Origin of the sequence: Synechococcus sp. CCY 0621 (genome assembly GCF_019038465.1) — a bacterium.
Classification (GTDB): Bacteria; Cyanobacteriota; Cyanobacteriia; order PCC-6307; family Cyanobiaceae; genus Cyanobium.
Map to the genome: position 1 here is coordinate 1 of NZ_JAFKRH010000035.1, position 80,981 is coordinate 80,981.

An 80,981-nucleotide genomic window follows, 5' to 3' on the forward strand; every position below is an offset into this window, starting at 1 on the left:
CGACATACAGACGGTTGTTGGTGGAGGTGACCCACTCACAGAACTGGTTCCACACCGAAGCGCCGGAGCGCTGCTGGAGAGTGGCGGTCATGAGTGCAGAGAAGAGTGCCGGCAGGCGAATGCGCTGGCGCGCAGGCCTTGGGCGTAAGGAAGGACGACGGATCGCCTGGGGTGACTGTAACAGACTGTTGCGGCTTGTGAGCGGCGTCTTCATGAAGAAATGCTGTGCCTCTTGCCTGGCCTGTCCCCCCTGCCGCTGCTAGGAGAAGCGTTACCCCGGTCATCTCGCCTCCCCGCCGATGGTCTCGCGTTCGTCGCTCTCTCCCCAGCCACCGCGCACCGCCGGCTTTCGCCTGTGCCGGCTGTCCCCCGCCCTGCTGGTCCTGCCGTTGCTGGTGGCAGGTTGCCAGGGCTCGCCCAATGCCGAGAGCCGCCGCATCGACCAGCTCGAGCTGAAGATCCAGCAGCTGGAGCAACGGCTGAACAAGACCGACGCCCGCCCTGATACCGCCGACCCGGCCGGCAAGCCCCCGGCCGGGGTGGTCAAATCGCTGACCCTGCGCACCGACACCGAGGACGACCGGCTGCGCATCTACTGGGCCGACGGCAGCAAGACTGACCTCCCCTGCACCAAGGAACAGACCACCCTCGTCTGCGGATGACCATGCCTTCCCCCCGTCTCCGGCCCCTGCTGGCCGCCCTGGCCCTGCTGCTGGCCGGCCCCGGGCCCGCCCTGGCCCAGATGAGCCAGGAACAGGCCTTCCAGCGCGGCCGCGGCGTCAACCTGGCCCGCATGCGGGGCGAGGTGATCAACGGCGGCCTGGGCGTCTATCGGCCCGCCATCTGCATGTACGAGCGCAGCGGTGGCAACTGCCTGGTGCGCTCCGACGCCGAGGGCCTGCTGTTCCGCTTCTACGGCGGCGTCCCCGGCTGGGCCCAGCTCGGCCTGCCGCCAACGGTGGAAACCGAGATCCTCATCTCTCCCGACGGTCGCAACGTCGTGAGCGTCCTCTACAACGGCCCGCCCCGATCGCAGCAGGCCCCCGCCGGGCAGCCCCAGGCGCCTCAGCCCGGAGTCTGAAGATTCCTGGCCAGGCCCTGGAGCGCCTGGCCCCAGGCGGGCTCCACGGGCCAGGCTTCCCGGCGGGTAAGGCTGAGGGCGATGCCCTTCTCGCCGTAGGCCGCCTCGTTGATGAACACGGCCCAGACGGGACCGGCCTCCATCTCCTCCCGGGGGTGGAAGGCAATCGTGGCGCCCTCGGCCGTCAGGAACAGGGGATCGCCGGCGGCGATCTGCTGCCAGTCGCGGTTCTGGCGCTGGGGATGCACCACTGCCGCCGGGGAGCCGTCGCCATGGCGCGGCAGATCGAGGCTGCCCAGGTGCCGATGCACCACCAGCCGTGCCGGCTGGCGCAGGGTTCCGGAGCGGGCCGCCGCCAGCACCTCCAGAGCCGCCTCCAGGGCCAGCTGGCTCTGTCGGCAGATCGGCGCCTGGATCACGCCCTGGGGCACCGGACCCACCTCCACCACCAGCCCGCAGGGCCAGCGCTCCACCAGATAGCCGGTCTGGGCTCGGTCCTGCTCGTGCAGGTAGATCGGCAGTCCCAGCCGCTGCTGCAGGCCCGCCGCCAGGGCCAGATCGGCCGGCCTGCGGCCGTAGACCACCAGGCTGTTGCCCATGGCGGCGGTGGTGCTGTGCAGGTCGAGGGCCACCAGGCAGGGGGCGCTGCCTTCGGGCCCGTGGAGAGCCAGCAGCTCCCGGGCCCGCTGCCGTTCCCGGCCCCCGGGATCGGGGGCGTCCAGCAGGGCCGGCACGAAACTGCGGTTGAGGTCCTGGTCCAGGTAGCGGGCGCCGGCGGCATGGGCGGCGGGGTTGCCCAGCACCAGCTCCAGGGCGAGGCCGCTGCTGCGCAGCAGCGCCGGGTGCCGCCGCCAGGTTTCCAGCAGCCAGGGCGCGTTGCGCTCGTTGCCGTGGGTGCCGCCCACCACCATCACCCGGCCCGCCACCATCAACGTCTCGCCCACAGGGCCCCAGCCTGGCGCAGAGTCAGGGCTGCACACCGCTGATGTCCATGGCCCCGCCCGCCACCCTGGTGCGCACCGCCCGGCAGCTCTGGCAGTGCCAGTGGCGCCTGTTGATGGGTGGGCTCGGCCCCGCCGATGGCCAGGGCCGCTACCGCCGGCCAGGCGGGGCCTTCACCGCCCTGCCGCCCCTGCCGGAGGACGCGGCCGAGCCGGGCGGCCACGTGCTGATCGTGGGCCGCAGCTGCCCCTGGGCCCACCGGGCCTGGCTCACCTGGACCCTGCGGGGTCTGGCGCCCTCGATCGAGACGGTGGTGGTGGTGCCCGATCCGGCCGCCGGCCGCTGGCGGTTCGAGACGCCCTTCGAGGGCTGCCAGACCCTGCTCGACCTCTACCGCCGCTGCGGCGCCGATCCCCGGGCCCGGGCCACCGTGCCGGCGCTCTACTCCCGGAGCCGGGGGCAGATCCTGGTGAGCGAGAGCGCCCGCCTGATCGAACTGCTCAATGCCTGGCCGGCGGCGGCCGGAGCACCGGACCTGGAACCCCCGGACGACCGGGCGGCCATCGCCACCTGGCGGGAGCGGCTGCAGGGCGATGTCAACGACGGCGTCTACCGCTGCGGCTTCGCCCGCAACCAGGCGGCCTACGACGAAGCCGAAGCGGCCCTGTTCGCTGCCCTGGAGGCCATCGAGGCCAGCCTCACCACCCAGGCAGAAAGCGGCGGCGGCTGGCTCTGCGGCGGGGCCCGTCCCAGCCTGGCGGACGTGGTGCTGTTCCCCACCCTGATCCGGATGGAACTGGTCTACGCCCCCCTGTTCGGCTGCAGCCGCCGGCCCCTGTGGCAACTGCCCCGGCTGTGGGACTGGCGCCGCCGCTTCCACGCCCTTGAGGGAGTGGCCGCCACCTGCTTCCCGGACGCCTGGCGCCGCGACTATTTCGGAGCCCTGTTCCCCCTGCATCCCTCCGGCATCGTCCCGGCGGGACCGGACCTGGCCACACTGGTGGGCAGCCCGCCCCCTGCCGCCCCCGGCGCCCCCACCCGATGAGCAGCACCCTGGCCAGCCCGGATGGCACCGACCCCGTCTTCGAGGGGGTGTACGGCCGCTTCACCATCACCGCCACCGACCGCCGCGAGGTGCTCGGCTACCGCCTGGCCCTCACGGCCGTGGCCCTGGGCCAGCTGGCCCTGCTGGCCCAGTGGCGCCAGCTCGGCCCCGACCTGCTCTGGCCCTGGTTGCTGGTGATGGCGGCCGGCCTGGGCCTGGCCCTGCGCTGGATCCACATCTACCTGCGCCCCCTGCACCGGGCCCTGCAGCTGTTCTGGCTGGCCGGTTGCCTGGGCGGACTGCTGCTGGCCCTGCGGGCCGGACCGGGCCAGATGCTCCCCGCCCTGGCGCAGCAACCCCTGTGGATCCTGGCGGTGGGGCCCTTCTTCGCCGCCCTGGCCGGCATCGGCTTCAAGGAGTTCTTCTGCTTTCAGCGGCCGGAGGCGATCGGCGTCACCCTGCTGCTGCCCCTGGCCCTGCTTGGGCGCCTGGCCGGTCTGCTGAGTCCCGCCACGACCGCCAGCCTGCTGGCCGCCGAAGCGCTGCTGCTGCTGGTGCTCTGTCTGCGCAAGTTCCCCATGCCGGCGGCGGCGGATGTGGGCGACAAGAGCGTCTTCGCCCATCTGGAGCAGCAGCGCCTGGGCCTGGGCCAGAGCGGCGACACCCCATGAGCGCGATCAGCCTGGTGGGGGCCGCCAAGGACTTCGGCCTGCGCAGCCTGTTCTCCGATCTCGACCTGCACGTGGGTGAGCGGGACCGGCTGGGGCTGATCGGCCCCAACGGCGCCGGCAAGAGCACCCTGCTGCGGGTGCTGGCGGGCCTCGAACCGCTCGATCGCGGTGAGCGCCGCTGCCATGCCCGTACCCGGGTGGTGCTGCTCGACCAGGAGCCCCGGCTGGATCCCTCCCTGACGGTGCTGGAGCAGGTGTTCGCCGGGGACGGGGAAGCCATGGGCCTGCTGCGGGAGTACGCCGGCGTGAGCCACCAGCTGGCCCTCCATCCAGAGGACGGCCAGCTCCTGGCCCGCCTCAGCGCCCTGCAGCACCGCATGGACGGCTGCCAGGCCTGGGACCTGGAGCGCCGCTGCCGGGAGGTGCTGGAGCGCCTGGGCATCGACGCGGCCCACCAGGAGCGGACGATCGGGGAGCTCTCCGGCGGCAATCGGCGCCGCGTCGCCCTGGCGGCGGCCCTGGTGGCCGAACCGGAGGTGCTGCTGCTGGATGAACCCACCAACCACCTCGACGCCGAGGGGGTGGAGTGGCTGCAGAGCTACCTGGATCGCTTCTCCGGCGCCCTGGTGCTCGTCACCCATGACCGCTACCTGCTGGATCGGGTCACCCGCCGGATCGTGGCGGTGGAGCGGGGCGAGGCCCGGCCCTATGAGGGCAACTACGGCACCTACCTGGGCCTGAAGGCGGCCGAGGAGGAGGCCGAAGCCTCCACCGCCGCCAAGCTCAAGGGGACCCTGCGGCGGGAACTGGCCTGGTTGCGCCAGGGCCCCAAGGCCCGCAGCACCAAGCAGAAGGCCCGGCTGCAACGCATCGATGCCCTGCTGGAGGCCCCCGCCCGCCAGGGGCGCACCAGCCTGGCGATGGCCGCCACCGCCCGGCGCATCGGCAAGCGGGCAATCACCGCCGAGGGGCTGGCGGTCGCGGTGGGTGAGCGCACCTTGCTGCGCGACTTCAGCTACGACTTCAGCCCCGAGGATCGGGTGGGGATCATCGGGCCCAACGGGGCCGGCAAATCCAGCCTGCTGGAGGTGATCGCCGGGCGGCGCCCCCCCAGCGAGGGCCTGCTGGAGCTGGGGGGCACGGTGAAGCTGGCCTACTTCGACCAGCACAGCGACGTGCTGCTGGCCAAGGACGGCAAGCGCAAGGTGATCGAGGTGGTGCAGGAGGCCGCCAGCCGGGTCCAGGTGGACGGGGTGGAGCTGACGGCCTCCCAGCTGCTGGAGCGGTTTCTGTTCCCTCCGGCCCAGCAGCACCAACCCGTGGCGAAGCTCTCCGGTGGCGAACGACGGCGGCTGCACCTCTGCCGGCTGCTGATCGAGGCCCCCAATGTGCTGCTGCTGGACGAGCCCACCAACGACCTCGATGTCCACACCCTGAGCGTGCTGGAGGAGTTCCTCGACGATTTCCGCGGCTGTGTGGTGGTGGTTTCCCACGACCGCTGGTTCCTGGATCGCACCGTCGACCGCCTGTTCCACTTCGAGGACGGCCGGCTGGAGCGCTTCGAGGGCAACTACAGCAGCTGGCTGGAGCGACGGTCAGAGTCGCCGACCACCGCCCCTGGGCCTGCCGCCGTCGCCGCCGCAGCCGTGGCCCAGGTGGCCGCCAAGCGTTCGGCCCCACCCGCCAAGGTCCCGGCGGACGGCCCCCGGCGGCGCAGCTTCAAGGAGACCCGGGAGCTGGAGCGTCTCGAAACCGAGCTGCCCCAGCTCGAACAGCAACGCCGCGAGCTGGAGCAGCACCTGGCGGCTCCCAGTGGCCCGGATTACGCCCGCCTGGAGGAGCTGACCCATGAGCTGGCGGCCCTGGTGGAGCGGATCCACGCGGCGGAGGAGCGCTGGCTGGTGCTGAGCGAACTGGCCGCCTGAGCGCCGCTGCCGGGGCGATGGGTGTGCGGGACCCCACAGGAAACGGCGGCGCCCCTGCCCCGCCCGTATGGTGTCTGCGGTGAGTTCCGGCTCGTGAAGGCCGGTTTTTGCATGAAGACGATCGACGATCACATCGAGAAGGACAAGGTCGAGATCGAATCGGCCAAGGCCGACGGCAATCTCGGCAAGGTGCGCCATCTCGAGGAGGAGCTCAAGGCCCTCAACGAATACAAGGAGCACCACCCCGAGGACAGCCACGACCCCAGCCCCCTCGAGGTGTACTGCGACCTCAACCCCGAAGCGCCCGAGTGCCGCGTCTACGACGACTGATCCCCGGGGCGGTTCAGGTGATGCCCAGCTGCTGCCAGACGGCGGCCAGCAGGGCATCGAGCCCCTGGGAGGCGGCAGCGGAGATGACCAGCGGGGGCTGGCCGGTATGGGCGCCGATGGCCGCCACCCGTTCCTCCAGTCCCTCGGCATCACACAGTTCCATCTTGTTCAGCACCACCAGGCGGGGGCGCTCGCTGAGCCCGTTGCCGTAGGCGGCCAGCTCCTCCTCCACCACCAGCAGATCCCTGAGCACGTCCTCGCCGCCGGCATCCACCAGATGCAGCAGCAGGCGCGTGCGCTCGATGTGGCGCAGGAATTCGTGGCCCAGGCCGGCGCCACGCGCTGCCCCAGCGATCAGGCCGGGAATGTCGGCGAAGACGGTGCCGTCACCGCTCGGCCGCCGCACCACCCCCAGGTTGGGCACCAGAGTGGTGAAGGGGTAATCGGCGATCTTGGGCCGAGCGGCCGAGAGCACGGCGATCAAGGTGCTCTTGCCGGCATTGGGCAGACCGATGATCCCCACCTCAGCCAGAAGCTTGAGCTCCAGCTGCAGCTTCCATTCCTCTCCTTCCTTGCCCTCGGTGAACTTTTCCGGGGCCCGGTTGCGGTTGCTGAGGTAGTGGGCGTTGCCCAGCCCACCCCGGCCGCCAGCCGCCACCAGCAACTCCTCGCCGTCGTCAGTTAGATCCCCCAGCAGGATGCCGGTGCGGCAGTCGCGCACCTCCGTGCCGCACGGCACCCGGATCGTCAGGGTGGAGGCGCTGGCTCCAGAGGAGCGGTTCGGGCCGCCGCGGCGGCCGTCATCGGCGGCGAACAGGCGTCGGTACTTGAAATCCAGCAGGGTCTGGAGATTGGAATCGGCCACGAGCAGCACGTCACCGCCGCGGCCCCCGTCACCACCGGAGGGGCCCCCGGCGGGCACGTATTTCTCACGACGGAAGGCCACGATGCCGTCGCCGCCGCGGCCGGCGCGCACAGCAATGCGGGCCTGATCGATGAACTGCAAGGAAGGTTTTCGGCCGGGGCTCGGATGAGGAACAACCCTAGGATCCCCCGGTTGCAGCGCTTGTTTGGCCGAGGTCCGCTTCCAGAAGGTCGGCAAGACCTACCCGCCCCGTCGCGGCGGCAGTCCGGTGGAGGTGCTGCGCGAGCTCGACCTGCGGATCGAGGACGGTGAATTCCTGGTGCTGGTGGGCCCCTCGGGCTGTGGCAAGAGCACCCTGCTGCGGCTGCTGGCGGGCCTGGAGGCCACCACCTCGGGCGAGATCTACGTCGGCGAGCGGCCCGTGAGCCGGCTGCGGCCCGCCCAGCGGGATGTGGCGATGGTGTTCCAGAGCTACGCGCTCTATCCCCACCTGAGCGTGGCCGACAACATCGGCTTCGGCCTGCGGCGCAGCCGCCACCGCAGCCTGCCCCAGCAACTGCAGGACAGCCTGCACCGGGCCAGCCGTGGATGGCCGGCGGCCCTGCGGATCGCTTCCGAGCGGGAGCGCCGCATCACGGCGCGCATTGACGAGGTGGCCGCCACCCTGGAGCTGGAGCCGCTGCTGGGACGCCGGCCCAAGGAGCTCTCCGGCGGCCAGAAGCAGCGGGTGGCCCTGGGCCGGGCCATCGCCCGCCAGCCGGCGGTGTTCCTGATGGATGAACCGCTCAGCAACCTCGACGCCAAGCTGCGCACCGGCACCCGCACCCAGATCGTGGAGCTGCAGCGGCGCCTGGGCACCACCACCCTCTACGTCACCCACGACCAGGTGGAGGCCATGACCATGGGCCACCGCATCGCCGTGCTCAACGAGGGCCGGCTGCAGCAGCTGGGCACGCCGATGCAGCTCTACCAGTGGCCGTCCAACCTGTTCGTGGCCCAGTTCATCGGCAGCCCGGCGATGAACCTGCTGCCGGTGGAGGTGGCCGGCTCCGCCCAGCTGCTGCTGGGGGGGCGCCGCTTTCCCGTGGAGGGTCCGATGGCGGACCTGCTGGGCGACTGGATCGGCCACCGGATCACCGGCGGCCTGCGGCCGGAGCACCTGCGGCTGGCCCCCGCCACCAACCGCAACCTGGCGGCGGAGGTGAGCCACTGCGAGGCCCTGGGCAACGAACAGCTGGTCACCTGCCGGCTGCTGGAGGGCAGCCACCTGGTGCTGGTGCGGGCCACCCCGGACCAGAGCGTGACCGTGGGCCAGACCGTCCATCTCGATGTCGACCCCACCGGCTGGCGCCTGTTCGACGGGCTCGGGGCCGCCCTGCTGCCGGCCGAGGCCACCCCTCCGCCCCGGCAGGAACCCCAGCTGCCCGCCATCAATCACTGAGCCCTACTTCACCCAGATGACGCTGCAGCCGGGGCCCCCATCCCCCTGCTCGGCATCGCTGACCCGCTCCACCCAGGCCAGGCCGGAGAGCCACTCGCGCAGGCCTCGCTTGAGCTTGCCGGTGCCGATGCCGTGGATCACCCACACCGGCCCGTTGGCCCCCCGCAAGCGCTCCTCCACCGCCGCCTCGGCCTCATGCACCCGCAGACCGCGCACGTCCACCGTGTTGCCCTCGGTGCGCACCTCGGGCCCGCGGCTGCCCGGGGAGCGGCGGCTGCGGATGCGCACCTGGGGCGGCGGTTCGGGGGGTGCGGGTTTCTCACCGTGCAGTCCCTCGATGCCCGCCAGTTCCACCGTGAGCCGCAGCACGCCGCAGCGCACCGTGAGCTCGCTGCCCTCCTCCGAAATCGCCAGCACCTCGGCCGCCTTGCCGAGGGCCAGCAGCCGGATGCGATCACCCACCTTGGGCCGCCAGCCGCCGTGGTCACGCCGCTCCGGCAGGGGCCGGTGCTGCTGCTCCAGCCGGCGCAGGCGCTGGCCGGCCTGGCGGGCCGTTTCCCCCGCCGTCCGCCCGCCGACGCGCACCTCCTGACCCACCGCGCGAAGGCGCCGGATCAGGCGCCGCACCTCCCCCTGCCCCTCCCGGATCGACAGCTCCAGCCGCTGGCGGCGCTGCTCCTGCAGTTCCGCCGACTGCTCCTTCTGCTGCGACCAGCGCTGCAGCAGTTCCTCGTGCAGCAGCTCGGTGCGGGCGAGCAGCACCGCCGCCGCTTCGGCCGCCTCCTGCTGGCGCTTGCGCTCCTGTTCCAGTCCCTCGATCACCCGGTTCACATCACCCTCGCCGCCGGGCTCCAGCTGGGCGGCCGCCGCCGCCAGCACCTCGGGGTCGAGCCCCAGGCGGGAGGCGATCGCCAGGGCATTGCTGCGGCCGGGGATGCCCCACTGCAGCCGGTAGGTGGGCGAAAGCGTTTCCACATCGAAGGCCACCGAGGCGTTCTCGAAGCGGGAATCGACGTACTTGAGCGCTTTGAGCTCGCCGAAGTGGGTAGTGGCGACGGTGAGGCGGGCGCGATCGGCGAGGTGGCGCAGCAGGGCCGCAGCCAGGGCACTGCCTTCGGTGGGATCGGTGCCGGCCCCCACCTCGTCGAGCAGCACCAGGGCCGCCGGCCCCTCCCCCAGGGCCCCTCCAGGCGGCAAGGCCCCCAGGATGCGGGCGATGCGGCGGATGTGGCCGCTGAAGGTGGAGAGGTTCTGCTGCAGCGACTGCTCGTCGCCGATGTCGGCCAGTACATGGCCGCACCAGGGCAGCCGGGGGCTGCCGGCGCAGGGCAGGAACAGGCCGGCGCGGGCCATCAGGGCCGCCAGGCCGAGGCTCTTGAGGGTCACCGTCTTGCCGCCGGTGTTGGGGCCGGTGATCGCCACCACCCGCAGCTCCCGGCCCACGCTGATGCTCACCGGCACCACGGGCTGGCCGCCCTCCCGCCGTTCCTGCCAGAGCAGCAGCGGATGGCGCAGGTCCCGCAACTCGAACGGGGCGTCGGCCGTCTCGGCCAGCTCGGGCCGCACCGCCCCCAGCCACTGGCCGTAGCGGGCCCGGGCCAGGCCGGCATCAATCCGCACCAGCACCTGCTGCAGATGGCCGAGGACGTCGGCCTGTTCGCCCACCAGGGCGCTGAGTTCGCTGCGCACCTGGCGCTCCAGCTCCCGCTCCTGGGCCTCGGCGTCACGGATGCGGTTGCCCAGGGGAATCACCGCCTGGGGCTCCACGTAGACCGTGCTGCCGGAGGCGGAGCTGTCGTGCACCAGGCCGCTCACCTGGGCGGCGGCGCCGGCCTTGACCGCCAGCACCGGCCGGCCGCTGCGTTCGCTCACCACCGTGTCCTGGAGCAGGGAGGCGTAGCGACGCACCAGCTCCTGCAGCCGCTCCCGCCGCTCGCTGCGCAACCCCAGCAGCTGGCGCCGAACCGCCTCCAGCGGCCCACTGGCCCGATCCGCCACCCGGCCGCCCTCCTCCAGGCAGAAATGGAGCCGCTGCTCCAGCTCCGGCAGGGTGCGCAGCTCGGCCACCAGGGCACTGGTGATCGGCCGCAGCTCGGGATCCTCGATCTGGCGCCGCAGCCGCCGGGCCGTGGCCAGGGTGGCGGCCACCGCCAGCAGCTCCTCGCCGCCCGCGCAGCCACCCTTGGCACAGATGGCCACCGTGGCAGCGATGTCCCCGGCCCCCTGCAGGCTCAGGCCCCCCTCGCAGAGGCCATCGAGGGCCAGCAGCTCGGTGGTTTCCAGCAGCAGACGGCGACTTTCCGCCGGATGGTCCGGCAGGCCGAGCAGGGCGCAGTGCCGGCGGCCGGCGGCGGTGCTGGCGAAGCCGGCCAGGTGCTCCGCCAGGCGGGGCCACTCCAGCAGCTCCAGGGTGTCCTGATGGATCTCGCTCACAGGGTGTGCGCTCACCCAGCCGGCGCCAGGGAGATGGGGGCGGGGATGGCGGCGGCTCCCACGTTGGAGGGGATGCCGGTGGCGGGCTCGTAGAGCATCTCCAGCCAGTTGCCCTCCGGATCCTGCAGGTAGAAGGAGGCGGTGCCATCGCGGTGGTCGTGCACCGGGCCCACCCGGTGACCCTCCGCCGCCAGGCGGTCGTGCACCGCGTCCACCTCGGCCCGGTCGCTGTAGTGGAAGGCGAAGTGGGGGCCGGCGGCGGTGTAGCTGGGGCTCAGCAGGGCAATGCCGTCGCCGTTACCGGGCGACTGCATGTAGGCCCAGTCCTGGGCGTCCCAGGTGAGGCGCAGCCCCAGCCCTTCGTAGAAGCGCTTGGCACGTTCCATGTCCTGGACCCGCACCGCCACGTGGCCGAGACGCGTCATGGGAAGGGGCAACGACGGATCATTCCCCCATTCAAGCGGTGTGGCTCAGCCGTCGCGCAGCCACTGGGCGGCGTCGCAGGCGTGGTACGTGAGGATCAGATCGGCGCCGGCCCGCTTGAAGCAGAGCAGGGTTTCCAGCACCACCGCCCGCTCGTCGATCCAGCCCCGCTCGGCGGCGGCCTTGACCATGGCGTACTCGCCGCTGACGTTGTAAGCGGCAATCGGCAGCTCGCTTTCGCCCCGCAGGCGATGGATCACGTCCAGGTAGGCCAGTCCGGGCTTGACCATCAGGATGTCGGCCCCCTCCTGTTCATCGAGCAGGGCTTCGGTGAGGGCTTCGCGGCCGTTGGCCGGATCCATCTGATAGGTGCTCTTGTCCTTCGGGATGGGCTTGGTGCTCACGGCCCGGGGGGCGGAATCCAGCGCCTCGCGGAAGGGGCCGTAGTAGGCGGAGGCGTACTTGGCGGTGTAACTGATGATGCCGACGTGCTCGAAGCCCTCCTCGTCGAGGGCTTCACGGATGGCGCCCACCCGTCCGTCCATCATGTCGCTGGGGCCGATCAGGTCCGCTCCAGCCCGGGCCTGGGCCACCGCCTGGCGGCACAGCAGGCTGATGGTCTCGTCGTTGAGCACCACGCCCTCGCTGCTGACAATGCCGTCGTGGCCGTCGCAGGAATAGGGATCCAGGGCGACGTCGGTCATGATCGCCATCGACGGATGCTCCTGCTTGAGGCGCCGGATCGCCCGGGGGATCAGGCCGCCCTCGTTGAAGCACTCACTGCCGTCCTCGGTCTTGAGGCCATCGGCCACCTTGGGAAACAGCACCACACAGCGGATACCCAGGTCCCAGGCCCGGCCCACCTCCGTCACCAGACCCTCCAGGCTCCAGCGCTGGGCGCCGGGCATGGCTCCGATCGGTTCGTTGGACGCGCCCTCGTGGACAAACAGCGGGTAGATGAAGTCGGCGGCGCTGAGCTGGAATTCCCGCACCATGGCCCTCAGGGCCGGCGTGCGACGCAGCCGGCGGGGCCGATAGGTGAGCTCCATGGGGCAGATCTGACTGGCCGGATCCTACGGAAAGCCCTTCCGGCGCTTGAACGGCGGGCCAGGTTGGGGGTTCAGAGCAGGGCGGCGCTGATCCAGTCCTTGCGGGGATCGACGCTGCGGGCCTGCCGCAGCTGCTCCAGCAGATCCCGCTCCTGGGGGCTGAGGCTGTCGGGCAACCTGAGGGTGGGAGTGAACAGCAGGTCGCCCCTGCCGTCCTTCACCGGCCAGCCCTTGCCCTTGAGCCGCAGGCTGCGGCCGAGGGTCATGCCGGGGGGTACCTGGATGGTGGCTTCCCCATCGGGGGTGGCCACCCGCACCTCACCGCCGAGGGCCAGTTCGTCGAGGCTCAAGGGGAGTTCGGCCCGCAGCTGGTCGCCATCGAGACGCCAGACGGGATGGGGCTGCAGCTTCAGGGTGAGATAGAGGTCGCCGCGGCGGCCGGTGCCGGGCTGCAGGTTGCCCTTGCCCTTGAGCCGCAGGCGGCTGCCGTCCTTGACGCCGGCGGGGATGCGCACCTGCACCCGCTCCTCGTTGACAGCCAGGGTGCGCTCGCAGCCGCGGAAGGCATCGGCCACCGGCAGGCTGATCGTGGCCTCGGCATCGAGCTGCACCTGGGTGGAGCGTTCGGCTCCGCCGCCACCGAATCCGGAGGGGAAGCCACCGGGAAAACCGCTGCCGAAGCCGAAACCGCCGGGGGCACCAGCGGCCGCACCCCCACCGAACCGGCCCAGTAGATCATTGATGAAGTCGTCGAAGTTGCCGTAACGGCCGAAGTCGACATCGACGCCGGGAGCGCCACCGCCTCCGCCCATCTGGCTCCAGTACTGGCCGAACTGCTCGTAACGACGGCGCTTTTCGGGATCGGAAAGCACTTCATAGGCTTCGCTGATCTCCTTGAAACGGGCCTCGGCGGAGGCGTCGTCAGGATTCACATCCGGGTGGTACTGACGGGCCAGCTTGCGGAAGGCGCGCTTGATGCCATCGGCATCGGTGCCCCTTTCGACTCCAAGAACCTTGAAATAGTCGCGGTACCCGTTAACGCTCATCTCGTCACGCTCATCTCGCCAGGGCGCCCGTCACCAACCAACCCGGCGATTCTCCCAGTCCTGCTGTGGAATTCACAGCTCCTGGCAGGGCGGAAGCCCGTACGGGCCAGAAGGTGCGGCCTAGATTTTTGGCCCTGTCCTTCCGTCGATGCGCTTGTTGTCCCCCTCCTGGAAGGCCGCCCGGGCTGCGCGGCTTCGGCCCCTGCTGCTCATGGGCGGGCTGCCCACCCTGCTGGGATGCGCGCTGGTGTTCCACGCCCCTGCCCATGGGGGCCAGGCCGGCCGCTCCACCACCCCGACGCTGGGTGAAGCCCTGGCGCCCTCCGACAGCGCCCAGATGCAGCTGACCGAGCACCTGCGGCGCATCGGGGCCGTGTTCTACGGCGCCTGGTGGTGCCCGGCCTGCTTCCGCCAGAAAAGCCTGTTCGGCCAGCAGGCGGGCGATCGGCTGCCCTACGTGGAATGCGACAAGACCAAGGAGGGTCGCGAGCGCTGCCAGGAGGCGGGCATCAAGGCTTACCCCACCTGGGTCCTGGGCAGCAAACGGGTGGAAGGGGTGCAGACGATCGAGGAGCTGAAGCGCTGGAGCGGTTACGCCAAACCGCCGGCCGGTGGCACCACCCCCTGAGCACCGCCCTGACACGTGTTGGCGCCCGCACATCGTGCCATCCAACTGCAGCACAAGTGCGGAAGTCCAGGTAGACGTTCTGGCTGATTTTGGTAGAGTCCTGAAACCCATTTCTGCAGAACACTGAAACCTGTCTGGAGCCAATCTCCGCCCCTCAGGGACATGAAGGAATCAACACTTCCGGCCCGGGAACCGAAGTTTTCAGCGCCCTTTTTTCAGATCCTCATAAAAGTTGAGGTATTTTTTCAGGATGATTGTTATGCAGGGCACCTTTGGGATGTGAGTCGTTCTGGGGCCTGCATCCGCAGCTTCCAGCAGGTTCCGATGGGTTCGCCGGCCCAGATTCGCTTTCACGACCCATCCGACGCTGAGATCGTCGAAGCCAAGGGAGAACTGATCTGGATCAACCAACTGAGGGGAGCCCACTACTCCGGACTTCGCTTTGAGGAAGGCTTCGACATTTCCCAGACGTTTCTCAGGTTGCTGGTCAAAACGGACCCGTCCTGACGCGGAGCTCCCACACTCCAGGCGAACAGTCCAACATGTTTCCAGGCATGACTAGGCCGCCTTGGTGTCACATCTGGTCAGAGAACTCGCCGATCCTTCGTGGTCGATCTCAAGCCAGACCAGGAGGTGAAGGTGGATCCCCCCAGCGCGGCGGCAGGCGTTTTGCCCAGGAGGTCGAACTCAAGGATTGCCCTCCGAGCTCCGCCATGCCCCTGGTGCACCCGGCAGGGTCAGCGGCGATCCATTCCCGCCCCGGGAGCCCCGTAGCCCAGGCCAGGGCGTACCCCGGCTCCCGAGGCGGGCCCACCGACCCCGCCGGGGTTGGCCACCGGGCGCCGTTCCAGGCCGGGGCCCGCTTCTCCAAAACCGGCACCCGGCAACACCCCAGCTCCGGAGGCGGGTCCACCGACACCACCAGGACCCACCCCGGGTTGGCGGTCAAGGCCAGGACCGGCCGCCCCGAAGCCGGCGCCGGGAGCCACCCCCGCACCGGAGGCCGGCCCCCCGAGCCCGCCTGGATTGGGGCGTGCCTGACCAGCGGGGATAGCCAGTCCAACGGCCACCGCCGCGACCATCAGAACAACGATGTGCTTGCAGAGTTTCTTCACCGGCAGTGGCTAAGGAGAACCTCGTCCTAGCAAGGTCGACCCCGGGCTCCTAGCAGCGCACCCGTCCCGTCTTGGGCGGATTCCCCTTGCCCGCGTCCAGCTGCCCGCCCACTGAAAAGGGCCCTTCCAGGCCCCATGGGTCATTTGGGTGACAAGGCTGACCTCACCCCGTCTCCGTTAAGAGTGTCAGGCAGCCACGGGGGCGGCTTGACGGGAGAAACGAACGATGTTGTTCGCTGTTACGGGTTCGCTCTTACCGAGCAGGCTTCAGTCACCCTCCTCATGCCCCGTCGAAACCATTGCAGCCCCGCGCTTGGGTCGGGGGAAGAAATGGAGCTGAGCGGAATCGAACCGCTGTCCGAGACACTGGTGTGGACCACCTAGTTCGTCCGAAGACGAGCCTGTTCATCTTGCCACCTCCAGGCCGCCAGCCAGCCAGCAGCATGGGGGGATGGCCACCCCTTCCCCGTTCGACGTCATCGCCGTGGTTCCCCCGGGGCTGGAGGAACCGGCGGCGGCGGAACTGGCCGCCCTCGGCGCCAGCGAGGTGCGTCCCCTGCGGCGCGCCGTGGGCCTGCGGGCCGATGCGGCCACCTTCTACCGGCTGCATCTGCAGGCCCGCCTGCCGTTCCGCTTCCTGCGCCAGCTGGCCCGCTTCCCCTGCCGCGGCCGCGAGGAGCTCTACGACGGCGTGCAGCGGGCCGCCGACTGGGAGCGCTGGCTGCCGCCCCAGCTGAGCTTCCGGGTGGAGGCCAGCGGCAGTGTGCCGGGACTCACCCACAGCCACTACAGCGCCCTGCAGGTCAAGAACGCCCTGGTCGACAGGCAGCGCCAGGTGTGGGGATCGCGCTCCTCGGTGGATCTGGACGATCCCGACCTGGTGCTGCACCTGCACCTCAGCCCCGGCCGACCCGGCGGCAGCGGCCCCGAGGCGGTGCTGAGCCTCGATGGCGGCGGCGCCAGCCTGCACCGGCGCGGCTACAGGGCCGCCATGGGCCTGGCGCCCCTCAAGGAGAACCTGGCCGCCGGTCTGATCGCCCACACCGGCTGGGACGGCACCGTGCCCCTGGCCGATCCCTTCTGCGGTTCCGGCACCCTGCTGATCGAGGCCGCCTGCCGCGCCCTCGGCCGCGCCCCGGGCCTGGAGCGCGCCTTCAGCCTGGAGCGCTGGCCCGATTTCGATGCCGCCCTGTGGCAGCGGGAGCGCCAGGCCGCCCTGGAGCTGGCCCGCACCGGCCTCCCCGACGGTGAACCCCTGGCGGCGATCGTGGGCCTGGAGCGGGATCCGGCCGTGCTGGCCATGGCCCGCAGCAACGCGGCGGCGGCCGGTGTGGCCGACTGGGTCGACCTGCAGGAGGGGGACTGCCGCGATTTCCGCCCCCCGGAAACCCCCGGGGTGCTGGTGTGCAACCCGCCCTACGGCGAGCGGCTCGGCGGCGATGACGACCTGGAGGCGCTCTACGGCGATCTGGGGCGGATGCTGAAGGAGCGCTGCGGCGGCTGGACCCTGTGGCTGCTGAGCGGCAACCCGGCGCTTACGGGGGCCCTGCGCATGAAGGCCAGTCGCCGGGTGCCGGTGAGCAATGGCGGCATCGACTGCCGCTGGCTCCGCTACGACATCCGCTGAGGCCGGCTACAGCGTCTCCGGGCCAGCGCTGCTAGCGGTGGGTCCTGCCTCCGCCGCCGCCAGCCCCCATGGCCTCACTTTTTGAAGCGCTCAAGCAGGAGGTTCTCGCCGTCGAGAGGGATCCGGCCCTCGACACCGGCGCGGCGGCGATGGCACTGCTGCAGGAGTGGCTGGCCAGCCACGAAGCCGAGATCAGCGCCCGCAAGCTGGCGGCACCGACGGAATTCAACGGCACGTTGATGCAGTGGTTCCACTGGTACAGCGATGGCGATGGCGGCCACTGGCGGCGGCTGCGCCAGGAGGCACCGGCCCTGGCCCGGGCCGGCATCACCGCCCTGTGGCTGCCGCCGGCCGGCAAGGGGGGCAGCGTGTGGGATGTGGGCTACGGCACCTACGACCTGTTCGATCTGGGCGAATTCGACCAGAAGGGCACGGTGCGCACCAAGTACGGCACCAAGCAGGAGTATCTGGAGGCCGTCCAGGCCTGCCGCGCGGTGGGGATCCAGGTGTACGCCGATGTGGTGTTCAACCACAAGCTCAACGCCGACGAGCAGGAGCAGTACCGGGCCACCCCCTACGACCCGGCGGACCGCAACCGGCCCCTGGGGGAGGAACGCACGATCAGCGCCTGGACCCGCTTCCGTTTCGATGGCCGCGGCAACCATTACTCATCCATGCAGTGGCACTGGTATCACTTCGACGCCGTCGACCACAACAGCCTGGATCCCGATTTCAAGGCCATCTGGCGTACGCAGGGGGCCGGATTCGAGGGCAACGTCGATCTGGAGAAGGGCAACTACGACTACCTGATGGGCAGCGACCTCAACGTGAACCACCCCGAGGTGCGCGGCGAGCTCAAGCACTGGGGCCTCTGGACCCTCGACCACGTGGGCGCGGACGGATTCCGGCTCGACGCGATCAAGCACATCGCCAGTGACTTCTTCCTCGACTGGATCAGCAGCCTGGAGGAGCACGCCCAGCGCGATCTGTTCGTGGTGGGTGAGTACTGGACGTACAACATCGAAAGCCTGCACTGGTACGCAGCCAACACCGGCGGCCACATGAGCCTGTTCGATGCACCGCTGCACATGAATTTTCACCAGGCCAGCCGCAGCGGCGGCCACTACGACATGCGGCGCCTGCTCGATGGCACCTTGATGCAGCAGCTGCCCCTGCTGGCCGTGACCCTGGTGGAGAACCACGACACCCAGCCGCTGCAATCGCTGGAGTCGGTGGTGGAGGCCTGGTTCAAACCCCTGGCCTACGCCGTGATCCTGCTGCGCGACCAGGGCTACCCCTGCATCTTCGGTGCCGATTACTACGGCGCCGACTACACCGACAGAAAAGACGGCCAGGAGCACCGGATCGTGCTGCCCAGCCACCGCTTCCTGATCGACCGTTTCCTGCTGGCCCGCAGCCACTGCGCCTATGGCCCCCAGTACGACTATCTCGACCACGTCAACACGGTCGGCTGGACGCGCCTGGGCACCCCGGGGCACCCGGGGGCCATGGCGGTGCTGATGAGCGACGGGCCCGCCGGCCACAAGTGGATGGAGGTGGGGAAGCGCCACACCACCTTCCGCGACCTGACCGGGCACGTCCAGGCCCCGATCACCACCAACGGCGACGGCTGGGCGGAATGGCACTGCCCGGGGGGCTCGGTGTCGGTGTGGGTGGAGGAGGAGGCCCTGGCCGCCATGGGAGTGACGCTCTGAACGCCGCCGGCCCAGGCGGCTAACGAAGCGCCCTGCGCCGCAGCAGTTGCGGCTCGACGCTCTCCACACCCGGCAGGTCCCGCAGCCTGTCCAGACAGCCGAGGGCGTCGGCGATGCTGCCGCTGCTGGCCCGCAACCAGGCGGCCTCGGGTGCATGGTCGGGCAGGCTGGCGATGCGGCAGCCGGCCTGCTCCAGGGCGGCGCGGTGGTCCTTCGCACGGTCCCCCTGCCGGACACGCAGAAACAGCGCCCCGGTGGGAACGGCCAGTTCATCGCTTCCCACCTGGCCATAGACCGGGCTGATGGTCTGGCCGGGAGCCAGGGGGGCGGCAGGGGGACCGGCCAGCACCGCAATCGCCTCCGGCTCGAACAGCAGGATCACGTTCGCCTGCGGCAGGGGCTCCCCATGCACGGCAGTCCAGCCGGTCTTCTGTGCCAGGAGCACCGATCCCGGCCCCCCCACGGCGATCTGCCGGGGGAACGCTTCGACCATGGCGGCGACCAGCGCCTGCTCCTGGCTCACCGACCGATTCCGCAAGGCTGCAGAGGTTAGCCCCCTGCCTGTGACGGCAGATCACGTCCTGTTCCGTTGGCTTGTCTTCAGAGGCCCATCGGCGGAGAGTGACCGCCGCAGCTGCAAAGCCGATGGTTCAGGTTCGCTATGGCGGCAAAGATGCTGTCCCCTATGCACTCGATGTCAGCGACAATCACCTCGTCGTCCGCACCCTGAGTCGCCAGGCGGTGATGCCGGCGCGGCCGTTCGAGGTGTCGCCCGTCAGCGCCGAGACCCACCGGATTCTCGATCAGTTCGAGACCCTGACCCGTTTCCGCGAGGCGGGGGTTGAGCTGTTGGGCACCAAAACGTTCCAGGCCGATGGGGCCCTGCGCGACACCGCCCGCAGCCTGCTGAAGGCGGAACCGGCGGTTGACTTCGCCGGCCGTGTGCTGGTGGATGCCCAGGGCCGGCCCGTGGTCTACACGGAGAATCTGTTCGTCAAGTTTGACGATGACGCGGAGGCCGAGGCCTGCGAGGGCCTGCTGCAACGCCTGGGCCTCGCCATCAAGCGCGTCCTCAGCTATGCCCGCAACTCCTATTTCGTGGCCGCTCCCGTCAGCAGCGGGCTCGGGGTTTTTGAGATGGCCGACACCCTGCTGGCGGAAGCGAGTGTGGCGCTCTGCCACCCGGAACTGGTGAGCCCGAGCCGGCAGCGTCGTCTGGCTTACCCGCCCGAATGGCATCTCAAGGCCACCGCCGTCAACGGCCGGCTCGTCGACGCCCACGCCGAGGTGGAGGCGGCCTGGGCCCTCAGCGACGGCACCGGGGCGATCATTGCGGTGGTGGATGACGGCTTCGACATCGACCATGAGGAGTTCCGCTCCTCCGGCAAGGTCGTCGCGCCGCGGGATGTGACCCGCCAGAGCGGCGATCCCCGGCCCGGCCGCGGCGACGACCACGGCACCGCCTGTGCGGGGGTGGCCTGCGCCAACGGCCAGTTCGGTGCCACAGGCGTGGCCCCCGGCGCCCGCCTGATCCCCATCCGGCTGGCCTCCGGCCTGGGCTCCCAGGCGGAAGCCGACGCGTTCGTGTGGGCGGCCCGCAACGGCGCCGATGTGATCTCCTGCAGCTGGGGTCCGCCGGACGGGGCCTGGTGGGACCCGAACGATCCCGCCCACCGCCAGGTGGTGCCGCTGCCGGATTCCACCCGGCTGGCGATCGACTTCGCCACCACCCAGGGCCGCAGCGGCAAGGGCTGTGTGGTGCTGTTCGCGGCGGGCAACGGCAACGAGAGCGTCGATAACGACGGCTACGCCAGCTACGCCCGGGTGATCGCCGTGGCGGCCTGCAACGACCTCTCCAAACGCAGCGCCTACAGCGACCACGGCAAGGCCGTGTGGTGCAGCTTCCCCAGCAGCGACGGCCGACCCTCCCTCACCCCCGGCATCTGGACCACCGACCGCTCCGGCGGGCTGGGCTACAACCAGGGCAGCCCCCAGAAGGGCGACCCGGCGGGCCATTACACCAATTCCTTCGGCGGCACCTCCAGCGCCTGCCCAGGTGTGGCCGGGGTGGCGGCCCTGGTGCTGGCGCGAAACCCAGCCCTGCGCTGGGATCAGGTGCGGGAGATCCTGCGACAGGCCTGCGTGCGGATCGACACCGCCGGCGGCAACTACGACGCCAGCGGCCGCAGCCCCTTCTACGGCTACGGGCGGGTCAGCGCCCGCAAGGCGGTGGAACTGGCCCGCCCGCCCCAGCCGGCGGCGGCGCTGGTGTTCCAGGCGGTGCAGGACGTGCCCATCAACGACTTCCAGACCGCCACCCTGACCCTGCCGGTGGCCGCGCCGGGCCCGTTGCAGTCGATCAAGGTGGCGGTGGATCTCGACCACACCTTCATCGGCGATCTGGTGGTGCGACTGCTGCCGCCCGCCGCCCTGGGGGCCGCTCCTGTGCTGCTGCACGACCGGGCCGGTGGCGGCACCGACAACCTCAAGGTCACCTACGACGCTGTGAATGCCCCCGCCCTGGCGGCGTTGAAGGGCACCGATCCCAGCGGCACCTGGACCCTGGAGGTGTCCGACACCGCCCGCGCCGACCGGGGCACCCTGCGCAGCCTGAGGCTGGAGCTGAGTTTCTGAGCCCGGAGGACCTCAGGACTTGCCGGTGATGGCCCGGGTGGTGCGGATCAAGCCGGCGGTGGTCTGCGGCAGGTAGGGGCCCTTGAGCATCTGGCCGCCGATGCGCAGGCTGATGCCGGCCAGCACCACATCAACGGCCGCCACGGCCGCCGCGGCCTGCAGCCAGCTCAAGGCGAAAGCCTCCCGGATCCAGAGCAGCAGCACCAGCTCGGCCGCCACCAGCGCCAGGGTCATCAGGGTGAGGCCCATGCCCAGCATCACCCCACCGCCCACCAGGCGCCGCTTCTCCTTGTCGGCCTCCTGCAGGGCGATGCGCACATGCAGGTCCATCACCGAGCTGATCAGCGCCGTGACGCGGGCGAAGTTCTGGCCGCTCATGCCGACCGCCGGCCCGAGGACAGCAGCAGCCCCACCACCAGCCCCACGCCGGCGGCGATGCCGAGGGCCATCAGGGGGCGTTCCCGCACCGGCTTCTCGATCCGGGGCCGCAGGGTGCTGTTGAGGTCGTCGAGCAGGTGCTCGAGCTGATCCTCCAGGGGGCGCAGCGCGTCCACCACGTGCCCCGCCTGTTCACCGGTGACGTTGACCAGATCCAGCAGTTGCTGCTTGACGCCGGTGGCGGTGACGCCGCTCTGGTGGCTGATCACCTCCACCACGTGATCAAAACTGCCCCGGGTGGCCTCCAGGGTGTGGCGGGCCACTTCGGGCCACTCCTTCTGGATGCTGGGCAGCAGGGTCTCGAAGCGGTCCCGGAACTGCTTCTGCAGCCGCTGGGCCTCACCTGACCCTGTGGACTCCGGAGCCGCGATCTGGGCAGGGTCCGTGGCGGGAGGGGTGGTGTCCGTTTCCATGGGAGATCTGGTGGTAAGGCCGAGGTGGCTTCACCGTAGAGAGGGTGACTTGAGTTCGTCAGCACCTCGGCTAAAGTGCTGTTGCCTGATGCATGAGCCCGTTGGTTCACATCAATCAGGTTGAGCTCACCCACTTCAAATCCTTCGGCGGGTCGATGACCATCCCGCTGCAGGAGGGCTTCACGGTGGTCACGGGGCCGAACGGTTCCGGCAAGAGCAACATCCTCGATGCGGTGCTGTTCTGCCTGGGTCTGGCCACCAGCCGGGGCATGCGGGCCGAGCGGCTCCCCGACCTGATCAACAGCGCCATGCTGCGGGAGGGGAAGGCCGCCGAAACCAGCGTCACCGTGCGCTTCGATCTCGGCGACTGGCAGCCGGACAACGCCGAAGATGGCCTGGATGTCCCCGAACAGGGCCCCTGGCTGCAACGGGGCCAGCGGGAGTGGAGCGTCACCCGGCGGCTGCGGGTGGCCCCCGGCGGCACCTACAGCAGCAGCTTCAGCGCCGACGGGGTGCCCTGCAACCTGCAGCAACTGCAGACCCAGCTGCGGCGGCTGCGGGTCGATCCGGAGGGCAGCAACGTCGTCATGCAGGGCGACGTCACCCGCATCGTCTCGATGAGTGCCCGCGACCGGCGCGGCATCATCGACGAGCTGGCCGGCGTGGCCCTGTTCGACTCCCGCATCGAGCAGAGCCGGGCCAAGCTCGATGAAGTGGTCGAACGTCAGGAGCGCTGCCGCATCGTCGAGCAGGAACTGCTGGCGGCACGGCAGAAGCTCGAACGCGACTGCGCCAAGGCGCGCACCTACCAGGACCTGCGCGAGCGGCTGCACCACGGACGCCTGCAGGAGCAGGTGCTGGCCTGGGAGGCGGCCCGCGCCCACGGCCTGGCCCTGGCCGGCCGCCTGGAGCGCCTCGACCGCCTGCAGGAGCAGGAGCGCGAAGCGATCGTCGCCACCGAAGCCGAGGTGGTCGCCGCCGCCGCCGCCCTCGAGCGGCTGCAGGCGGAGGTCAAGACCCTGGGCGAAGACCAGCTGCTGGCGGTGCAGGCCGAACTGGCCGGCCTGGAGACCAGCGGCCGCGAACTGGCCCGCCAGGCGGAACGGCATGGCCACCAGGCCGAGGAACTGCAGCGCCGGCGCCAGGAGCTGCAGCAGAACCAGGCCGCGTTGCGCCACCAGCGCCAGGCCCTAGACGGCCAGGCCGACGACGGCGCCAGCGACCGAGCCGAAGCCCTCTGCCGCGAGGCCGAGGCGGCGGTGGAGCTGTCCCGCCGGCGGCTCGGCGAGGTGGCCGGGCGCTCCGGCAGCTGGCTGGAGGAGCAGCAGGGCCGCAGCCGCCGGCGCCAGGAGCTGCAGGAGCAGCTGGCACCCCTGCTGGCCGAACGGCAGCAGCTGGAGGAACGGCTGCGGCAGGCCGGCGAGCGGCTGCAGGAACTCGGCGGCGAGGAGCAGCAGGAGGACGCGGCCCAGGCGGAGGGCTCCGCCGCCCTGGCGGCCCTGGCGGAGCAGGAACGCGCCCTGCTGGCCGGCCTGGAGGATCGCCAGCGGCAGGCCCAGGAGCTGGCCGAGTCCCTGGCCCTGCAGCAGCGCACCCGAGCGCGGCTGGAGCAGGAACAGACCAGCCTGGAACGGGAGATCGCCCGCCTCGACAGCCGCCGCGAGACCCTGCAGGAGAGCCGCGGCACCGGCGCCCTGCGCCTGCTGCTGGAGGCGGGCCTCGAGGGGATCCACGGCTCGGTCGCCCAGCTGGGCGAGGTGGAGGAGCGGCTGCGGGTGGCCCTGGAGGTGGCGGCCGGTGCCCGGCTGGCCCAGGTGGTGGTGGAGGACGACCGCATCGCCGCCCGGGCGATCGAGCTGCTCAAGAGCCGCCGCGCCGGCCGGCTCACCTTCCTGCCCCTCAACCGCATCCGGGGTGGCAGTGGAGGCGGCAGCGGTAGCGCGGGGGCTGCCGCCCTGCAGCGGGGCAACCCGGGTGCTTCGGCCGGGGCCGGCGGGCTGGTGGGGCGGGCGGTGGAGCTGATCCGCCACGAGCCCGTCTATGCCGATGTCTTCCGCTACGTCTTCGGCGACACCCTGGTGTTCGCCACCCTCTCCGACGCCCGCCGGGAGCTGGGCCGCTGCCGCGCCGTGACGCTGGAAGGCGAACTGCTGGAGAAGAGCGGCGCCATGACCGGCGGCAGCCTGCAGCAGCGCTCCGGCCAGCTGGGCTTCGGCCGCAGCAGCGAGGGCGATGAGGCCGAGCCGCTGCGGCAGAGGCTGCTGGAGCTGGGGGAGAGCCTGCTGGCCAGCCGCCGCCGCGAAGCGGAGCTGGGGCGGAGCCTGGAGGAGGCCAGGCCGGCCCTGCTGGAGCTGCAGCAGCGCCAGGCCGCCCTCCAGGCCGAACGCAGCGCCGCCGAGCGCACCCTGGCGCCGCGGCAGCAGCGCCGCGACCAGGTGAGCAGTCGGCTGCAGCAGCTGCAGGAGGCGTTTCAGGCCGATGGTCGCCGCATGCAGACCCTCGACCAGACCCTGCCCCCGCTGCGCCAGGCCCTGGCGGAGCTGGAGGAGGCCGAGCGCCTCGCCAGGGGCAACGACGACAGTGCCCGCTGGCAGGGGCTGCAGAGCGAGTTGGAGCGGGCCGACCAGGCCCTGGTGGAGGCCCGGCGCCAGCGGGATGGCCTGGAGGCGGAGCGGCGGGAGCGGGCCCTGGGCGCCGAGCGGCTGGGCAGCCAGCTGGAGGCCCTCGCCGGGGAGGAACGGCGGTTGGTGGAGGCGGTGCAGGCCCTGGTGGGGGAACGCCAGCTCTGGAAGGAACGGCAGCAGGCGGAGCAGGAGCGGCGCAGCGTGCTGGAACGGCAGCAGAGCGAACTGCAGACCCGCTTCGGCGAACGGCGCCGCGCCCGCGACGGGGCCGAAGCCCACCTGGCCGGCCAGCGCCAGGCCCTGCAGCAGCGCCAATGGGAGCTGCAGCGGCGCCAGGAGGAGCGGCTGGCCCTGGCCGAGGAGCAGCGCAGCCACGGCCTGCGGCTGGCCCAGATGGAACGGGAGCTGCCCGAGCCCCGGCCCGAGCTGAGCGAGGAACTACGCGAGGGTGGCCTGGAGGCGCTGCAACAGAACCTGCGCCAGCTGCAGCAGCGCATGGAGGCCCTTGAGCCGGTCAACATGCTCGCCCTCGAGGAGCTGGAGCAGCTGGAGCAGCGGCTGGCCGACCTGGACGACCGGCTGGAGGTGCTCAGCAAGGAGCGGGAGGAACTGCTGCTGCGGATCGAAACGGTGGCCACCCTGCGTCAGGAGGCCTTCATGGAGGCCTTCCGGGCCGTGGACGGCCATTTCCAGACGATCTTCGCCGGCCTCTCCGACGGCGAAGGACACCTGCAGCTGGAGAACCCCGAGCAGCCCCTCGAGGGTGGCCTGACCCTGGTGGCCCACCCCAAAGGCAAGGCGGTGCGGCGGCTGGCCTCGATGTCGGGAGGTGAGAAATCCCTGACCGCCCTGAGCTTCCTGTTCGCCCTGCAGCGCTTCCGCCCCTCGCCCTTCTATGCCCTCGATGAGGTGGACAGCTTTCTCGATGGGGTGAACGTGGAGCGCCTGGCCGCCCTGATCGCCGCCCAGGCCGACCAGGCCCAGTTCATGGTGGTCAGTCACCGCCGCCCGATGATCGCCGCGGCCACCCGCACCATCGGCGTCACCCAGGCCCGCGGCTCCCATACCCAGGTGGTCGGTTTGCCGCCGGCGGCCTGAGCCGACCGCGTGGGCCACAATGGGCCGACCAGGCTGTTCCAGGCCGTGCAGTCGCTCCCGTTCCCCCTGCCGTCCAGCCCCGATCTCCGGATTTGACCTCCCCGATTCCCCCCTCCACCGAGCCCACTGCCAGCAGCGACCGCCTCTGGTTGCGATCCGAACTGATGGGTACCCAGGTGATCACCCGGGACACCGGCCGGCGGCTGGGCGTCGTCGGTGAGGTGGTGGTCGACATCGACCGGCGCGAGGTGGTGGCCCTGGGCCTGCGCGACAACCCCCTCACCCGCTTCCTGCCGGGCCTGCCCCGCTGGATGCCGCTGGATCGCATCCGCCAGGTGGGGGACGTGATCCTGGTGGATTCCGTCGATTCCCTGGCCGAGGGGTTCAATCCCGAGCGTTACAGCAAGGTCATCAACTGCCAGGTGATCACGGAATCGGGCGAACAGCTCGGCCGGGTGCTCGGTTTCAGCTTCGACATCGAAACCGGTGAGCTCACCACCCTGGTGATCGGGGCCCTCGGCGTTCCCCTGCTGGGGGAAGGGGTGCTGAGCACCTGGGAAATGCCCGTGGGGGAAGTCGTCAGCAGCGGCCCGGACCGGATCATCGTCTACGAAGGAGCCGAGGAGAAGCTCAAGCAGCTGGGCACCGGCCTGCTGGAAAAACTGGGCATCGGCGGCGCCAGCTGGGAACAGGAGGAGCGGGATCGCTTCCGCACCGGGGCCGTTCCCGCCGAGAACCAGCTGCCCGCCGGCCAACCGTCCGCCCAGGAGCAGCGCCGCATCCAGCCGGCCACCAGCCGCAGCTTCCAGCCCAGCGAAGAACTGGAGTACGTGGAGCTGGAGGAACGGCGTGAACGGGAGCCCCTGCGCCAGCGCCGCTACCTCGATGACGACCTGCCGGAGCCGCGCCAGCGCCCCGAACCCCGTCCGGCACCGGCCGACCCCTACGGCCAGGACAGAGAGCGCAACCCCGCCCGGTACGACAACCGCTACGAAGAAGAGCGCTACGACCGGGAGCGCTATCGGGACGAGCGCGCTTTCGAGCCCGAGCCCTACAGGGCCCCGATCGATCCCCCGGGGCGGGACGTTGTTGAGCCCGAGCGCGAACGGGAGCCGCGGCGGGCAGAGCGTCCCCAGGCCCCGGCCCCCCGGCCGAAGGAGCCGGTGGATGTGGAGCCGGAGATCCTCGACGATCCCTGGTGAAGCAGCCGGGGGGCGGCTTCAGCCCTCCGCGAAGCGCAGCGACGCCGAATTGACGCAATAGCGCTGGCCGCTGGGGGCTGGGCCGTCGTTGAAGACATGGCCGAGGTGGGCGTCACAGCTGGCGCAGCGGATCTCGGTGCGCTCCATGCCGTGGGTGCAGTCGGTGTGGGTGGTGATCGCTCCGTCGCTCACCCCCTGCCAGAAGCTGGGCCAGCCGGTGCCGGAATCGAACTTGGTGGCAGAACTGAACAGCTCGCTGCCACAGCAGACGCAGTGGTACATCCCGGTGGCCTTGTTGTTCCAGTAGGCACCGGTGAAGGCCCGTTCCGTGCCCCCCTCGCGGGCCACCCGGTATTGCTCGGGCGTCAGCTGGGCCCGCCAATCGGGATGCTCGACGCTCTGGAGGGGGGTGGATTCGCTTGACGGCATGGCCTGGAACCCCGCGTGGGGGCAATCGTTGCGCAAATCCTATCCAGATCGCAACGGCCGCCCCGGGCGCTCCGTCGGCGGCAGCAGACCCCGCACCATCGCCGCCACAGCAGCGACCGCCCCCGGCGCTCCCCGCAGGCTGCGCAGGTCGTCGGCCATGGCCGCCAGGCGCTCGGGATGCTCCAGCCAGTCGGCCGCCTCGGCGGCGATCTGGGCCGGCTCGATCGGCCCGACCCGTTCCGGCACCACGGCACGGCCGGCGGAGATGTTGGGCCAGGCCAGAAAACCCCGGTGACGCATGCGCCAGGCGGTGAGGGCCACCCCCACCAGCCGCCGCAGCAGGGGCAGCCGGGCCAGCAGCCCCAGCCAGCCGTCCCAGGCCTGCATCACCGCCAGGTGCTGGGTGGGCACCAGCACGATCATCGGCACCGCCAGGGCCCCCAGCTCGGCGGTGTTGGCCCCCACCGTCGTGAGCGCCAGGGCGCACTGGCTCAGGGCGGCATGGGCGGGATGCTGCTCCAGCAGCAGGATGCGGGTGCCAGCCGCCGTGACCAGCTCATCACCCTGGCGATGGGGCTCACCGGCCCCCTGGCGCCGGTTCAGGGGATTGGACGGCCCGCCGTAGGCCAGCAGTTCCCGCACCGAGGTGGTGGGAGCCACCGGCAGCAGGAAGCGACAACCGGGCCGCAAGGCCGCCAGCCGATCGGCGGTTTCGAGCAGGAACGGCACCCCCACCAGCAACTTGGCCCGCTTCGAGCCGGGCAGCAGGGCCACCCAGTCGCCGGCGGGCAGGGGGGCGTCCTGGCGGGCCAGGGCCGAAAGATCGGCCATCAGATCGCCCACCACCATGGCCCGCTGGCGCCAGCGGGGCGCCAGGCGGCCGGCGGCGGCGGGACCCATCACGGCGATGCGGTCGTTCCAGCGGGGCCAGCGGGCCACCCATTCGGCATAGGTGAGGTGGCGGTAGCCCAGCCGGGCCGAGAGCAGCACGGTCCAGAACTGGTCACCACCAAGGAAAACCACCACCCCCCGCTCGGGCCAGGGGCCGTGGCGGCGGGGCCGCAGCAGCAGCCACCAGAATCGGGTGGCCGGCAGCACCCGCTCGAACAGGCCCCAGCCCTCGGCCACCCGCTGCTCGGCGCCGGTGGCGTTGGGGCAGGGGACGAGCACCAGACGCAGGCTGCAGCTGGCGGCAGGATCGCGGGGCCGCAGGGGCTCCAGGCCATGGAGCTGCTCCGCCAGGGGCCGCACCCAGGTGCTCAGTTCCCCCGGGCCATTGCTGACCAGCACGATCGCGCTGCCTGCGGCTGGAGCGGAGACCGGCGACGGCTGGGTCAAGAGAACCGCAGGTTCCGGGGGACGGAAGTGGGAAAAGAAAAATGCGGATGGCGAGACTTGAACTCGCAAGGCCGAAGCCACACGCCCCTCAAACGTGCGTGTCTACCAATTCCACCACATCCGCGTGGCTGGCGCAGGCCGAAGCACCGCACCGGTTGAGCAATATACCCATGGGCTCCCCCCACCCTCGAAGGCCCTCGCCGCCAGGGGGCGCCGGTGAGCACTGATACAGTCCGCCCCGGCACGGCCGCACCCCCGCCAGCCCTCATCGCCCGGACCTGCACGGATGCCCATCGGCAAACTGCTGATCGCCAACCGAGGCGAAATCGCCCTCCGCATCCTGCGCAGCTGCCGGGAGCTCGGCATCGCCACTGTGGCCGTCTACAGCACCGTGGACAAAAACGCCCTGCATGTGCAACTGGCCGATGAGGCGGTCTGCGTGGGGGAAGCCCCCAGCAGCCGCAGCTACCTCAACGTTCCCAACATCCTGGCGGCCGCCACCTCCCGCGGCGCCGACGCCATCCATCCCGGCTACGGCTTCCTGGCGGAGAACGCCGACTTCGCCGAAAAGTGCCTCGACCACGGCCTGATCTTCGTGGGTCCCTCGCCGGCCGCAATCCTGGCCATGGGCGACAAATCGACGGCCAAGATCACGATGCAACAGGTGGGGGTGCCCACCATCCCCGGCAGTGAGGGGCTGCTGGAAGATCCCAGCCAGGCGGCCGCCCTCGCCGAGACGATGGGCTACCCCGTGATGATCAAGGCCACCGCCGGTGGTGGTGGTCGTGGCATGCGCCTGGTGCCGGCCGCCGATCAGCTGGACAGCCTGTTCCGGGCCGCCCAGGGGGAGGCGGAGGCCGCCTTCGGCAACCCTGGCCTCTACATGGAGAAGTTCATCGACCGGCCCAGGCACGTGGAGGTGCAGGTGCTGGCCGACCGCCACGGCAACGTGGTGCACCTGGGCGAAAGGGACTGCTCCATCCAGCGCCGCCACCAGAAACTTCTGGAGGAGGCCCCCAGCCCGGGCCTGGATCCGGAGCTGCGACGCCGCATGGGCGAGGCGGCCGTGGCCGCGGCCCGCAGCATCGACTACGAGGGGGCCGGCACGGTGGAGTTCCTGGTGGACAAGAGCGGCGCCTTCTACTTCATGGAGATGAACACCCGCATCCAGGTGGAGCATCCCGTCACCGAGATGGTGACGGGCATCGACCTGATCGCCGAGCAACTGCGCATCGCCGGCGGCGAACCGATCTCCGTGCGCCAGGACCAGATCCACATCACCGGCCATGCCATCGAGTGCCGCATCAACGCCGAGGATCCCAGCCACAATTTCCGACCGGCCCCGGGCAAGATCACCGGCTGGCTTCCCCCCGGCGGGCCAGGCGTGCGCATCGACAGCCACGTCTACACGGGCTATGAGATTCCCCCCTTCTACGACTCCCTGATCGGCAAGCTGATCGTCTGGGGGGTCGACCGCGACCACGCCATCCGCCGCATGCGCCGGGCCCTGTCGGAATGTGCCGTCACGGGCATCCCCACCACGATCGAATTTCATCTCGCCCTGCTGGATCGCCAGGAGTTCCAGCGCGGCGAGGTGTGGACCAAGTTTGTTGAAGAGGAGATGCTCAACCGCTGAGCTGGCTGCGCAGCAGGGCCAGGGTGAGCAGACCCTGCTGACCCACCAGCAGCTCGCGCAGCAGACTGATCAGCCCCACCCAGACCACCGGCGTCACATCCACCCCCCCGATGGGCTGGATCAGACGACGGGTGAGGGCCAGCAGGGGTTCGGTGGGGACCCCCACCAGGCGCATCACCCCCTTGGTGAGATCCACACTCGGATACCAGGTCAGGACGATCCGGAACAGGAACAACAGGGTCCAGCCCGCCAGGGCCAACCCCAGGGCCAGGTGCAGCAGGGGCAGGGGCGCCAGTGCGGGAAGGGCCAGGGCCGTCACAAAGCTCTAAGCGTCTGAACCTCGATCGTAGGAAGCCGCCGCCACTGCCTAGGATCCCCCGAGCTGTCCAGAGCGAACGCCTGCCATGACCCCTTCCCTCGCCAACTTCCTCAGCAGCCTCGGCTGGGGCGCGGTCATCGTGGTGATCCCCATCGCCATCGCCCTGGTGCTGATCAGCCAAAACGACCAGCTCGACCGGCGGCTCTGAGCTGCCGCTGACCTCGCGGGTACGGTCCTTAGAGTGTGGTCCATCGCCCGGGTGAACCGCCGTGGTCAACGCCAGCCTCAACTGGGCCAGCATCGTCGGCATCGTCCTGGCGGTCGGCGGAGCTTTCCTCTACTTCATGAGGAGCTTCAAGCCGGCCCTGGCCCGGGACTACGACGTCTTCTTCGCCGCCATCGGGTTGCTCTGTGGCGGCATTCTTTTCTTTCAGGGCTGGCGCCTCGACCCGATCCTGCAGTTCGGGCAGTTCCTGCTCGCCGGCACCACGGTTTTCTTTGCCTATGAGAGTGTCCGCCTGCGTGGGGTGACCACGGAGCAGGCGCGGCGCTCTTCCTACTTTGACGACGAAGAACCCGCCGCCCCGTTCCGACCCCGGGGCGGATTGGGCGGCGGCCGCAGCTACGACGACGATCCGGACCGCTTCGATGAGCCAGAGCCCCTGCGGCGGCGGATCCCCTCCAGAGAGGAACCTGAGGACGACTTCTACCGGCCGCGCCGGCCCAGTCGGGCCGCCATCCCCGAGCGGGCCGCCAGCCGCCGGGAGGAAGCCGATTCCTGGGACAACCCCCGCGCTGAGCGTTCCTCCAGCCGTCCGGAGCGCGATCCCATCGACGACCGGCCGGAACGTGCCGCTGGCCGCTATTCGGCCGGTGGCTCCGGTCGCTCCCAGGCCGCCGATTTCGGAGCTCGCCGACGGGAGCGGGACAGCGCCCCCGAACCCCGCCGTGGCTCCCGACCGGTGGCCGCCGCCGACAGCGCTCCCCGCGCCGGCCGCCGGGGCTCCATGCCGCCAGCTCCTGCCGGCCCATCAGCCCGTGAGCCCGGCCCGGGTGCACCCCAGGGAACACCGATGGGTACACCGATTCGCCCCAGCAGCGCCCGCAGCGGGGCCGACGACGACGTCCGTGATGCCGACTTTTCCCCGATGGCCGGCGGTCGGCCCCGGCCAGGCGCCCCCAGCGCCCGGCCACCGGCTGTCGACCCCCCAGCCGGCCCACCCGCTGGCAGCCGGGACAACAGCTCCCGCTTCGACGACTGAGCCACTGAACACCCGGCCCCATCAACGGCCTCGCCCTGGCCTCCCCCTGCTGATTCTGGCTCTGGTGGCCCTGCTGCTCTCCGGCTGCGGCAGCTGGGCCCGGCGCAGCGCCGGTCCGGTGGGTTGGGGCGGTGCCGACCGCCAGGATCCGGCCCTCAGCGGCAACGGCCGGGTGCTGGCCAGCGTGGTGCGTCGGGACGGGCGCGACACGGTGCTGCTGCAGGAGCAGCCCTCCGGCACGGTGCTGCCCCTGCGCCATTTCGGCCGGCTGCAGCCCCACCGCTCCCCCTCCCTGAGCTGGAACGGCCGCTATCTGGCCCTGCTGGTGCAGCAGGGACCGGAACGCCGGGTGTTGATTGAAGATCGGGCCACCGGACGCTTGCACCGCCTGCCCCTGCCGGGCGGGTTGGTGCCCGAAAGCCTCAGCCTGGCCGCCGATGGCCGCCGCATCGCCATCGCCACCGAGGGGGACGGCCGCTCCCGGGTGCAGCTCTACGACCTCACCAACCTGCTGGAGCCGGACCTGCCCGCCGGGCTGCCGGTGCGGGGGGCGCCGGCCACCACGCCATGACGCTCGGCGCCGGCGGCCTTGTTCGGGCGGTGACAGTGGCAGGCGCCCTGCCGGTGCTGCTGGCGGGCTGCCTGGCGCCCCTGCCCCAGCCCATGGTGGGGCTGAATCAACGCCTCGAGGCGGCCGGCCCCGCCCGGGCCCCCTCCCTCTCCGGCGACTGGCTGGCCCTGATCGTCAGCAGGGGCGGCCGCGACCGGGTGGAGCTGGTGGACCTGCAGCGCCAGCAGCCGGTGCCCCTGCCGGGCCTGGAGCGCCCCGACGCCCAGCCCCTGAGCGTGGCAGTGGATGGCCGCGGTGAGCGGTTGGCCCTGGTGCGCCAGCTGGAGGGGCGCACCGAGCTGGTGCTCTACCGCCGCAACCTGATGGCCCTGCAGCCGGTGCCGCTGCAGCCCCCGGGCGTGCCCCGGCGGGTGTCTCTGCGGGCCGACGGCCGTGAGCTGGCGGTGGAGGTGAGCCGCCAGGGCCAGTGGCAGGTCGACCTGATCGCGGTGCCCTGATTCAGGGAACCAGGCCCGCCCAGTGCAGGAAGGTGTCGTGGCTCAGGGCTTCGACCAGCAACACGGCGGCGAAGCCGAGCATGGCGAAACGGCCATTGACCCGCTCGGCGTAGCCGCTCCAGCCGAAGGCGGGCACCTCGGAGGTGGTGGCGCTGGTGGCGGGCGCTGTGGAGGCGTCCTGGGGGGTGTCGGCTGATGGGGTGGCGGAAGGGTCGCTCATCGGATCAGTCCTCGCGGCCAAAGGTATAGCCGGCCGCCGGGAGCAGGCGCCAGCCGCCGTTGCCATCGAGCTCCAGCACCGTGTCGTGGTAGGCGGTGAGGGTGGGGCGGTGACCCACGCTCACGAAGGCCATCTCCCGCTCCACCAGCAGTTCGTAGAGCGCCTTCTCCGTGGCCACGTCGAGGGCGCTGGTGGCCTCATCGAGCACCACGAACCGGGGCGAGTTGAGCAGGAGGCGGGCGAAGGCCAGGCGCTGCTGCTCACCGAGGGAGAGCAGCCGGGGCCAGTCCTGCTTGATGTCGAGGTCGGGATAGCGGTGCACCAGCTCGGGCAGGCGCACCTCCTCGAGCACGTGGCGCAACTGTTCATCGCTGAAGCGATCGGTGGGCTGGGGGTAACAGAGCTGCTCCCGCAGGCTGCCCAGGAGCATGTAGGGCTTCTGGGGGATGAACATCAGCTCGCCCACCGGCGGCCGCTGCACGTTGCCGGCGGCCGGCGGCCACAGGCCGCTCACCAGGCGCAGGAAGGAGGTCTTACCGCAGCCCGAGGGGCCCACCACCAGCAGGCGCTGGTTGGCGGTCACCTCCAGGCTGAGGTCGCGCACCAGCAGGCGGTTGGTGCGGGGCGGCACCAGGTTCACGTTGCTGACCAGGATCGATTCGGGGCGCACCGCGCCGGCCCCGGCGCCCATGGCGCCACCGGCGGAGGCCTGCTCGGCGGCCACGAACTCCGCCATCTCGGCACTGATCGACTCCACCTTGCCCTGGAAGCCCTCGAGACGACTGATGGAGGCGGAGAAGGCGGCCAGCCGGTCGATGTTGTTGACGATGTAGCTGACCGAGAACAGCACCTGGGAGAAGGCGATGCTGGCCTGGCCGAAGACACCGAAATCCACCTCCTTGGCGAAGTAGATCGGCGCGATCACCAACCAGGGCAGGAAGCGGGAGAAATAGTCGTAGGAGCGCTGGATGACGCTGATCAGCGCCTCCCAGATGATCAGCCGGTTGTAGTTGACGATCACACCGTCAAGGCGGCGTTCGCCCTCCTTCTGCTCCTGGCGCTCGCCCCGATAGAACGCGATCGATTCGGCGTTGTCGCGGATGTGAACCAGGCCGTAGCGGAAATCGGCCTCCAGCTTGAGCTGCTGATAGTTCAGATTCACCAGCTTGCGGCTGGCGAACACGATCAGGGCCGTACCCCCCACCGAATAGCCCAGCAGCCACAGGGCCAGGGTCTGGTTGATGCTCCAGAGAACGATGATGAAGCTGAAGAAGGTGAGCAGGGCGGAGATGATCTCCACCGTCACACTCAGGCTGGTGGCGGTGAAACTGGCCGCATCCTGGGAGATCCGCTGGTCGGGGTTGTCGATCTCCTCAACGGATTCATCGTTGGGATTGAGAACGTAGTAGGCCCGGTTGGTGAGATAGCGGCCCAGCATGCGGCCGCTGAGCCACTCCCGCCACAGCAGACCCAGCTTGGGAATCAGGTAGCTCTGGATGGCGCGGATCGGCAGGGCAAGCACCAGACAGAAGGCGTAGATCGCGACGATCTTCCAGAACTCTTCCGCCTTGTACGCCACCAGGGCGTTCTCGATGTTCCGGGCGATGAAGCTGATGCCGACGTTGATGCCGTTGATCACCAGGATCAGCAGGGCGATGATGCCGAGCAGCAGCCAGGGCAGCCAGCGCCCCTGGCGCAGCTTGGCCCGCAGGCTGATGAAGGCGCCCAGGCCGGCGGCGAACAGCACCATGATCACGAGGCCGATCGGCCCGCTCCAGACCGCAGCCACCTGCTCGGGCACCCCGGGCAGGAAGCGGCTGCGCAGCTCGGGGATCCAGGCCCCGGCCGCTGCCACCACGCCGGTGAGCAGCAACAGGGTGAAACCCACCACCACCGCCAGCAGGGCCACCACCAGGAGCAGGAACTGGCCGCTGCCGCCGCCGCCTTCGTCGAGGGGCAGGAAGTAGGGCTGGGCCAGGCGCTGCAGCTTGCCCAGCTGCTCGCGAAGGGCCTTCAGGGGGGTCATGGGCGTGGGCGGATCGCGCCATTCTCTCCGCCGGCCCGACCCGGCGGGGGCGGCGGTGTGCGCCCGGCCATCAGCCCGGCGGCCAGGCCAGCGGTCGGCCACCGATCACGTGCACGTGCAGATGGAACACGGTCTGGCCGGCCTCGGCGCCGCTGTTGATCACCGTGCGCCAGCTTTCAAGCCCTTCCAGGCGGGCCACCTTGGCGGCCACCAGCAGCAGGTGGCCCAGCAGGGCCTGGTGTGCGTCCGTGGCCTCCCCCAGCTGGGCGATCGGCTCGCGAGGGATCACCAGCACGTGCACCGGCGCCTGAGGGTTCACATCCCGGAAGGCCAGGCAGAGGTCATCGGCATAGACCTCCTGGCAGGGAATCTCGCCGCGCAGGATGCGGCCGAAGATGGTGTCGCTGCTGGCCATGGGACGCCGGGGAGTGGTCGGGAGGTGGCACTGAGCGGGCAGTGGGCTCCGAAGGGGATGTTGGCACGGTGCAGCAGTGGGGCCTTGCGGGGCCTGGAGGCCCTGCCGGTGACGGTGGAGGTGGACATCGCCCCGGGGCTGCCGGGGCTGAGGGTGGTGGGTCTGGCCGATGCCGCGGCCCAGGAATCGCGGGAGCGGGTGCGGGGGGCCCTGCGCAACGGTGGCCTGCGGGTGCCCCTCACCCGGGTGGTGGTCAACCTGGCCCCCGCCGACCTGCCCAAGGCGGGCCCCGGCTTCGATCTGCCCATCGCCCTGGGGCTGCTGGTGGCCAGCCAGCAACTGGCGGCCACCGCGGTGGAGGGGATCTGGAGCGCGGGGGAGCTGGGCCTCGACGGGGGGCTTCGGCCGATCCGGGGGGTGCTGGCCCTGGCCCTGGCGGCTCGCCGGCACGGGGCCCGCGCCCTGGTGGTGCCGGCGGCCAATGCCACCGAGGCTGCCCTGGTGGAGGGGCTGCCCGTCTGGGGGGCCGGGCACCTGGTGGAGGTGGTGGCCCTGCTGCGGGATCCGGGGCGACCCCGAGCGGCGCCCGCCGCCGCGCCTGCCCTGCCGGCGGCGGCGGCCGCCGGACCCGACCTGGCCGAGGTGCGCGGCCAGGCCCATGGCCGGCGGGCCCTGGAGATCGCCGCGGCGGGCGGTCATCACCTGCTGCTGGTGGGGGCGCCCGGCAGCGGCAAGACGATGCTGGCCCAGCGGTTGCCGGCGCTGCTGCCGCCCCTGGGGGAGCAGGAAGCCCTGGAGGTCACCCAGCTCCATTCCCTGGCCGGTCTGCTGGGGGAGGGGGCCGGCCTGCGGCGCCAGCGCCCCTTCCGCAGCCCCCACCACGGCTGCTCCGCAGCTGCCCTGGTCGGTGGTGGCGCCCTGCCGCGTCCGGGGGAGCTGAGCCTGGCCCACCACGGCGTTCTGTTTCTCGATGAGCTGGCGGAGTTCCGCCGTGAGGTGCTCGACCAGCTGCGCCAGCCCCTGGAGGAGGGGGAGTTGTGGATCAGCCGGGCCCAGCAGCGCTGCCGCTTCCCCTGCAGGGTGCTGCTGGTGGCCGCCACCAACCCCTGCCCCTGCGGCTGGTACGGCGACCCCAGCCAGAGCTGCCGCTGTGGCGAAGCCCAGCGGCGCCGCCACTGGGGACGGCTCTCAGGCCCGCTGCTGGATCGGATCGACCTGCAGGTGGTGATGCGGCGCCCGGAGGCGCACCACCTGGGCGGGGCCTACCGGGAGGGAGCGCAGCGGCCGCCTGCCGGAGAAGCCAGCGCGGTGGTGGCGCAGCGGGTGGCGGCGGCCCGGCAGCGCATGGGCCAGCGCAATCCGGCGGGGGCAGCGAACGGCCAGCTGGAAGGTCCGGCCCTTGCCGCGATCGTGACGCCCGAGCCGGACGCCCTGGCCCTTTGGGAGCGCGCCATCAGCCAGCGGCGCCTGTCCGCCAGGGGAGCGGAGCGGGTGCTGCGGGTGGCCCGCACGATCGCCGATCTGGCCAGTGCCGAGCGGGTGTCGGGGGCGGCGATCGCCGAGGCCCTCAGCTACCGCTCCTTCGACCAGGTCTGAGCCAACGCTGGGATCAGCGGCGGCGGCGCCCGGTGGGGTCGCCAGTGAAGGGCTGCTCACCAATCGCCGGCGGACGGTGCTGGGCTTCTTCCCCCGGGTTGCCCCAGGCGTGGTTGATGGTCTCGGACAACCAATGGCTGAGCCGCTGGAGAAGGGAGGCAGACCTTGACTGGCCTGCCGTTGAGGCAACCGGATGGACCATGGACCCTGGGGCGATGGCCCCTTCAGCCTGACCACGAACGGGGGGACAAGCAACAGGTAGAAGCACCTGAAGATCCGAAGCCTGAACCGTGCTCAGCGGCGACGGCGGCGCTGCTGGGCCTTGCGCTTGTACTTCTCGGTGGGTGTTTCGTGGTGGCGCAGCCGCTTCAGATCGGCAAAGATGCCCGCCTTGGACACCTGGCGCTTGAAGCGGCGCAGGGCCGATTCAATGCCTTCGTTTTCGCCGACGGTGACCTGGGTCATGAAGTACTGCTGAGACGTGCGCAGCGTTGCACCTTAGCAAGTGGGGCTACGCCCCACCGCTTCAGAGCTTGGTGGCGGGGGGCACGGCCGGCGGGGCCAGGGGCTGCTGGACGGAGGACGGCGCCGCCTCCTTGACGGGGACGCAGCCGTGGGGGGCTGGGCGGGCTCAACAGCGGTGGGCTGGGGCTGGGCGGCGGTCGCCGCCGTCCCCGGCCAGCTGTCGGCGTAGACGTAGAGGTGGCCAAGGTTGCGGCCGCCGAACTGGCGACGCATCAGCCGCCAACCGGGCTCCAGCTGCAGCTTCAGGAACCCCGGGGCGCTGCCGCGGGTGCGGGCCACCACCATCTCCGGGCCGGCTCCGGCCTTGGTGGGGAAGGCCAGCAGCAGCATGTCGCCGCCGCTGCGGGTCACCATCAGCCGGTAGGAGGTGGCCAGGTCCTGGCCGCCCACCCTTACGGAATAGCCATTGGCATCGATGTAGCGGTTGCAGATGCCGGTGAAATCAAAGGTGGCCAGCAGGGGATTCACCGGGGCCGGCGTGCCCTCACCCACCTCAAAGCAGGGCCGCACGGGCTTGAGCTGTTCGTAGATGTTGAGCTGGGCTTTTTCGCCCTTGCTGCCGATGGGGGCAGCCACCATCAGGAAGTTCTGCTGGTCGACCTCGGCGGCGGCGAACAGGGCGGAGGCGCGGCCGGGGGCTGGGGAGGTGATGGCCAGGCTGGTCGCCACCAGCGTCAAGGCCGCCAGGCCTGCGCGGTGGAGCACGGGAAGGGTCACGGCGTTGATCGAAGCGGCCTGAATCGTATGAACGGTAACCACCGGAAACCAGCCCATAGGCACAATCGGACGGCCGGTTGTCGGGCCGGCCGAGGGGGCGCAGCGAGCCGGGTCGGGCTCAGGCGGGCTTGTTGATGCGGATCGCCACCAGCAGGGCCAGCACGGTCCCCGGCAGGCTGCCGGCCAGGATCCAGCGGGTGACCTGGACGCCGAGATCAGGCTCGCCGTAGGAAAGCTCGAAGATCGATCCGGTGGCAGCGATGCCAAGCAGACAGGCCAGGCCCAGGAAGAGGCCGGCCAGGGGTTTCATCGGCATGGGAATCAGCGGATCGACTGGACGTCGGAACGGTGGAAGCCATGCTGCTGCAGGCCGTCGTTGAGGCTGAGCTCGTCGGTGACCCGATCGACGAACAGCACGCCGTTGAGATGGTCCATCTCGTGCTGGATGCAGCGGGCCAGCAGGCCATCGGCCTTGAGGCGGCGGGGGCGGCCCGTCTCGTCGCGGTAGGTCACCTCCACCACCGAGGGACGCACCACATCCAGATAAACGCCGGGAATGCTCAGACAGCCCTCCTCATAGGTGTTGAAGGAGGCGCCGGCGGCGGTGATCTCGGGGTTGATCAGCACCAACGGTGGGGTGGCCGCCTCCTCCAGATCCAGATCGATCACCAGCAACTGGCGGTGCACGCCCACCTGGGGGGCCGCCAGACCGATCCCCTTGGCGGTGTACATGCTGCGCAGCATGTCGCGGGCCAGGTCGCGGACGGAGGCATCCACCTTGCTGATGCGCCGGGCCGGGGCCCGGAGTTCCTTCGAGCCCAGTTTGTGGATCTCGAGAGGGGGACGTTCCAGCGGCACCTTCGGCACCAGCACGGAGTTGCCACCCTGTTCGGCAGACCGTGCCATCTGGGCGAAGCTGCGGGCCAAGACGTCACCTGAAACGATGGTTCGATTCTAGAAGCAGCCTGCGGAGGACTCGGGTGGGGGAGCCGTCGTGGCAGGAACCGGACCCCCTGCCCGCTGCACTGGCGGTGGGTCGGGCCACCGGCGTCGCCGAACCGCGGCTGGCCGGGGGGCGCCTGTTCTGGCTGGAGCAGCGCCCCAGTGAGCGGGGGCGCACCACCCTGATGGCGCGGAGCCCTGGCGCAGCGACCGTGGAGCTCACAGCGGGGTCCTGGAACGTGCGCAGCCGCGTGCATGAGTACGGCGGCGGCGCCTATGCAGTCGCAGGCGACCAAGTCGTGTTCGTCGACGACGGTGACCGCTGCCTCTGGCAGCTCAGCCTGGCTGGCGGTGGCGACCCCACAGCGACCTCAGTGCCCCGGCGGCTCACGGCCCCATCCGACCCGGAGCGGCCGCGGGCCTTCGCCGATGGCCTGATCGACCAGCCTCGCCAGCGCTGGATCGGCGTGATGGAGCAGGACGGCCTCGACCGGCTGGTGGCTGTGCCCCTGGCGGGGGGCGAACCGGAACGGCTGCACCAGCCGGCCGACTTCTGCGGCTACGCCGTGCTGGCCCCAGGCGGCGGCCACCTGGCCTGGGTGGCCTGGCAGCAGCCGTTCATGCCCTGGGAGCGCAGCCAGCTCTGGCTCGCCGCCATCGACCCGGCCGGGCAGCTGCAGCAGGCCCGGCCCATCGCCGGCTCAGGGCCTGGGGATCCCCTGGGGATCTCGGTGTTCCAGCCGCTCTGGCTCGACGACGGTTCGCTGGTGGTGGCCAACGACCGCAGCGGCTGGTGGAACCTGGAACGGCTGGCGGACGTGGCCGCCCTGGGGTCGGACACCCCGCCGCGATGGCAGCCGCTCTGCCCTCTGGAAGCGGAGTTCGCCAGTCCGCAGTGGGTGTACGGCCTGCGCACCCTGGCCTGGGACGGCACCCGGCTGCTGGCGGCGGTCTGCCGCCAGGGCTGCTGGGAGCTGGGCCGGCTGGGGGTCGACGGCGGCCGCTTCGAGCCGATCCCCCTGCCCTTCAGTGAGCTGGCGTCCCTGACGGCGGAGGCGGGCCGGCTGGTGGCGGTGGCCGGGGCGCCGGGGATCGGCCAGGGGCTGCTGGAGCTGGACACGGCCAGCGGCAGCTGGCAGCACACTCCAGCCTCACCACCGCCACTGGCCGCCGAGGCGATCAGCCGGCCGGAACCCCTCTGGTTCGAGGGCCATGGCGGCCGTCCCGTTCACGCCTGGTACTACCCGCCCCGGGGCGGCAGCCGCGCCGAGGCACCCCTGCTGGTGAAGGGGCACAGCGGCCCCACCGCCATGGCCGGCACGGGGCTGAACCTGGCCATCCAGTTCTGGACCAGCCGCGGCTGGGGCGTGGTGGATGTGAATTACGGCGGCTCCACCGGCTTCGGGCGCGCCTACCGGCAGCGGCTCGACGGCCAGTGGGGCGTGGTGGATGTGGCCGACTGCGCCGCCGCCGCCCTGGCCCTGGTGGCGGCGGGCAAGGCCGACCCGGACCGGTTGGCCTTCGAAGGTGGCAGTGCCGGCGGCTTCACCGTGCTGGCAGCCCTGTGCTTCACCGACGTGTTCAAAGCCGGCGCCTGCCGCTATCCCGTGGCCGATCCGGAGGCCCTGCTCGGGGTGGATCACCGCTTCGAGGCCCGCTACACCGAAACCCTGATCGGCCCCTGGCCCGAGGCCCGGTCCGTCTACGAAGCCCGTTCGCCGCTGCGCCATGCGCAACGGATCACGGCGCCGGTGGTGTTCTTCCATGGCCAGGACGACCGGGTGGTGCCGGCGCGTCAGAGTGAGCAGATGGTGGAAGCCCTGCGCCGAGGCGGACTGGAAACGGAACTGCACCTGTTCGCCGGAGAGGGCCACGGCTTCCGCGACAGCGGCGTGCGCACCACGGTGCTGGAAGCCACCGAAGCCTTCTTCCGCCGCCAGTTCCGCCTGTGATCGCCGCGCTGGTGCCGGGGGTGGTGGAAGGCGTCGAATGGCTGGCCCTGGCCCTGGCGGCCCTCACCGTGCTGCTGCTGATCGGCAGCAGCGTCGGCGGGCTGCTGGGCATGAAGCGCTGGGGACTGCCGGAGGCCCTGCTGGCGGGCGGTCTGGGGCTGGCGGTGGCCCCGGCCGGGCTGCTGCCCCTGCTGCCCCAGCGGGTGATCGACCTCTGGGACCAGCTGCCCCTGCCCCTGCTGACGCTGGTGTTCGCCACCCTGCTGCTGGGCAAGCCGCTGCCGAAGCTGGGGGGGCTGTGGCGCCCGCTTTCGGCCCAGGTGCTGCTGGCGCTCACCCTGGCCTTCGGCCAGTTCCTGGTGGCGGGACTGGCGGTGCTGCTGGTGCTGCAGCCCTGGCTGGGCGTGAGCCCAGTGATGGCCTGCCTGATCGAGGTGGCCTACGAGGGCGGCCACGGCTCGGCCGCCGCCATGGGGCCCACCTACGAGCGGCTCGGGCTGGAGGGCGCCCAGGCCCTTGGGCTGGCGATGGCCACCGTGGGGCTGCTGGTGTCGACGGTGGTGGGCGGGCTGCTGGTGGTGCTGGGAAGGGCCAGGGGCTGGCTGAAGTTCCCCGAGGCCCTGCTGATCGAGGAGGCGGTGGCGCTCCTGGAGGAGGGGACCCCGCCCCTGCAGGAGGTGCCGATGGATCTGCCCCTGGAGGCGGGCACCGTGGAGGTGCCGGCGCTGTGGCGGCAGATCGCCGACTGGGCCGTGAACCTGGGACTGGCGGGGGTGGCGGTGCTGTTCGGCTGCGGAGCGCTGGCGGCGCTGCGCTTCGTGGCCGACGCCAGCGGCGGGGTGTTCGCCCTGGTGATCGACGCCCTGCCCGTGTTCCCCCTGGCCCTGGTGGGGTCGCTGCTGGTGCGCCTGATCCTGGAGAAGAGCGGCCAGACCCAGTGGGTCTCGACCGCCATCCAGGGCCAGACCGGCACCATCTCGGCCGACCTGTTGATCACCGCCGCCACCGCCTGCCTGGACCTGAGCCTGCTGGCCCACGACTGGATCCCCCTGACGGTGCTGGCCCTGGCGGGTCTGCTGTGGAACCTGGGGGTGATCCTGCTGCTGGCGCCGCGGATCCTGCCGCCCGACTGGTTCGAGCGGGCGATCATCGAATTCGGCCAGGCCACGGGGGTGGCCGCCAGCGGGCTGCTGCTGCTTCGCATGGCCGACCCGGGCGACCGCAGCCAGGCTGTGACGGCCTTTTCCATCAAGCAACTGCTGCTCCAGCCCCTGCTGGCGGGGGGCGTGATCACCGTGGTGGCGCCCCTGGTGGTGGATGGCTGGGGGCTGCCGGCCTGGACCGGCCTCTGCCTGGGCCTGGTGGTGCTGTGGAGTGGGCTGGGGCTGTGGCTGGCGGCGCGGGCGAAGGGAGCGACCTGAGCATCGAGGTGCTGCCATCCCTCAATCACTGAGATGATTCGCTGCGGATCTCCACCTTGGGCAGCCCAAAGCAAAGATGTTGCGTTCACCGTCCTACCGCTCGGAGATCGACGGTCTGCGCGCCCTCGCCGTCATCGCGGTGATCATCAATCACTTCAATGGCAGCTTGATGCCAAGCGGCTATCTAGGTGTCGATATCTTTTTTGTCATTTCCGGCTATGTCATCACCGCCTCGTTAAGCAACCGCACCAGCACGGGGCTGGCAGACCTCGTCAGGGATTTTTACAGTCGCCGCATCAAACGGCTGATTCCCGTACTGGTGGTTTTCGTTCTGGTCACCAGCCTAGTCGTCTGCCTGTTCGATCCCTATCCAGCCCTGTCTCTCAACACGGGCATCGCCTCATTGTTCGGCCTTTCCAATCTCTATCTGTGGCTTCAGGCCACCGACTACTTTGGGGCGGCCACCCAGCTCAATGCCTTTACCCATACCTGGTCACTTGGCGTCGAAGAACAGTTTTATCTGATCTTCCCTGGGATCGGCTGGCTGACTGGCTGGGCCAGGAAATCACCCTCTGGCCGCAGGAATCTGATCGTAGGGATGGCTGTACTCAGTGCCCTTTCGCTGGTTTCCTTCATCGTGCTCTACACCCGGCAACAGGCTGCGGCTTACTTCCTGATGCCGCCACGATTCTGGGAAATCGGCGCCGGATGCCTGATTTTTCTGTGCCAGTCGCCGCTTGGAACAGAGCCTCCAACGCCTCGAGTGGCACCGATCCTGGTCACCGCGGCTCTCATCGGAACCCTGTTCCTGCCGTTGGCCAACGGACGGGCGGCGACGATCCTGATGGTGCTGCTGACGTCGGCCTGGATCATGCAGTTGCGTACGGATTCGTACACCAAACGGGGCTTCTCCCAGCCAACGCTGGTCTGGATCGGGCTGATTTCCTACTCTCTCTATCTGTGGCACTGGGCCGTGCTGGTGATCAGTCGCCAGACGATCGGCATTCATTGGTGGTCGTTCCCTTTCCAGGCCGGGATCATGGTGCTGCTGGCGGCAGCGTCCTATCGCTGGGTGGAGACGCCCTTCCGGCGCAAGTCCTGGTCCAGGACGGAACAACGCACCGTCCCCTATGGCCTCAGCGCTGTCCTTGGGGCAGCGCTTCTGCTGATGCCGCTGAGTCGCTGGCAATGGAGTCGATTTCTGTTCACAGGCACAAAGGATGCCGGGGAGGATCGCATCGCGCGCCATCTCAAGCCGGCACTGACACCTCTCACAGCTGCCGAAAAACAACGCCAAGGCAACTGCGCATTTTCCACCCAACTCCTTTCCAAGCAGTCATTGCTCGACACCTACAGGAGGTTGTGCCTGGCCAACGCAGACCAAGCCGGCCCGCTGATCGCTTTGGTTGGCGACAGCCATGCCGAAGCCGCTTTTCCCATGGCTGACGCCCTCGCCAAGGAAGGCCGCAGTGTCTTCTTCATGGCGCGGCTGGGTTGTGTCTTCCCAGGCCAGGGTGAGGCGAATCAAGGCTGCTACGGACAGACGAAGCAAACTGCCGCCTTCCTGATCGATAACATTCGCAAGCATGGCGGCGGCGTTGTGATCGTCGATTCCTTCCTGCAGGGGCACTTCGGATACGAGGGCCACATGCGCCATCAGTTCCAGGCCCACCCCTCAGGGGATCGCCGGAGCGTGGAAATGAATCTCGCCGATTACGAAAAAGCCCTGGACCAACTGGCCACCAGCCTCAGGACGGTGAATGGCAAGCTCGTGATCATCGGCCCAAAACCGGACCATGAATACTATGCCGCCAGACGAGAAGCCGTCTCTGCACGATGCAACCGCCAGTGGTTCACACCCTTTGAAGGCACGCAATGCCGGGGTGACCAATTCGGCACAAAAAAAAGCGCCATCTTGGAGCGAACAGGATCAATTGCCGATGCCCTGAAGTCTGTCAGCAGCCGTCAAGACAACGTCTACGTCTATGATCCGCTGCCCTGGTTATGCCGGGATGGCAAGACCTGTCAGGTCTTTCTTGGTGATCAATCGCTCTATCTGGACTCGAATCACTTCAGCAAGCTGGGGGCACTTCACCTGCTGATGGATTTACGGCGGTTCCTGCAGGCCAAGGGGCTGCTTCCAGCCACTCCAGCGCGACCATGAAGCCCAGGGCGGTAGGAAGCCCGCCCCACCCGAATAAGGACGCTCAGCGCACCGTCGCGCCGAAAGCCGCGCTCATCTGACCATCGCCGCCACGTTGCCGCCATCGACGGTGAGCACAGCGCCGGTGGTGCGCTCCATGCGGGCCAGGGCGACGAAGGCGTCGGCCACGTCGCTGGCGCGCACCTCGGCCCCCAGCAGGTTGCCGGCCATGTAGAGCTCCTCGCTGAGGCCGCGGGCGGCGGAGCGCTCCTTGATCATGGTGTCGTCGAGCAGGCCGGAGCGGATGCGGTCGGCGTTGATGGCGTTCACCCGCACGCCCGCTTCGCCTTCTTCGAGGGCGTACTGGCGCACCAGGGCCAGCAGGGCCGCCTTGCTGATGCCGTAGGCGCCGAAGTTGGGGCCGGGGTTGAGGGCCTGCTTGCTGACGTTGAACAGCAGCTGGCCGCCCAGGCCCTGGGCGCGGAACACCGCCAGGGCGGCCTGGGCCACGCTCTGGTGGGCGAAGAAGTTGAGCTCGAAGCTGGCCCGCAGGTCGTCGTCGGCCAGGGTGGCCATCGGGCCGGTCCAGGCGGCGCCGGCATTGCTCACCACGATGTCGAGGCCGCCGAAGTGGGCCGTCACCGCCGCGATGGCGGCCTGCACCGCTGCCGGGTCGGTGACATCGCAGGCGGTGCCGAGGGCCCGCTTGCCGCAGGAGGCCGCCACCGCTTCGGCGGCGTCCTGGTGGAGATCGAGCACGGCCACCTCGGCCCCGGCGGCGGCGAAGGCCCGGGCGGTGGCCGCACCGATGGCCCCGGCCGCTCCGGTGACCAGCACCACCTGGCGGGCCAGGGGCTTCTCGGCCGCCTTGCCGAGCTTGGCCTGCTCCAGGCTCCAGTACTCCATGGCGAAGGTGTCGGCCTCGTTGACGGGCGCGAAGCGGCCGATGGCTTCGGCCGCCAGCAGGGTCTGGGCCCAGGCCTCGGCGATGTCGGCCACGGTGGCCGCCTCGGCGGCCGACTTGCCGATGCCCACCAGCCCCAGGCCCGGGATCACCGCCACCCGCGGCAGGGGATCGAGCGCCTTTTTGACGCCCCCGGCGGCGGCGTTCTGGCGCTGGAAGTAGGCGCGGTAGTCGGTGGCGTAGGCCTCCAGGGCTTGCTCAAGGGAGCGGCCCCAGGCGGCCAGGGCGTGGCCGTCGCCGCCGGTCGGCAGCGGCGGCAGCACCAGGGGCCGGGCCTTGGTGCGGATCACGTGGTCGGGGGTGGCGACGCCGCGGCCGGCCCAGTCCGGCAGTCGGGCGTCGTCGCTGATGGCGCGGGCCAGGGGGGTGTCGCGCAGCGCCAGGATCCAGTGGGGACGGACGCCGGCGGCGACGGCGGCCCGGCCCAGGGCGCCCCGCAGCATCGGCAGCACCGCCGCCGAAGGGGCCGGGCGCTCCGGCACGGCCACGGCATGGAGCGAGCGCTCCCCCCGGGCCAGGCGCTCCTCGGCCCGCCGCACCAGGTCGATCATCCGGTCGTAGCTCTGCTCGGCCGTCGCCCCGAAGGAGAACAGGCCGTGCTGCAGCAGCACCATGCCCTCGGGCTCAGTGCCGCCGGCCGCCGCGGCCTCATAGGCCAGGGCCGCCGCCTTGGCCAGGGCGAAACCGGGCATCACGTAGGGCACCAGGGCCACCCGCTCGCCGTAGACCTCGCGGCACACCTCGGCCGCATCGGGCTGGTCGGCCAGGGCCAGCAGGGCGATCGAGTGGGTGTGGTCGACGAAGCTGTGGGGCAGGAAGGCGTGCAGCAGCGCCTCCACCGAGGGGTTGGGGGCGGCCGGATCGATCAGGTTCTGGCGCTGGGCCGCCACCATCGCCTCGTCGCTGAGGGCGTCGAGGACCCGCAGGGCCTGCAGGGGCTCCAGGCGCACCGCCGGATGGCCCGGCGGCTCGATCGTGCCCAGGTCCCAGCCCGATCCCTTGACGCACAGCACCCGGATCGGCTCGCCCAGCAGCCCGTGCACGGTGGTCTTCACCGAGGTGTTGCCGCCGCCGTGCAGCACCAGCTCGGGGTCGGCCCCCAGCAGCCGGGCCGAGTAGGTGCGCAGGGCCAGGTCTTCGTTCACACCCTGGTCGCCGTAGCGGGCGATCGCCTCGCAGGCGGCGGCATCCGACCAGCGATGTTGCACGGCCATGGGGCGAAACGGGGACTCTGGGGGGAGACTACGGGGAGCGATCCTCCGGGGGCTGCCCGTGTCCATCCGCTGCCGCCGCCAGGACTGGAAGCCGTGGGCCGGCGGGGTGTTGCTGCCCCTGCTCCTGGCCATGGGGGTCGGGGTGGCGGCCCCCGCACCGGCCCAGACGGTCCCACCCCAGATCCCCCGCGATGGCTGGAAGGACTGCGAGTACAACGACAAGCCCCTGGCCTGCGTGGATGCGCAGATCCCCGGCGGCCTGAAGATCCGCTGGAAGGACGGCCAGTCGATGACCTACCGGGCGGTGTCCGGCAAGGGCAAGGACGCCAATGGCAGCGACCTGCTGCGGGACCGGCTGGGGGGGATCTGGCGCCGGGAGCTGTTCGTGCAGGGCAACATCACCCTCACCAACGAGGCCAACGGCAATCGGATCTTCGTGCCGCTGCGCTTCCCCTGCAAACCGCCCCTGAAGGGGGAGGTGGGCTACTGCCGCTACTGACCCCGCCCGCCATGAGAGCGATTCTCGCCACCCCGGCCCTGGTGGACACGGAGCTGCCGGAGCCCGTCCCCGGCCCCCTCGACCTGCTGGTGCGGATCGAGGCGGTGGCGGTGAACCCGATCGACACCAAGCTGCGGGCCGCCGTGGGCGAAGGGGATCCCCCTCGGCAGCTGGGCTGGGACGCCGCCGGGGTGGTGGCGGCGGTGGGGGAGCGGGTGGGCCGCTTCCGGGTGGGGGATGGGGTGATGTTCGCCGGCGATGCGGGACGGGCCGGCTGCTACGCCGAAGCCGTGCTGGTGGACGAGCGGCTGGTGGGCCGCAAACCGGCACAGCTCTCCTGGGCCGAGTCGGCCAGCGTGCCGCTGACGGGGCTGACGGCCTGGGAGGCCCTGTTCGAGCGGCTCGACCTTGATCCAGCCGGTGGCGGGGGCGGCAAGGGCCCCAGCCTGCTGATCCTCGGCGGCGCCGGCGGGGTGGGCTCGATCGCCATACAGCTGGCCCGCCGGGCCGGGGCCGTGGTGGTCGCCAGCGCCTCGCGCCCCGAAAGTGCCGCCTGGGTGCGGGAGCTGGGGGCCCACCACGTCGTCGACCACCACCGGCCCCTGGCGCCCCAGCTGGCCGCCCTGGGCTTCGAGGTGGTGGACCGGATCGCCAACTTCAGCGACACCGACGCCTACTGGGAGGTGATGGCCGAACTCATCGCACCGCTGGGGTCGATCGTGGCGATCGTGGGCAACCGCCGCCCCCTCGACCTCAACCGGCTCAAGGCCAAGAGCGTGACTTTCGCCTGGGAGTTCATGTTCAGCCGCTCCCAGTTCCAGACCGCCGACATGGGGCGGCAGGGGCAGATCCTCGACCGGCTCGCCGAGCTGCTGGAGGCCGGCGAGCTGCGTCCCACCCTGGGCCGCACCCTCAGCCCCATCAACGCCGCCAACCTGGAGATCGCCCACGCCCAGCTGGCCACCGGCAGCACGATCGGCAAGGTCGCTTTGGTGGGCTGGGGCTAGGCCAGCCGCGCCACCAGCACCCGGTGGCGGGGGTCGCAGGCCTGGCGGCGCACGTCGCGGAAGCCGGCCTGCTCCAGGGTCCTGGGCAGATCGAGGCTGAAGTAGTCCGCCAGGTAGGGCTCGGTGCTCTTGAGCAGGGTGGCGATCGGCGCCGGCAGGCGGCGGATCACATCTGAATCGGGGTCCTGATCCACCAGGGCCACCACCCCGCCGGGCCGCAGCAGCCGGGCCGCCTCACGCAGCACCGCCCGGGTGGCCTCCATGGGCAGCTCGTGGCAGACGAACTGGAGCGTGATCAGATCGACGCTGGCCGCCGGCAGGCCTGTGGCCTCGGCGGCGGCGTGGTGCCAGCGACGGATGCGCCCATCAGGATCACGGACCCTGGCCACAGCCAGCATCTGGGGGGAGAGGTCGAGGCCGTCGACGGCGACGCCTGTGCCCTCACGCCGCTCCAGCCAGTCCTTGAGGGCCAGGGTGCCGACGCCCACCGAGCAGCCGATGTCGAGGGCACTGCGCACCGGGCCGGCGAGGCTGGGCTCGATCGCGGCGAAGATCGCGTCCCTCAGCCGCCGCTGGGCGTCCTGGGGCTCAAGGGTTTCCCCCGGCCACACCCGCAGGGCCATGGCATCGGTGGCCTGCTCCGCCTCGCCGGCCGCCTGCCAGCAGAGGTTGCCCTCCTGGTAGGCGTGGAAGCGGGCCCGGTAGTAGGCCGGCGTGGCAGTGGCCGCATCCGTGCTGCTGGCCAGCAGCGGCTCGGCCTGGCGCACCAGCTCCTCGCGCCGGGCCCGCCAGGCGATGCCGCGGCGCTCGGCGGTGCGGATGATCAGCTGGCGGGCCTGCAGGAACAGCAGCCGCCGCAGGGGCTCGACCGCCAGCAGCCGGTCGATCAGCCAGCCGAGGGGATGGCGCGAGGCCACCCAGTTGGGGGGCGGAGCCGGGGCGGCTGGCTGGGCCTGGGCCATGGCGACGGAGCGGCGGAGGCGGAGGTGGGAGCCCATTCTCGCCGCAGTCAGCCCAGCTGAATCGGGGTAACGTCCCTGCGACCTTGCAAGCAAGCCATGGATTGGCGTCCCCGTCTGCTGGCCCTCTCCACCTCGTTGCTGGTGGGCGCTGGCGCCCTGGTCGGCGGCGCCGCCCTGGCCACACCGGCCGGATCCCTGCTCAAGGGCCTGGCGCTGCCGCTGCCCAAACCGGCGGCCAGCCTGTTCGCCGCCAATGCCATCGGCCAGACCAGCCTCAACACCCAGCTGCCCGGCAAGCCCGAGGAGCTGCTCACCAAGGTGAAGGCATCGCTGGCCAAGCAGGGCTACAGCGAGCGCAAGATCAACACCGTGGTCGGCCCGTGGGGCTTCAACCTGGTGCTGGATCCCCCGTCCGGCACCAAGGTGGATGGCACCGCTGAGGGCAAGGCGGCCGCCCTGGTGCTCCAGGCCACCGCCATCGGCCCTAACCAGCTCAACCTCAACGTCCGCTTCGAAGGGCTCTGAGGGGTCAAGGGCCCGGTAGGGACAGCCATGACAGGCCTTTGAACCGGCCGAAGTCCTGATCGAAGCTCACCAGCCGCCAGCCCCCGGAGATGGCCAGGGCGGCCAGATGCACGTCCGTGCAGAGCCGGGCCGGCCACGGATCCTGGCTGAGAAGATGGCGGAACACGGGCCAGCTGGCGGCGGCCTCGTCCACCAGCCTCACCCCCGGCTGCTGCAGGAACGCCGCCTGAACGTCGCTGGCCTGGCGAAGGCTGAGCACCGCATCCCCCATCACCCGAGGCTGGCTGAGCAGGCGCACCAGAACGAGAGCGGTCACGGTGGTGAACAGCACGGTGTCGGCCGCCGCCACCTCCCAGTAGCGACAAGCAGCGGCGTGGTGCCTGTGGCCACGCCAGACCAGCGCCAACCAGAGGTTGAGATCGGGCAGATCCGCCGGCGCCTGCAGGGGAGTCATTCCTCCTCCAGCAGGGCGAACAGGCCAGCGTTGGACAACTGATCCGGCCGCAGGGGCAGCTCAGCATCGATCCGCGGCAGATCGGCGGCCCGGCGGGTCGGGGTGTCGCGGCCGTGGCCCGGGGCCTCCAGACCCTGTTCCACAAAGGAACACAGCAACTGCTTGAGCGTGGTGCCCTCGAGTGCCGCCCTGGCCTTGAGGCGCGCGAACAGGGGATCGGGCAGCTCCAGGGTGGTGCGCACGGCCAGGCGAACGGAGATGCGCACTTTAATGCGCACACGATGCAATGGGCCGCTAGTGACAAGCAGCGCGATCCAGGCAGCCAATGCCAAGGTGGCCCCATGGACAGCAAGCCAGCCCCCAACTGGTGGGCCCGTAACTGGAAATGGCTGGTGCCGGCCGGCTGCCTCACCGGCCTGGCCGGGGTTGCGGGCTTCATCGCCCTGATCGTGGGCCTCGTGTTCGGGCTGATCAAGTCGTCGACGCCCTACCAGCAGGCCCTGGCCAAGGCCCAGAAGGATCCCGTGGTCATCAGCCGGCTGGGCACGCCGATCAACGGGGGCTTGCTGGTGTCCGGCAGCGTCAATCTCTCCGGTGGCACGGGCCAGGCCAACCTGGCCATTCCCCTGCAGGGGTCGAGGGGCAGCGGCACCCTCTACGTGGAGGCCCGCCAGAGCGCCGGCACCTGGACCTACTCCACCCTGACGGTCCAGCCCGATGGCTCCGGAGAGCCGATCAGCCTGCTGCGGCCCTCGCTCTGAAGCCGGCTCAGCCCGCGGCCACCGGGGCGGCGTAGAGCGCCTGAAGGCCCGCCTCACTGGCCGGGGCCACGCCCCGCTCGGTGATCAGGGCCGTCACCAGCCGGGCGGGGGTGACATCGAAGGCGGGGTTGAAGCCGTCGCTGCCATCGGGCACCAACTGCACGCTGGTGGGCTCCCCCGCGGCAGGCTTGCCGGCGATGCGGGTCACCTCCAGGGGGGAGCGGGCCTCGATCGGGATCTCCTTCACCCCGTCGGCGATCGACCAGTCGATGGTGGAGGCGGGCAGGGCCACATAGAAGGGCACGCCGTTGTCGTGGGCGGCCAGGGCCTTGAGGTAGGTGCCGATCTTGTTGCAGACATCGCCGCAGCGGGTGGTGCGGTCGGTGCCGACGATCACCGCATCCACCTGGCCGTGCTGCATGAGGTGCCCGCCGGCGTTGTCGACGATCACGGTGTGGGGCACACCTTCCCGGCCCAGCTCGAAGGCCGTCAGGCTGGCCCCCTGGTTACGGGGCCGGGTCTCGTCGACCCAGACGTGGATCGGCAGGCCGGAGCGGTGCGCCTTGTAGATCGGCGCCAGGGCCGTGCCCCAGTCGACCGTCGCCAGCCAGCCGGCATTGCAGTGGGTGAGCACGTTCAGGGGCTGGCCGCGGCGCTCCTCGGGGCGCCGGGCGGCGATCTCCTGGAACAGGCGCAGGCCGTGGTCGCCGATCGCCTCGCACATGGCCACGTCCTCCTCGGCGATGGCGGCCGCCTCGGCCTTGGCCGCCTCGGCGCGCTGCTCCGCTGCCAGGGGCAGCACCGTGGCCCGCACCCGCTCCAGGGCCCAGCGCAGGTTGATGGCGGTGGGGCGGGTGGCATCGAGGCGCTCGAAGGCCGCGGCCAGGGAGGCGTCGGAGGGATCGGCCTGCAGGGCCAGCATCAGCCCGTAGGCCCCGGTGACGCCGATCAGGGGCGCCCCCCGCACCACCATGGTGACGATCGCCTCGGCCGCTTCCTCGACGCTGCTGAGCGAACGGGTGACGAAGCGGTGCGGCAGCAGGGTCTGGTCGATCACACCGACCGAGCGGCCGCCCTCCTCCAGCCAGATGGTGCGCCAGGGCCTGCCGTCGATGTTCATGGTCGTGGAAGCAGCAGAGAGATGGTTCCGATCATCCCTGCCGGCAGGGAAGGGCCGACCCAGGGCGATAGTTTGAAGCCCTTCGTTGAGCGCCGACGGTGCATTCACGACCTGCCCTTGTTGGACTCGGTCTTCTGGTCGGCCTCCTGGGCGCCTGCGGTTCCGCTCCAGCCGCGAAGGTCGTGGCGCCTGCTCCGGCGGAATCGCCGCTGCTGGCTCCGATGAACAAGGCCAGGCAGGCCGTGGATCAGGTCAATGCCGCCCAGGATCAGCACGACAAGGCGATCGAGAACGCCCACCAGTAAGGCCCCGCGTGTCCTCCAGGGTTCCGCGACGGCGCTGCAACGAAGGCGCCGAAGTTCAGGGGCGCCCACCCAGAGTTGGGGCATCACGGCCCAGCAGCTCCCGGGTCAGGGCCCGGAAGCGGGCGGGCTCGAGATCCCCGAGGGCCTCGCCGCGGCGGCTGCGCCAGGCGTGCCAGCCCAGCAGCGGCACCAGCCGGTTGTGGGCGGCCAGATCCAACGGGAACGCCAGCGACGCCACCGTCCGGGGGGCCGGCAGCGGCCCGCGGCGGGCCTCCAGCAGCGCAGCGATGGCGACGAGGTCTTCGTCCCGGCCGCTGGCGCCGAGGATCTCCAGGCCCACGGGCAGGCCGCGGTCATCGAGGACCACCGGCAGGGCCACCGCCGGCAGGCCGCTGGTGCTGCTCACCATGCAGGTGATCACGGGCGAGGGCTGCCGCTGGGCACCGCCGCGCCGATCGCTCAGCAGCAGCAAACCGTCGAGGCGCTGGGCGACCAGGGCCTGCTCCAGCCGCCGCCGGTTGGCGGCCATCTGCCGGCGCACCCGCGCCTCCGCAGCCGGATCGCTGGCCATCAGGTCGCGGCATTCGGCCGGGGTCCATTCCGGCGGCAGGCGACCGGAACCGCAGATGTCATCCCAGCTGCGCCGGCTGGCGGGGTAGCGGGCCAGCTGGGCGTCGATGCGGCGCCCTGACCCCTTGACGAACGCCGGGCCCAGTCGGGTGTCGAGCCCCGGCACCACCAGCGCCTCGACCACCTCCGCTCCGGCCGCCCGCAGCAGCGCCACCGCCTGGCGCAGCGCCACCGACGCCGCCTCAGTGGTGGGCGCCAGGTCCTGGTCGCCCGCGCGGGCCAGCACCGCCAGCCGCCGGCCGCGCAGATCCGCAGGGGCCAGCGCCCGCTCAGGCCGCCAGGTGGGATCAAGCACCGACAGGCCCCGGGCCAGCAGGCCCAGGTCGCGGGCGATCAGCCCCGGGGTGCCGTTGACGAAGCCGAGCGGCAGCAGGCCGGCGCTGGAGAAGCGCCCCTGGGTGGGCCGCAGCGTCACGGCGCCGTTGTAGACGGCCGGCAGGCGCAGGGAGCCGCAGTTGTCGCTGCCGAGGGCCAGGGGCACGAAGCCCGCCGCCACAGCCACGGCGGAACCGGAGGAGGAGCCCCCCGGACTGAGCCAAGGGTCGTAGGCGTTGCCAACCCGCCCCGCCGCCCCCGACAGCCCGCGGATGCCGAAGGCGAACTCGTCCATGGTGGTGGTGCCGACCACGATCGCCCCGGCGGCCCTCAGCCGGGCCACCGCCTCGGCATCGGCGGCCGGCTGGTTGCCCAGCAGGGCCAGGGAACCGGCCGCCATCGGCTGGTCGGCCGTGGCGAAGTTGTCCTTGACCGCCAGCGGCAGGCAGTCGAGGGCACCGGCGGGGGCGCCCGCCGCCCGGGCGCGATCGAGGGCGGCGGCCTGCTCGAGGGCGTAGGGATTGAGCTGCTGGAAGGCGTTGAGCGGCGGCCCGGAGCCGGTAGCCAGGTTGCGGCCCAGGATCTCCGCCTGCACCGCGCGGATCCGGGCCTCGCAGCTGGGCGCGGGTGACGGGGCCGGAGCCGCCGGGGCGGCCGACGGAGACAGGGAGAGCAGCGCCGTCAGCGCGAGGGCAAACCCGACACGGTCATCCACGATCCACCCGGGCACGAGCCTGCCGCCGCAGGACCCAATAATGGGGCTCCGCGATTGATCCCAGCGGACCGAAGAACCCAACCCCGCGGTGGCCGAATTGAACGAAATGGGGCTGGCCATGGCGACGCTGGCGGGCAGCGGCGCGACCGCCGGGTCAACGGCCGGCGGCATCCCGGAACTGGTGAGTCTCTCGATCGTGCTGCTGCTGCTGGCGACGGCGGTGGCCCTGATCGCCCAGCGGCTGCGGCTGCCCTACGTGACCGGCCTGGTGCTGGCGGGGCTGCCGTTCACCGAAGTGTTCTCGCGACGGATCGGGCTCGATCCCTCGCTGGTGCTCAATCTCTTCCTGCCGATCCTGATCTTCGAGGCGGCGATCAACACCGACATCAGCCGGCTGCGCAGCACCTTCAAGCCGATCGCGCTGCTGGCGGGACCGGGCTCCCTGGTCGCCTCGGGGGTGATCGCCCTGCTGGTGCACCTGGCGCTGGGACTTCCCTGGATCCCTGCCCTGCTGGTGGGGGTGATCCTGGCCAACACCGACACGGTGTCGATGATCGCGGTCTTCAAGGAGATCCGGGTGCCCGCGCGGCTGACGACGATCGTGGAGGGCGAGACCCTGTTCAACGATGCGGCCGCCCTGGTCAGCTTCAACCTGCTGCTGCTGATCCACGCCTCCGGTTCGATCACGGTGGCGCAGGGGCTGCGGGAGATGGTGGTGGTGGCAGTGGGAGGGGTGCTGGTGGGCGGCGTCCTGGGCTACCTGTGCCTGCCGGTGTTCCTGCGGCTCCAGGATCCCCTCAGCTCCCTTCTGCTCACGGTGCCCCTGGCCCTGGGCACGTTTCAGTTCGGCCAGTTTCTGGGGGTCTCCGGTGCTGTGGCGGTGGTGATCGCCGGACTCGTCTTCGGCAACCAGGGCCTGCCACGCAGCGGCACGGCCTCCGACCGGCTCACCGTGCTGAATTTCTGGGAGTACGGGGGATTCATCGTCAACACCTTCCTGTTCCTGCTGATCGGCATCGAGATCAACCCCCTGACCCTGTGGGAGTCCCTGCCGGCGATTGCCCTGGTGGTGGTGGCCTACCAGCTGGCGCGGGTGCTCACGGTGTACGGGCTGCTGGCGCTGCTGCGCCGCTTCGATCGGCCGATCCCGCTGCGCTGGCAGCACGTTCTGGTGCTCGGCAACATCAAGGGTTCGCTCTCGATGGCGATGGCGGTGGCGATTCCCCTGTCGCTCGCCGGGAGGAGCGGGATCATCGAGCTGGTGTTCGGCGCGGTGTTGTTCTCCCTGGTGATCCAGGCGCTGGCGCTGCCCTGGCTGATCGGGAGCCTGAACATCGCCCAGGTGTCCCCCGTCACCAGCGAGATCGGCAAGCTGCAGATCCAGCTGATCGCCTCCAAGGCCGCCCAGGAGGAACTCGACCGGCTGCTGAAGTCCGGTGTGCTGCCAAAGACCGCCTACGAGGAACTGTGGGCCTCCTACCAGGCGCGGGTGGCGGCGTCCGAGCGGGTGCTGCGGGAGGCCTACAGCGAGGGGCGTTCCGGCCCTGACCAGCCCGGGTCCCGACCGCTGGAGGCGATCCGGAGACGCCTGCTCCTGGCCGAGAAAGGGGCCCTGATCGAGGCGCTGCGCAAACGCATCGTGCCGGACGATCTCGTGCAGCCCTTCGTCAGAGATTTGGATGAGAGACTTCTAGCGCTGGACGACGACTAGCGTTGAGGCCGAGATAGTCGATCAGAGGGTGCACGAACTCCGGCCTGGTGACCACCAGGATCGTGGATCCTGCCTGGAGCACGGTGTTGCCGTTGGGGATCTCGACGCTGGCCTCTGGATTGAGCTGGTAGCCGATGATCAGGGAACCGCTCGGGAAGCGGGGATCCTGGGCGATCGCAGCGACACTGCGGCCGGCCACGGAACAATCGGCGGGGACCGGCAACTTGAGCACCTTCACCTGGCCCTGCTCGAAGTGCATCATCGATTCAACGTCGGGATATTCGATCGCATTCGCCATCGTCGCCACCGCCAGATCGATGGTGCTGATGATGTGGCTGGCTCCCGCCAGGCGGTAGGCCTGAAGGAACTCACGATCACGCATGCGCACCACGATGTGGGAGCTGCCGTAGCTGCGCGAAAGGGTGATCAGGGCCAGGTTGAGGGCATCGTCCCGCAGGGCGGCCACCACCGCATCCGCCTTGCGGATGCCGGCTTCGATCAGCACGGTGGAGCTGACCGCACTGCCCTCGAAGGCCATCACGCCGATCTTCTCGCGGGCGAAGCTGCAGGCCAGCGGATCGATGTCGATGATCGCGATGGTGTGGCCGAGCTGAAGGAGCTGGCGAGCCAGGCCCAGCCCCATCATTCCCGCCCCACCGATCAGCACGTACATGGGCGTGATGGTACCAACGGCGCAGGGGGACCCCGGACTCAGGAGACTCCTGCCCGCATCAGCCGCTGCAGCTGACCGCTCTCCAGCTCCAGCACCCGGCGGGCGAAGTCCGGATCGCGCTCCAGCACTGCATCGAAGGAATCCACCGGCACCGCCAGCAGGCGGGTGCCGTCGGCCTCGGCCACGATCGTGCTCTCGGAGGCGCTGTGGGTCAGCACCTGCAGCTCGTCGAGCACCCGGCCGGGCTGGAGATCCTTCACCCAGGTGCGCTCGCCGTCCCGGTGATGGACCCGGGCGATGCCCTCGATCAGCAGCAGCAGCTCCCGGCAGGTGTCGCCCGCCTCGGTGATCAGTTCGCCCTTGGCGAAGCAGCGCACGTCGGCCTGGGAGGCCAGGGCATCGAGGGTGTCGGCATCGCTGCGGCGGAAGAAATCGCTGGTGGCCAGGAACACCCGCTTCTCCAGCTCCGGGAAGCCCCGCAGCTCCGGGTGTCCGTCGAGGGCCTCGACCGCCCCGGCGGTCTGGAGCAGCAGGGGCGGGGTGCCAGGCACGCCCAGCTCGGCGGCCAGGGCCCGGGCCCGACCGCCATCAAGACAGGCCGTCAGGAACAGGGCCGCCGAGGCCAGGGTGGGGCTGGGGTCGGCGGCCAGGGTGGCCAGGAAGCTGAGGGTCTCGTCGACGGGCACCTCCAGGGAACAGGAGGGAGCTTCGCCGCCGGGGTGGGCCAGGGTTTCGGCGACGGCCGCCGGCAGGCGCCGGTCCCAGCCCTCCCCGCGCAGCAGCGCCGGCAGTTCCAGCGGCGCAATCGCCTGCAGTCGCTGCACCAGGGCCGGCACCGCCGGATCCTCCTGGAGGGTGACCAGGCCGTCGAGGATCGCCCGCAGCGTCAGCTCCTTGCGCAGCTGCAGGCGGTCGTCGAGCAGGGCCAGCACGGCGGACTGGTGGCGCAGGGCGCTCTGGTGCAGGGCCCGGTAACCGTCGGTGAGGGCCGGCAGCCGCTCCAGCAACCGCTCCACCTTGTGGATGGCCGCCGCGGCGGGGGAGAGGTCGTCGAGCACCTGCTCCTCCTCGAGCGAGGAGATGCCGTACTCGCGCCGCAGGGCCTGCAGGGAGGCGCCATCGGGCCCACCCGCCACCGGGCCACTGCCGAGCCGCTGCACCAGCATCAGCCGCTCCAGCGACTTGCGGTAGCCGCTGAGGCGGATCTGGTCCTCCAGGCTGCGGCGGCTGTCGGGATCGAGCAGGCCGGGATCCTCGACGCCGAGTTCTTCGAGCAGCGTGCGGTGCTCGCTGTCGCTGATGCCAAGGGAGAGGCGCATCTGCTTGAGCACCTCCAGGCTGCTGGCGGCATTGACGAAGCCCTCCTCCAGGGCCTCCCGCACCACGCCCTTGTAGGCCTCATGCCGCTTCTGGCCGGTGAAGCCCGGCAGCACCTTGGCCAGCACATACACCTCCTCGGTGCCCAGGTCGGCGAGGGAGCGGCCATCGAGGTAGCGGCCCACATCGAGATCGAGGCGGGTGAGCTGCTTGCGGAAGCGCTCGGCCAGGTTCTCGCGGCCGTAGAGGTCGGGGGAGCGGCTCCAGGCCCGATAGAGCCAGAGGGTGCTGACGGCCACCAGGGTCACGTCGAACAGGTACTGCGCCCAGGCCGGTGCGAGCAGCAGCAGCGGCCGGCCGGCGAACAGGAAGAAGAAGTTGAAGACGAGGAAGGTGGCCACCACGAACACCCGGTGGCGGATCCGCTCGCGGTCGGGCTCGGCGCCGCGGCGCCGCACCCGGGTGCGCAGGGCCGACTCGATTGCCCGACCGGCGACCGTCCCCAACCAGGTGCACAGCCCCAGGAACAGGGGCACCGCCACCAGCTTGGGCACATCGATCGGCTGGGCGAACAGAAAGAAGCCCGGCCGCAGCAATTGGGCCAGCTGGTCCTCCTGGCGCAGCCAGACGCCGGAGAAGTAGTACTCCCAGTTTCCGGCGTAGAGGTAGTAGTAGACGAAGTAGCCGAACACCAGGCCCACGTACCCGTAGCGCTCGAAGGCGAAGGCGGGGCTGGGCAGCTTGGCCCAGTAGGTGCGCTCGGCGTCAATGTCGATGCAGGGCTGCTGGCAGGCCACGCAGGCGCTCTGCTCGCTGCCGTCGGGCTGGACGGTGCGGCACATCGACTGGGTGATCGGCGTGCTGGCCATGTGGGCCTTGCTGCCCAGCAGGCCGGTGGGGGTGGAGAAGACGCTCTGCACCGGTGCCATCGGGCAGAAGTACTGGCACCAGCTCTTGCCGCCATAGAGCCAGCCCACGGTGATGGCACAGACGATGGTGAAGCTGAGCCAGGCGAACAGCACCAGGCGGTCGGCATTGAAGAAGAGAATGCGGCCGCAGAGGCCCACGAACAGCCAGCCGAACTGCAGCCTGGAGTAGTGCTTGCCCAGCCAGGAATCGGCCGGCACCTTGGCCAGCTGCAGGCGCTTCTCGCCGGTTTTGGGGTTCACCTTGGCGATCTGGCGCTGCAGCCCCAGGGCGCGGGGGATCTGGGAGAGGAAGGAGAGCGGGCAGATCCGCCGCCACAGCTCATGGCCGAACACCAGCAGGATGAAGATCCCCGATGGCACCACCAGGCCCCAGAACAGCGTGGTTCCCAGGGGGTAGGGGGTTTCGCTCAGGCAGGTCCCCTGCACCGTCACGCAGGACTCCGGCAGGCGCAGGGGGCTCCAGGGATGGTCGGGCTCGGTGAACTGGGGCGTGAACGGGTCGTAGAGCAGGGAAAGGATGATCAGTAACCAGCCGGTGGTGAGCCCCCAGCGCACCAGATGCATCCGCCGTTCCGTCACTGATGACCCGCGCCGCTGCGCCTAAGTGGCGCTGACCATAGCGATGGTCCCCGGAACCTGACACTCCTGGCGCCGGTGCCGGGCCGGCCAGAATCGCCGGAATGACGTTCTTCTCCCGCCACTGGAGCACCTACCGCCAGGTCCTGGAGCATGACCTGATGGAGCACAGCGCGCTGACCGCGGCCATCACCCAGACGATCGGTGGCTGGCTGGCGCAGCGGGCTCCCGGGACACCGACCCTTCACGCCTTGGACCTGGGCTGCGGCGATCTGTCCCTGCTGCCGCCGCTGCTGCGGCGCCTGCCCCTGGCGTCGTTCACGGGCCTGGACCTGAACGGGGCCGTGCTGCCCCTGGCCAACGCAGCCCTGGGTCTGGTGCCCTACCCCTGCCAGTTCCTGGAGGGGGATCTGCTGGCCTGGGCCGAGGCGGAGCCGCCGGAGCCAACGGTGGATCTGCTGTTGAGCAGCTTCGCCATCCACCACCTGCAGGAGCCTGACAAAGGACGCTTCCTGCGGGGCTGCCGCCGCCGCATCGACCCGGACGGCCTGCTGCTCTGGGCCGACGTGTTCCGCGCCCCAGGCGAAAGCCGCGACACCTATGTGGCCCGCTACAGCGCGCGGGTGCACGGCTGGAGTCCGCTGGAGCAGGAGCGGCAGGAGGAGGTGATCACCCACCTGAGCCAGTGGGACCATCCAGCCGACCCGGAAGCGATCGTGAGTCAGGCGGAAGCGGCGGGCTGGCAGTGGCGGTGGGCCTGGCAGGGCCAGCACCAGGCCGAAGCCCTGGCGGCGCTGACTCCGGCGTAGGGCAACGTTGAGACCGCGATGCAACTGGAGCGCACGCCGCCAGTACCAGGCGTTGACAAGCGCCATCGGCAGCCGCGCCGCCATCGCGAAGAATCCCGCCTCGAGGTCATAGGTGAACAACATCACCAGCGAACCGATCACGGCCACCACCTGGGAAAACATCGCCGGCACATCAGCTTCAAAGAAACCGACCATGTCACACATCATGTCTACCCGCGCCGACACGATCCTCGTGACGTGGGGGTCCACTACTTTCGGTATTTAAGAGAAAGATGCTTGAAAGGCCTGCCCAACATTCGAACTGTATGGCGCGGCTCACCGCGTCCGCCTCAGTGAATGGTTCGGCTCATTTGCTATCGGCGGGGTGGCTTCATACGTGTGTTTCATCACCTAGAATCTGGCAGCTCGCTCAATAGTCGGTTCGCTGATTGGAAGCATTTTTCCACCCTCTGGCGGTCCTCCTCTTCCGGCAACCCTCTACTTGCTCCGCGGGCAATCATCCTGGCGTGCCGTAACAGTGCAATGCGGTCCTCTGAACGGTGCACAGATCCCGCGACCTCGGCAATCGTTTCCAGCAGGCGGAGGGTCACGGCGGTACTGGAACGGCCATATTCCCGGATCTGGTTGAACGCAGCATCCGTGACGTCCGGAAAAGTGAAGACAGGAATAATGACCCGAAGCTGCTCCTGAGTGTCATATCGATAAGGCGACGGCCTCTCTTGTTGAGCCAGGCGGCACAGTGCCGACCCCAGGCGGTCCAAACACGTTATCGCCGTAAACGGGTCGTTCACCCCGGGGGAGAGAGCTCGTACCGCGATTTCGACAAGCTGGTTGACCGCGAACTGAATGTCCTGGCCGGATGTACGCTGGTTCCCAAGGGCGAACGCCGAATTGATTCGGTCCTTCAGCTGATCGGTAACCCTGTCACCTGGCCAGACCACTACCAGTGGGCGCGTGGCGACGACATAGTGGCCGGGTCTTCGCGTCACTCGAATCACAACATCCTCTTGTATGGCCAACTCCATCAGGGCATCTTCGTCGATGAACTGTAGATATCCGTCCCCGTCAGGTTCAATCGAACACGCCTCCTGGTCGATCCTTTCGAGGAAGTCTGCGCCAGGCGGCGCCGTTGGAATCAGGGGAGCACCCCGGCCGATGATTTTTGGAAACGGACGCTCTATTCCCTCAATCAGTTTCATTCCTACCCGGGCCACGATCTCGTTGGCCTGGATCGAAATAGACACATGATGGATAAAGTAGATCAACACCCCCACACTCAACACCGCGAGCACCACACCGAGGCTGACCGACAGGTGGGGGACGAAGAGGGTTTCCTCAGCTCGGCGGATGCTGCGGAGAACGAGCAAGCAGTACAGGAAGGTAGCGACGAACGTACCGAGCACGACTTGCGTGGTGGTGTCGCGCATAAAATTGCGAAGCAGCCGGGGTCCGAGCTGTGAAGAAGCAAGCGACAGGGCGACCAAGGTCATAGAGAAGACGACACCGGCGATGTTGATCATGGAGCCCGCGATAGCCCCCAACAAAGAACTCGCCCCCTCCGCTCCTCCGTTAAAAGTCAAACCCCAGTGAAGCGTCAACCAGTCCGTCACCGGCTTTTCTTGTGCGACGGTTACGAAGGCCAACAGCATCGCTCCGCTGGCCATGGCTGCGGGCAGAAACCAGAAACTGGAGCGAATGCGGTTCCATGTTTTGAAAACCGGTACTCTCATGGCGATGCTCCGTCATTCATTCGCATGTCCTACTGAGCCGAACGCTGCCCTTGAGTGACAGGCGAAACGCGTTCGCTGTCGAAGCAGATTCGACGGCGGACTGTCCACTTCAGGGAGTTGCTCGAAAGTGTCGCATCTCCACAGGCAGAGTTTGCGGATCTAAACATAGCCGGCAGAGCTCATGTCACCTCCGCTTCACTTCTCACAGAGGCGCTCAACTTCAGTCCAAGGGCCGAGACAACTTTCAGGATGGTGACAAAGCTCGGGATGCGCTCACCAGATAAGGCCTTGTAGAGGCTCTCCCTGAAATGGCCTGAATCTCTGGCCACCTGGGTCATCCCCTGGGCCCGCGCGATGTCGCCCAGGGCCTTGGCAATGAAGGCAGCATCGCCATCCGCCTCCTCGATACATGCTTCTAGGTAGGCCGCCATCTCCTCCGGCGTTGGTAGTTGCTCGGCAACGTCATAGGGGCTCGTCGTGGTTTTCATCAGCTCTCCTCAGTCAGATTGTCTGCAAGCAGAAGGGCCTCATCAATGCCCTTGACTTGTGAGCTCTTGACTCCGCCTGCCAAAAGGATGATCAAGGCGGGTTCCCCTCTGCAGGTCGTAGACCCTGTATCCAGGACCGCAGTTGATCCGCAAGCCATCGGAGCAACCCCTCTGCTTGGCGGACTTCAACCATCCAACAACTGTAGCCTCATGGCGACGACCATGCGATGCCGCGTTGCTGGTTCCCATCAAGGGCAACTCATCCTTAGAACGCTTATTGGATGATTCCCGCAAACCAAGCACTACTGCCCCTAACTTCCGTGAATGACCCTGGGTCATCAGGCTGGCTTGCAGCAAAACCACTGCGGAAACGTCCGTTTCCCCTTCGACCCCGCCAACGATAGCCGTGGTTGCACGCTGCAATGGGCTGCCGCTCAGCTTCCCAGCCGCGCCCGGATATCCCGAAGCCGGGCGACGTTATTCACCAGCGCCGGAGCGCTGTCGAGGCCCTGCAGGTAATCGAACACATAGGCCAGCACGGCGTAGATGGCGCCGGCACTGAAGGACGCCGAACGGGTGAAGTCGATCAGGAGCACCACCAGGGCCACGATCGTGGCGAGCTCCGTCACGGTCCAGGTCCACGACTCACTGTCGGAAAGCTGCACATGCCAGCGACGCACGCGGCCGAAGTGGCGCCGCAGGCGCAGCGGGCGCGCCGCCTCGATGTCGGCGATCTCGCGCTCGATCTGGTCGTTGAGGCCGCGGTGCAGGCGCAGGGCGCGCCGCCAGTACCAGGCGTTGACGAGCCCCATCGGCAGCAGCACCGCCATGGCGATCAGTCCGGCCTGGAGGTCGTAGGTGAACAGCATCACCAGCGAGCCCACCACGGTCACCACCTGGGAAAACATCGCCGGCACGTCGGCCTCGAAGAAGCCGACCATGTCGCGCATCATCTCGACCCGCGCCGACACGATGCTCGTGCCGTGGCCGAGGCGCTTCTGCTCGGCCACGGTGAGAACGGCGAGGCGGGCATAGAGACCCATGAAGACCCGGGTGTCGAAGCGCTGCCGCACGAAGGCCGTGACCAGGTGCACCAGCCACACGGCGATCAGCGCCGACAGGCCCCGGTAGCTGCTCTTCAGCAGCCCGTCGACCGCCCAGCCGGTGATCGCCGGATAGGCAAGCATGCACAGGTTCTCAAGCAGGGTCAGGGAGTAGGTGCCGGCAATCGACAGCCGCTCGCTGCGGGAGAGTGCGGAAAGGATGGGCAGCGTCATGATCTGGCGGCGCCAGGGCAGGTGGGATCCGCTCAGGGCACGGGTTGGCGCCAGAGCGTCTGGCGCGTGGCGGCCGTGACCTCGGCTGGACTCGGCATGCTGCCGAACCAGAGCAGCAGATGGTCACCGGGGCGCCGGCGGACGCCGGATTCACAGGCAGCCCGAACGACGCGCTCGGTGCGGCCGTTGGCGAGAACGGCATAGCCGTCGGTGATGCGGATCTGGTTCTGCCGGCAGCGGATCTCGACGGTCAGCAGCGAATGGTCATTGGCGAACCTTGCCCGGGGATCGTTGCCTTCGTAGGCCGTGACGACATCCAGCACGACGGGGTCCTGCGGCGAGGCCTGGGCTCGTCCGTTCATGTCGAGGAAGTAGAGCCGGCGGAAAGGGGGCAACGCCGGTGCCCCAGAAGGCGAAGCAGCAGAGAGCCATACCGGGCTGACAACCAGGCGTTCCCCCCTTGCCAGCCGCCGCGCGGAAGCCGGAGACCCAGTCATTCTCCTGGGCCGTGGATCGGGGCAACGGGGTCGGTGGCACCGAGGGCCGGCGCAGCAGCGAATCTCCGAACTGCCGAAGCCAGCCAGGCCCCTGGGAGGGGGTCTGCCGCGGAGCCCCTCGGGCCTGTCTGGGCATTGACCGCCGCCGGCAGCGCCGCGATGGCGCCCAGGAGCCATGGCACCACAAGCACTGCAGGAATCCTCGAACCAGGCGCCGTCGGCTGGCCTGGGGATGGAAGGCAGGGCAACGTCCGCACCTGCAGGGAAACGGCCACTGCGGAGGAGGCTACAGAGTGTGGTTTGTGCTCCTGCCGTGCACCGCCGTCTGCCTGTGGAACCGGGGGCAACCCAGGCGTGGGCTCGGGAGCGCCTTAAACCACCCTGCCTTTGGCTGCAGAACGAATCTTCAGGGCTCTCGCATTTCCCCCCTTGGCTGGATAGCGAACCGCATGGCGGATCAGCCGCTGCAGGTCGGCGGAGGCACCCTCCCGCAGCCATCGCTCACAGGTGGCATAGACGAGATCCGGATGGTCCTTGGCGATGTCGCCAAGGTGGTTAGCGACGCTGCGGCGCACGTACAGGGATGGATCCTCCTTCAACCGTTCCAGGATCGGCAAGGTCGGCGTCGGATCGGCGACGAACGAGGCCAAGCGCATCCCCCAGGGGAGCCTGGGCCGGGCCCCCTCGCTGCACAGGCGTCTCACATGCGGATTCGGATCGGTGACCCACCGGTTCACCTGCTCCAGCGTGCGCTGCTGCTGCTGGATCAGAAACGGGCGGATGGCGAACTCCGCGGTGAAGCGCGTGGTCAGTGCATGCAGGGCCAGCATCGACACCTCAAAGGGGTCGTTGCCGGCGTTGTGCTGTGCATCCTGCCCGTACTCAGAGATGAAGAAGCTGTGGGGAAGATAGAAAAAGCCGGCCAGTCCCATCGTTTCCGCATCCAGCTGCTCCGGCGTCAAGGACGCCATCAGAACCTGAACAGCCTCGGCATAGGTCCCAGGCAGGAATTGATGCAGCGTTGGGGCGATATGGCGGCCGCGCTGCATGATGGCGAGCGGTTCAAGGCCTGTCAGGGCGGTTGTACAGAATTGGCCGGCCGGGAAGGCTGCATCGACACACTGAATGTTGTGGGCCAGGCACTCAATGGCCGCCTGGCCGAGCAGATGCTTCAGGGGCGTGCCCTTCTGAATCGAGCAGGGCGCCGAAGGAATGGTGGGTGCGCGAGGCGCCATGGAGGCCCGATCCATGCCCATCCCCAGCGATGTGGGCCATTGGATCTGTGGCGTCAGGTTGGCACGGCGGCAAGATCGCTGGCCACCCGAGTCAGAATCGCATCCTGCTGGATGAGGGCAATGACGTGCCCGCCGCCACTGATCAAATGCCAGATGGCGCCCGGGGTCCTTTCCGCCACCATCCTGTTGCTGGGTTCCGGCACCAGCTTGTCATCCGTTCCCTGCCAGAAGTGAACCGGTCGGCTCACCGTGGTCATGTCGAAGGAACTGGCTTCGTAGAGCATCGTGGCGTCAGCGACAAGGCCTTCAGCGCCAGCAGGTAGCTGGTCTCGAATCGCGTCGCACTCAACCTCAGACATTCATACCCGAGCCTGAAGCCAGGCTGGAAATGCAGCTCCAATCGCCCACCGAGCGCATCGACACGGCCTGGTACGTCGCAGCCCAGTTGGCCCCGAACGGTTCCGTAGCTGGCGCCCGCGATGCAGCTGACATGCGCAACACGTGCGGGGTCGAGATAGGCAGCAGCGGCCAGGGCCCACGGGCCCCCTTCCGACCAGCCGTTCACCGCGAACTGCTTTGCCCCGAAAGGAATCAGCCAAGGACAGCAGGTCGTAGGCCCATGACGCGATGGTGCGCCCGAGCTGAGGGTCGGACCCACCGATGCCAGGGCAATCCACGCAGACCAACCTCAGCCCATGGGACCTTGCCGACGCCGCAAAGAGATGCGCATCAAGGCGGCTGGATGGGCCACCGTGGTGATGGAGGACCAGAGGACCTCAGGAGTCGCCGGTTTCCAGATAGGCAAGGGATCGGTTTCCGGCTCGGGACGTTCCTTCACGTGCCACCTTCACTGCCGCCATTGAGCCTATACACTTTAGTTGGATGTCAACACTTCAACAGCTGAATCAAGCCGCTCCACCAAGCGGCATCGGTTTGAATGGAGAGTTAGGCACCATTGCCCGAATACCTCAGCGTCAGGCGCAGCATGTCAAAGAGCTGTATTCCGTCCTGAAAGATGGGCTCAGGGTAGTTCTTGACAAAGAAGCCACGGTCAATGCTGGCAACACGAAAACCATGCCGCTGGTAGAAAGCGAGTTGATAACCAAACGTGCCAGTTCCCACCTCTAGTTGCCGTGCGCCAGAGTTGCGAAAGAAATCAATGACCCATTTCAATAGCGCTGTGCCGTATCCGGACTTCTGGCAGACTGGATGAACAGCGATGCTCATTAGCTCATGCGTGCCTTCGCCACGTGGCTGTACGACGCAGGCACCAACTACAACAGCACCACTTGAAGCAACGAAGCACTTTGACCCTGAAAGATAGGAGCGAATCTTCTCTTCCGAAGGGTCGGCAAGTAGCAGCAGCTCCACTGGAGCCTTTGTTACAGGAATTTCTTGAATCAGTAGCGACATGCTTATCTTTTCCCTAACGTTCCAGATTAGAAGCGGGTAGAAGCCCTGGCTTTTGGCTTTCTCTCTGCTCCCGCCTTCTGTATCTTGATGTCATGCGGATGGTTCACGACACCAAATCCTCGTAGATATTTCGACGCATCAGTACGCCGCGCAACATGAGGGACGGCTTGAGCTCAATATCAATCTCTCGGATGCGTACGAAACCCAATGCGCGATAGAACTTCTCTGCATTTAGACTTGAATAGCATTCAAAGGTCATCAGCCCTACAGCGCATGCTGCACGGACGCAAAACGTAAAGACAGATCGGCCGATGCCTCGTCTCATCCAATCCGGATGTACTGCGAAATAACGAATGTACCCAAGGCCTTGTTCAACGGTTTCCTTTCCCGGCTGGTCGGGACTCCAGCCACCGCAACCGACCACTAATCCGGTTGGAAGTATGGCCAAATAGAACTTACCTGAGCTTAGAAGGGATGGGTTAGCCTTAGTCATCACCTGTAACGCGGGAGAGAGTACCTCTTCCTCGTAGGCGGACCTCATGAGTCTGGGGTACGAAGCGCGTAGCAGCTTGCTGACGGCCTCGGCGTCCTGAATTGTTGCGACCCTCAAATCGTAGTACAACTTCCCGTCAACTCCCGTCGATCATTGCGGTCCGCATAACGCTGCCACTGAGTGGCAGGCAAGCACGTTAGAGCACAAGCAGGGAATCGGTGGTGGCCTGTCCACTCAAGGGGCTTGTTATCGGTTCCTCTATGCCGTAACACTTCTCTGGAGTGCTTCTTGAGCGAGCGTATTGAGGCTCTTTCCCTGCGCCTCCGCAGTCATAGCCAGTTTCTCGTGCAGTTCAGGCGGAATCCGAAGATTGAATTTGCCAGAAAAGTGTCTGCGGGGCTCAATTCCTTGCTCCTTACAGACCTCAAGAAAGACGTGCAATGACTTTGCAAACTCTCGGCGAAGCTCATCTGGATTAGATCCATAGAAGTCTGCTCCTCCAGAAAGCCCAAGAATTTCCCCGCGAAACTGATCTGTCTCCTCGTCATACTCAATTTTGGCGTGGTAGCCATCCACATTCATGAGGTTCATGGTGTCACTCCGTGTTCTTCAAGCCATTTGCGTATTGAAGCAACAGCACCCTTGTCTGTTTCGGGCGATGGATGGGATCTATGGAAGACCCTGACTTCGCCAAACAGAACGACCGCGATGCGGCTGCCCGCCCTCTCACTGACATCCCCACCAAGCTCTTGAAACAGGGCTTCAATATCCCTCCACGGCAAGCTGCCGCTTACAGGTCGGGAGAAGATCAGCTCAAGGGTGCGCTGGTGCTTGCGCTTCATCCCCACATGGTACTACACCTCAGTACCAAGCGCGGACTCTGTCAACGGCTTGCTGGCTACGGATAACGCTCCGGTTCAGCGGCGGCGCGGAGCGCCGTCCGCTGCAACCGGTTGTTAGCTGGCCTTCAGGTTGATCGTACGACTGGGTGACGATTGCACTCTGCCACCAAAAATGTTCTTAGCGAACTGGCACCACCGTCGGCAACTTGTAGCGCCCGTCCAACACCGACGGCCCTGGTCGGTAGATGCGCATGAGGAAGTTCCAGCCTTCGGAGACATCCACCCGGTTCGGCACCTCGCCGCAGGCTTTCTTCGATCCGAAGTACACGGCAAAAGTACCGACGTCGTTCAGATTGACATTCGTGGAGTTGATAACTGCGTTTTCGTTTTTTATGTAGCCGTCATTGCCATAGACCGTTATTGACCAAAAAGCCTGATTCTCTGGCACCGAGTAGGTGGCTTTGTGGCACACGCGGTAGTCATGGTCACCGCTGTAGTTCAAGTAGGTGGCGTCCCACTCTGGGTTCAGGCCCCACGCCGCCGCTGCGGCGATGTGGCGCGTCTTTTCGTCGACCTTTCCGCGCGGCCCCATCATTCCCTTCCAACTCTTGTACTGGGCTGAGTACTTCTCGTACTGCTCGGTCAGAGCTTTCAGCGATGCCGCATCCCATTGCATCGGGGGCAGCGGATCGGCGCTGTTCGCCTTGATCACCACGGCGTCCTGCAGCTTGTTGGCCAGTTCAATGTCCGCATCGTCCTTGGGGTTTAACACTTGGGTTCGGACGATAACGGCCAGGTACTTCGTGTCTTGCGGCAGGTCATAAGTACCGGGGGCATAGTAGACGGCAGGCGCGTAGTGGTCGTTGTCAACCAGCAGCACCGACATGAAGCGACCCGCCGGCAAAGGCGGCACTGTCACAGTCGCACCCTTGGAAGTGTCCACGATGGACGCTGAATACAAAGTGTCCCGATTCATTCTGACCACCGTCTGCTGGTTCAGTGGCGTCGGCTTGCGGATATAGAACCAACGGTTCACACCACCGGCCTGCTGGCTGATGTTGTGGAAGGTTCGGTCAGCCTCAGCGCGGATGTAGGTGTCCGGAGTCACCTTGACGGATGCTGCCAAGTCATTGCCGGCCTTCATGCCGGTCCGCTGCAGGGCCGGCGCGACCCACTTCCCGTCGAGGGCGTCAGCCTTGGGAATGTACAGACGCATGATGACTGAGAAGGGCCCCTTCGGGGCAGGCAGCCAATTGGCTTCCTTGTCCATGCCCGGCGATGTGTTCTGTACGTAAAAGGTCAGGCCACCATCGGAGTCGCGTTTGAATTGCGCGAGCATGGCTGAATTGAGCAGGTAGCGGGATAGAGGGTTGGCGACCAGCCACTTGTTCGGTTCGTCGTACATGGTGAGTGACCAGAAGGCGTCGACGGGTGGTTCCTGGCCGGGGGCGAAGCGCAGGGTGTAACGGCTATCACCCGAGAGCGGCTTGCCGTTCGCGTCGACGTAGTAGGCCGGATACATAGCCTCCTGCTTGGAGTTCCCATAAATGCCGAGCACGGCCGCCAGCATGCGATAGGTGTAGTTGTTCTTGAGGTAGTCGCGCGTGCCGAACAGGTCGCCGGATGCGAGCTTGCCGGCGACGACCTGCTGTTTCGTGGCTTCGTTCTCGGCCCAGGCATCGGCGATACCCTGCTCCATGGCTCCCCTGATCTCGGGCGAAAGGCTGTTGACGTCGACCTTCCTGCCGGTGCCTACATTGATGCGGGCGAAACGCGCCCTCAGTGCCGTTTCGGAAGGATGGACCGGCGCGAACTGCAGGCCGAAGTTGAGGCTGTTGAAGAACTCCAGCGACGATTTCTGTTCGGCCGCCGACAACGGCTTCGGGAAAGGGATCGCCGGCGCCTTTACCGGTGCGGACTGCCCGAGGAACGCCGACAGCGGCTGCACGACATACTGCGACTGGATCTTCTTTACGTTCTCCAGGTCGTCGGGTCTGAAAAGTTGGGTACGGAATTGCGCCGATGCGATACTGGTCTCGCTGTTGATGACCTTGGTGATGCCCTTGGGCGTTTCCCCTTTCCACGACGGTCCCGCGACCATGTAGCTGCCGCCGCCGTTACCGGTGGTTCGCGTGCCCAGGTAGGCGAAGTTGTGGGTGTGCAGGTCGATCAGCTGCAGGCTCCAGTAACGCTCCTTGGGAATGGCGGGCACGGTGAAGACGATGGGCTCGGTGCGAAGGTCCAGGCCGATCCAGGAGTACGGCGTGTCCGAGTTAGGCGTCTGAATTGCCCTGTCGTCCGGGGTGAAGACCCGCGGGATGTTGAACAACTGGTTGTAGGGCGCCTTGTATTCCGGACTCGACTGGTCGGTGAAGTACGCGTACTGCACGCGCAGGTTGTCAACCATCGGATAGCCATAAACATAGGCTTCCTTGGCAATGGCTCGCACCTGCGCAGGCGCAAGGCCCAATTGCGCACGTGCGGGCGCAGCTGCCCAAGCGAATCCAACGATCGAGAACATCGACGTAACCACAGCCCTTACGGCTGCTGTTCTGTGACGGAGTGAGTTCGCCATACGTTGTTCTTTGTCTTGGAAAAAGGAAGATGGTCTTGGCTGGGCCAGCTAACGCTTGCCATCACCAGGCCGCTAAGTGATCGGTGCAATGTAAGAGATTTCTAGGTGGCGGCTCTGGTGGATGGCAATGTTAGATTTCAAATGAATCCCATACCTCCAATGGTACTCGCATAGTCAGCCACAACTGCCTCAAACCGAGCAATGCTGCCACCAAACATACCTGCTCTTATTGGCTCCCAATTCTCTTTCTTCGTCTTCGCTTCGGATATCACGCGATCAAGAGGGCTGGTACGGCGTGAAGATGATCGCTTGTGCTTCCAGAAGAATCGGCCAGGAAGTGGTGAGTAATACCCATTTCTTTCGTTACAGTAGTCGCTTGAAGCCAGAGCAAAGATAGTCTCGAATGTATCAAACGATTTTTCGTATCCGACTCCAAGAAAAAAGAGTTCATCAAGCTGTGGCTGCAAAGTCTTGAAAAGGTACTCGCTTAATGGAGTAAAGTATTTCTCATGCCCTGGGATTTGCTTAAAAGCTGTACATCTTAACAGCTCGCTAATAGCACTGCTTGCACTTTCGATAAGCAGAGCCTCGTCATATCTGCCATCAAACGAAGGCGCCTCTGAATGGAATAGAGTGGCCAGTGATTCATAGTTATTGGCATCAACGGCCGCGATTCCAGCTTTGTATAATAGAAGAATCGCGGGATACCAACGGAGGGCCAGCCAGATGGTCGTCCCACCTCTTTGCTCCAATGGATCAACTGACCTAGACGCTATCTTATGAAGAATGGGTAAATGCTTTGTCGTGGACCAATAACTTAAGACCGAGATGCACATTGATAAGTGGTCTATGGCTTCTTCGTATCTTCTTAAGCGATCAAGAAGCTCTTCTTGAGAATAGGGGGTAGAAACACCAAAAAACTCTTCTCTTGAAGTTGCAATAAATGCTCTCACTTCTTGAACAAGGGTGTCGTGAAGTTCAATCAGGGAGGATTCACTTGTTATCAACTGCTTGATCCTGTCAACTTTCGCATCTCCATGTAATGGCTCGTCGACCTCGGATGGAAAAGGGAGAATCAGCAGCCGATCTCTGCCAGTTTCAGCGTGGTCATCTTCTTCTACCGTAGGAAGAGAGTACTTTAAGATGAAGTCACCATCACCATCAAGATGGCCATGATGAGGTGTTTGATTTGAATTGGGGTCTCTCGCAACTTTATTGTAGACATAACTCATAAGGCCACTGGCTGTAATAACACCCTCATCGGATTGTGCTTTGCCTTGCAGACCCTCTAACAAATGACCTGTGAAAACGGAGTGGTCTGGGATTGGACCACCTGCGTCCGACACGACTTCATCAGCTTTCCCTGCAGTTAGCACTTGGCGGGAGTATCGTAACAACATATCCCGCAGAAATCGTGCACTACCAGAATGGGCACTTCGCGTTAGAGCAAGCCCGCCGTAACAAGCATCCATGATAAAAAGCAAGTGTTTTGCTCGAATTAGCTCTGCATTTCGTGTTAGCTCATCCCAGCGTATCAGCGTAGAAGTATCGCCCGGGTCAGCATCATATGGCACCAAGTAACCAACCTCTCCTCGAATCCCGGTGACTGTATGACCGTGGCCAGCGTAGAAGACAATGATCCGATCATCTAGACCTACATCATCTCTAGTGAATCGGTGATAAACTGAAAGGATATTCTGCTTTGTGGCATTCTCGTCATAAATGGCGATGATATTCGATTCCGGAAAACCAAGCTCTATTACAAGAGCATCTTTTACCGCTTCAGCATCGCTTACAGCATATGAAAGATGTGAAGTATTTGCGTAGCGGTTAATGCCTATTACTAGAGCCCTGCTTTCTGCGTAGGCCTCTTTGAATAAGAACCTAAGGTCGGGGATGATGTTTTTGTGGTAAATCTAACGCTCGCCATCACCTGGCCGCAAGATTCTCTCGGCGAAGAATACAACGTTACGGCGGCGGCTCAGGTGCATGGCGGTGTTAGCTGACCAGAGCCTTTGCCTGGGGCGCTGGCGCACCTCGAAGTAGGCCTTCCACACTTAAATCCTCATCGACATCTGGCCAGTGAATTCCGTAGCCAGCCCCTGCAATCTCCCAGTTGTCACGCTCCTGGGAGGTTGCATGTAGAAGCCTTGGGAACCAAGCCAGCGGTACCGAGATAGAACGACCGTCAGCCAGGTCGACGATCAGCCTGTCTTCTGTCAACGCAACGTCAGTGACCTGCTCACCAGGGTTAGCCATGAAACTCCTCCCATGCTTTCAGCAGGATAGCTCTGTTCAAGCTGACCAGCCGTTCAATTTCACGCAGCTCTCTGGCGCTGAAACCAAGGCTTGAGGCCAGTGCAACAGGAACAAGCCAGGCTTTGCAAGACGCCTTATCTCTGTCGACATGAACATGGGGAGGCTCGTTTGGCTCGTGACTGTAGAAGTAAACCCTATAAGGACCGCTTCTGAGGATTGTCGGCATCCGAAAGCGCCACCATCACATCAACGATACCGACCTCGGCCTTCCTGTGCAGCTAACTAGTCATTGGGAGGTTCCGTGAACCACGCGCCTTCTGCCTCTCCATTCCGTGAACCGCGTCGAGGCATCGAACCGGCATCCCCCCAAATCCATGGCGATATCGGTCTCCTCTGGTCAATCCCCGCCCACGATAGCCGTGGTTCACGGGTCCGATAACCACGTGTTCCCGACGAAACGAATCTCCTTCCGTGAGTCTGAGCCATTCGTAGGCAAGAGTCAGCGCCAACGCACGAAATCCGGGTCTTCAGAACCTGCAGACGAGTTCTTCTCCTCTTCATCGGTAGGAGGCTGGCTGCAGCAGCTGCGTTGACGTGCAGTCGTCCACCAAAATCGCACCCCCTATGGCTGAATCGTCACCGGTGTCCCCACCGCCGTGCGGGCGAACAGCCACTTCGCCGTGGCCTGGCTGGTGCGGATGCAGCCATGGCTGCGGCGCACCCCGTAGCACTGGCGGGCGGCGTCCTGCCAAGGGGCCGGATGCAGGCAGACGGCGTCCGGCCGCAGTCCGCCGCCAGCCAGACACATCACGTTGGGCACCACGGGGGTGCGGTAGTCGTCACCCACCAGGGAGGTGGCGGCGTACTTGGCGCCGATCACAAACCGCCCCGTGGGTGTGGGTGAGGCAGGCAACCCGGTCGACACCAGGGCCGCATAGATCGTGGCGCCGCTGGCATCGAAGGCCCGCAGTCGCTGTTCTGACAGGTCGATCACGATCGCCGCCACCACCTCGATGGCCGCCAGCACGAGGCTCACGGCCCCTCCCCCCTCAGCTGTGCTCCCTCAGAAAACCGATCGTGCCTTCCAGTTCTTCGGCGAAGCGGTCGATCTCTTCGGGGGTGGTGGTGAAGCCCAGGCTGGCGCGGGCGGAACTGGCCAGGCCGTAGTGGCGGTGCAGGGGCTGGGTGCAGTGGTGGCCGCTGCGGATGCAGATGCCGGCCGAATCCAGCAGGGCAGCGATGTCGTTGGCGTGCAGGCCCTCCACGCTGAACGCCGCTAACGCGGCCCGGTCGGGTTGCTGATCCGGCGTGGGCCCCAGGATCCGCACCCCATCGATGGCCTGCAGCCGATCGAACAGGCGCCGGGTGAGCTGCTGCTCCCAGGCGTGGATGCGCTCCATGCCCAGGTTCTGCAGGTAATCGAGGGCGGCACCCATGCCGATCGCCTCACCGATCGCCGGGGTGCCGGCTTCGAACTTATGGGGCAGGTCGGCCCAGGTGCTGTGGTCCAGGTAAACGTCGTGGATCATTTCGCCGCCCCCCAGGAACGGCGGCATCGCCTCCAGCAGCGCCTCGTGGGCCCAGAGGAAGCCCATGCCCGTCGGGCCGCACAGCTTGTGGGACGAACCCACCAGGAAATCGGCTCCCAGGGCGGCCACGTCCACCGGCTTATGGGGCAGGCTCTGGCAGGCATCCACCAGCAGCAGGGCGCCGGCCCCATGGGCCAGGGCAGCCACTGCCTCGATCGGATTGAGGCAGCCCAGGGTGTTGCTCACATGCACCAGGCTCACCAATTTGGTGCGATCGCTGATCTTGGCCTTCAGGTCCTCCAGATCCAGCTCGCCGCTCTCGGTGACGCCCGCATGGCGCAGCACGCAGCCCGTGCGGGCCGCCAGCAGCTGCCAGGGCACCAGGTTGCTGTGGTGCTCCATCACCGACAGCAGCACCTCATCGCCCTCCCGCAGGTTGGCGTCACCCCAGGTGCGGGCCACCAGGTTGATCGCCTCGCTGGCGTTGCGGGTGAACACGATCTCCCGGGCGCTGGCCGCACCGATGAAGGCGGCCACCTTGCCCCGGGCCGCTTCGAAATGGTCGGTGGCGCGGGCGCTCAGCTGGTGGGCGCCGCGGTGCACGTTGGCGTTGTCGAGGCTGTAGTACTGCTGCAGCGCCTCCAGCACCTGGCGCGGCTTCTGGCTGGTGGCGGCGTAATCCAGGTAGATCAGGGGCTGCCCCAGGCAGGCCGTCTGGGCCAGCAGGGGGAAATCGGGGCGCGTCTGCACCGCCAGGTCGGCCACCACTGGCGTGCCCGCCAGCGGTGGGGCCGCGACCATCGGCGAGTTGGTGGAGGTCGGTGTCATCGTCCCTGCTCCCCCAACAGCCTGGCCAGAGGCTGCCACGGCCGGGCGGCCTCAGGGAGTTCCTGCAGCACCTCCTCGCAGAAGCCCCGCAACAGCAGCCGGGCCGCCTGGTCGGCGGCGATGCCGCGGCTCTGCAGGTAGAAGAGCTCGTCCTGCTCCAGCCGGCTCACGGTGGCGCCGTGGGCGCAGCGCACGTCGTCGGCGACGATCTCCAGTTCGGGCTTGGTGTCGATCCGGGCCCGGTCCGAGAGCAGCAGGTTGCGGCTCAGCTGGGCCGCATCGGTGCGCTGGGCCAGCCGCGGCACCTTCACCGCCCCGTTGAACACGCTGCGGCCCTGGCCGTCGGCCACCGCCTTGTGCAGCTGCTCCAACCGCCCGTCCGGACCTTCGAACACCATCTGGCTGTGGGTGTCGCTGATCTGGCGGCCATCCGCCAGCTGCAGGGCCTTGAGGGCACTGTGGGCCGCCCCCTCGGACTGCACCAGCCGCGGCTCCAGCCGCCCCAGGGCCCAGCCGCCGTGGGCGCTCACGCCGCTGTAGCGGCTGCCCGTGGCCTGCTCCACCGCCACCGTGGCCAGCAGGCAGCCCGTCTCGGCGCCAGACGCCAGCAGGCCGTGGCGCAGCTCGGCGCCCTCACCCAGGCGGGCCTCCAGCACCACGCTGGTGAGGTTGGCGCCGCTGCTGCGGTGCACCTGCAGTACCTCGAGAGAAGCCTCGGGCTCCAGCACCAGCAGCAGCCGCAGGGGCAGGATCCCCTCGCCGGCGCCGGCGTCACTCACCAGCTCCAGGGTGGTGGCAACCGTGCCGCGCACCCGCAAGGCCAGCACGTTGCGGGCCGTGGCGCCGTTGAGCAGCACCGGCCAGAGCTCGGCGCTGCCGGTGGCGGCCAGCACCTGGCCCAGGGTCGCGTTCAGTTCGTCGCCTCCGATGGGCTCCAGGCCCGCCGGCAGAGAGATCCCGGCCAGGGGATCGCTGTGGCCATCGAGGTTCAGCCGCAGGCTGCCGGCGGCCGTCTCAGGCTGCGCCCCAGGCGCGGGGCTGAGCAGGGTGGGCTTCACGGCAGTGAGCGGCGCCAGATCGGTGAAGCGCCAGGCCTCGACGCGCCGTGAGGGAAGCGGCGTCTGCGCCAGGGCCTGGGCCGCCCGCTCGCGGCTGGCCGCCAGGGCATCGGCGCCACCTGTGGCGTTCGCCAGCAGGGCGGCGACCCAGCTGCCTGCGGCGGCGGCCGCAGCCGCAGTGGGGGTGGAGAGCGAAGCGGCCACCATCTCAGCCCACCTCCGCTGGCGTGCGCTCCAGGGCCGCCAGTTCGGCGTCGACCCAGTCGTAGCCGCGCTCCTCCAGCTCCAGGGCCAGCTCCTTGCCGCCGGTGCGCAGGATCCGACCCGCGGCCATCACGTGCACGTAATCGGGGGTGATCACATCCAGAAGCCGCTGGTAGTGGGTGATCAGCAGGGTGGCGTTGTCGGGGCCGGCCAGGTGGTTCACACCGCCGGCAACGATGCGCAGGGCATCGATGTCGAGGCCGGAGTCGGTCTCGTCGAGCACCGCCACCAGGGGCTCGAGCAGGGCCATCTGCAGGATCTCGTTGCGCTTCTTCTCGCCGCCGGAGAAGCCCTCGTTGACGCTGCGCTCCAGGAAGGCCGGATCCATCTGCACCACCTGCAGCCGTTCACGCACCAGGTCCTCGAAGGCGAAGGTGTCGAGCTCCTCCTCCCCCTTGCCGGCGCGGCGGGCGTTGGTGGCCACCCGCAGGAACTCCAGGTTGCTTACCCCCGGGATCTCCACCGGGTACTGGAAGCCGAGGAACAGGCCGGCGCGGGCCCGCAGCTCGGGTTCGAGGCTCAGCAGGTCGTCGCCCATGTAGCGCACCGTGCCGCCGGTGACGGTGTAGGCCGGGTGGCCCGCCAGCACCTTGGAGAGGGTGCTCTTGCCGCTGCCGTTGCGGCCCATCACCGCGTGGATCTCGCCGGCGCGGATCGTCAGGGACACCCCCTTGAGGATGGGCTGGTCCTCCACGCGGGCCGTGAGATCACGGATCTCGAGCAGTACGGGAGCGTCGGGGCGGATCACGGCGGGGGAGAAAAGGGCAGGGAAGGGACGGGGAAAGAAGCGTTGGGCCGGCCGGGGTGACCGCGGGCCGGGATCAGCCGACCGAGCCCTCGAGCTTGAGGGCAAGCAGCTTGTCGGCCTCGGCGGCGAACTCCATCGGCAGCTGGTTGAAGACGTCGCGGCAGAAGCCGCTGACCATCATCGACACCGCCTCCTCGAAGGCAATCCCGCGGCTCTGCAGATAGAAGAGCTGGTCGGCGGAGATGCGGCAGGTGCTGGCCTCGTGCTCGATGCGGGCATCCGGCTGCTGGGAGCGGATGTAGGGATAGGTGTTGGCGGCGGCCTGGTCGCCGATCAGCATCGAATCGCACTGGCTGTAGTTGCGGGCGCCCACGGCCTTGGGGCCCAGCTGCACCAACCCCCGGTAGCTGTTGGAGGAATGGCCGGCGCTGATCCCCTTGCTCACGATCGTGGAGCGGGTGCGGGGACCCACGTGGATCATCTTGGTGCCGGTGTCGGCCTGCTGGCGGTTATTGGTGAGGGCCACCGAGTAGAACTCGCCCACCGAATCGGCCCCCTGCAGCACGCAGCTGGGGTACTTCCAGGTGATCGCCGAACCGGTTTCCACCTGGGTCCAGCTGATGTGGCTGCGGTCGCCGCGGCACTGGCCCCGCTTGGTGACGAAGTTGTAGATGCCGCCCTTGCCATTCTCATCCCCCGCGTACCAGTTCTGGACGGTGGAGTACTTGATCGAGGCGTCATCGAGGGCCACCAGCTCCACCACCGCCGCATGCAGCTGGTTGGTGTCGAACATCGGCGCCGTGCAGCCCTCCAGGTAGCTCACCGAAGCCCCTTCCTCGGCCACGATCAGGGTGCGCTCGAACTGGCCGGTGTCGCCGGAGTTGATGCGGAAGTAGGTGGAGAGCTCCATCGGGCATTCCACCCCCTTCGGGATGAACACGAAGGAGCCGTCGCTGAACACGGCGGAGTTGAGGGCCGCGAAATAGTTGTCGTTGCCGGGCACCACCGTGCCGAGGTACTTCTCGATCAGGTCGGCGTGGTCCTTCACCGCCTCGCTGATCGAGCAGAAGATCACGCCGCTTTCGGCCAGCTTCTCCCGGTAGGTGGTGGCGATCGAAACGCTGTCGAACACCGCATCCACCGCCACGTTGGAAAGGCGCTTCTGCTCGCTCAGGGGGATGCCGAGCTTCTCGAAGGTTTCCAGCAGCTTCGGGTCCACCTCATCGAGGCTGGCCTTCTTCTCCTGCTGCTTGGGGGCCGCGTAATAGATGATCTCCTGGTAGTCGATCGGCGGGTGGCCCAGGCTGGCCCAGTCGGGCTCCTCCATCTGCAGCCACTGGCGGTAGGACCGCAGGCGGAAATCCAGCAGGAAAGCGGGCTCGTTCTTCTTGGCGGAGATCAGCCGCACCACGTCCTCACTGAGGCCCTTGGCGATCTTCTCGGTTTCGATGTCGGTGACAAAGCCGTATTTGTACGGCTGGCTCACCAGATCGCCGACGGTTGCGGTGCTCGTCATGGTGAAGGGGCCGGCTCAGCCGGCGGCGAGGGACTGGATTTCTTCGAGGCTGATGGTCTGCTGCTCGCCCCGGAAGGGGTTGTCTTCGGTGAGGAAGAGCATGCAGTGGCACTCCTTGCGCTCCCGCATCGGCACGCAGGGGCAGTTCCAGAACGCCTGGGCCACCTCGGCCTCCTTGTCTTCGTAGTGACGGCAGGGGCAGAGGGCGCCGCCCAGCTCGTCCTTGTGGCGGGCCAGACCCTCCAGCACCACCGCGGTGACCCCCGGATCACTGCAGAAATAGGTGCCGGTGCGCTGGGCGTAGGTTTCCGCGAAACGGCGGATCACCTCCAGGCTTTCAGCACCGGCTGCGGGGGTGGTGGTGGAGGCGTCGGTCATGGGCAGAGCGTCGGTTGCGCGCACCGGGGGATCGAATAACGAAACACTTTGGTTTCGTTACTGCGGGAGCCTAAGGCACGGGCGCGGTCCGTTGGCGGCGTGGAGAGGCCATTGTGACGCCCCGGCGGCCACCACGGCCGGGCCCCATTCCTCCGATGTGCGTGGCATCGTGTTTTGGTCTGACGCCTGTCATGAGCGCCCCTGCCCAGTCACCCGCCCCCGCGGCCGGCCCTGTCGAAGGGGCCCATCCCACCCGGGAGGCAGCCCTGTCGGTGCTGCTGCGGGAAGGCGAAGCGACGGCGGCCCAGCTGGCGGAGTCTCTGGGGGTGTCGGTGCAGGCCATGCGCCGTCACCTGCGCAGCCTTGAGGACGACGGCTTGGTGGAGGCCAGCCCCTCCCATGAAGGCCCCGGCCGCCCCAGCAACCGCTGGCGACTCACCGACCAGGGCCAGGGCCGCTTCCCCGATGGCAGCGAGAACTTCGCCCTCGGCCTGCTCCACACCCTCACCGAAAGCCTGCCGGCCGACACCCTGGAGCTGGTGCTGCGCCAGCAGGCCGAGGAGAAGGCCGCCGACTACCGCCGCCTGATCGGCAGCGGCCCCCTCCGCCACCGGATCGAGCAGCTGGTCGAACTGCGGCGCAAGGAGGGCTACGTGGCCGAATGCCGGCTCGACGACGACCCCAACGCCGCCACCGACACGGCCGCCTGGGTGATCAGTGAGTTCCACTGTTCCGTGATGCGCATCGCCGAGCAGTACCCGGTGGTCTGCGATCAGGAGCTGCGCCTGATCCGCCAGACCTTCCCCGACTGTGCCGTGGAGCGGGTCCACTGGCGGCTGGAGGGGGGCCACAGCTGCGGCTTCCGCATCGCCCCCATGGCTGCCAGCCCCGCCTCGGCCACCTGAGCCGTGCTCAGCCCCGACGAGCTGCAGGAGCTGGAGGCCACCCTGCTGCCCACCCTGGACCGCCACCACCTGCGGCTCCTGGCCCATGGCCTGCGCACCCTGCAGGCCATTGCCGGGCGGCGGGCCGGTGGGCTCCCGCCCGAGGAGGCGGTGGCGTCCTGGGCCGCCGCCCAGCCGGTGATCGCCGCTGATGCCGGCTTCGCCGAAGCCTTCCTCCTCCAGATGGACGGGGTGGGGCAGCAGCTGGTGGCCATCGCCGCCGCCGCCGGCCGGGAGCCCCTGGCCCTGGATCTTGCCGACCTGATCCACTGGGCCGCCGGCGAAGCCGACCGGCGCCTCAGGCCCCCGGCAGCCCCACCAGACCCGCCACCAGGCTGACCCCGGCCAAGGCGGCGGCGGCGGCCAGCCCCCCCCGCCAGCCGGGCCGGTCCCCCTCCAGGGCCGCCAGGGGCAGGGCCATCACCGGCGCCGTCGACAGCAGGGCCACGGCCAGCCCCCCCGGCAGCCCCGCCAGGGCGGTCTGCTGCAGGGCGATGCCGGCGCTGGTGCCCAGCAGGGTGGCGGCGAGCGCCACGGGCCAGCGGCGCACGGCCGGCCGGGGCCCCTGGGCGGCCCGAGGCAGCCCCGCCAGCAGCGGCAGCATCACCAGCGCCGCCGCCGCCAGCCGCAGGGTGGCGGCCTGCAGCGGCTCCGGCCCGCCGGCCAG

82 protein-coding genes, 1 tRNA gene and 1 pseudogene are annotated in these 80,981 nt (G+C 68.4%); 32 read left to right on the forward strand and 52 right to left on the reverse strand.

Going from position 1 to position 80,981, the window contains the following annotated elements:
- The first annotated feature begins 299 nt into the window (after nucleotides 1-299).
- The gene (locus KUG43_RS11600) at nucleotides 300-662 is read left to right on the forward strand and encodes a hypothetical protein (RefSeq protein ID WP_216909214.1); all 363 of its coding nucleotides are present in this window, start codon (nucleotides 300-302) and stop codon (nucleotides 660-662) included.
- Nucleotides 663-664: 2 nt separating this feature from the next.
- Nucleotides 665-1,081 carry a hypothetical protein gene (locus tag KUG43_RS11605; protein ID WP_216909216.1) on the forward strand — a complete coding sequence of 139 codons (417 nt, stop codon included), beginning with the start codon at nucleotides 665-667 and terminating at the stop codon, nucleotides 1,079-1,081.
- Here KUG43_RS11605 and KUG43_RS11610 read toward each other — a convergent pair.
- Nucleotides 1,066-2,010, reverse strand: coding sequence for an aspartoacylase (locus tag KUG43_RS11610; protein WP_216909346.1), 945 nt, complete (start codon nucleotides 2,008-2,010; stop codon nucleotides 1,066-1,068). The genes KUG43_RS11605 and KUG43_RS11610 overlap by 16 nt on opposite strands.
- Nucleotides 2,011-2,072: 62 nt before the next feature.
- Between KUG43_RS11610 and KUG43_RS11615 the strand changes: the two genes are divergently transcribed.
- The 4 genes from KUG43_RS11615 to KUG43_RS11630 all read left to right on the forward strand — a co-directional run bounded on the left by KUG43_RS11615 (nucleotide 2,073) and on the right by KUG43_RS11630 (nucleotide 5,994).
- Nucleotides 2,073-3,068 (forward strand): glutathione S-transferase C-terminal domain-containing protein, encoded by a 996-nt coding sequence (locus tag KUG43_RS11615; protein WP_216909219.1) that lies wholly within the window; start codon nucleotides 2,073-2,075, stop codon nucleotides 3,066-3,068.
- Nucleotides 3,065-3,739, forward strand: coding sequence for a DUF2301 domain-containing membrane protein (locus tag KUG43_RS11620; protein ID WP_216909221.1), 675 nt, complete (start codon nucleotides 3,065-3,067; stop codon nucleotides 3,737-3,739). Before KUG43_RS11615 ends, KUG43_RS11620 begins: the two co-directional genes overlap by 4 nt.
- Complete coding sequence (locus tag KUG43_RS11625; RefSeq protein ID WP_216909223.1) at nucleotides 3,736-5,664, forward strand: ABC-F family ATP-binding cassette domain-containing protein; 1,929 nt, start codon at nucleotides 3,736-3,738, stop codon at nucleotides 5,662-5,664. The genes KUG43_RS11620 and KUG43_RS11625 overlap by 4 nt, the downstream gene beginning before the upstream one ends.
- A gap of 111 nt (nucleotides 5,665-5,775) precedes the next feature.
- Nucleotides 5,776-5,994, forward strand: coding sequence for a Calvin cycle protein CP12 (locus tag KUG43_RS11630; protein ID WP_094586564.1), 219 nt, complete (start codon nucleotides 5,776-5,778; stop codon nucleotides 5,992-5,994).
- Between the two features lie 13 nt (nucleotides 5,995-6,007).
- Here the strand turns inward: KUG43_RS11630 and cgtA are convergent, their stop codons facing one another.
- Entirely contained in the window at nucleotides 6,008-7,000 is a 993-nt protein-coding gene (cgtA, locus tag KUG43_RS11635) for an Obg family GTPase CgtA (protein ID WP_216909225.1), read from the reverse strand.
- A 64-nt stretch (nucleotides 7,001-7,064) separates the two neighbouring features.
- On the opposite strand from cgtA, the gene KUG43_RS11640 reads away from it, so the two are divergent.
- Nucleotides 7,065-8,300, forward strand: a complete 1,236-nt coding sequence (locus tag KUG43_RS11640) for an ABC transporter ATP-binding protein (RefSeq protein WP_216909227.1) — start codon at nucleotides 7,065-7,067, stop codon at nucleotides 8,298-8,300.
- A gap of 3 nt (nucleotides 8,301-8,303) precedes the next feature.
- Here KUG43_RS11640 and KUG43_RS11645 read toward each other — a convergent pair whose 3' ends face one another.
- From KUG43_RS11645 to KUG43_RS11660, 4 genes are all read right to left on the reverse strand, one after another.
- Entirely contained in the window at nucleotides 8,304-10,733 is a 2,430-nt protein-coding gene (locus tag KUG43_RS11645; protein WP_502988607.1) for an endonuclease MutS2, read from the reverse strand.
- 11 nt (nucleotides 10,734-10,744) lie between these two features.
- A complete protein-coding gene (locus KUG43_RS11650; protein WP_216909231.1) occupies nucleotides 10,745-11,158 on the reverse strand; it encodes a VOC family protein in 414 nt (137 codons plus the stop codon).
- Nucleotides 11,159-11,203: 45 nt separating this feature from the next.
- Nucleotides 11,204-12,205 (reverse strand): porphobilinogen synthase, encoded by a 1,002-nt coding sequence (gene hemB / locus KUG43_RS11655; RefSeq protein WP_216909233.1) that lies wholly within the window; start codon nucleotides 12,203-12,205, stop codon nucleotides 11,204-11,206.
- 71 nt (nucleotides 12,206-12,276) lie between these two features.
- Nucleotides 12,277-13,251, reverse strand: coding sequence for a DnaJ C-terminal domain-containing protein (locus KUG43_RS11660; protein WP_216909235.1), 975 nt, complete (start codon nucleotides 13,249-13,251; stop codon nucleotides 12,277-12,279).
- A gap of 148 nt (nucleotides 13,252-13,399) precedes the next feature.
- Between KUG43_RS11660 and KUG43_RS11665 the strand changes: the two genes are divergently transcribed.
- Both KUG43_RS11665 and KUG43_RS11670 read left to right on the forward strand, forming a co-directional pair.
- Nucleotides 13,400-13,879, forward strand: a complete 480-nt coding sequence (locus KUG43_RS11665) for a thioredoxin domain-containing protein (protein WP_216909237.1) — start codon at nucleotides 13,400-13,402, stop codon at nucleotides 13,877-13,879.
- A gap of 162 nt (nucleotides 13,880-14,041) precedes the next feature.
- Nucleotides 14,042-14,386 (forward strand): PilZ domain-containing protein, encoded by a 345-nt coding sequence (locus tag KUG43_RS11670; protein WP_216909239.1) that lies wholly within the window; start codon nucleotides 14,042-14,044, stop codon nucleotides 14,384-14,386.
- Between the two features lie 230 nt (nucleotides 14,387-14,616).
- On the opposite strand, the gene KUG43_RS11675 is transcribed toward KUG43_RS11670, so the two are convergent.
- Nucleotides 14,617-14,994 (reverse strand): hypothetical protein, encoded by a 378-nt coding sequence (locus KUG43_RS11675; protein ID WP_353618016.1) that lies wholly within the window; start codon nucleotides 14,992-14,994, stop codon nucleotides 14,617-14,619.
- A 451-nt stretch (nucleotides 14,995-15,445) separates the two neighbouring features.
- Between KUG43_RS11675 and KUG43_RS11685 the strand changes: the two genes are divergently transcribed.
- Nucleotides 15,446-16,621: a THUMP domain-containing class I SAM-dependent RNA methyltransferase gene (locus KUG43_RS11685; RefSeq protein WP_216909241.1), complete on the forward strand. Its 1,176-nt coding sequence runs from the start codon at nucleotides 15,446-15,448 to the stop codon at nucleotides 16,619-16,621.
- Between the two features lie 68 nt (nucleotides 16,622-16,689).
- On the forward strand, nucleotides 16,690-18,336 hold the full coding sequence (locus KUG43_RS11690; RefSeq protein WP_216909243.1) for an alpha-amylase: 1,647 nt from the start codon (nucleotides 16,690-16,692) through the stop codon (nucleotides 18,334-18,336).
- A gap of 19 nt (nucleotides 18,337-18,355) precedes the next feature.
- On the opposite strand, the gene KUG43_RS11695 is transcribed toward KUG43_RS11690, so the two are convergent.
- Nucleotides 18,356-18,874, reverse strand: coding sequence for a hypothetical protein (locus KUG43_RS11695; RefSeq protein ID WP_216909245.1), 519 nt, complete (start codon nucleotides 18,872-18,874; stop codon nucleotides 18,356-18,358).
- 107 nt (nucleotides 18,875-18,981) lie between these two features.
- Here KUG43_RS11695 and KUG43_RS11700 point away from each other — a divergent pair, with 107 nt between their 5' ends.
- Nucleotides 18,982-20,970, forward strand: a complete 1,989-nt coding sequence (locus tag KUG43_RS11700) for a S8 family serine peptidase (RefSeq protein ID WP_216909247.1) — start codon at nucleotides 18,982-18,984, stop codon at nucleotides 20,968-20,970.
- A gap of 12 nt (nucleotides 20,971-20,982) precedes the next feature.
- Here the strand turns inward: KUG43_RS11700 and KUG43_RS11705 are convergent, their stop codons facing one another.
- Entirely contained in the window at nucleotides 20,983-21,348 is a 366-nt protein-coding gene (locus tag KUG43_RS11705; RefSeq protein WP_216909249.1) for a phage holin family protein, read from the reverse strand.
- Nucleotides 21,345-21,821: a glycine zipper domain-containing protein gene (locus KUG43_RS11710; protein WP_216909251.1), complete on the reverse strand. Its 477-nt coding sequence runs from the start codon at nucleotides 21,819-21,821 to the stop codon at nucleotides 21,345-21,347. Before KUG43_RS11710 ends, KUG43_RS11705 begins: the two co-directional genes overlap by 4 nt.
- Before the next feature lie 101 nt (nucleotides 21,822-21,922).
- Between KUG43_RS11710 and smc the strand changes: the two genes are divergently transcribed.
- Nucleotides 21,923-25,543 (forward strand): chromosome segregation protein SMC, encoded by a 3,621-nt coding sequence (gene smc, locus KUG43_RS11715; protein ID WP_216909349.1) that lies wholly within the window; start codon nucleotides 21,923-21,925, stop codon nucleotides 25,541-25,543.
- 92 nt (nucleotides 25,544-25,635) lie between these two features.
- Nucleotides 25,636-26,745 (forward strand): PRC-barrel domain-containing protein, encoded by a 1,110-nt coding sequence (locus KUG43_RS11720; RefSeq protein WP_216909253.1) that lies wholly within the window; start codon nucleotides 25,636-25,638, stop codon nucleotides 26,743-26,745.
- A gap of 18 nt (nucleotides 26,746-26,763) precedes the next feature.
- Here the strand turns inward: KUG43_RS11720 and msrB are convergent, their stop codons facing one another.
- From msrB to KUG43_RS11735, 3 genes are all read right to left on the reverse strand, one after another.
- The gene (msrB, locus tag KUG43_RS11725; RefSeq protein ID WP_216909255.1) at nucleotides 26,764-27,174 is read right to left on the reverse strand and encodes a peptide-methionine (R)-S-oxide reductase MsrB; all 411 of its coding nucleotides are present in this window, start codon (nucleotides 27,172-27,174) and stop codon (nucleotides 26,764-26,766) included.
- Nucleotides 27,175-27,213: 39 nt separating this feature from the next.
- Nucleotides 27,214-28,512: a glycosyltransferase family protein gene (locus KUG43_RS11730; RefSeq protein ID WP_216909257.1), complete on the reverse strand. Its 1,299-nt coding sequence runs from the start codon at nucleotides 28,510-28,512 to the stop codon at nucleotides 27,214-27,216.
- Nucleotides 28,513-28,554: 42 nt separating this feature from the next.
- Nucleotides 28,555-28,636: transfer RNA gene (locus KUG43_RS11735), tRNA-Leu, on the reverse strand.
- 162 nt (nucleotides 28,637-28,798) lie between these two features.
- Here KUG43_RS11735 and accC point away from each other — a divergent pair.
- On the forward strand, nucleotides 28,799-30,148 hold the full coding sequence (gene accC, locus KUG43_RS11740) for an acetyl-CoA carboxylase biotin carboxylase subunit (protein WP_216909259.1): 1,350 nt from the start codon (nucleotides 28,799-28,801) through the stop codon (nucleotides 30,146-30,148).
- On the opposite strand, the gene KUG43_RS11745 is transcribed toward accC, so the two are convergent.
- On the reverse strand, nucleotides 30,138-30,467 hold the full coding sequence (locus KUG43_RS11745; protein WP_216909261.1) for a YggT family protein: 330 nt from the start codon (nucleotides 30,465-30,467) through the stop codon (nucleotides 30,138-30,140). The two genes, accC and KUG43_RS11745, sit on opposite strands and share 11 nt — an antisense overlap.
- 85 nt (nucleotides 30,468-30,552) lie before the next feature.
- On the opposite strand from KUG43_RS11745, the gene psbX reads away from it, so the two are divergent.
- The 4 genes from psbX (at nucleotide 30,553) to KUG43_RS11765 (ending at nucleotide 32,797) form a co-directional block, all read left to right on the forward strand.
- Complete coding sequence (gene psbX / locus KUG43_RS11750) at nucleotides 30,553-30,675, forward strand: photosystem II reaction center X protein (protein ID WP_216909263.1); 123 nt, start codon at nucleotides 30,553-30,555, stop codon at nucleotides 30,673-30,675.
- A 61-nt stretch (nucleotides 30,676-30,736) separates the two neighbouring features.
- Complete coding sequence (locus KUG43_RS11755; protein ID WP_216909265.1) at nucleotides 30,737-31,729, forward strand: Ycf66 family protein; 993 nt, start codon at nucleotides 30,737-30,739, stop codon at nucleotides 31,727-31,729.
- Nucleotides 31,730-31,793: 64 nt separating this feature from the next.
- The gene (locus KUG43_RS11760; protein ID WP_353618017.1) at nucleotides 31,794-32,300 is read left to right on the forward strand and encodes a TolB family protein; all 507 of its coding nucleotides are present in this window, start codon (nucleotides 31,794-31,796) and stop codon (nucleotides 32,298-32,300) included.
- Nucleotides 32,297-32,797, forward strand: a complete 501-nt coding sequence (locus KUG43_RS11765; RefSeq protein WP_216909267.1) for a TolB-like translocation protein — start codon at nucleotides 32,297-32,299, stop codon at nucleotides 32,795-32,797. Before KUG43_RS11760 ends, KUG43_RS11765 begins: the two co-directional genes overlap by 4 nt.
- A 1-nt stretch (nucleotide 32,798) precedes the next feature.
- On the opposite strand, the gene KUG43_RS11770 is transcribed toward KUG43_RS11765, so the two are convergent.
- From KUG43_RS11770 to KUG43_RS11780, 3 genes are all read right to left on the reverse strand, one after another.
- Nucleotides 32,799-33,017 carry a CAB/ELIP/HLIP family chlorophyll-binding protein gene (locus KUG43_RS11770; RefSeq protein WP_216909269.1) on the reverse strand — a complete coding sequence of 73 codons (219 nt, stop codon included), beginning with the start codon at nucleotides 33,015-33,017 and terminating at the stop codon, nucleotides 32,799-32,801.
- A gap of 4 nt (nucleotides 33,018-33,021) precedes the next feature.
- Complete coding sequence (locus KUG43_RS11775; protein WP_216909271.1) at nucleotides 33,022-35,043, reverse strand: ABC transporter ATP-binding protein/permease; 2,022 nt, start codon at nucleotides 35,041-35,043, stop codon at nucleotides 33,022-33,024.
- Nucleotides 35,044-35,113: 70 nt separating this feature from the next.
- Nucleotides 35,114-35,458 carry a histidine triad nucleotide-binding protein gene (locus KUG43_RS11780; RefSeq protein ID WP_216909273.1) on the reverse strand — a complete coding sequence of 115 codons (345 nt, stop codon included), beginning with the start codon at nucleotides 35,456-35,458 and terminating at the stop codon, nucleotides 35,114-35,116.
- A 57-nt stretch (nucleotides 35,459-35,515) separates the two neighbouring features.
- On the opposite strand from KUG43_RS11780, the gene KUG43_RS11785 reads away from it, so the two are divergent.
- A complete protein-coding gene (locus KUG43_RS11785) occupies nucleotides 35,516-37,054 on the forward strand; it encodes a YifB family Mg chelatase-like AAA ATPase (RefSeq protein ID WP_216909275.1) in 1,539 nt (512 codons plus the stop codon).
- A gap of 13 nt (nucleotides 37,055-37,067) precedes the next feature.
- On the opposite strand, the gene KUG43_RS11790 is transcribed toward KUG43_RS11785, so the two are convergent.
- From KUG43_RS11790 to def, 5 genes are all read right to left on the reverse strand, one after another.
- Nucleotides 37,068-37,256, reverse strand: coding sequence for a hypothetical protein (locus tag KUG43_RS11790; protein ID WP_216909367.1), 189 nt, complete (start codon nucleotides 37,254-37,256; stop codon nucleotides 37,068-37,070).
- A 92-nt stretch (nucleotides 37,257-37,348) separates the two neighbouring features.
- Nucleotides 37,349-37,519, reverse strand: coding sequence for a 30S ribosomal protein S21 (gene rpsU, locus KUG43_RS11795; RefSeq protein ID WP_006172073.1), 171 nt, complete (start codon nucleotides 37,517-37,519; stop codon nucleotides 37,349-37,351).
- Nucleotides 37,520-37,552: 33 nt separating this feature from the next.
- Nucleotides 37,553-38,338, reverse strand: a complete 786-nt coding sequence (locus tag KUG43_RS11800; RefSeq protein ID WP_353618018.1) for a DUF3747 domain-containing protein — start codon at nucleotides 38,336-38,338, stop codon at nucleotides 37,553-37,555.
- 76 nt (nucleotides 38,339-38,414) lie between these two features.
- On the reverse strand, nucleotides 38,415-38,612 hold the full coding sequence (locus KUG43_RS11805; RefSeq protein WP_216909279.1) for a hypothetical protein: 198 nt from the start codon (nucleotides 38,610-38,612) through the stop codon (nucleotides 38,415-38,417).
- A gap of 5 nt (nucleotides 38,613-38,617) precedes the next feature.
- Entirely contained in the window at nucleotides 38,618-39,223 is a 606-nt protein-coding gene (gene def, locus KUG43_RS11810; protein WP_216909281.1) for a peptide deformylase, read from the reverse strand.
- Between the two features lie 53 nt (nucleotides 39,224-39,276).
- Here def and KUG43_RS11815 point away from each other — a divergent pair, with 53 nt between their 5' ends.
- The 3 genes from KUG43_RS11815 (at nucleotide 39,277) to KUG43_RS11825 (ending at nucleotide 44,775) form a co-directional block, all read left to right on the forward strand.
- Entirely contained in the window at nucleotides 39,277-41,190 is a 1,914-nt protein-coding gene (locus KUG43_RS11815) for an alpha/beta hydrolase family protein (protein ID WP_353618019.1), read from the forward strand.
- A complete protein-coding gene (locus KUG43_RS11820) occupies nucleotides 41,187-42,611 on the forward strand; it encodes a sodium/glutamate symporter (protein WP_216909282.1) in 1,425 nt (474 codons plus the stop codon). The genes KUG43_RS11815 and KUG43_RS11820 overlap by 4 nt, the downstream gene beginning before the upstream one ends.
- A 76-nt stretch (nucleotides 42,612-42,687) precedes the next feature.
- Nucleotides 42,688-44,775, forward strand: a complete 2,088-nt coding sequence (locus tag KUG43_RS11825; protein ID WP_216909284.1) for an acyltransferase family protein — start codon at nucleotides 42,688-42,690, stop codon at nucleotides 44,773-44,775.
- Between the two features lie 72 nt (nucleotides 44,776-44,847).
- Here the strand turns inward: KUG43_RS11825 and KUG43_RS11830 are convergent, their stop codons facing one another.
- On the reverse strand, nucleotides 44,848-46,932 hold the full coding sequence (locus KUG43_RS11830; RefSeq protein WP_216909286.1) for a bifunctional aldolase/short-chain dehydrogenase: 2,085 nt from the start codon (nucleotides 46,930-46,932) through the stop codon (nucleotides 44,848-44,850).
- 58 nt (nucleotides 46,933-46,990) lie between these two features.
- On the opposite strand from KUG43_RS11830, the gene KUG43_RS11835 reads away from it, so the two are divergent.
- Together KUG43_RS11835 and KUG43_RS11840 are read left to right on the forward strand one after the other, a co-directional pair.
- Nucleotides 46,991-47,431 (forward strand): hypothetical protein, encoded by a 441-nt coding sequence (locus KUG43_RS11835; RefSeq protein WP_216909288.1) that lies wholly within the window; start codon nucleotides 46,991-46,993, stop codon nucleotides 47,429-47,431.
- 11 nt (nucleotides 47,432-47,442) lie between these two features.
- Nucleotides 47,443-48,438 carry a zinc-binding alcohol dehydrogenase family protein gene (locus tag KUG43_RS11840; RefSeq protein WP_216909290.1) on the forward strand — a complete coding sequence of 332 codons (996 nt, stop codon included), beginning with the start codon at nucleotides 47,443-47,445 and terminating at the stop codon, nucleotides 48,436-48,438.
- Here KUG43_RS11840 and KUG43_RS11845 read toward each other — a convergent pair.
- Complete coding sequence (locus KUG43_RS11845) at nucleotides 48,435-49,400, reverse strand: class I SAM-dependent methyltransferase (RefSeq protein ID WP_216909292.1); 966 nt, start codon at nucleotides 49,398-49,400, stop codon at nucleotides 48,435-48,437. The genes KUG43_RS11840 and KUG43_RS11845 overlap by 4 nt on opposite strands.
- A gap of 96 nt (nucleotides 49,401-49,496) precedes the next feature.
- Between KUG43_RS11845 and KUG43_RS11850 the strand changes: the two genes are divergently transcribed.
- Nucleotides 49,497-49,925 (forward strand): hypothetical protein, encoded by a 429-nt coding sequence (locus tag KUG43_RS11850; protein WP_216909294.1) that lies wholly within the window; start codon nucleotides 49,497-49,499, stop codon nucleotides 49,923-49,925.
- Between the two features lie 4 nt (nucleotides 49,926-49,929).
- Here the strand turns inward: KUG43_RS11850 and KUG43_RS11855 are convergent, their stop codons facing one another.
- Nucleotides 49,930-50,379 (reverse strand): TA system VapC family ribonuclease toxin, encoded by a 450-nt coding sequence (locus KUG43_RS11855; RefSeq protein WP_353618020.1) that lies wholly within the window; start codon nucleotides 50,377-50,379, stop codon nucleotides 49,930-49,932.
- Nucleotides 50,376-50,645, reverse strand: coding sequence for a hypothetical protein (locus tag KUG43_RS11860; protein ID WP_353618021.1), 270 nt, complete (start codon nucleotides 50,643-50,645; stop codon nucleotides 50,376-50,378). Before KUG43_RS11860 ends, KUG43_RS11855 begins: the two co-directional genes overlap by 4 nt.
- Nucleotides 50,646-50,720: 75 nt before the next feature.
- On the opposite strand from KUG43_RS11860, the gene KUG43_RS11865 reads away from it, so the two are divergent.
- The gene (locus KUG43_RS11865) at nucleotides 50,721-51,140 is read left to right on the forward strand and encodes a cytochrome c oxidase assembly factor Coa1 family protein (protein ID WP_216909296.1); all 420 of its coding nucleotides are present in this window, start codon (nucleotides 50,721-50,723) and stop codon (nucleotides 51,138-51,140) included.
- Between the two features lie 7 nt (nucleotides 51,141-51,147).
- Here the strand turns inward: KUG43_RS11865 and mtnA are convergent, their stop codons facing one another.
- Nucleotides 51,148-52,260 carry an S-methyl-5-thioribose-1-phosphate isomerase gene (mtnA, locus tag KUG43_RS11870; protein ID WP_216909298.1) on the reverse strand — a complete coding sequence of 371 codons (1,113 nt, stop codon included), beginning with the start codon at nucleotides 52,258-52,260 and terminating at the stop codon, nucleotides 51,148-51,150.
- Between the two features lie 182 nt (nucleotides 52,261-52,442).
- Between mtnA and KUG43_RS17080 the strand changes: the two genes are divergently transcribed.
- The gene (locus KUG43_RS17080) at nucleotides 52,443-52,565 is read left to right on the forward strand and encodes a hypothetical protein (RefSeq protein ID WP_286194694.1); all 123 of its coding nucleotides are present in this window, start codon (nucleotides 52,443-52,445) and stop codon (nucleotides 52,563-52,565) included.
- 55 nt (nucleotides 52,566-52,620) lie between these two features.
- On the opposite strand, the gene KUG43_RS11875 is transcribed toward KUG43_RS17080, so the two are convergent.
- Complete coding sequence (locus tag KUG43_RS11875; RefSeq protein ID WP_216909300.1) at nucleotides 52,621-54,225, reverse strand: amidase; 1,605 nt, start codon at nucleotides 54,223-54,225, stop codon at nucleotides 52,621-52,623.
- 88 nt (nucleotides 54,226-54,313) lie between these two features.
- Here KUG43_RS11875 and KUG43_RS11880 point away from each other — a divergent pair, with 88 nt between their 5' ends.
- The gene (locus tag KUG43_RS11880; protein ID WP_353618022.1) at nucleotides 54,314-55,936 is read left to right on the forward strand and encodes a cation:proton antiporter; all 1,623 of its coding nucleotides are present in this window, start codon (nucleotides 54,314-54,316) and stop codon (nucleotides 55,934-55,936) included.
- Here KUG43_RS11880 and KUG43_RS11885 read toward each other — a convergent pair.
- Together KUG43_RS11885 and KUG43_RS11890 are read right to left on the reverse strand one after the other, a co-directional pair.
- Nucleotides 55,893-56,609: a potassium channel family protein gene (locus tag KUG43_RS11885; RefSeq protein WP_216909302.1), complete on the reverse strand. Its 717-nt coding sequence runs from the start codon at nucleotides 56,607-56,609 to the stop codon at nucleotides 55,893-55,895. The two genes, KUG43_RS11880 and KUG43_RS11885, sit on opposite strands and share 44 nt — an antisense overlap.
- A 38-nt stretch (nucleotides 56,610-56,647) precedes the next feature.
- The gene (locus KUG43_RS11890; RefSeq protein WP_353618023.1) at nucleotides 56,648-59,434 is read right to left on the reverse strand and encodes a cyclic nucleotide-binding domain-containing protein; all 2,787 of its coding nucleotides are present in this window, start codon (nucleotides 59,432-59,434) and stop codon (nucleotides 56,648-56,650) included.
- A gap of 101 nt (nucleotides 59,435-59,535) precedes the next feature.
- Between KUG43_RS11890 and KUG43_RS11895 the strand changes: the two genes are divergently transcribed.
- Nucleotides 59,536-60,240 (forward strand): class I SAM-dependent methyltransferase, encoded by a 705-nt coding sequence (locus KUG43_RS11895; protein ID WP_216909304.1) that lies wholly within the window; start codon nucleotides 59,536-59,538, stop codon nucleotides 60,238-60,240.
- 48 nt (nucleotides 60,241-60,288) lie between these two features.
- Here KUG43_RS11895 and KUG43_RS17350 read toward each other — a convergent pair.
- The 21 genes and pseudogenes from KUG43_RS17350 to KUG43_RS12000 all read right to left on the reverse strand — a co-directional run.
- Nucleotides 60,289-60,447: pseudogene (locus KUG43_RS17350) on the reverse strand (hypothetical protein); the annotation flags it as partial.
- Between the two features lie 179 nt (nucleotides 60,448-60,626).
- Complete coding sequence (locus tag KUG43_RS11905) at nucleotides 60,627-61,970, reverse strand: DUF2254 domain-containing protein (RefSeq protein ID WP_286194698.1); 1,344 nt, start codon at nucleotides 61,968-61,970, stop codon at nucleotides 60,627-60,629.
- 179 nt (nucleotides 61,971-62,149) lie between these two features.
- Complete coding sequence (locus KUG43_RS11910; protein WP_216909308.1) at nucleotides 62,150-62,458, reverse strand: addiction module antidote protein; 309 nt, start codon at nucleotides 62,456-62,458, stop codon at nucleotides 62,150-62,152.
- A 434-nt stretch (nucleotides 62,459-62,892) separates the two neighbouring features.
- Complete coding sequence (locus tag KUG43_RS11915; protein ID WP_216909310.1) at nucleotides 62,893-63,735, reverse strand: ABC transporter six-transmembrane domain-containing protein; 843 nt, start codon at nucleotides 63,733-63,735, stop codon at nucleotides 62,893-62,895.
- A gap of 32 nt (nucleotides 63,736-63,767) precedes the next feature.
- On the reverse strand, nucleotides 63,768-64,130 hold the full coding sequence (locus KUG43_RS11920; RefSeq protein WP_216909312.1) for a hypothetical protein: 363 nt from the start codon (nucleotides 64,128-64,130) through the stop codon (nucleotides 63,768-63,770).
- A gap of 473 nt (nucleotides 64,131-64,603) precedes the next feature.
- Nucleotides 64,604-65,467, reverse strand: a complete 864-nt coding sequence (locus tag KUG43_RS11925; protein WP_286194701.1) for a DNA alkylation repair protein — start codon at nucleotides 65,465-65,467, stop codon at nucleotides 64,604-64,606.
- 53 nt (nucleotides 65,468-65,520) lie between these two features.
- Entirely contained in the window at nucleotides 65,521-65,751 is a 231-nt protein-coding gene (locus tag KUG43_RS11930) for an alpha/beta fold hydrolase (RefSeq protein WP_216909316.1), read from the reverse strand.
- Between the two features lie 661 nt (nucleotides 65,752-66,412).
- Nucleotides 66,413-66,838: a GNAT family N-acetyltransferase gene (locus KUG43_RS11935; RefSeq protein WP_216909318.1), complete on the reverse strand. Its 426-nt coding sequence runs from the start codon at nucleotides 66,836-66,838 to the stop codon at nucleotides 66,413-66,415.
- Nucleotides 66,839-66,983: 145 nt separating this feature from the next.
- A complete protein-coding gene (locus KUG43_RS11940; RefSeq protein ID WP_353618024.1) occupies nucleotides 66,984-67,421 on the reverse strand; it encodes a GNAT family N-acetyltransferase in 438 nt (145 codons plus the stop codon).
- 210 nt (nucleotides 67,422-67,631) lie between these two features.
- Nucleotides 67,632-67,964, reverse strand: coding sequence for a type II toxin-antitoxin system HicB family antitoxin (locus KUG43_RS11945; RefSeq protein ID WP_216909322.1), 333 nt, complete (start codon nucleotides 67,962-67,964; stop codon nucleotides 67,632-67,634).
- A complete protein-coding gene (locus KUG43_RS11950; RefSeq protein ID WP_216909324.1) occupies nucleotides 67,961-68,215 on the reverse strand; it encodes a type II toxin-antitoxin system HicA family toxin in 255 nt (84 codons plus the stop codon). The genes KUG43_RS11945 and KUG43_RS11950 overlap by 4 nt, the downstream gene beginning before the upstream one ends.
- Nucleotides 68,216-68,393: 178 nt before the next feature.
- Nucleotides 68,394-70,736 (reverse strand): DUF1254 domain-containing protein, encoded by a 2,343-nt coding sequence (locus KUG43_RS11955; RefSeq protein ID WP_216909326.1) that lies wholly within the window; start codon nucleotides 70,734-70,736, stop codon nucleotides 68,394-68,396.
- A gap of 191 nt (nucleotides 70,737-70,927) precedes the next feature.
- Complete coding sequence (locus KUG43_RS11960) at nucleotides 70,928-72,706, reverse strand: caspase family protein (RefSeq protein ID WP_216909363.1); 1,779 nt, start codon at nucleotides 72,704-72,706, stop codon at nucleotides 70,928-70,930.
- Nucleotides 72,707-72,788: 82 nt separating this feature from the next.
- Complete coding sequence (locus KUG43_RS11965; protein ID WP_094511221.1) at nucleotides 72,789-73,049, reverse strand: DUF2442 domain-containing protein; 261 nt, start codon at nucleotides 73,047-73,049, stop codon at nucleotides 72,789-72,791.
- Nucleotides 73,042-73,275, reverse strand: coding sequence for a DUF4160 domain-containing protein (locus tag KUG43_RS11970; protein ID WP_216909328.1), 234 nt, complete (start codon nucleotides 73,273-73,275; stop codon nucleotides 73,042-73,044). The genes KUG43_RS11965 and KUG43_RS11970 overlap by 8 nt, the downstream gene beginning before the upstream one ends.
- A 396-nt stretch (nucleotides 73,276-73,671) precedes the next feature.
- On the reverse strand, nucleotides 73,672-74,085 hold the full coding sequence (locus KUG43_RS11975; protein ID WP_216909330.1) for a L,D-transpeptidase: 414 nt from the start codon (nucleotides 74,083-74,085) through the stop codon (nucleotides 73,672-73,674).
- Nucleotides 74,086-74,098: 13 nt separating this feature from the next.
- On the reverse strand, nucleotides 74,099-75,379 hold the full coding sequence (locus KUG43_RS11980) for a SufS family cysteine desulfurase (protein ID WP_216909365.1): 1,281 nt from the start codon (nucleotides 75,377-75,379) through the stop codon (nucleotides 74,099-74,101).
- A gap of 23 nt (nucleotides 75,380-75,402) precedes the next feature.
- The gene (gene sufD, locus KUG43_RS11985) at nucleotides 75,403-76,671 is read right to left on the reverse strand and encodes a Fe-S cluster assembly protein SufD (RefSeq protein WP_216909332.1); all 1,269 of its coding nucleotides are present in this window, start codon (nucleotides 76,669-76,671) and stop codon (nucleotides 75,403-75,405) included.
- 1 nt (nucleotide 76,672) lies between these two features.
- Nucleotides 76,673-77,476 carry a Fe-S cluster assembly ATPase SufC gene (gene sufC / locus KUG43_RS11990; protein ID WP_216909334.1) on the reverse strand — a complete coding sequence of 268 codons (804 nt, stop codon included), beginning with the start codon at nucleotides 77,474-77,476 and terminating at the stop codon, nucleotides 76,673-76,675.
- 73 nt (nucleotides 77,477-77,549) lie between these two features.
- On the reverse strand, nucleotides 77,550-78,992 hold the full coding sequence (gene sufB, locus KUG43_RS11995; protein ID WP_216909336.1) for a Fe-S cluster assembly protein SufB: 1,443 nt from the start codon (nucleotides 78,990-78,992) through the stop codon (nucleotides 77,550-77,552).
- 15 nt (nucleotides 78,993-79,007) lie between these two features.
- Nucleotides 79,008-79,370, reverse strand: a complete 363-nt coding sequence (locus KUG43_RS12000) for a ferredoxin-thioredoxin reductase catalytic domain-containing protein (RefSeq protein WP_216909338.1) — start codon at nucleotides 79,368-79,370, stop codon at nucleotides 79,008-79,010.
- A 191-nt stretch (nucleotides 79,371-79,561) separates the two neighbouring features.
- Here KUG43_RS12000 and sufR point away from each other — a divergent pair, with 191 nt between their 5' ends.
- Together sufR and KUG43_RS12010 are read left to right on the forward strand one after the other, a co-directional pair.
- On the forward strand, nucleotides 79,562-80,275 hold the full coding sequence (gene sufR, locus KUG43_RS12005; protein WP_216909340.1) for an iron-sulfur cluster biosynthesis transcriptional regulator SufR: 714 nt from the start codon (nucleotides 79,562-79,564) through the stop codon (nucleotides 80,273-80,275).
- Between the two features lie 3 nt (nucleotides 80,276-80,278).
- A complete protein-coding gene (locus KUG43_RS12010; RefSeq protein WP_216909342.1) occupies nucleotides 80,279-80,653 on the forward strand; it encodes an NDH complex assembly factor CRR9 in 375 nt (124 codons plus the stop codon).
- On the opposite strand, the gene KUG43_RS12015 is transcribed toward KUG43_RS12010, so the two are convergent.
- On the reverse strand, nucleotides 80,613-80,981 hold a 369-nt coding region (locus KUG43_RS12015), incomplete at its 5' end, for an EamA family transporter (protein WP_216909344.1). The two genes, KUG43_RS12010 and KUG43_RS12015, sit on opposite strands and share 41 nt — an antisense overlap.

Bases quoted from the DNA above. Each gene is read 5' to 3' on its own strand.
- KUG43_RS11600 (WP_216909214.1), top strand. From the start codon at position 300: ATGGTCTCGCGTTCGTCGCTCTCTCCCCAGCCACCGCGCACCGCCGGC.
- KUG43_RS11605 (WP_216909216.1), top strand. From the start codon at position 665: ATGCCTTCCCCCCGTCTCCGGCCCCTGCTGGCCGCCCTGGCCCTGCTG.
- KUG43_RS11610 (WP_216909346.1), bottom strand. From the start codon at position 2,010: ATGGTGGCGGGCCGGGTGATGGTGGTGGGCGGCACCCACGGCAACGAG.
- KUG43_RS11615 (WP_216909219.1), top strand. From the start codon at position 2,073: ATGGCCCCGCCCGCCACCCTGGTGCGCACCGCCCGGCAGCTCTGGCAG.
- KUG43_RS11620 (WP_216909221.1), top strand. From the start codon at position 3,065: ATGAGCAGCACCCTGGCCAGCCCGGATGGCACCGACCCCGTCTTCGAG.
- KUG43_RS11625 (WP_216909223.1), top strand. From the start codon at position 3,736: ATGAGCGCGATCAGCCTGGTGGGGGCCGCCAAGGACTTCGGCCTGCGC.
- KUG43_RS11630 (WP_094586564.1), top strand. From the start codon at position 5,776: ATGAAGACGATCGACGATCACATCGAGAAGGACAAGGTCGAGATCGAA.
- KUG43_RS11650 (WP_216909231.1), bottom strand. From the start codon at position 11,158: ATGACGCGTCTCGGCCACGTGGCGGTGCGGGTCCAGGACATGGAACGT.
- hemB (WP_216909233.1), bottom strand. From the start codon at position 12,205: ATGGAGCTCACCTATCGGCCCCGCCGGCTGCGTCGCACGCCGGCCCTG.
- KUG43_RS11660 (WP_216909235.1), bottom strand. From the start codon at position 13,251: ATGAGCGTTAACGGGTACCGCGACTATTTCAAGGTTCTTGGAGTCGAA.
- KUG43_RS11665 (WP_216909237.1), top strand. From the start codon at position 13,400: ATGCGCTTGTTGTCCCCCTCCTGGAAGGCCGCCCGGGCTGCGCGGCTT.
- KUG43_RS11670 (WP_216909239.1), top strand. From the start codon at position 14,042: ATGAAGGAATCAACACTTCCGGCCCGGGAACCGAAGTTTTCAGCGCCC.
- KUG43_RS11685 (WP_216909241.1), top strand. From the start codon at position 15,446: ATGGCCACCCCTTCCCCGTTCGACGTCATCGCCGTGGTTCCCCCGGGG.
- KUG43_RS11690 (WP_216909243.1), top strand. From the start codon at position 16,690: ATGGCCTCACTTTTTGAAGCGCTCAAGCAGGAGGTTCTCGCCGTCGAG.
- KUG43_RS11700 (WP_216909247.1), top strand. From the start codon at position 18,982: ATGGTTCAGGTTCGCTATGGCGGCAAAGATGCTGTCCCCTATGCACTC.
- KUG43_RS11705 (WP_216909249.1), bottom strand. From the start codon at position 21,348: ATGAGCGGCCAGAACTTCGCCCGCGTCACGGCGCTGATCAGCTCGGTG.
- KUG43_RS11710 (WP_216909251.1), bottom strand. From the start codon at position 21,821: ATGGAAACGGACACCACCCCTCCCGCCACGGACCCTGCCCAGATCGCG.
- msrB (WP_216909255.1), bottom strand. From the start codon at position 27,174: ATGCCGTCAAGCGAATCCACCCCCCTCCAGAGCGTCGAGCATCCCGAT.
- accC (WP_216909259.1), top strand. From the start codon at position 28,799: ATGCCCATCGGCAAACTGCTGATCGCCAACCGAGGCGAAATCGCCCTC.
- psbX (WP_216909263.1), top strand. From the start codon at position 30,553: ATGACCCCTTCCCTCGCCAACTTCCTCAGCAGCCTCGGCTGGGGCGCG.
- KUG43_RS11765 (WP_216909267.1), top strand. From the start codon at position 32,297: ATGACGCTCGGCGCCGGCGGCCTTGTTCGGGCGGTGACAGTGGCAGGC.
- KUG43_RS11770 (WP_216909269.1), bottom strand. From the start codon at position 33,017: ATGAGCGACCCTTCCGCCACCCCATCAGCCGACACCCCCCAGGACGCC.
- KUG43_RS11775 (WP_216909271.1), bottom strand. From the start codon at position 35,043: ATGACCCCCCTGAAGGCCCTTCGCGAGCAGCTGGGCAAGCTGCAGCGC.
- KUG43_RS11780 (WP_216909273.1), bottom strand. From the start codon at position 35,458: ATGGCCAGCAGCGACACCATCTTCGGCCGCATCCTGCGCGGCGAGATT.
- KUG43_RS11785 (WP_216909275.1), top strand. From the start codon at position 35,516: ATGTTGGCACGGTGCAGCAGTGGGGCCTTGCGGGGCCTGGAGGCCCTG.
- KUG43_RS11790 (WP_216909367.1), bottom strand. From the start codon at position 37,256: ATGGTCCATCCGGTTGCCTCAACGGCAGGCCAGTCAAGGTCTGCCTCC.
- rpsU (WP_006172073.1), bottom strand. From the start codon at position 37,519: ATGACCCAGGTCACCGTCGGCGAAAACGAAGGCATTGAATCGGCCCTG.
- KUG43_RS11805 (WP_216909279.1), bottom strand. From the start codon at position 38,612: ATGCCGATGAAACCCCTGGCCGGCCTCTTCCTGGGCCTGGCCTGTCTG.
- KUG43_RS11825 (WP_216909284.1), top strand. From the start codon at position 42,688: ATGTTGCGTTCACCGTCCTACCGCTCGGAGATCGACGGTCTGCGCGCC.
- KUG43_RS11830 (WP_216909286.1), bottom strand. From the start codon at position 46,932: ATGGCCGTGCAACATCGCTGGTCGGATGCCGCCGCCTGCGAGGCGATC.
- KUG43_RS11840 (WP_216909290.1), top strand. From the start codon at position 47,443: ATGAGAGCGATTCTCGCCACCCCGGCCCTGGTGGACACGGAGCTGCCG.
- KUG43_RS11845 (WP_216909292.1), bottom strand. From the start codon at position 49,400: ATGGCCCAGGCCCAGCCAGCCGCCCCGGCTCCGCCCCCCAACTGGGTG.
- KUG43_RS11850 (WP_216909294.1), top strand. From the start codon at position 49,497: ATGGATTGGCGTCCCCGTCTGCTGGCCCTCTCCACCTCGTTGCTGGTG.
- KUG43_RS11855 (WP_353618020.1), bottom strand. From the start codon at position 50,379: ATGACTCCCCTGCAGGCGCCGGCGGATCTGCCCGATCTCAACCTCTGG.
- KUG43_RS11865 (WP_216909296.1), top strand. From the start codon at position 50,721: ATGGACAGCAAGCCAGCCCCCAACTGGTGGGCCCGTAACTGGAAATGG.
- mtnA (WP_216909298.1), bottom strand. From the start codon at position 52,260: ATGAACATCGACGGCAGGCCCTGGCGCACCATCTGGCTGGAGGAGGGC.
- KUG43_RS11885 (WP_216909302.1), bottom strand. From the start codon at position 56,609: ATGTACGTGCTGATCGGTGGGGCGGGAATGATGGGGCTGGGCCTGGCT.
- KUG43_RS11895 (WP_216909304.1), top strand. From the start codon at position 59,536: ATGACGTTCTTCTCCCGCCACTGGAGCACCTACCGCCAGGTCCTGGAG.
- KUG43_RS11905 (WP_286194698.1), bottom strand. From the start codon at position 61,970: ATGAGAGTACCGGTTTTCAAAACATGGAACCGCATTCGCTCCAGTTTC.
- KUG43_RS11910 (WP_216909308.1), bottom strand. From the start codon at position 62,458: ATGAAAACCACGACGAGCCCCTATGACGTTGCCGAGCAACTACCAACG.
- KUG43_RS11915 (WP_216909310.1), bottom strand. From the start codon at position 63,735: ATGACGCTGCCCATCCTTTCCGCACTCTCCCGCAGCGAGCGGCTGTCG.
- KUG43_RS11925 (WP_286194701.1), bottom strand. From the start codon at position 65,467: ATGGCGCCTCGCGCACCCACCATTCCTTCGGCGCCCTGCTCGATTCAG.
- KUG43_RS11930 (WP_216909316.1), bottom strand. From the start codon at position 65,751: ATGCTCTACGAAGCCAGTTCCTTCGACATGACCACGGTGAGCCGACCG.
- KUG43_RS11940 (WP_353618024.1), bottom strand. From the start codon at position 67,421: ATGAGGTCCGCCTACGAGGAAGAGGTACTCTCTCCCGCGTTACAGGTG.
- KUG43_RS11945 (WP_216909322.1), bottom strand. From the start codon at position 67,964: ATGAACCTCATGAATGTGGATGGCTACCACGCCAAAATTGAGTATGAC.
- KUG43_RS11950 (WP_216909324.1), bottom strand. From the start codon at position 68,215: ATGAAGCGCAAGCACCAGCGCACCCTTGAGCTGATCTTCTCCCGACCT.
- KUG43_RS11955 (WP_216909326.1), bottom strand. From the start codon at position 70,736: ATGTTCTCGATCGTTGGATTCGCTTGGGCAGCTGCGCCCGCACGTGCG.
- KUG43_RS11965 (WP_094511221.1), bottom strand. From the start codon at position 73,049: ATGGCTAACCCTGGTGAGCAGGTCACTGACGTTGCGTTGACAGAAGAC.
- KUG43_RS11970 (WP_216909328.1), bottom strand. From the start codon at position 73,275: ATGCCGACAATCCTCAGAAGCGGTCCTTATAGGGTTTACTTCTACAGT.
- KUG43_RS11980 (WP_216909365.1), bottom strand. From the start codon at position 75,379: ATGGTCGCGGCCCCACCGCTGGCGGGCACGCCAGTGGTGGCCGACCTG.
- sufD (WP_216909332.1), bottom strand. From the start codon at position 76,671: ATGGTGGCCGCTTCGCTCTCCACCCCCACTGCGGCTGCGGCCGCCGCC.
- sufB (WP_216909336.1), bottom strand. From the start codon at position 78,992: ATGACGAGCACCGCAACCGTCGGCGATCTGGTGAGCCAGCCGTACAAA.
- KUG43_RS12000 (WP_216909338.1), bottom strand. From the start codon at position 79,370: ATGACCGACGCCTCCACCACCACCCCCGCAGCCGGTGCTGAAAGCCTG.
- sufR (WP_216909340.1), top strand. From the start codon at position 79,562: ATGAGCGCCCCTGCCCAGTCACCCGCCCCCGCGGCCGGCCCTGTCGAA.